The sequence below is a fragment of the Ensifer sp. GW821-FHT05G01 genome, from assembly GCF_059419585.1.
The window spans coordinates 398,271-507,612 of sequence record NZ_JBWKSC010000003.1; the positions used below are offsets into that span (position 1 = coordinate 398,271).

The following is a 109,342-nucleotide window of genomic DNA, read 5'->3' on the forward strand; positions in this document are numbered from 1 at the left end:
CAGCATTCGTCGCCGTTGTCAGGTCGAACTTTTCTGGCAAGGAGACGCGCGGGCGCCTTCCTTATGGCCTCGCGGTCCGTGCGGTTCAGGAGCATTTTCAGGTATCCGGTCGCCGCATAGCAATGGAAGAAAGTGTACCACATTTCTTGCTTGCGAGGGGCGGCGGAATTACCGGGTCAAACGATCAATTGCACGATATGGGAGAACGGCGTCATCGCCCACCGGCCGTTGTCGTCCTTGGCTGTTCTGTAAATGATGAAATCACGGCCGATGGTGAATTTCCCATGCATGGTGATCTCGTTACCTGTTGAGAGCACGGCTCGAAGCTCGGTTGCTTGACGTTTCTCAATTTGGTCACTGATCAAATCGGCGAGGACCTGATCCACGATACCAGGCTTTGAATCAATCAATGGACCACCCCCGATTTTTTTGAGACACCGTGCGGATGCGACGACGTCGGCACGGCAAACGTGACCACCCGGAACTTGCCGCAACTCATGTTTGAGCTTAGAGCATCCTGCTTTCAAGTGGAATCACCGGCCGCGGCCAAGATGCTCCGGAATCAACTTGGCGGAATGTCCCCGGTTCTGAACCACCCTCGCCCTGGCCAGGTGGCCCCCACCGTTCGCTCGGGAGCTTCTGGTGGTTCATCGCCACGTCGATCCGGTCTTCGTCGCATTCCAAGCCACAGAGAACAGCTGATCCCTCGGCGGAGAAAGCTGCAACTCCAGAGGGATATCGATCAAGCCGGACGAATAGCAGAGCGCACTTCGGCCAGCATGCACGACCGCCTCAATTGAAACTCAATCGACGCGCTATGGTAGAACCAAGTTGATTTGGCCGAATGTGGCTTTCGCGGTATCAGAACGTCGAACCGCCCCAATCCCCTAAATTCTCGACAGACAGCAAGCTCGGTTTCAGTGCTTGCGGCAAGCGCTTCGTGACGAGGCAGATCTCTTTCGATCCGTTTGTTCGTCCGCTCCATTGCAACGAGCATCATTCATCCGTCGGCAGCCAGCGCGAAAGTGCGCGACGGCTGTTCCTGCCGGTTGCTCTTACGAACGCTTGAGGAGGATCGAGACTACTATGAATACGCTCTCTTTCACGAAACGCATCATCCGCGGCCCGGCCGACGCACCGCCGATCCACCGTTTTCACGTTGGGCAGCTCGTGCGCTCCAAGGGGGCGTTGACGCGGGAATCGATGACCGGCGAAACCTACCGCATTACCGCGACCCTGCCGATCCGCGACAATGCGCTCCAGTATCGCGTGCAGAGCAGCCGCGAAATCCATGAGCGGGTGACGGATGAGGGCAATCTCGAAATGATCGTCGGCACCGGCAAAGATGGGCCAGCCCTCGCCGAACGGACGTTCAGGCGAACGCATATCCTGTAAGGACCAATGTGCAGGCCATGCGACGGGTTCAGCCACAGGAGGCGATCATGAAGTACCACATACCGGCTCAGATCTACCTCTTCGACTATCGTGGTCTGTTTGCCTGGATCGCCGTTGCGGTCGCCATCGCTGTCGTCATTGCCACGATCCTTTTTGGCCGGATCCTGTGACGGCACATCACGAAGCCGAACGCCTATCCGCACTCACCACCCGGCCGACCGCTTGCCGCGGCGGTCTATAGCCTGAAAGGACCATCCCATGACGCTGAGCTTCCCAAACCAAAGCCGAAGTTTCGACGATACAAGAAAAGCCGTTCGCTTCCTCGGCCACGATGGCATGCTCGAGGTGCCCTTCTACGTCGAGGCGGAAGCACTCGCCCACGGCGCACCGACCCGAACGACCGAGGCGGCCTGCCTGAACGCGTTCGACGCCGCACGCACCAAGATCTACGACGTCGCAAAAGCAGCCTACGCCCACGGGCGCCGGACGATCTATGTCCTGACGGCCGCGGACTTCCGCTAGGATCAACACCACAGCACATCGCCGGCCTGCAGGCCAAAACCTGTATCGCCTCCGATGGGCCCGTCCTTAAGCCGCCGGTAACGGGGCAGCCGCCATACCTGTTGCGAGCAACGCATCAGGGACCGGCATGGCGGACGCACAACACGAAACGAACACAACCGGCAAACAGCCGGGCCGCGTCGTTATCATGACGGCAGGCGGTGAAAATCCGTGGGTCATGATCAATGCGCTCGCCGCGCGTTTTGACGATATCGTCGTTCTCCAGGAACAGCCGGAATCCAAGGGACTATTCCTGCGCCGGCGGGCACGAAAGCTCGGCTGGCCGATGGCCCTCGGACAACTGGCGACCATGGTTGCCTCGCGTTTCGGCAAGCGCTTTACCCGGAAGCGGGCGCACGAAATCCTGCGGCTCTACGGCGCATCGGCAACACCCGACCCGCGTGTGCCAGTGCGGCAGATCCTTTCGATCAATGACAACGAGGCGGTCGCCCATATCCGGCAGCTCGCGCCAGGGGTCGTCTTTCTCATCAGTTGCCGCATGCTGAAGCCGGCGGCCCTGGCGCAGATCCCCTGCCCTGTGATCAATTTCCATGCCGGCATCAATCCGCGCTATCGCGGCCTGATGGGCGGCTATTGGGCCCGCGTCAGTCACGACGTCGGCAATTTCGGCGCGACCGTGCATCTGGTGGACGAAGGCGTCGACACCGGCAGCATCCTCTACCAGTCGCGCCAGACGCCTGATCCCCGCGATACCATGCACACCTATCCGCTGCTGCAGACGGCCGCTTCGACCGACATCGCAATCGCCGCCCTCGACGACGCCCTCAAGGGCCGGTTGCGGCCACTCGATGTCGCAGGCCCGTCGCAACAATGGTATCATCCACCGATCTGGACCTGGCTATGGACCGGAATTCGGCGCGACATCTGGTAGGAAAAACACCCGCAATCGACCGCTGGTCGCTTGCCGCATCTGGCCGCCCGCTGGCCCTTAAGACCCTGAAATTTCTGGTACTCCCCAGGCGATGGATATCCCGAAGCGCGGGCTTGTCCGCATCGCCGCAACGCGTAGAGTGCCAGGGGCTTGCGACGTTCTGCGCCGGCGTCGTTTTTGGACATATCCAACGTCGTGGCGAGATGAGCCACGACGCCCGGACATAAGCATTGTCGCAGGAAGAGGAGAACGACACCCGATGGCAGATCGCATAATCGTCTACTGGCGCGACATCCCGGCCCAGGTCATCATCAAGAAGGGCCGCACGACCGCCAAGCGCGAGCTTTCGCTGCGCTTCACCGAGGCGATCGACATGTGCGCCATGCGCACGGGTGCCGCCGAAACCGACGACTACCTTGCGGAATGGCGTAAGGCCGAGCCCGAGCCTGTCTCCGACGACCTGGAGGCGGAAGCCGATCGCGCCGCCGCCGAACTCGAAGCGGCCTTTGATCGTGAACGCCTGGTCGCGCTCGTCAAATCCGGGGGCCGCGACAATGGCTGAGCCGAAGGTTGCAAACGCGGCGGAGGCGAAGATCGTCAAGGGCAATGCAGCGGCCGCCGCCAAGGCTGCGACCGGCGCCTTTACGCCATCAGGCGTCTCGCCGAGCCGTCGCTCGCGCCACAAATACACGGTTCGCCTCTGGGCCGTGCGCAACTCGCGCTTCCTCGAATGGTTCTACAACCGTTTCGCCGACCTGTTCCTGCTTCTGCATCCGCTCTGGAACGCGATCGGCTACGGACGCGTCGAGCGGCCGGTGACCTTCGTCGAACGCCACGTCAAAGGTTTCCTGTTCGACTGTCGCATGTGCGGCCAGTGCGCATTGTCGTCGACCGGCATGTCCTGCCCGATGAACTGTCCGAAGCAGTTGCGCAACGGCCCCTGCGGCGGTGTGCGCGCCAACGGCAACTGCGAGGTCGAGCCGGACATGCCCTGCGTATGGGTGCAGGCGTGGAAAGGCTCGCAGAACATGACGAAGGGTGATGCGATCCTGAACGTGCAGAAGCCGGTCAACCAGTCGCTGCGCGAAACCTCCTCCTGGCTGCGGGTGACGGCCGAAGCGGCTGCCCGGCGTGAAGCACAGGCGAAAGAGAAGCAGGCATGAGCCCCGATTACAATCCACACGATCCAGGCGCCCCGCTCGACCCGCTGCCCGGCCACTCCTCTCGCGGGCGGCTCGAGCGCGTGCTGCGCCGCGGAGAGTTCGCCGTGACCGCCGAGCTCAACCCGCCCGACAGCGCCAACCCGCAGGATGTCTACGAGCGCGCGGCGATCTTTGACGGTTGGGTCGACGGCATCAACGCCGTCGATGCCTCCGGCGCCAACTGCCACATGTCGTCCGTTGGCATCTGCGCACTGCTGACACGCATGGGCTACGCCCCGATCATGCAGATCGCCTGCCGCGACAAGAACCGCATTGCCATCCAGGGCGACGTGCTCGGTGCGTCCGCCATGGGCGTGCAGAACGTCATGTGCCTGACCGGAGACGGCGTGCAGGCCGGCGACCAGCCGGGCGCCAAGCCGGTCTTCGACCTCGATTGCATGTCGCTGCTCGAAACCGTGCGCATCATGCGCGACAATTCCAAGTTCCTGTCGGGCCGCAAGTTGACGACGCCGCCACAGGTGTTTCTCGGCGCCGCCATCAACCCCTTTGCCCCGCCCTACGACTTCCGCCCCTACCGTCTCGCCAAGAAGATCGAGGCCGGCGCGCAGTTCGTGCAGAGCCAGTACTGCTTCGACGTGCCGATGTTTCGCGAATACATGAAGAAGGTGCGCGACCTCGGCCTCGACGAAAAATGCTTCATCCTCGTCGGTGTCGGACCGATGGCGTCGGCCAAGACCGCTCGCTGGATCCGCTCCAACGTGCCGGGAATCCACATTCCCGACAGCATCATCGCGCGGCTCGAAGGCGCGCAGGACCAGAAGAAGGAAGGCAAGCAGCTCTGCATCGACATCATCAACGAGGTCAAGGAGATCGAAGGCGTCTCCGGCGTCCACGTCATGGCCTATCGCCAGGAAGAATATGTCGCAGAGATCGTGCATGAATCAGGCGTATTGAAGGGTCGCCAGCCCTGGAAACGCGAAACGCTGCCGGCCGATGCGCTGGTGGCCGAACGGCTGGAGCACATTCGCGAAGGCAAGGAAGAAAACCAGCAGGAGATGGCAGGCGCTGCAGCCCACCACCCCCACTGAAACAATTGAAGACACACCGGCGCCGGCAGACCCGGCCGCTTTCATCGATCACGGGTGAGACAACGAAACCCGACGCCACAGGATCAAAGGATCTTACATGACCCGTACCATCGTCGCTTCCGCCACCCGCGAAATCATCATCGGCTTCGACCAGCCCTTCTGCGTCATCGGCGAGCGCATCAACCCGACCGGACGCAAGAAGCTGGCCGCGGAGATGATCGAGGGCAATTTCGACACCGTCATCAAGGACGCGCTGGAACAGGTCGCCGCCGGCGCAACGATGCTCGACGTCAATGCCGGCGTCACCGCGGTCAACCCGAACGAGACCGAACCGCCGCTGCTGGTCAAGACGCTGGAAATCGTCCAGGGCCTCGTCGACGTGCCGCTGTCGATCGACAGCTCGGTGTCGGCCGCGATCGAGGCGGCGTTGAAGGTGGCCAAGGGTCGGCCACTGGTCAATTCCGTCACCGGCGAAGAGGAAAAACTCGAGGCGATCCTGCCGCTCTGCAAGAAATACGATGTGCCTGTCGTCGCGATCTCCAACGACGAGACCGGCATTTCGATGGATCCGGACGTGCGCTTCGCCGTTGCCAAGAAAATCGTCGAGCGCGCCATGGATTACGGCATCAAGCCGCACGACATCGTCGTCGATCCGCTGGTGATGCCGATCGGTGCGCTGGGCGACGCTGGCCGGCAGGTGTTTGCGCTTCTGCGCCGTCTGCGCGAGGAGCTGAAGGTCAACACCACCTGCGGCCTCTCCAACATCTCCTTCGGCCTGCCGCATCGCCACGGCATCAACGCCGGCTTCATCCCCATGGTCATCGGCGCCGGCATGACGTCCGCGATCATGAACCCCTGCCGTCCGCAGGAAATGGAAGCCGTTCGCGCCGCAAACGTTCTGAACGGCACCGACGCCAACTGCACCAACTGGATCAGGACCTATCGCGACCACAAGCCGGCAGAAGGCGGCCATGCCGTGGCGGCGGCAGCGGCTCCGGCAGCCTCCGGCGGCCGTCGCGGCGGGCGCGCCGCGCGCACCGGCGGGGCAGCAGCAAGCGAATAGGTTTTCGCCCTGCGTCGAACTGCGAGCCAAGGAACAATCTGGTCACGAGAAGCGACCTGCGCCTCTTCGCCCTGATTGTTCCCTTGGTCCTCATCGCAAGATATGCGTTAGTTGAGGATGCGGCCGGGTTCGAAAGGTTCTACGCTGACCTCAGGATCCATGTTCTGGCGGTCCTGATTGTAAACCTCGCCGTGCTCGCCGTCATATTGATGGCAGCATTCACGAAGAGGATCGACTTCGGTTCCCAGGGGTGGGTCATAAAGATCTTTTCCTGGGCAAGCTCTATCTCACTGGCAGCCGCGCTTGCCTGGGCAATCGCGGCGGCAAATCTGACCACGGCATCATAGTCAGGCATCCGACCGCCGCTATCGCGGCACAAGAGTAGGGATCAACGATGACAACGCGCCGACTTCACCTGGACACCTTTACGCTCTGGTTCGAAGCCCCCTTCGTGATCGCGCTTCGACTGCACGAAATGCAGATGGCGGCAATGACCGGCAAGAGCCAAGATTCGACCGAGATTACCCGCATGGTGTCGGAGAAGATCGCCGCCACCGCCGAGAGCGCGATTGCCGTGAACATGGCGCTCTGGCGCGCCGCCTTCGACAATACGATGCGGCTGATGACCGGCGGCAATGCATCCTTTGGCCTGGGTGGAACGGCGATTGCCTCTGCCGCGCTCAAGCCCTATGGCAAGCGGGTGCGCGGCAATGCAAGGCGGCTGTCGCGCAAGTCGTCGTGAACGGATACGGCCGCGACAGCGCGCCCCTGACGAAATGATGCTCGCAGATCTTTCCATGTCGGGATCTGACAACTATCAGGCTGCATTCCGGTGCAGTCTGAAGCCGTTTACCCGTGCTTCGCCTCACCAGTCGAAGCGGGCTTCAGGAAAGACAGAACAGAATGCGCATCGAAGGCACTTCCGAGATCGAGACCAACATGACCGAAGCCGCGCATAAGGATCCCCTCGTTCTCTTCATGCCCTCGGGCAAGCGTGGCCGCTTCCCGGTCGGCACGCCGGTGCTCGATGCCGCCCGCTCGCTCGGGGTCTATGTCGAAAGCGTGTGCGGTGGCCGCGCCACCTGCGGGCGCTGTCAGATCGAGGTGCAGGAAGGCAATTTCGCCAAGCACAAGATCGTCTCTTCCAACGATCATATTTCGCCTCTCGGCCCGAAGGAGCAGCGCTACGCCTCGGTGCGCGAACTGCCTGACGGGCGCCGCCTCTCCTGCTCCGCCCAGATCCTCGGCGATCTCGTCATCGACGTGCCGCAGGATACCGTCATCAACGCGCAGGTGGTGCGCAAGGCGGCGAGCGACCGCGTGATCGAGCGCAACGCCGCCGTCCAGCTCTGCTACGTCGAGGTCGACGAACCCGACATGCACAAGCCGCTCGGCGATCTCGACCGCCTCAAGGTGATGCTGGAGAAGGACTGGGGCTGGAAGGACCTGCTGATCGCGCCGCACCTGATCCCGCAGGTGCAGGGCATCCTGCGTAAGGGCAACTGGGCGGTCACCGCCGCCATCCACCGCGACATGGATTCCTCGCGGCCCTTCATCGTCGGCCTGTGGCCGGGACTGAAGAACGAGGCCTATGGCATCGCCTGCGACATCGGCTCGACGACCATCGCCATGCATCTCGTTTCGCTGCTGTCGGGCCGTATCGTCGGCTCGTCGGGGACCTCGAACCCGCAGATCCGCTTCGGCGAGGATCTGATGAGCCGCGTTTCCTACGTGATGATGAACCCGGATGGCCGCGAGGCCATGACCAAGGCGGTGCGCGAGGCGGTCAACAGCCTGATCGGCAAGGTCTGCGCCGAGGGCGAGGTCGACCGCCACGACATTCTCGACATGGTGTTCGTCGGCAACCCGATCATGCACCACCTGTTCCTCGGCATCGACCCGACCGAACTCGGCCAGGCGCCGTTTGCGCTCGCCGTCTCTGGCGCGCTGCAATATTGGGCCCACGAGATCGACATCGACGTCAATCGCGGCGCGCGCCTCTACATGCTGCCCTGCATTGCCGGCCATGTGGGTGCCGATGCTGCCGGCGCCACGCTGTCGGAAGGCCCGTACCGTCAGGACAAGATGATGCTGCTCGTCGATGTCGGCACCAATGCCGAGATCGTGCTCGGCAACAAGGACCGCGTCGTTGCCGCCTCCTCTCCAACAGGCCCCGCCTTCGAGGGCGCCGAAATCTCCTCCGGCCAGCGTGCGGCACCCGGCGCGATCGAGCGCGTGCGCATCGATCCCGAGACGCTTGAGCCGCGCTTCCGCGTTATCGGCGTCGAGAAATGGTCTGACGAGGACGGTTTTGCCGAGGCGGCGGCTGCAGTCGGCGTCACCGGCATCTGCGGATCGGCGATCATCGAGATCGTCGCCGAGATGTATCTCTCCGGCATCATCTCGCAGGACGGCGTCGTTGATGGCGCCATGGCAGCAAAAAGCCCGCGCATCATCCCGAACGGCCGCACCTTCTCCTACCTGCTGCATGAAGGCCAACAGCGCATCACCGTGACGCAGAACGACATCCGCGCCATCCAGCTCGCGAAGGCTGCCCTTTATGCCGGGATCAAGCTGCTCATGGAAAAGCTCGATATCGATCATGTCGACACCATCCGCTTTGCCGGCGCCTTCGGCTCCTTCATCGATCCGAAATACGCCATGGTGCTGGGCCTGATCCCGGACTGCGACCTCGAGGAAGTGAAGGCCGTCGGCAACGCCGCCGGCACCGGCGCGCTGATGGCGCTCCTGAACCGCGGCCACCGCCGCGAGATCGAGCAAACCGTCAGCAAAATCGAGAAGATAGAGACGGCTCTTGAATCAAAATTTCAGGAGCATTTCATCAACGCCATGGCGATGCCGAACAAGGTCGACGCCTTCCCGAAACTGTCTCAGGTCGTCACCTGGCCGGAGCCGAAGGTGGCGGCGGACGATGGCGAAGGTGGCGGCAGAAGGCGCCGACGCAGCCGGGAGTAGGACGCCCCGCGCCGCAGCTCCGTAACGACACTGCCAGAAACCGACGCCCCTTTTAGCCTCCCGACCTCTCCCCGCCTGCGAGGAGAGGTCGCGGCAGCGGGATACTGGCTGCTTCCACAAAGGCCATGGAACCACGGCGCCTCACGCAGCCTGCGCCGCAAACGCTCCCAGCAACCCTGCCCAGCCACCTTCGGAATCGAGCGACGCGCGCGCCTCGTTCGCCTTGGCGCCATAGTTCGCCAGGTCGCGATGTTCGAGCCGCACCACCGTGCCGCCGTCGGTCGCGGGTTCGAAGATCACTTCCACCTCGGTCCGGAAATTCGGATCGAAGACCCATTCGGCATTGAGTTGCCAGGCGAAGACAATGCGCTTCGGCGGCTCGCAGGCCAGCACCCGCCCCCATTCCTTCTCTTCGCCGGAATTGCCGATCTCGTACCAGCGACCTCCTGAAAACGGCTCGACCACGACGGTCGTCTGTCCGCTTGCCGTCAGGCTGTGGCTCTTCAGCCACCACTCGCCCATATGTGAAACGAAGATCTCGAAGGCGCGCTGCGGCGGCACGCCGACGGTCACGGATTTGCGCACCGGCGCAGGTTCGATGTGGTGCATGTCACGGTCTCCCGTTTGTCTCACCGGCTGCGTCTCGCGCCATGCCGACGCTCAGATGGCTCCATCGAGGTCGGCCAGCGCCTTGAACGCCGCGAGCTGATCGCCCCAGAAGCGATCGAGCCATTGGCGCAGCGGACCCAAGCCGTCCCGGTCGATCGAATAGATGCGGCGCGCGCCTGACGGTGTGTCGCGAACGAGGCCTGCCTGCTTCAGCACCTTCAGGTGCTGAGATATCGCCGGCTGGGACACTGGCAAGGACCGGGCGATCTCTGCAACCGAGCAGCCGCCGGTCGCGAGTTTTTCGATGATCGCCCGCCGGGTGGGATCGGCGAGCGCGACAAGCACCCTGCCTTCATAAGCCATGGCTTATTATAAGCTTCTACCTATGGAAAACAACCAAGGGACTGCTATCGGCACCGCGGAAGTTTCGGCGAACTGCGCCATCCGACAAATGACATGATTTCAATAATATAGAACTTAGAAATGACTCAAGATATCAACAATCACATGCCAGCCTAGCCACCCAGCGCGATCGTCACGGCGACAAGCACGCCGCCGATCGCCGTCATCGCAAACGCCATTGGCCAGGGGCTGCGGCCCATGTACTGCCCCAGCCGGGCACCGATGACAAAGAGCATGACGAGCGCGATGGCGTTCGACACCCGCATGGCCACGTCGATCTGATCGATGAACAGGAAGGGAATGCTCGGCGGCAGCGTCGAGATGGCGACAAGCGCAAAGATGGCGAACGCTGCCTTGAGGTCACCACCCGTGACGACCCTCTGGCGGGCTGCGGCCGGCAAGGCACGGACCCGAAGCAACAGCGCATCCATCTCGGCTTGCGACGCGACCGAGCGAACGTCATCGGGCAGGTTGTCGTAAAACACGTCGCGTGCCCGCGGCAAAGGTTCGCGCTGCAGCGTCTCGATGAAGCCCTGACGCTTCACCCGCTCCACCGCCGTCGTCAGCACATGCATGACGCCATCGACGATGCCCCAGGCGAGATTGCAGCCGAAGGCGGCGATCAGCACGGCATTGACCTTCTCGCCGCCGCCCACAGCCGCACTCATGGTGCCGGTGAAGGACAGCACCATCAGCAGCCCGAAGATGATCTCCGAGAGCCGATCGATCGGATCGAGAATAAGTCGCGGCTGGTCATCGCGGGCCATCAAACATCCCCCTTGCGCGTCGATCAACGCATGACGACGTGACGGAAGCCCCCCTCTGGCTCAGGCCACGGCTGACGCAAGCCGCACCTCGCCCGCCTGCATCCTCAGTTCGGCGAAAGCGTCGCGAACGTGATCGGCCACCGCGAGCACCGGCGCTGAGGCGCTATCGATCACCTGCAAACCGATATCGTAGTGGCCGAGGTCCGGCAGACCGTCGCGCTCGCCAAGCTGCACCATCTCGCCGTGGACGAGATAACGCGGCAGCGGCGCGATCGCGAGGCCGGCGAGCACGGCGGCACGCTGGCCAGTCGTGTAGGCGCTCAGGAACGCGATGCGAAACTTGCGGCCTGCACGCGACAGCTTTTCCACCGCATCGGCGCGCCACACACAGCCATCTTCCCACATCGACACTGGCAGCGGGTCCTTCAGGTGGGCATTTCCACACTTGACGCCGGCCCAGACCAGCTTCTCCTGCATCAGGATCTCGGCATTCTTCGGCGCGACATCGGTCAGGCTGTTGAAGATGGCAATGTCGAGGCGATGCTCGTCGACACGCTTGCGCATGGCGGTGCTCATGCCGATCGAGACGTCGACGGTTACGTTCGGATAGGATTCGGCAAAGCGCTTCAGCACCTCGGGCAGGATGCGCTCGCCGACATCCTCAGGCGCCCCGACGCGCACAACGCCGTTCATATCCGGCAACAGGAAGCGCGACACGGTTTCATTGTTGAGTGCCAGCAGGCGGCGGGCGAAGCCCAGGAGCATCTCGCCTTTCGGCGTCAAAGACACCGAGCGCGCGTCGCGCAGGAACAGCGTACAGCCAAGCAGCTCCTCGAGCTTCTTGATCTGCATCGAGACCGCCGACGGCGTGCGGTAGACCGTTTCGGCCGCAGTGGTGAAGTTGCCCGTTTCGGCGATGGCGACGAAAGTCTTCAGCACATCCATTTCAAGGAGCGGAAGCGCGTGGCGCATCATCATGTTCATGGCGGCATCCTCATTCAATAAAACTGAAAGAAAGGTTCACATCATTTCGTTTGATTGAACATCAGCAAAGACCGATAGTCAAGTTGCAAGGACGCCAAAGGAAGGAGAAGCCCATGTCCGCAGCACTTATTATCGCCGCCTCGAAGAGTTCCCGCAGTAACAGCGCCACGTCGCAGGCAGTGGTACAAAAACAGTACAGCAGGAGCAAAGACATGGTCCTCAACGCCCTTACCCAGGTCATAGCCGTCCTCGACGGTGTTGTCAGGCATCGACAGCAAAGGCAGATCGCTCGATATCGGGTGGAAGCCCAGCGCGAACTGGCCAAACTGCCGAGGCGAGTTCGCGACGACGTGATGTTTACGGACTCGCTCATAGATCACCAAGTTTGATGAAAAGCATCAAACATATTCGCTGGAATGATAAGTCAGGTTGCGGCACAAGTACCGTCATGGTCGCGACCTGCTGAGACACTCAGAAGGAGCCATGAAATGTCCAATTCTCAGTTTTCATCGGCCTCGGAACGGGCATCCTCCCACTCGTCCCTTCCGGGTCTCTTCAATCTGCAGGTTCGTGCCTGGGCAGCGTGGAAGCGTCATCGCCAGGAACGCGCACTGGAAAACCTGTCCTATGACACGCTGAAGGACATCGGCTTCCCGTCGATGGACGATGCTGTGCATAAGTCCGAACAATGACGTGACGGCTTGCCCTCTGGGCGATCAAAGCAGTCGAATACAATGAAGGGTGTCGCTCTGATGGCGGCGCCCTTTTTCGTTGCACGGATGGTTCTCCGCCATGCGAGGCTGGAGGCTGCCGCGTCGATTTGTTTTCCCACGTAAAAGGCACACGGCGCGGTGCCGGCACGCCGGCGGCCGCCATTCGGCGATGCCCCTGAAGCGTCTCCGAAGGCTGCCAAGGATGGCGTCGTTGCTTGGTTGCGGGCCTATCGCGCTGCGTGAGGCTCGTTTTTTACGCTGGCGAGGACGATTTGCAGGAAAGCCATCAGCCTCGGACGGCGAGCAGCAACTGACCCGTCTTTTTGAGCTTGCGCCGGGCATCCGCCGGCGGGCGTTGAACAGAGCAGGGAACGCCCGCGCCGCCGGAGGCGTATCACCCTCCGTCAGAGTGCTTGATACGTTTCCCGCGCCTCCTGTCGACAGACAGGTCGACTTGTCTCATACCGACACCCGCCTCATCCGCCGTAAAAGTCGCAATCGGCAAACACAACCGTGACGAGAGCTTTATGATTATTGCGTATCTCTGGCAGTTCTTGTCAGATAGCGTCAATCGCGCTGCGAAATCTGTCGCTTTCCTTACAAAAGCCTGAAAGCCCTGCGCGGCCGCCTTTTCCCGCCCCATGTCGCAATGCGAAATGTCTTTGCGGTCGCTGCTTTCCATGTCAATGTCGCAAACAGACAAGCCGAAGAGTATCTTCCAAGCGACGAATATACGGCATCGCCAAGCATGGGAAGCCTCATGAACAAGCCCTTGACCAAAAAGCGTTCCATCGTCTTCTTCCTGGTTCCGAACTTTTCCATGCTGCCGTTTTCGGCTGCCATCGAAACGCTCCGCATCGCCAATCGCATGCTCGGTTACGAGGCCTATACGTGGCGCCTCACCTCGACCGACGGCGAGAAGGTTCTCTCCTCGAGTGGTATCGCCCTTGAGGTCAACTCGTCTCTCGCCGACGAACGCAAGTTCCTGGGCGGTGAGAACCGTCCGTCGATGGTGCTGGTCTGTTCCGGCATCTACGTCGAGGATTTCAACAACAAGTCGGTCAATGCTTGGCTGCGCGAAGTCTACAACCGCGGCGTCGCCGTCGGCAGCCTCTGTACGGGCGCCCATGTGCTGGCGTCTGCTGGCCTTTTGACGGGCAAGCGCTGCGCCATCCACTGGGAAAACCTGCCGGGATTCTCAGAGAATTTTCCGCAGGTCGATGTCTATGCCGACCTCTACGAGATCGACAGCAACATCTACACCTGCGCCGGCGGCACCGCCTCGCTCGACATGATGCTGAACCTGATCGACCAGGATTTCGGCGAGAACCTCGTCAACCGCGTCTGCGAACAGGCGCTGACCGACCGCGTGCGCGGACCCCACGATCGCCAGCGGCTGCCGCTGCGCGCCCGTCTCGGCGTCCAGAACGCCAAGGTGCTGTCGATCATCGAACTGATGGAAGGCAACCTTGCCGAACCGCTGTCGCTTTTGGAGATCGCCGAAGGCGCCGACCTGTCGCGCCGGCAGATCGAACGGCTGTTCCGCCAGGAAATGGGCCGGTCCCCTGCCCGCTACTATCTGGAGATCCGCCTCGACCGCGCCCGCCACCTGCTTATCCAGTCGTCGATGCCGGTCGTCGAGGTCGCCGTCGCTTGCGGTTTCGTCTCCGCGTCGCACTTCTCCAAGTGTTATCGCGAACTCTACAACCGCTCACCGCAGCAGGAGCGCGCCGACCGCAAGCTGACGCTGCAAATGGCGCGGTAGGAACAAGCGACGGAGAAAAAACAAAGGGCGGGATTAACCGCCCTTTTTGCTGTCAAAAGCTACGGTCAACGGCCGCGACAGACACCTTTCCGCGCCGTGGTTCGGGCCGGAGGATGACGGGAAGAAAGCCCAAGCTTCAGCCTTGGCAACCATCTCCACGCTGAGTTCCGTCGCCTGTTCCGTGTTTGCACCTTGCAGAATAGTTCGCCGCGGTTAGCTTGCCCGCGCGCGATTTAGCCTTGATGTTACAACCCTGGGGAATCATCAGCGCAGCAGCGTCCCGTTGGTCCCAGACACGCCACGACCAGGAGCAAGCCGCCCTATGGCACCCGTGATCATCGACCCTGAAAAAGTCCGCGAATTCGAGGACAAGGAGCGGTTCTACGCCTGGCTTGGCGCCAACCACGCGAGCGAAACCGAGGTCTGGATCAAGATCCACAAGGTCAGCTCCGGGCTGAAATCGATCACGCCGAAGGAAGCGATCGACGTGATCCTGTGCTGGGGCTGGATTGACGGCGTGCGCAGGGGCCTCGACGACAAAAGCTTCCTGCAGCGCTACACCCCACGCGGCAGGAAGAGCATCTGGAGCCAGATCAACGTCGACAACGTCGCCCGGCTGATTGCCGAGGGACGCATGACCCCGCACGGCCTGAAAGAGGTTGAGGCGGCCAAGGCCGATGGCCGCTGGGACCGCGCCTATGGCAGCGGCAAGGACATGAAGATCCCCGACGACCTGCAGGCGGCGATCGATGCGGAGCCGGAGGCGAAGGAAATGCTTGCAAAGCTCAGCGCCCAGAACCGATTCGCGCTCGCCTTCCGCACCCACAACATGAAGACCGAGGCCGGCCGCCGCAAGAAGATCGAAACCTTCGTCGAGATGCTGAAGCGCGGCGAGACGATCTATCCGCAGGCGCGGAAATAGCATCGGCCAGCCCCCCCGCTGCCGCAAGCCGCCGGCACTGGCGCGCGACGGCCCTGCTCAGACCCGGGCGTGGAAGGCGCGCTCCAACCCGGCGATATCCAGCTTGATCATGCCGAGCATCGCCTCGGTCGCCCGTTTGGCGCGGTCGCGATCGGAATGAGCGACCATATCGCCGAGCACCCTCGGTACGATCTGCCAGCACAGCCCCCAGCGATCCCGGATCCAGCCGCATTGCTCGACCTCTCCGCCGTTTTCGAGCAAAGCGCTCCAGAGACGATCGATCTCCTCCTGGGTGTCGCACTGGATCATGATCGAGAACGAATGGTTAAACGGGTCGAGCGGCCCGGCCTCGAGCGCCAGGAATTCCTGCTTGCCCAGTGTGAACTCGATCACCTTGACGCTGCCGGCCGGACCCGCCGGCGACTCCGCCGGCATCACGGTCGTGCGGGTGATCGCCGAGCCGGGAACGAGCGAGATATAGAACTCGACGGCCTTGAGCGCGTCCTTCTCGAACCAGAGATTTGAGACAACATTGGTCATCTGCGGGCTCCTCCTTGTCAGTCTGGATCCTATCCAGATAACCGAAGGACGTTTCGCAGCAGCCACAGCCGACAATGCATCGGGATTTATCGCCGCCGCATCGGCAGGCAACGCTTCGCGGTGCGAAACGGTCCTACCCCGCTGGACCAGCCGAGAATGGCAGGTCTCGGCCCGTTACGACGCCAGCGCGTCGAGCAGGGCCAGTTCGGAGATCACCCGGTTTCGGCCCGCGTGCTTGGCCATGTAGAGAAACTGGTCGGCGGCATGCAGATAGTTCTCGAAGGATTCGGGCGCCTCGATGGTCGCCAGACCGATCGATACGGTGATCGACAGTTCCTCGTCATCAGCAACGATGCGTGATTTTGCCAGTTCGATGCGCAGCTTCTCGCAGAAGGCGAAGGCGCGCTGGACGTCGAAGCCGTTGAACAGGATACCGAATTCCTCGCCGCCGAGGCGGGCGAGCAGATGTTCGTCGCCGACCAGCGTCGTCAGCCGCTTGGCCACATGCTTGAGGACGACATCGCCGATCTCGTGACCGTAAGTGTCGTTCAGCCGCTTGAAATGATCGATGTCGAGGATGGCGATCGCAGTCGTCTCGCCGCGCCGCAGGCACTGCTCGACCAGGCGCGGGCCGGTCAGGAAGAAATGGCGGCGGTTGTAGATATCGGTCAGGTAGTCGCTTGCCGCCTGGCGTTGCAGGGTCTGTAGCCGCTTCTGGATGCCGGCGGCGTAGGCGATCCGGCCGTTGAATTCAGCCTCAAGGAACGGTTTCTGGATGAAGTCCGTACCGCCAGCCTCAAGGAACTTTGCGCCGATACGCCGGTCGCCACTGTCGGAAAGCGCGATCACCGGCAGCGCCTCGTCGCCCTGGCGCTGACGCACTTCGGCAAGCAGCGCCGCGCCGGTCATGTCGCAAAGATCGAGGTCTGTGACGACCACATCGATCGCCTCGCCCGAGTCGAGCACCTGCAGCGCGTCGGCTGCCGAAGCGACCTCACAGACCGAAATCCGTTGCCGGCGCAGAATGCCGGCCAGCTCTTCACGCGAAACCGCGTCGGAATCGGCAAGCAGCACCGTTGTCTTGCCATTGGTCAGGGCACGGTCGACAGCGCCAATCAAGAGATTGATCGATTCCGGCTGGTTCTTGATGACGCAGTCGAGAGCACCGCGTCCGAGGATCTGGTCGCGCGTGCTGTCGTTGAACGCCGCAGTGAAGACCACCGCCGGCACATTGTTTTCGAGGATGAAATCGAGCGCCTCGCAATTGGGCGCATCGGGAAGGTTGAGGTCGAGCACAGCGAGCGAGAAGCTGTCCGGCGCTGCGGCCATTTCCTGGCGTAGCGCCTCCAGCGAGGCGCAGTGCGTCACGCGGATTCCATGCACCGTCTCGAGGCCATATTTCAGCGCAGTGGCGAACATGCGGGAATCTTCGATCAGCAGCATGCGCTTGTCGCTGTGCTTCTGCACAGAATTCATCCGACCTGGCGTGCGGCGCAATCTCACGTCCCTGCAAATCCCGATTTCGAGCCGCAGGCGTGCTTGCCCCAAAAGGGCGACGCTGGCTCCCAATATACTGTTATACCCGATACGGATCGCGCCCAACGTTTCGTCTTGGCACGACCAGGCGGTACCGGGTCCCCACTTTTTTATTGCGGCCGATTGAAGACGGTCCTGATTGCAATTTCGTTAATGGAGCAACCGTAAGGAGTCTTTTCTCGCAACCCGGGCAATTTTAGGGGTCGCAAGCGCAAGAAATCTGCAAAGGCGCCGGCTTGTCTTGCCGACGGAAGAACACCACCGCCGTCAACAGAAGGCGATGGTCAAGCGAGAAACGAAGAAAGGCGGGCCGTCCGGCGGCATCCGCCCTGCGGCTTACGCCGGGACTTTTACCTTTTCGCTCAAGGTCTTGATCTTCGTCAGCGTATCGAGGTTCTGGTTGACGCGGCAGTAGAACTCCTCGTTGACGAACGGGCGCACGACAAAGTCGTTGCCGCCGGCTTTCAGGAAACGCGCCGACAGGAGCCGGTTGGTCGAGGACGAAACACCGATGATGCGCAGCTGGTGCGGGCCGTAGGCGCTGCGAATGCGCCGTGTCAGTTCGAAGCCATCGATATCGGGCATATTGTAGTCGGTGATGACAAGGCCGATGTCGGGATTGTTTTTCAGGATCTCGAGCGCCACCGCGCCGTTTTCCGCCGAGCTGGTGCGGAAGTTGTAGCGCTTCAGCTGCGTCGTCAGCAGCGCGCGTGCCGTCGGACTGTCGTCGACGATCAGCACATGGTGCTTGTGGTTGGTGAGAAACCGGCAGACCGATTCCGCCAGCATGTCGACGGCAAAGACGCTGTCCTTGATGACGTAGTCGACGATTTCCATCGCCAGGATCTTCTCGCGCGTCGACTCCTGGAAGGAGCCGGTGAAGATGACCGTCGGCACGCTCATCTCGATGAGGTAGTTGAGCGCCTCGCCATTCTCGGCACCGGGCAGGTTGATGTTGGAAATGGCGAGCGAGGCCGGGAATGTCGCATTTTCGACAGCAAACTGCAGGTCGTCATAATCGCGGCAGACGATCACGTCGATGTCGAACAGCTCTTTCAGCCGCTTCGAGACCATCGACGAAAACAGGTTGGAGTCCTCGGCAAGCACGATGCGGTGCTCAGCAAGGGATTCGCCGGAATAGTACATTCCGGAAACGCCGAAAAATGACATTGATCGCCTTTAAGTAAAGAGTGTCCCCGAAACCATGCTAGAGGAGAAAGACTTTCCCGGCTGTTAATAAGACAGCCGTGAAATGACGACTGCCGGGAGGGAACGAAGCCCGCGTGAGACGACATCGGCTCTGAAGGTCTGCGGATCGGCAAGGCCGCTTACGGCAAGCCGCCGATGACGGCCGAAAGCGCATCCCGCGACAAGGGCTTCTTCAGGAATGCGGCAGCGCCTGCGTTCAGACAGCGTTCGCGCGCACTCTCGTCTTGCGAACCGGTTATGATCACCGCCGCGAGCGGTGCCCGCCGCGCGCGCAACTCGACCAGCACCTCCAGGCCGTTCATCTCAGGCATATGGAGATCGACCAGCGCGCAGAACGGCGTGTCGCTATCAAGCGCCTTCAGGAATGCCTCTCCCGACGCGAAGGCGATAGCCCTGTAGGACAGGGAGACGACAAGGCGACAAAGTGCGCGACGAACCAGGTCGTCGTCGTCCACGATCGCAATGGCGGACCTTTCCTCACTCATCCAGCATTCTTACAGCATCACCCCGCGTTGTCGTAGTTGGACCTGGGTCCAATGCCCCGAGCGCTGCGTCTGCAAGTGCGACGAGCCGGACGAGATCGGCGACGGTCCGCACGCCCATCTTCGTCATCATCCGGCCCCGGTGGACCTTGATCGTCTTTTCCACCGTACCGAGATCGGCGGCGATCTGCTTGTTGAGCCTGCCGGCGACGACGAGATCGAGAACCTGGGCTTCCCGCGGCGTCAGGCTTTCAAGGCGCCGGCGAACCGACGTGCGCCTATACTCCTGTTCCTGCTCCGCCCGTGTGCGCGACAGCGCGACCTCCACGGCAGCAAGCAAGGCCTGCGCATCGACCGGCTTCGTCAGGAAGTCCACTGCGCCGGCCTTCATCGCCTTCACGCTTGCGGGGATATCGCCTCGCCCGGTGAGAAAGATGATGGAGCGGCGGCCTCCCCCCGAGGTCAGAGCTTGTTGTGCGGCGAGCCCGTCGATGCCGGGCAGGCCAAGATCAAGGATGAAGCAGTCCGCAGCATCGAGGTCGCTCGAGGCCAGCATTGCTTCGGCACTCAGAAACGCTTGGACGCCATAGCCCGACGCGCCCAGCAGCCTTTTCAGCGCCCGCAGCACAAGTTCGTCGTCATCCAGCAGAAAAATGCTTCCGGCGCTCTGGCCCATTGTCCACCTCTAAGCCGCAGGCAAGGCGATCACGGCGCGCGCGCCGCGCTCAACGCTGTCGTCGAAGAACAGTTTCCCACCTTGCGCCTCGATGATCGACCGGCAGATCGCAAGCCCAAGACCGAGCCCGGTCTTCTTGGTGCTGACGAACGGCTTGAACACCTCGTTGCGCATCTCCGGCGGAACGCCCGGTCCCCTGTCGGAGACAGCCAGTTCACGGGTGCCATCTTCGCGCCGGCGCACGCTGATTTCAACCTTTCGCTGCTTGGACGGCATCGTCTCCATGGCGTCGGCTGCGTTCAGGAGCAGGTTGAGGATCACCTGCTGCAGCTGCACCAGATTTGCCTTCACACGTTCTTCGCCAGGGCTTTCGATCACGGTCACCTCGGTGCGTCGGGCCATGAGCTCGGCGCTCGCCAGCGTCACCGTCGTGCGCACGGCCTCGTTGAGGTCGAGAACCTCCAGCGAAGCATCGCCCTTCAGCATCATGCTGCGCAATTGCGCGATGACCGAAGCGGCACGCTTGTCGTCGGCAATGATGTCATCAAAGATTTCCTTGACCTCGGTGCGATCGAAGGCGTCTGCCATGGCGAGCCGCTGGCCGGCCTCGGCATTGGCGAGAATGGAGGTGAGCGGCTGTGCCAGCTCATGGGCGAGAGCGCCGGAGAGTTCGCCGAGCTGCGATCGGCGCGACAGATGCGCGAGTTCGAGCCGCTCGGTGGACAGGGCCTCCTCCAGCCTGCGTCGGCGCCTGTCCTGAACGAGCAATGCACCGATGGTCATGGTCTGCGCGGCGATCACCGTTAGCGCGATCAGGATCTGCAGCCGGTAACGCTCCCAGGCGGTTGGCTCGTAGTTGAGGATCTGCGTTCCCTCAGGGATCATGGCGCGATCGATGCCCCAGCGCTGGATTTCTCGCCAATCCACCAGGTTCGCCTCGCGCGCAAAGGTGGTTTGGGCCGATGCGGCGTCTCCGTCCAGCACCTGGAGTGCCAGGTCCGCCATCTGTCTTCCGATCATATCGAAGGTTCCGACATGGCCTGCCAGAACGTTTGAGCCGAAATAGGAACTGTAGACCGTGTAGACAGGCACGCCAGACACTTTGGCAATCGCAGCAACAGCTTCACGCGGGACGAACTTTTCTCCCTCCGAATCCTCGAAGATGGACAGTATCAGCATCACCGCATCGGCCGGCAGCGCGGCTGCGGTCTGCTTGAAGCCGTCGAGCGACAGGCCGGACACATACGAGACGTCGAAACCCGCATGGTGATCGCCAAGCGCTGCCCGGGCTGTGGCCTCCCAGTTCCGATCGAAGCCGGAGGAACCGGATACGATAACCGCCTTCTTCGCCTGCGGTTGAAGCTGCCTTGCCAGTTGCAGCGTCTTGCCGACATCGAACCGACTGAGGACGCCCTTCACATTGGCCGGCAACGGCTCGATCACCGACGTATCCCTGACGGCACCAAAGACGATGGGCACACCGTTTGCCAACCGGTCGCGCCGATCCATGAGGAAGCGCAGCGCCCCCGGCCCAACCGCGATGACGACATCGAGAGGCACGTCGCGATATTTCGCCTCCAGATCTTCGGAAAGGTGCTTGAGGCGATCGGCCGAAGGAAAGCGAACAATGTCCAGATATTCGCTGTAGATCTCGATATGCCCGGGTTCGCCCGATGCGAGTTGCGCACGCAGTCCGGCCGCAACCTCCACCGCCGCGAACAAGGTGCTGTCATTCTCGTAGACGATCAAGATGCGTTGGGTCGACACCGCTGCCGCCGACGTCGACGCAAAGACGAGAAACACAAGCGTCGCGACCACCAGTCGGCATCGAAATCGAAGTCCCATGCTGTTCAGGCACCTTCTTCAATGCAGAGGAACGGTTTCAGCGTCGGGCGAATTCTCAATGAATGCGGTCATATCTGCAGGCGCGAGAGGCAAACTCTTCGTTGCTGCCTTGTCCATAGAGGACACTATGGAGTTGTATGTCAAATATCTCAATTAGAATAGAGACTTCCTACCACAATTGGGCTTGGTCGTCAGCATCGGCGACACACGCAGCGCTGCCGCACTGGCCTCCTCAAGGCGACCGACCGGCATTTGCCTAGTTGGCCCTTGGTCCAACTATTCTTCCTCAACAAATGCACGAGAATGTCCGGCGATATCAGGTGGCATCACAATGCCGTCCTCGCGCGGCTTTCCGCGTCTGGGGTCCGGCACACATTTTCCGCAACTCGCATGATCAGGCGAGCAGAACGGCCGCAAGTGCCGAGCGCCTCACCGACGTCATTCCAAGAGGAGAAGCCCAGTGAACGATGATATTGCATCCACACCGCAGGAAGACATCGAGAGCAGTCCCGAGCTTCAGAAAAACGGCCTCAGCCGACGCAGCGTGCTTTTGGGCGGCACTGCCCTTGCGGCAGCCGCCACCGCAATGGTTTCGACCACCGGCGTCAAACCGGCACACGCCCAGGCGAGCACCTCGGGGTCCGCAGCCAAGCCCAACATTCTCGTGATCTGGGGCGACGACATCGGCACCTGGAACATCAGCCACAACAACCGCGGCATGATGGGCTATGAAACGCCGAATATCGACCGCATCGCCAAGGAAGGCCTGGCCTTCACCGATTATTACGCGCAGCAGAGCTGCACGGCGGGGCGCGCGGCCTTCATCGGCGGCAACGTACCCGTGCGCACCGGCATGACCAAGGTCGGCCTGCCCGGCGCGCCGCAGGGCTGGCAGAAGACGGACGTCACCATGGCCACGGTTCTCAAGAGCCAGGGCTACGCCACCGGTCAGTTCGGCAAGAACCACCAGGGCGACCGCGACGAGCACCTGCCGACCATGCACGGCTTCGACGAATTCCTCGGCAACCTCTACCACCTCAACGCCGAGGAAGAGCCGGAAAACCGCGACTACCCGAAGGACCGGGTGCTTGCCAACGGCAAGACGTTCGGTGAGCAGTTCGGACCACGCGGCGTCCTGCATACCTGGGCCAATGCTGATGGCACCCAGAAGATCGAGAATACCGGCCCGCTGACCAAGAAACGCATGGAAACGATCGACGACGAGAGCCTTGCCGCCGCCAAGGACTTCATCACCCGGCAGAACCAGGCCGGAAAGCCCTTTTTCGTCTGGTGGAACGGCACGCGCATGCACTTCCGCACCCATGTCAAGGCTGAGCATACCGGCATTTCCGGCCCGAGCGGCGACGAGTATCACGACGGCATGGTCGAGCACGACATGCATGTCGGCGAACTCCTGAAGCTGCTCGATGACCTGGGGATCGCCGACGATACGGTGGTGATGTATTCCACCGACAACGGCCCGCACTACAACACCTGGCCGGATGCCGGCACGACGCCGTTCCGCAGCGAGAAGAACTCCAACTGGGAAGGCGCCTATCGCGTGCCGACCTTCGCTCGCTGGCCCGGGCATTTCCCCGCCGGCAAGACGCTAAACGGCATCGTCTCGCATGAAGACTGGCTGCCCACCTTCGCCGCAATCGCCGGCGAACCGGAGATCAAGGAAAAGCTGAAGAACACCGTCGAACTCAACGGACGCCAGTACAAGAACTACATCGACGGCTACAACCAGCTCGATTATCTCTCGGGCAAAGCAGGCGAGTCGCCGCGCCACGAGTTCTGGTACGTCAACGATGATGGCCAGGTCGTGGCCGCACGCTACGACGACTGGAAGGTCGTATTCCTGGAAAACCGCGGCGAGGCCTTCGGTGTCTGGCGCGAACCGTTCATCGAGCTGCGCACACCACTGTTGTTCAACCTGCGCCGCGACCCGTTCGAACGGGCGCAGCACAACGCCAATGTCTACAACGACTGGTTCCTCGACCGCGCCTTCGTGGTCGTGCCGATCCAGGCGCTGGCGTCGAACTTCCTCCTGACGATGAAGGAATTCCCGCCCAGCCAGACCCCCGGCTCGTTCAACCTCTCCAAGATCGAGGAGAGCCTGAAGGCCGGCATGGGCAACTGATCGGCTGACAAGCTGAACAGCAAGCACAACAAGGCCCGGCGTCTGAGACGTCGGGCCTTGTTGCATCGGGTGGCCGCCGATGGGATCGCGTGGATCGCCGATCGCAGCGCTCAGGCCAACATTCGGGCAGCAGGACAATTCCATGACCCGAGCGCCCGTTTCGGTATATGATGCCGGCATGAGCGAAACCCAGGCCCTTTTCGATGTGCTTCGCCAGTCGGCGATACCCAGCTTCGTCGATGCCCTCGAGTGGCACGTGCGCGAGGCGCCCGACCGCAAGCTCGGACGTATCAATGCGCTCGCCTTTGCCGCCGAGCACCGGCTCGACGAGGAAAAGACCATCGCCGGTTTCCTGCATGCCTCCCGTCTCGGCCTGTTCGAACTGTCCTGGAATGTGCTGTGTCCGGGCTGCGGTGGCGTGCTCGACGCCAACACGTCGCTGAAAACCGTGCAGAGCGAGGCCTATACCTGTGCGCTCTGCGCCGCCGGCTACGAGCCGACGCTGGACGAGATGATCGAGGTGACGTTCACGGTCAGCCCGCGCGTCCGCCACATCGAGGCTCACAATCCGCACGAGTTGTCCGCCGCCGAATATTTCCGCCAGATCTACTGGGGCTCCGGCGTCGACCTGCCCGACGATCACTACGATGAAATGGTCGAGGACTTCGTGCTCGAGACGCTGGAACTGCCGCCTGGCGAAAAGGCCGTTATCGCGCTGCAGCTTCCGGCCGAGTTCGTCATCATCTTCGAGCCGGTAACCCACGCCGCGCAGTTCCTCGACGTCTCCGGAGAGCCGACGAAGGAAAGACGCAATTTGTCGCTGGTGTTCGACCGCACGCACCGGCACAGCGAGACCATCAGCCTGCAGCCGGGGCCACTGCGCATCCAGGTGGAAAACCATTCGGAGGTCCGCACCCTGCCGAGCGTGTGCATCGCCGGCGAAGCGCTGCACGCGCTGCTCGGGCGCCGACGCCCCTTCCTGACCGCCAAGCGGCTGCTCTCCAACCAGACGTTCCGCGACATCTACCGCACCGATACGATCGACGTCGACCAGCGCCTGAAAATCACCAGCCTGACGTTTCTCTTCACCGATCTGCGCGGCTCGACAGAGCTTTACGAGCGCGTCGGCGACCTCGCCGCCTTCGACCTGGTCAAGACCCATTTCAGCGTTCTGAACGAGATCGTGGCCGCGGAAGCCGGCGCCGTCGTCAAGACTATCGGCGACGCCGTGATGGCGACCTTCCCGACACCCGACCGAGCCATCGCGGCGGCCGTGCGGATGCGCGACGCCATGCGCCAGCTCAACAACGAGCGCAGCAGCGAAGACCTGTTGCTGAAGATCGGCATCCACGAGGGCCCCTGCATCGCCGTCAGCCTTAACGAGCGGCAGGACTATTTCGGCCAGACGGTCAACATCGCCTCGCGGGTGCAGCACCTGGCCACCGCCCACGAAATCTTCGCCACCAGCGCGGTGCTCAAGCATCCGGCCGCCGCCGGCCTGCTGAGCGACCGCGGCCTCAACCCGATGACCCACAACGTCACGCTGCGCGGCATCACCAACGAGATCAGCATTTTCGCGATCCCGTGACCTTTTCTTGAGGCGCGGGCCTTGCGCCTCAGTCCGCCAGGATGAACAGAAGGTCGAAAAACACGGACGGCGCCTGTGAGAGCAGCGCGCCGCTGCCATAGCCGACGATGCCCCTGTGGCTGCGCCCATCCAACCGTTAGAGCGTTTCATCTTTAAACGGAAGCGATTCTGTTGGCTCAAAACGGCAGTTCCACACGAAGGATGGCGCAGAGCGATGCGGACCCATCGGTCAAGCCATCCGACACAGTGGACGGCCGTTTTCAGCCAACCCGAAGGGCCGGATGAATTTCGGCCATTACCGGCGGCGTCCGTCTCGACCGCAGCTTCTGCTGCGCTCTTCGCCAGCCGACTTGGTTCTGGCCGAAATTCCTTCCGGCAGAATGCTTCCGTTTAAAGATGAAGCGCTCTAGCCTCCCAGCCCGAAAAGATCCCGATGGCGGTCGCCATCCCGACGAGGCAGACGATCCACAGACTGTACATGACCGATCGCAACGCCCTGTCCATTCCACCTCCGCCCATGCCCCAACCTGGTGTGGCGCGTCAGCCGCTCGCCGTCGCCCTCAAGGGGAAGCTCATCCTCAGATTTCACCCCTGCATTGCAGATGGATAGAACGACAAGCCATTACAAGTGGCGTCTGCAAGGCTGGCAGCGCGGATCGGCGGAGGCGTTTGGCCATCGCACCGCCCGGCTGCCGGCGCTGCAAGGCTCAGGCATTCCGTCGTGGCCGGCGAACCACTCTGACCTTGCCGCTGCCGCCACCGCCGCAGAAGAAGCGGTCGCCGCCATCGGCCTCGAGCCCGGACACGCCCATGCCTACCGGCATGTCGAGCCTCTCCAGCACCTCGCCTGTTTGCGGATCGATGCGCCTGACATCACTTTCGTCACCTTCCCAGGTGCCATGCCACAGGTCGCCGTCGACCCAGGTGACGCCGGTGACGACGCGGTTGGATTCGATCGTGCGCAGGATGGCGCCGGTCTCGGGGTCTATCTGATGGATTTTCCGGCCACGATGCTGCCCCACCCAGAGCGTGCCCTCGGCCCAGGCAAGGCCGGAATCTCCGCCCTTTCCCGGCGCCGGGATCGTCGCAACGATTTGGCCGGTCTTCGGATCGATCTTGCGGATGCGATCCTCGGCGATCTGGTAGAGGTACTCGCCGTCGAAGGCCGTGCCCGCATGGGCGGCAACGTCGATGGAGCGCACCGTCTCGCCGCTTTCCGGGTCGAGGGCATTCAACCTGTCGCCGGTGGCAAACCAGACGTGGCGGCCATCGAAGGTGACGCCATGCACTTGGTCTGCATCGGGAAAGGGTCCGTATTCACGGATAATTTCGGCGGCAGTTCGCTTCATCGCTTCATCCTCATGCATCTTGCTGACGATCGGGACGGCTCAGCGGCATCGACGGGAACGACGGTAGTGATCTTAAGCGCGTCGATGTTGCCCCACCACAAGCCATGCACTTTAATCACTCGGCAGGGGACCTGGGAGTAACAACACTGTCGGGAAACCCGGCATTGGCGGCGTCATCCACCGGCGCGCCCGCCCCTGCCCGACCGGCTGCACCTTGCCGTCTGCTGCAAGCGCGTCCAGCGCCCTGAGCACCGTGCGTGGGCTGACGCCAAGCGCGATCGCCAGTGCCGAGCTCGCCCAGGCTTCGCCATCGGCAAGCAGGGCCAGCACGGCGCCGTGCTGCCCCTCGACCGGCGGCGTCATCACCGCGATCCGGGCAGCGCCGACCGGCACCAGGACAAAGCCACTGTCCGTCGCGTAAACCTCGGCCAGGCCGTTCAGCGCCCCCCGTAGCCGCCCGAGCTCGACCCGCAACCGCGCGCGGTGCGTCTCGTCGGCATGTCGCGCCCCGAAGGCGCGCGCGAGAAGCTGGCCTCTCGACACATCATCCGGCCAGGCCTCGCCGAGCGTCCTCGCCAGAGCAAACAGCACCGGCCGGGTCGCCAGCGAAGCCACCCTTTCACCTGCCCTGACGCTGTGGCGGCACGCATCGATGACCAGGGCGCCTGACGCCAGCAATTCCTCGACGTCCGAAAGTAACAACACGCGTTCCTCGCCTCGGGAAACCAGGCGCGCCGCCGGCGTTTCCAGAAAGGCCGATGCCGCATCGACTTCGGCATCGAGCGCGGGAATTTGGGCATCGCGCGCCGCCTGGCGGGCGCCGGCCAGCGCCTCGCGCGCAAGACCCGTGCGCAGGCGGCGCATGGCGATACCGGCCACGATCAGCGCATGTGCGGCACGGTGCGCGGGCAAAAACGACGCTGGATCGACACCGGCAAGTGCCCGCTCGGCCTCGTCGAGGCGGCCGATCAGCACGAGGCGCCGGGCCTGAAGATGGTGCGCATGCGCCGCATTGATCGGATCTCCATGCGCTTCGAGCGTGGCGCGGGCGGCTTCCAGCGCCTTTTCCGGAAAGCCGAGATCGCGCGACACCAGGGCAATCTCGGCTTCGGCGACGACACAGCGCGCCCGCGCGACCGCCTCGCGTGGGCCGAAGGCGCGCGCGGCCCCCTTCAGCAGGCTTTTCGCGCGAGCGTAATCGCCGAGTTGCGCCATAGCGATTCCGCGCAACGCCAGCGCCGGCGGGTCGTCCCGCAGCGCCACGCGCTTCAGCGCGCCGAGCGTATCGCCCTTTGCCAGCGCCCTTGCCGCTGCCGTGATCAGCGAATCCATCGCAATCCCGCCAAACTTGTAACTCCCGCCCTGCGCGCACCCGGCGCTAACTGTCCGTGCAAACCCGTCAACGAATGGATAACCGAAAATGACGACGCGCAGAACCGGATCGATCGATGGACGCAGAGGCACGATCCTGCCTGCCCTGGCGGATCGGCTTTCATTGTTCGCCAGCCCCACCTTTGCCGCCATGGCGCTCGTCACCGGCTTTCTGTCAGACGGCGAGCCCGGCATGCTCTGCACCACTGCGGCTGCCTCGCCGCTCACGGGCATGGCCGCCATGTACGCCCTCATGAGCGCCTTCCATCTTGCGCCCTGGCTGAGGCTGATCGCCGAATGGCGAGGCCCTCTCCGGCAATAACGACGGGTGACCGTTGCGACCCCGCACACATCTCAACACGAAGGAGACACCCCATGCAGAATGAAATCGTTTCACCCGAAGCGTGGCTGAAGGCGCGCCTCGAGCTGCTAACCGCCGAAAAGGAATTCGGCCGGCAACGGGAGGCGCTGACGCGCCGCCGCATGGAAATGCCATGGGAGCGCGTGGAAAAATCCTACCTGTTCGAGGGGCCGGCCGGCACCCTGTCGCTTGCCGATCTGTTCGACGGGCGCTCGCAGCTGATCGTCTACCACTTCATGCTCGCTCCGGACTGGCAGGAAGGGTGCAAGCACTGCTCGTTCTGGGCCGACAATTTCAACGGCATCCCGGTGCATCTCAATCACCGCGACGTGACGTTCACGGCCGTTTCGCGCGCCCCGCTCGCAAGGATCGAGGCCTATAGGAAGCGGCTGGGCTGGAGTTTCCCCTGGGTGTCGTCCTTTGGCAGCGACTTCAACTTCGACTATCAGGTATCCCGCACGCCCGAGCAGCTCGCCAAGGGCGAGGCCTACTACAACTACAAGCTCCAGCCGAGCACCGTCCCGGAACAGGTGGGCGTCAGCGTATTCTACAGGAGCGACGAGGACGAGGTGTTCCACACCTATTCCTGCTATTCGCGTGGCATCGAGATGCTGAACGCCGCCTACCATTTCCTCGACCTCGTGCCCAAGGGCCGCGACGAGGACGGCTTGAACTACCCGATGGAATGGGTGCGCCGCCGCGATCAGTACTAGAGCATCCAGCCTTCAAGCTCGCGGAAAATCGCTTCGCGCTCTTCCTGGAAATGCTGTGTGACGACGCGACCGGCCGCAGTGCAGCCGGTCCTCGTCCGTCGCAATGCGGAGCTTTTGGCGGCGAGTGGCACGATGACAATGGGACACTCTCTGCTGCGCATCGCCTGTCGAACGGTGGTGCGACCGTTCAGCCCGGCAGTCCGGCGATCCTGGGGGCCTGCTCTAGCTGATCCTCCCAGGCAGCCCGGCTGTCGAAGCAGATATGTGCGTCGGGCCGGACCGCGATCGCGCTGTCCATGCTTCCTGCGGGCACCACGAGCAAGGTTCCTTCCATCTGGATGCTCGGAACGGCCGAGCCGCATGCGCTGCAGAAACTCTTTTGATGGCGGGTGGCCGGAAGCCGGTATGTCTTGATGAGGTCTTCTCCCGACAGCCATCGCAGCTCGGCCGTTGTCGAAAACAGGTTGGCCGCAAAGGCGGACCCTGTATCCTTGCGGCAACGCGAGCAGTGGCAAAGGAAGAAGCTCTCGAGCGCGCCGGAAACCTCGAAAGTGACGCTGCCGCACAGGCAGGAACCGGTGGTATTGTCTGTCATCTTTTCGCTCCCTGACCTCCATGACGCCCGTCACAGAAATTCGTGCCGCTGGTCACATCGTCCGCGACCGCCCGCTATGGTTCAAACCGATCGGTTGCGGCCTACGTTTTCGGTGAGCCGGATCAGCGCCCGGTCCTGTCCAGCACCAGCACCTCGCCATCTCTAGGGATCCGCAGCTTTGTCGCGGAAATGCCGCGCGCCTCGGCGGCCTCGCGCAAGTCCTGCCTGCTGATCGTCGCATGGTCGAGCGCTTCCATGTGGGTGGCAACGACCACCGCATCTGCGGATGCTGCGCAAACGGAAACGGTTTCATCGGCGTCCATGACAATCAGGTCGCCGTCCCAACGTGCGCCGCAGGAATGAGTGATGATGATGTCGGGCCGCGTCCCGGCGATCACATCCGAGACCGGCGGATAGAGCACGGTGTCGCCGGCCCAGTAGATCGATGGCTCGCCCTCGGCCTCGAGCGTGAAGCCCATCACCGAGCCCATCAGCTCCACAACGGGACCAAGGCCGTGGCTGCCTTCGCGCCGCGTCAGCGTCAGTCCTTGCCAGGTTGCTCGATCGGCAAGCGGCGTCACGGCGGCAAAGCCAGCTGCGCGGATCTCCCCTTCGTCATCAGGCTGACAGAAGATCGGCAGGTCTTTCGCCAGGCACGCCTTGGCGACATCGTCGAAATGGTCCGAATGCAGGTGCGAAACGATCACCAGCTCGACACCGTCGAGGATCTCGTCGATCGACACCGGCAGCTCGACCACGGGATTTTCGGACCGGTTGGCAAAGGAAGGCAGGCTGTGTTTCGGCGCGAAATAGGGATCGATCAGCACGGTGCGACCGGCATAGTCGAGCTTCAGCGTTGCATTGCGGATCAGCTGCAGTTTCATGGGGTGCATCCTCTGGCGGCGACCGGCCGTTTGACATCGCGGTGATCGTTGCGATTGCCGCAGTAAAATCAAGCCCCGAAATGCTGCTTCGTCTCCGTCGTCGCAGCCGCTATTTGGCGGCAGAAATCGCGACCTCTCTTGCGGCAGCGATGATCCGCTCGGCCGTCGGAAAGGTCCCGAGGCCATCAGGGCCGTCGCGCGCCTCAACCTCGACCCAGGCGATGCAGCCCGATCGATCGACAAGGAAATGGCCGACGAGCTGGGTGCCGAAGCTCTCGGAGATGGATCGGTCGATGTCATGCAGTTCGAAGCCATCCTTGGCATTGAGGAGCTCATTGGCCTTCATCGGCTGCGCCGGCTCCGCCAACTCGCCGCCCGGATTGATGCGGGCCGCGGCAAACTGCTCGAAACTGGTGTGTAAGGGCCATTGCGGCTCTTGAGTGCTATCGGCCGGGGCAAAGCCGGCGAGCGGCAGGCCGAAGTCGCGGTGTGTGCGGCACTCGGGATCGCACAGCACCGTCACCGGCGTCGGTTGAAACTGGAGATAGAGACGCGCCCGCTCTATTGGCGTGTTGATCACGGCAAGCGTTTCTACGCCCGCTTCGCGCAAAACCGGCTGGAGCGCCGAGAACTGCCTGAGTTGACGCCGGCAGAACGGACAATGCAGGCCGCGAAACAGACCGATCAGGAACGGCCGACCTTGCAGGTCCGCAAGCGAAACAGTGCCATCGCTGTTGGCAGCGGCCAACGAGAAGGCCGGAGCAGCCTCCCCCGGGCGCAGTCCTGGAAAGTCATTCGCCATCGATAACCGTCCTCCGTAAAGAGCAATTCCTGCAAAAATGCGCAGCGGCTTTGTGTCCTGAATTGCGTACAAGCCAAGAGATAGGGCGTTGTGCGATTCCGTCTGTAGCGGAACCGCCCCAAAGCATGTCGCGCAAAAGTGTGCCGCGGTTTTGCGATAACGACATGCGCAAAAACAAGAACTCAAAGCGCGCCAAGCGAATCTCAAAGATCGCGACGCGCTTTAATGTCACCCGCCGATCACGTCGTCTCGTGACCATGACGGCTTGAGCGGTGCGGTCACCGCCAGCTGCAGTCCCAGGGTTGCCCGCGTGCGGCACGGGCGCAAGCAAACGTGCGGCCACAGGCATGTGTGGCGCTCATCGACGTGCGGCCGCGGCCGGAACCTCGGCCGAGCGTCTGGCGGGCTGCAAGCTGGGCGCTGGCGGGACAGCTGGCAAAGCTCTTTTTCTTGGCGTCATCGGGTGCCGTGATGGTGTTCGAAGGCGCCTTCCTTGCAGGCGTTTCGCCGGTGCTCCGCGTCTTCGACGGATCCGGCAGCTTCGCCTCGCGCCTGATGTCAATGCAGCGGCCGCCCTTCAGCTGCTGGTTCTGGGCGCAGACGAGCGGGCATATCCGCGCCTTCTGCGTCCGCAACCGTTCCAGCACGCCATCGGAGGGTTCGAGTGCCGCAAGCTCAACCTTGCTGAGCCTGGCGAACTGCTCCAGCGCCCGGCGGCTGCCGAGCCCCCATAGACCATCCTCGCTACCCGCGCGGCATCCGACCCGATTGAGTTCCTTCTGGATCGAGCGCACCAGCTCGCGGTTCGGCTCGACGGTTTCCAGCACCGAGGTTTCGCTGGCCGACGGCTGCGTCAGCGCGGCCAGCTGCTCCGGTTCGGCGGGAAGCCCGCCCGCGGCCGGCGCTTGCTGTTTTGCCGCCTCCTCGGCTGCCGCACGCTCGATGATCCTGATCTTTGCCTTCGCCAGCGAAACGAAGGCGCCGGCGGGATATTGCTGCAGATAGGCGTCGAACAGATCGCGATCGCTCGAGCCCTTGATCGTATCCCAATAGGCAAGCTCGGCGGCATTGCCCTCCTTGGTGGTGCCGGGCGATACAGCGGTCCCCTGTGCCGTCGACGGGTTCAACACCACCTCTCCTGTCAGCGAAGAATTGTCCCAGGGCACCTGCTTGCCGTCCGTCGCCTCCAGCACGTCGCGGCGAACGTCGATCAGTTCGCGGGTGATGTCGCGCCCCGGCTTGCCCAGGTGGCGAAGCAAGGCGGCCGTGAACGGCGAGTTGCGCCCGGCGCCGTCCAGCGCGACATTGCCGGGCTGGGTGGCAAAGGCGATCAGCGAGCCGATGCCGGTGCCGACCTTTGCCAGCCCCCTGCCGATCGAACTGGAGCGCGTGCCCATCGAGCGGGCGAGATTGACGGCGAGCGGATTGTCGCGGCAGGCATCGAGGAACACCAGGTTGACCCGGGTCTCGCGCTCCATCGCCGAAAGGATCAGGTTCATCGGCACCGCCTCGAATTCGAGGTCGATATAGGAGAGCAACTTGGCGTCGACGGGGGCGATGTAGTTCTCGCCGTTCACCTGCAAGCCGTGGCCGGCATAATAGAACAGCGCGAGGTCGGCGCCATCGAGCTTGCCGACAAAATCGCGAATGGTCCTGCGCACTCCGGCAAGGTCGAGGTCGCGGCCGACGACGACCTCGAAGCCGAGATCCGTCAGCTTGCCCGCCATGTCGCCGGCATCATTGTCGGGGTTCGGCAACTGCGCCACATGCTGATAGGCCGAATTGCCGATGACCAGCGCCACGCGCTTTTCGGCAAGCGCCTGCGAAGAGATCAGCACCAGGAAGATCGTCATGACCATGCGAAGGCATTGCATGTCATCCCCTCCGGACATGCCTGTGCATGTCCCGCCAGCGCCGCGCATCACAGGATGCGCCAAGGGCACCGTACCACCTCAAGCTTGCCGCATAGGCTTCTCCTCAAATCGCTTGCGCCTTGAGGAGTCATGCCGTCGAACGTCGCGTGCCCCCGCCGCACACCGGCCTGTTTTCAGCAGGGTGCGGCCCCTAGGCGGCGCTGTCAATGCGGTCTGCCCGTACCTGCGACACCCGCTCGGCATGAAACCGTGTCTCGGGGCCGTCCCCGAATTAACGGGCCATGGCCGCATTTCATTCAATTGCCAAATGGGATTAGCGCGCCCTAACCCGTTCTGCTTACGGCGCGTCGAAGGGTTGTTCGCGGCCCGGGTCGCCCCATCCGCACATCGGGCAACGACGGGCCAAAACGAAAAAACGGCGCCGGGAGATCCCGACGCCGTTTCGAATTCCGTTTTGAAGAGCTGCGCTTACTTGACGATCGCCGAGCCGTTGACGATCTCGACATTCTCATCGCCCTGCAGGCCGATGCGGTCTCCGCTCGGCGTGGTGACGAAGCAGCCGCTGGGGCAGATCATCTCGGTCGCGCCGGCGCTGATCGCCACTTCCATGCGGCTTTCGCCCTCGACGACAACCAGAACAGCAGTCTCGCCATCCTTGTTCGTGACAGTCGCGGCAGATACCGCCCCTGCCGCCAGCACGCCGGAAAGCAAAGCAATCACAAATGTCTTCATCGCCCATCGACGCCCGCGGCGCCGCCCTTTTGCACAGCCGGCCGCCCCGTCGGATCGCGACGGTGGCTCCGGCCACCTCTTCAGCCCGTGACAGCCTAGACCGTCAAAAGAAGAATTGCATGCTTTTTATCGCGGGCAGGCTGAATAGCGGCTGAACGCTCCGTTTATCAGCGGTTGGGGTTTGAGCGGCGGCTGGAGGCACGGCGCTTGCCGCCTTCCTGCTCGTTTTCTTCGTCCAACGGGGCTGCTGAAGCGGCCTCTTTCTTCGAGGCGGCGGCCCTCTCATCGGCCGAGGTCGCACCCTTGGGCTCGCCGACCGTCTCCGGCTCGTGGCTCTCGATCCCGGTCTGGTTCTCGACAGGCACGTCTTCGATCTTGACCGGGAACGGCGCGCCGATGCCTTCGTCACGGAAGCGCTCGTAGATGGTGACACGCAAGTCGTTGCGCACGCCACCGCCCGTCAGAACGTCAGCCACGTAGATCCGGAGTTCGAACGTCATCCGGTCCTCGCCAAAGGCGGTAAAGCCGACGGTTGGCGACGGGTTCTTCAACACCATCGGGTGGGCACCGGCGATTTCGGCGAGCAGGTCCATGATCCGGCGCGGCTCGCTCGCATAGGTGACGGTGACGGCGATTTCCGAACGCCCGAGCTTATTGCGGTGCGTCCAGTTGCCGACCGACGCGTTGATCAGCAGCGAGTTCGGCATCATGATCGACTGGTGCTGGAAGGTCTCGATCTCGGTGGCGCGCACCGAGATGCGCTTGACGAAGCCTTCGGTCGTGCCGCTGACGATCCAGTCGCCGACCTTGAACGGGCGCTCGACCAGGAGGATCAGGCCCGAGACGAAGTTCGACACGATGTTCTGCAGGCCGAAACCGACACCGAGCGAGAGAGCACCGGCGACAAGCGCAAGATTGGAAAGATCGATGCCGGCCGCCGAAAGACCGATCAGGCACGCAAGCCCGACCCCGACATAGCCGATGCCGGTGCGGATCGAGTTTCTGACGCCCGCATCCACCCGGCTGCGCGCCATGATGTTGCCGTCGATCCAGCGTTGTACCCAGCGGGTGACGACGTAGCCGAGCGCGAAGAACAGGATGCCCGCCATGATGCCCATGAGCGAGATGGTGATGGTGCCGATCTTGATCTCGGTGATGGCGCGATAGGTCCAGGACTCGATGTCGGCGACCTGGAAGCCCCATTGCAAGAGGATCAGCGGGATGAAGAACAGCGCCACCAGCGCGTAAATGCTGAGGCCCGCCGCCAGCCCGACCTGGTCGAGACCGACCTGCTCCAGCTTGTGGCGGCGCTCGAGATAACGTCCGGCTGCCGTTTCGGCGAAGGCCCCCTGGCGCGACACCGCCTTGCCGGTGAGGAACCCGATGTACATCATCACCAGAATGGCGCCAGTGATGATGATCTGCGTGGCGATGAAGCGGGAGAGACCGACATAGCCGGTCGCGGCTGCGATGATCAGCGCCGCACCGGTCAGCATCAGACCGATGGAGACGATGCGCGGCCATGGGCGACCGGGCGCGTCGAACGGCTCGTCACGCTTCAGCGTCGGCTTGATCCAGGCCGATGCGATGATGATCAGCCCGATGACGACCGAGGCAATGAAGCTCTTGACGACCGTCAGGACAACAGGCGAGCCGAGCGCCTCGCTGATGCCGCCGAAGAGGTAGTCGAGACCGTTGACCAGCACCATGGCGAAGATGGTGATCAAGAGGACGTTGGCGCCGCGATCGGACACGCGCACCAGCCGCCAGCGGGAATCCTTCGGCGACAGCACCGCATTGGCAAGCGTCGTGACGAAGAACCCGACCACGGTTACCGCAAGCGCGATGGCAATGATCGGCGTGATATCGGAGCGCAGCACGTTGAAACTGCGCAGGAAGAGAAAGCTCGAAACGGCGAAGGCAGCCGTCGAGAGCGTCGGAATGAGCGTCGACCAGAAGGCGACGGACAGGCGCCGGAAATAGCTCGGCTCCTCATCGGACTTGTCATGATGGATGTAGGGCGAAAACAGCCGGTTGCTGCCAACAAGGAAGATGAGTGCGGCGCAGATCGACAGGAAGAGCGCAGTCAGAAGCGGAATGCGCTTGTAGTTCCAGACGAAGGTCAGCCAGCTCGTCGTGCTGCGCGACAGCACCTTGGTTTCGTTGATCGTCGCCGACAGCGCCTCGTCGAACATTTCGAAGGACACATCGGTGTTCTTCAACAGCGTGTTGGAAAACAGCGCGCGCCGCGTCGCCGTGATGCCGTTCGACAATTTCGTTGCCTGGACCGAAAGGCTTTCAGCCTCCCCCGTCAGTGCATTGATCTCACCGCGCTCGGCCAACAGCCGCTTTCGCTCTGAGGTGACGATGTCGGCCTCGGGCGGCTGCCCCTCGCCCGGCGGATCGCCGAGTTCGGTCAGCCGGGCCTTGATCTCGTCCAGCCGCGGACGGGTGGCGATCGAGGTCGAGATGATCTGCTTGGCGACGGCATCGACCTGAACCTTGAGTTCGGCAAGCGCGATGTCGTCGTCGCTGGCCTTGCCGACGAGGTCCTTCAGCCGCTGGAGTTCCTTGCCGGCCGTCGCCAGTTGCTCGGCGGTCTGGCTCTGCCCGGCATCGGCCGCGATGGTCGCGTCATTCGCCTGTGCTGCGTTCTGCGTAGGTGCCGCCGCGTTTTGGGCGGGTTGCGTCGCGCCCCCTGCGGGTTGCTGCGCATTCGGCGCAGGCTGCGCTTTGCCGTCGGAGGCCGGCTGCGTGTTCTGGGCGGGCTGGGCGCCTCCCTGCGCCGGCTGATCGCCGGTCTGGGCCGGGGCTTGCGCGGGCGTCTGGGCCGGTTGCGTCGTCGTCTGTGCCGGCTTTGCGGTTTGCGCCACGACAGCGCCGGCACCGGCCAGCGACAGCAGGCAGACGGAAACAGCGAGCAACTTTCCCACGAAACGCAATTTCAAAACCCTCAAAAGCCCAACCTCATCCCGATACGGAATCGCCCGGGCAGTCGTCACAATGCGGTTTGAATACGAAAGACGGCGGAAAGATGCAAAGGCATGGTAAAACATGCCTTCACACCCCGTAAAACCGTCAGAAACCCGAGCCCGGCTGCGCCAGATAAGCAAGTTCCGCCGCCGTCGACGTTCGCCCGACGAAGGCGTTTCGGTGCGGGAAACGTCCATAAGTCTCGATCACCTCGCGGTGCCGGATTGCATAGTCGATATACATGGGATCGCCAAGTTCGGTGAAAAGCTTCACCGCCATGGTCTGGTCCGTCAGGTTCTCGGAATGCTCGAAGGGCATATAGAAGAATGCCCGCCATTCCGGCTTCACCGCCATGTCGGCGCCGGCGCCGACGGCGAGCTTGGCTTCCCTGAGCGCCAGCCCGTCGGTCGCAAAGGCGAGCGGCGTCCCCCGGTACATGTTGCGCGGCAGCTGATCGAGAAGCACGATTGCCGCCAGCCGGTTTTCCGGCGTCGCCCGCCAGACGTCGCCGATCTCCCTGGCAAGGGCGAGATGCGAGGACTGGAAGCGCTGGTAGCAATGCTCGTCCAGCTCGCGGGAAGGCTTGAACCAATGGTCGAGCGACAGTTCCTCGAACCAGAATTTAAGGACTTCATCCGGGGTGCAGGCCTCAGCGTGATACGTCATTCGCTCCTCGTGTTGCGCAGTGGTCGATTGCTGGAACCAGGCGGCAATCGGTCCGTGTCCATGCCGCGAGCTTTACACCACCTTGCGCTGTTTCAGAATGGCAATAAAGGCCAAGCCGCCGACAAGTCCGGTGACGACGCCGATCGGCATGTCCTCGGGCGCCATGACGACGCGGGAAAAGAGGTCGGCCCATATCAGCACCAGCGCCCCGACAAAGGCGGAAAGCGGGATAACCCGGACATTGTCGCTGCCCGCAAACAGCCGAACGAAATGCGGCACCATCAGGCCGACGAAGCCGATCGCACCGGAGAACGCGACCATGACACCGGTCAGGAGCGCCGTGACGACAAAGAGGACAAGGCGGAACCGGCGAACGGGAATGCCGAGCGTCGTTGCCGTCTCGTCACCCATGGCAAGCGCGTTGATCTCGCGCGCACGAAGCACGAGATAGCCGAGGCAGGCCGCCAGCACCACGGCGGGATAGACGAGATGCGGCCATTGCGCCAGACCAAGGCCGCCGAGCATCCAGAAGATCACGGTGTGCACCGCCCGGGGGTCGCCGAGGAAAATCATCAGGTTGCCGATCGACGTCAAGGTGAAGGCGACGGCAACGCCTGACAGCACCAGCCTGTCGGCGTTGGTGCCGAGCACCCGCGTCACCAGCGCCACAAGTGCTGTCGCGACCAGAGCGCCGGCAAAGGCAAACAGCGGCACCGTGGCGAGGCCGAGGATGAGGCCTGTGTGGAGAAGCGCGATGATCGCGCCGAGCGCGCCGCCGGAGGACACGCCAAGCAGGTGCGGATCGGCGAGCGGATTGCGGGTGACGGGCTGAAGCACGGCGCCCGTCAGCGCCAGCCCCGCCCCCACCAGCCCGGCAAGCACGACACGCGGCAGGCGCACGTCCCAGACGATGCTCTCGCGGCCGGCCGACCAGGCGACCTCGACGCTGCCAGGCGAAAGCTTCGAGGCGATGATCGACCAGACGGTCGAAACCGGGATCGGTGCAGAGCCCAAGGAGACGGCAGCGGTGATCGTCAGGCACAAGAGCAGCAGTGCCACGAGAAAGGCGGTCGTGATCTTCACTGTCCGTCCCAGGTTCAAGATTGCAGAGGAGAGGACGAAAGCGGGCGACAAGGCACGCTTACGCCAGAGGGCGGCGCATCGGGCATGACGCGCCGGCAATGCAATAACACGCTAAACGTGCTGCATGATTTGCCCTGTATCGACGCCGGTTTCAGGGATCATGCAGACGACGGCGCATTACATCGCCTGCCCGTGAAATGCCTTTGCCAGGCGGGCGATGGCATCGATGTTGCGCGGGCCCGGCGTCGCCTCGACATAATCGAGCACCACGAAGCGGTCGTTCTTGACGGCATCGATGTTCTTGAAGGCCGGGTTGCTCTTCATGAAGGCGATCTTCTGCTCGGCGGTGACCTCGCCATAGTTGACGATCACCACCACCTCCGGGTTCTTGTCGATCACCGGCTCCCAGGAAATCTCCGTCCAGCTCTTCTCGACGTCGTCCATGACGTTGACGCCGCCGGCCGCCTCGATCATCGCCGTCGGTATCCCGAACCGCCCAGACGTGAACGGCTTCTCCTCGCCGGAATCATAGACGAAGACGCGCGTCGGGCGCTCGATCGCCCCCACTCCCGCAGTGATCTTGTCGAGGTCGCGGCGGTAGCCGTCGACGAGCGCCTTGGCCTGGTCCTCGACGCCGAAAATCAGGCCGAGATTGAGCAGATCGACGAACATGTCGTCCATCGTCGGCTTGCCCTTGGCCATGATGTGGATGCAGGATTCGGTCAGCTCGTAGACGTTGACCTTGAAGGGCGCCAGCGTTTCCGGCGTCACCTCGCCGCCCACCTTCATGCCGTAGTTCCAGCCGGCAAAGTAGAAATCAGCGTCGGCATTGAGCAGCACTTCCTTGGTCGGATATTTTTCCGAAAGCTCCGGCAGCGCCTGGACACCTTCGCGCAGCTTTTCATCCAGCGTCTTCCAGCCGGAGACGCCGGTATAGCCGACCATGCGGTCCTGCAGCTTCAAGGCCAGCATCATCTCGGTGAGGTTGACGTCGTTGGAGACGGCACGCTTTGGCGCCGCATCGAAGGTCACGTCGCGATTGCAGCTCTTGACGGTGACGGGATAGGCGAGCGCCGGCGTCGCGGCGAGCGCGAGGAGCAGAAGCGCCGAACCGGCGAACAATGTCTTCATGAAATCAATTCCTGTCGAGCGAGTGAAAAGGAAAATCGGGCGCCGTTGGAGACGGCATTACTGTGGGCGGTGGCGGTAACGCCAAAGGCGTCGGAAAGCGCCTGCGGGTTGAGCACCTCTTCGGGCGGCCCGAAGGCCGTCATGCGGCCTTCCGTCAGGATCGCCACGTCGGTGGCAAATTCGGCGGCCAGGTTGATGTCGTGCAGCGTGGTAACGATGGTCAGCTGCAGCGTCTGCAACAGGTCGAGGATTTCGAGCTGATGGCGGATATCGAGATGGTTGGTCGGCTCATCAAGGATGATGATGCGCGGCTGCTGGGCCAGCGCCCGGGCAATCAGCACCCGCTGTTTCTCGCCACCCGAAAGTGTCGAGAATTGCCGTCCGGCCAGGTGGGCAAGGTCGAGATGCTCGAGCGCATGCGCCACCGTCTCGCGATCCCTGGCCGTCCAGCCGCTCATGCCTTCGCGCCTGGGGATGCGGCCCATCATCACCACGTCGCGCACGCTGAAGGGGAAATCGCTCGGCATTTCCTGCAAGACGACGGCAATGATCCGCGCCGCCTCCCGTGCCGTCATCGACCAGAGGTCGACGCCATCGACTTCGATCGTGCCCGCCGTCGGCTGGGCGGAACGATAGAGGCAGCGCAGCAGCGAAGTCTTGCCGGCACCGTTCGGGCCGAGAATGGCAAGCCGGCTGCCGGGCGCAATGGCAAAGTCGACCTCGCGAACAAGCCGCAGGTCCGGGCGTGGGCCCCAATCGAGCGCGCGGACACGAAGGCCGGCCCCTGTCGCGGTGCAGCTCATCGTCTCGTCCCTCCCCATGTACGCATTCGACAGGCGTTCATTGGAAATGCCCGCCGATATCTTCGGAGATGAGCAGCGCTGCCGGTATGCGCGCCAGCGTCTTGGCGCTCAGCCCGCGCGGCCGTTCGGCCGCCCGCGTCATGCCATCGTTGCGCCCGGCATAGGTGGTGGCGAAGGTAACCAGATCGTCGATATCCTCATCGGGCGAGATATCGCCGAAGAGATAGGTCGCCTTGCCCGTCGCCTGGAAGGCGATGGTGCAAGGCCGGGTGCAGGCGGCCATGCAGACCGTTCCGGCAATCGAAAAATCCCGGTCGAGCGGCGCGCCGAGGGCGGCAATGCTGCGGTTCAGCCGCTGGATCAGATCCGCGCCCGGGCGGCAGGGGCCGCCGGTGAACCGGCAATCGGTGCAGACCGTTATCTTGTGCTGTCGGGATGCCGGCTTGGCCATATTTCTTCTCCGCCGGATCGGGCCGGAGAGAATATGGCAAAGCGATGTGATGACGGGTGACCGCCGCGCAAAAACCAGTTCTTGTCCATCGGAACACCCCGTCCGTTGTGGTTGATCGGTTCGATGGCAGGTCTCCTGGCTCGCGGGTCTTCGCGCATCCACGTCTTCCCGGCTGAACGCCAGTGACAGGGTGTGAATGCGCTTTCCGCTCACAGTTGCGGGGGCAGCCACGGTTTCGGCCCCATTTGGGTCGTCCGCTCCGTGTTCCCTTTTCAGCCGCTTACGCATTGTCGCGCTCGCAGCACCATCACCCCCTTCGTCGCACACTTCGACGGAGGTGACAACCGGCGGGACGGATCGGCCTCGGCCTATCAACATGCGGCATATTCTCATGCGCCTTAGTTATGTAATATCATTACAGTAAGCAAGCCGAAATATCCGTCCTCCGTTATTATGCATCAGGGTCGGCGACGCCACGACTGACCGTGCACCAACGCTCGACCGCGATGATCAGCAACGTCGTTGGCAACGACCCGTGCCCGATATCCCATCAATGCTGAGATGCGCGCCTTTGGCGGACACTCTGCATAAGCGCAATGAGGGAAACGATGCGTCGGCTGTTTCAACCATCCTTGGAGGAACCGCCTTCGGCGCATTCCATGGCTGGCAACGGCACGGAGTGGTGGGCGCGATTGCGCTCGGCTTCGTCGCCGGAGCCGTCCTCGCCAGTTCACCGAGGTTGCTTATCGAACTGCTGACCTGAACGATCGCCGACGGCATCGGCACCCCATCCCCTGCCATGCCTCGTCGCACGAGCCATCGCGCCGCCCCTGGGCGCAGTCGTCACCGACGGAACGGCCAACCGGTAACGTCGTCCGTTACTGTTACGTACTTGCAGACTGGCACAATCGGTGATGTGCTTTCAAAGAACTGATCGCGCCTTCCAGCGGCGTGCAACGACTTGCGCCGGGTTCGCCCGCGTTCCGGGCGGCGGCGCTCCGAACTTCATATCTCGAAGTCTTATGCGACGTAACATCCAGCCTGTCCGCGTAACTCCCGAATACGACGAGTTTTTTGAAGGGGATGATGGTGAATCCAATAGACTTTTTCGTAGACACGCTGCGTACATATCCACCGGTCGCCGTCTTTCTTGCCCTCGGCATCGGCTTCGTGATCGGCCCGATCAAGATCGCAGGCTTCAACCTTGGAAACGTTACCGCCACCCTTCTGGCCGGCGTCGTCATCGGACAGCTGGGCATCCAGGTTTCCGGCGACCTGAAATCGACCTTGTTCCTTATTTTCCTGTTTGCCGTCGGCTACGGCGTCGGCCCGCAGTTCGTTCGCGGCCTGAGCACGGACGGACCCAAACAGATCCTCTTTGCCCTCTCGGTCCTCGTGCTGTGCCTGATCGTGCCCTATCTGTGCGCGCTGATCGCCGGCCTGCCGCTTGGCTATGGCGCGGGCATGTATGCCGGTTCGCAGACAATCTCCGCGGCCATCGGCGTTGCCAGCGACCAGATCAACGCCATGGGCATGAGCCCGGAACAGGCCAAGACCTACACCGACCAGATCCCGATTGCCTATGCGGTCACCTATATCTGGGGCACCATCGGCTCGGCGATCATCCTGGCGCAACTCGGCCCCAAACTTCTCGGCATCGATCTTCCCGCCGCCTGCAGGGAGTATGAGGCCAAGCTTGGTGGCGGCACCGTGAGCAGCGAACCCGGGATCACCCGCGCCTATCACGATTTCGGCCTCAGGGCCTATCGCGTCGACGAGGCGAGCGGCCTGACGGGAACGCCGGTCAGGAATCTGCTTCCCGGCATCCGCGTCTTCGTCGAGCGGCTGCGGCGCGGCGGCCAGATCATCGAGGCCGATGGCAACACCGTGCTGCAGCCTGGCGATGTCGTCGCCTTTTCCGGCAGACGCGCCGCCCTTGTGGAACACCTCGACGCCAAGCTGCTGGAGGTTGAGGACAAGGAACTGCTGAACGCCGAAGCCGAGGTCCTCGACGTCTACGTCACCAACAAGGCGCTTGCCGGCCGGACACTCGCCGACGTCAGCACCGAGGATTGGGCCCGCGGCGTCTATGCACGCAAGATCGTGCGCTCGCTGGTCGAAATCCCGGTCCTGCCCGGCACGACGGTCGAACGCGGCGATATCGTCACCATCGGCGGCGCCAAGAGACATGTCGAGGCAGCGATCAAGGCGCTCGGCTTTGCCGACCGTCCGGTCGAAACGACCGATATTGCCTTTCTCGGCTGGGGGCTGTTCTTCGGAGCCATGGTCGGCGCGCTGACGCTCACGATCGGCGGCATACCGATCGGCTTGTCCACCTCGGGCGGCGCGCTTCTCGCCGGCCTCGTCCTCGGCTGGCTTCGCTCCACCTATCCTGCCTTCGGCACCATCCCGGCTCCGGCACTCTGGCTGATGAACACGCTGGGCCTGAACATCTTCATTGCCGTCGTCGGCATCGGCGCCGGCCCCGGCTTCGTCGCCGGACTGCAGGAAGTCGGCATTTCGCTGCTGCTCTGGGGCATCGTGTCGACATCGGTCCCGATGATCGCCTCGGTGCTGATCGGACACTACGTGTTCCGCTTTCACCCCGCGATCCTGTTTGGCGCCTGCGCCGGCGTGCGCACCACCACGGCGGCGCTCGGCATGATCCAGGAAGCGGCCAAGAGCAAGGTTCCGGCCCTTGGCTACGGCATGCCCTATGCCATCGGCAACACACTGCTGACCATATTCGGCCTCGTCATCGTCATCATGCTGGCGCCATCAGGCGGGCCGTGAGTTTGAGAGCATCGTTCGAAGAAGCAGAAAACATCGTTTAAGGGAGTGTGATTCATGTTGGACAGAAAATTCTACGACAGTCTATCCGATCTCAGCCCGTTCGAAATCAAGGACGAGCTGATCAAGCTTGCCAGGACGAGCTCGCAGAAATCCGCCACGGCATTCCTCAATGCCGGCCGCGGCAATCCGAACTGGACGGCCACAAGGGCGCGTGAAGCGTTTTTCCTGCTTGGCCAATTCGCCATCACAGAGGCCAAGCGCACCTCCTTTGATCCCAAAGCGGGCGTAGCAGGCATGCCGGCGCGCGATGGGGCGCATCAGCGGTTCCAGAAGTGGATCAAGAAACAGCTCCACGCGGCCGCCCAATGGGACGAGGAGGAGGAAGGCGAACTGCCGGCAAAGACGCTTTCCGACGCCGTCGAATACGCCATTCGCTCCTTCAACTTCGAGCCGGACGCCTTCGTGCACGAGCTCACCGATTCCATCATCGGCGACAACTATCCGGTGCCCGACCGGGCGCTCCATCACAACGAGATCATCACCCATGAATATCTGATGTGGGCGATGTGCGCCGGCCACCGGCCCAAGGCGACGTTCGACCTCTACCCGGTCGAAGGCGGCACCGCCGCCATGTGCTACATCTTCAAGGCGCTGAAGAACGCCCGCCTGCTCAACGCCGGCGACACGATCGCACTCGGCACGCCGATCTTCACACCCTATCTGGAAATGCCGGAACTGGAGGACTACGACCTCAAGACCATCAATGTCAGCGCCGAGCAGGAGGATCGCTTCCAGTTTACCGACGAGGATATCAAGGCGCTCGAAAACCCCAAGGTGAAGGCGCTGTTCCTGGTGAACCCCGGAAACCCGTCCGCCGTTGCCATGGATCCGGATTCGATCAAGCGCCTCGTCGACCTCGTCACCAAGAAGCGTCCCGACCTGATCGTGCTCACGGACGACGTCTACGGCACCTTCGTTCCAGGCTTCCAGTCGCTGCTCGGTCATCTGCCGCGCAACACGATCGGCGTCTACTCGTACTCGAAGTATTTCGGCTGCACCGGCTGGCGCCTCGGCGTCATTGCGGTGGCGCAGGACAACATCTTCGACGAGAAGATCAAGGCGCATGGCGAGCCGATCCAGAAGCTCCTGGAAAAGCGCTACAAGGCGATGACGCCGAAGCCGCGCGACGTGAAGTTCATCGATCGCATCGTCGCCGACAGCCGCGACGTGGCGCTGAACCACACCGCCGGCCTGTCGCTTCCGCAACAGGTGATGATGTCGCTCTTCGGCCTCGTCGAGCTGATGGATGTGGAGAAGGCCTACCAGAAGGCCTGCATCGCCATCTGCACGAAGCGGTTCTGGAACCTGATCGAAGGCATGGGCGTCGAGTCGAATCCCGGCATCTATTTCGACCACTATTACGGCATCATCGACTTCGAGTTCTGGCTGCGCAAGTATGTCGGAGAAGATGTCGTCGCCTGGGTGAAGGAGAACATTCACCCGCTCGACATCCCCTTCCGGCTCGCCGAAGACTACGGCATCGTTCTCTTGAACGGTTCTGGTTTCGATGCGCCGAACTGGTCGGCACGCGTCTCCTTCGCCAATCTCAACGACGATGCCTATACCCAGATCGGCACTGCCGTCCGCTCCGTGGCGCGCGGTTACGTCCAGGCCTATCGCGCTTCCAAGGGCATTCCGATCAGCTGATGCACCAAAGGCGCCGGCCGCCTCTGGGCGGCCGGCGATTTCAACCCGCTCGCCTCGCCTGACCGCCTCGTTTCCTGAGCCGCATTCCCGCGCGTCCGAAAATCGACCGAAGGCTTCAGGCGCCGCATATCGTTGAAAACCCATCTGCATTCGGCACGCAGCCCACCGGCGTCCGGCGCTCAATCTCGAAGGATCGTCACGTGGTCGAACAGGCGTTCAGCATTCTGCGGGCTCATCCGGAACTGGCGTTGTTCCTGGCGCTCGGCATCGGTTATGCCGTCGGCAAGATCACCATCGCCGGCGTGACGGTCGGCGCCGTCACCGGCTGCCTGCTGGCCGGCGTGCTGATCGGCCAGACCGGCGCCGTGCTTTCGAACGATGTGAAGCAGGCGTTCTTCCTGCTCTTTCTCTTCGCCATCGGCTACCGCACCGGCCCACAGTTCTTCCAGAGCCTCAACGCCGACGCCCTGCCGCAGATCGCCGTCACCGTGACGCTTTGCGTCGTGGCACTTGGCGTGGCGATCGTTCTTTCCATCTTCTTCGGCTTCGATCTCGGAACGGCGGCGGGCGTGCTTGCCGGCGGGACAACGGAATCGGCAACCGTCGGTGTCGCCATCGACACGTTCCGAAAGACCGCACCGACGCCAGAGGCTGCCAGCCAGTTCGAGTCCGCTGTCGCGACCGGCTTTGCCGTCGCCTATCTCGTCGGTGTCGTCAGCGCCATCCTCGTGCAGTCGCAACTGGCGCCAAGACTGTTCGGCCGCAGCCTGAAGGACGCCTGCGCCGAACTCGAGGCAGAACTCAACATCACTCCGAGCGACACCGGCAACAGCGCACGCCGCGAGATCGAGGCACGCGCGTTCGTCGTCGGCGACAATCTTGTCGGCCTCACCGTCCAGGAGGCGGAGGCACGCGTTCCCGAGCGGCAGAAGGCCTATATCGAACAGATCCGCCGGGGCAGCGAGATCATCACCCCCGCTGCCAAGGAGCGCCTGCAGGTGGGCGACGTCATTGCAGTCGCCGGGCTTCGCGGGTTTCTGGTGGAGTATGCCAGCCGGATCGGCACCGAGATCGACGATCGCGAGTTGCTCGATATCCCGGTCGAGGTTCTCGACGTCGTCGTCACGAACAAGGAGGTTGCAGGACAACGCCTGTGGCAGCTCAACCAGCGACCGGAAGCGCGTTCCGTCTTCCTGCGCGGGATCCTCCGCGCCGGCCAGACGATCCCGATTTTCCCGGGGCTGACCGTGCGTCGCGGCGACGTGATGTCGATTGCCGGCGCGAGGCGCCACGTGGAGGATGCGGCAGCTCTCCTTGGTTATGCCGACCGCGAGACGACGGCGACCGACATGGTCTTTGTCGGCGTGTTCATCTTCCTCGGGGGCCTCATCGGCATTCCCGCCCTCAAGCTCGGCGCGCTGGAGATCGGCCTCGGCGTCGCGGTCGGCGTGCTGGTCGCCGGCCTCGTCGCCGGCTGGCTACGCTCGATCAGGCGCACCTTCGGCTTCGTGCCGGAGGCCACGCTCTGGTTCTTCGACAGTGTCGGGCTCTGCGCCTTTATCGCCTGCGTCGGCATTTCGGCTGGTCCGAGCTTCGTGGCGGGCCTGGTCCAGTCGGGGCCGGCGCTCGTCATCGCGAGCGCGCTGATCTGCGTGATCTCACACCTGGCCGCACTTGCGCTCGGCCGCTGGGTCTTCCGCATGAACGAAGGCCTGCTCGCCGGCACCTGCTGCGGCGCCGGCACCTCGGCACCAGCTCTTGCCGCCGTGCAGGAGGCAGCCGGAAGCAAGGTCCCGACATTGGGTTACGGCCTTGGCTATGCAATCGGCAATGTGCTGCTGGCGCTCTGGGGTGCGGTGCTGGTTACGGTTCTTGGGTAGCAACGCCCTTTGGCCCGGCGGCGTACATTCGCCGGTTGAAGCCCCTCATCTTCCATCTATCGCAGCGGCCACACCAGCATCAGCGTTGGGATGCTGACGACAACAATGACGAGCGAGAGTGGCAGGCCGAGGCGCGGGTAATCGCTGAACCTGTAGCCACCTGGCCCCATCACCAGGGTGTTGCACTGATGGCCGATCGGGGTGAGGAAGTCGCAGCCGGCGCCGATAGCAACGGCCATCAGGAAGGCTTCGGGCCGGTAGCCGAGCGCGGTCGCGAAGCTGGCGGCGATCGGCGCCATGACAAGCACGGTCGCGGCATTGTTCAGGAACGGCGTCACGGCCATCGCCGCAAGCAGGATCAGCGTCAGGGCGCCGGCGGGCGGCAGGCCGGTTGCGACCGTGCCGAGCCAGCTGGCAATGACATCGGTTCCTCCTGTCGTGCGCAGGGAATCGCTGACCGGGATCAGCGCCGCCAGCATCACCAGGATCGGCCCGTCGACCGAGCGATAGACGTCACGCAGCGGAATGATCCGGAAGATGACCATGGCAAGGGCGGCGGCAAAGAAGGCGATCGGGATCGGCACCAGGCCAAGCGCGGTCGAGCCCATGGCAGCGGCCAGAACGAGAAGGGGCAACGTCGCCTTACGGATGGTGCCGAGCAGGATCTCGCGCTGCGCCAGCGGCAGGCAGCCGAAATCCTGCAGGAACGATGGCAGCTCGCGGCGCGCGCCCTGCAGCACGACGATATCGCCTGCCCTGAGGCGGATGCTACCGAGCCGTTGCTTCAGCCGCTCGCCCTGGCGGCTGACGGCAAGCAGGTTGATGTTGTGGTTATTGAACAGCGCCAGGCGCTGCGCCGACATGCCGACAAGCGGCGAGCCGCTGCCGATCACCGCCTCGACCGCCTCGATCTCGGCACCGGTCTTTTCGCTCGATGACGGCGAACGATCGCCGGAAATTTTCAGTTTGGCCTGCGAGACGATGCGGTCGAGCGCATCCGGCCCGCCCTCGAGCAGCAGCACGTCTTCGGCCTCGAGCTTGATGTCGGGCAGCGGCGCCACATGAAGCCCGCGTCGGAACACGGCAATGACGACGGCTCCGCCATCGCCGATCTTGACGAGGTGGCTTAGCGACTTGCCGATGACGGGTGAGCCGGCCGCGACCACCGCTTCCGAGGTGTAATCGGTGATCTCGATTGCCGCCTGCACCGAGACATGCTGGCTCGTGCGCTGCGGCACCAGCCTGTAGGCAAACAGCAGGAAGACGACGCCGACGGCCGCAAGCGTGGCGCCGACGGGCGTGAAGTCGAACATGGTAAAACTCTCGCCCGTCAGTTCCTGCCGCACCCGCGACACGACGATGTTGGGCGAGGTGCCGACCTGGGTCATCAGCCCGCCGATCAAGGAACCGAAGGCCATCGGCATTAGGAACACCGAGGGCGTGACGCCCGAGCGGCGGGCGAACTGGAACGCGACCGGGATCATGATCGCGAGCGCCCCGATGTTCTTGATGAAGGCGGAAAGGATGGTGACGGCGATCACCAGCAGCGCCAACTGCGCCCTGACCGACGAGATGTTGGGCAGAAACCGCTGGATCGCCGCATCGACGATCCCCGAGCGCGCCACCCCGGCGCTGACGATGAGCGCGCTGCCGACGATGATGACGATATCGTCGCTGAAGCCGTCGAAGGCGTGATCGTAGGGCACGATGCCGACCGCGACTGCAAGCATCAGCGCCGAACAGGCGATCACGTCGTACCGAAATCGCCCCCAGATGAAGAATGCCATCATGGCGCCGATGACGAGAAACGCGAGAGACTGTTCGGCGGTCATGCAATACCTGGATTGGGCAGAGGGACTGGGCGGCGAGACGGAGCGCCCGAGAGGCGCAAGTGCCTAACGCGCAAACCGAGTGGAAGTTCGCCAAGGACTACCGCATGTTTCGCCGGATCGGAAATCGCAGCGGCGACAAATCTGGGTATGAGCGGGAAATGCGAGGCGCTTCATCGCCAAGACCTGCCTCATTCCCGTGCCTGTCACGGGAAACTGCAGCAAGACCAAGTCCTTGGGCTGAAGGTACTTTGACCCGACCGACGTCAGGCCGCTGGATTCCGGCACAGGGCCGGAATGAGGGGAACTGGATAGCCTCCCGTCAAACCGGCCCTTTCAAGGTTTGCCAGCAATCTCAGCCCGGGAAATCCCCTCTCCCGGCCCTGCCCTGGGCCGTCACGCCTAGGTAGCGATGCGCCGGCGATCAGTTGGCCGGTTGCGCGGCCTTCTCGATGAGATCGGCAACGGCCTTGGGGTTGGAGACATAGATCGCATGGCTGCCGGGCACCTCGACGACAGTGGCGCCTGCGCGCTTTGCCATCATCTGCTGCGCAGCCGGCGGGATCATGAGATCCTGGGCCGCAACCAGATAGTAGCTCGGCTTCGTCTTCCACGCCGGCTCGGTCACGGCACCGGAGAGCGCCTCGACACCCCACGGAACCTGGGAATCGGCCATGAAGGCAGCCGTCTCGGCATCGACGTCGGCGGCGAAGGACGCGGCGAACTTCGCCTTGTCGAGGAACAGGAAGCCATCGACCGGCGGCAGGATCGGCGGCACCGGCGCGCCGGCCGGCGGATTGGCGATCAGCGTTGAGACGGACTCGCCCTTATCCGGCGCGAAGGCGGCGATGTAGACGAGGGACTGGACCTTCTCATGCGTGCCGGCTTCGCTGATGACGACGCCGCCATAGGAATGGCCGACCAGAACGACCGGTCCCTCGCTCTTGTCGATCGCCTGCTTGGTGGCAGCAACGTCGGCAGCAAGCGACGTCGTCGTATTTTGAACGATGCTCACGTTGTAGCCGTCCTTCTTCAGGATGTCGTAGACCCCCCTCCATCCGGTGCCGTCGGCAAAGGCGCCATGAACCAGAACGACAGACTTTGCCCCCTTCTCGGCGGCGAATGCGGTGGTACCGGCGGCGACCAGTGCGAGCGAGGCGGCAGCGGCAAGCAGAGACTTCTTCAACATTTGCGCAACTCCTTAATTTGTTAGCGCGACAATCATTATCGCGATAAGCATTAATTACGCTTCATCGAACCGACTGTCCAGCATTTTATTATCGCGATAATGATTTCCGTGGTAAGGTCATGAAAAGCCACGGACAAAACTGGAGATGACCGATGACCACCCCGGCGCCACTTCCACTCGACAGCCAGTTGTGCTTCTCGATCTACGCGGCGGCGATCGCCATCAACCGCACCTACAAGCCGATGCTCGACGCGCTCGGCGTGACCTATACGCAATATCTCGCCGTCAGTGCGCTGTGGGAACAGGACGGCCTGAGCATATCGGCCATTGCCGACCGGCTCGGCCTGGAGCCGAGCACCATCACGCCGGCCGTAAAGCGGCTCGAGGCGGCAGGTTTCCTTTCAAGACGCAGAAGCACGGCTGACGAGCGACTGGTCGAGGTCTTCCTGACGGAAAAGGGCAAGGAACTGCACCCCAAGACCGCGTGCCTTACCGACACGTTGCTGCGTCGCTCAGGCTTTAGCGTGCCGGAGATGATCGATCTCAACAAGAAGGTCCAGATGCTGCGCGATGGCCTCACGCGGGAAGAAAAACCGGACGCCCGCAGCTAGGTCTATCTCCGCGCATTGAAATGGCTGCGACTGCCTGCAATCGCATGCCCGCAACTTGGAAATTCCCGTTGGAGCGCTACACTTTAGAGAAAGGTGTTGGAGAATTGCCTGCGAAAGCCGGAATAGATCGCGCCTGCTGGGAGTCGCGTATGGCAGCGGGCAGAAATCCATTCCGCCTCCTGCACGACAGAGGATCGTCGACATGAAACACGCTCTTGCCGCCCTGACCGTTGCCTTGCTTCTCGGTGGCTGCACCGCAAGCGGCCAAACCTATGGCTACTCGCCGAACCTCGAGCCCATCCCCGGCAGCATCACCTATGGCGGCCAGCCGCGCACCAAGCTGCAGAAAGCCCCGGTCGGCAGCATCGTCCCGCACCAGTTCTTCGATCAATTCGGCCGTCAGGTGTTCGAGACCTATGTGATCGAACCGGATCGCTCGCTGCGCCTCGTCAGCCGCCGCTGGAGGAACATCGACGCCTTCGGTGGCTTCGACGACTGAGCTTCACCATTCGCGCGACGACCAGCCGCACGACCCATCCTCCGAGACTGAGCGCTGTCGCAGCCACGCGCTCTCTTTGACCGCGTCCGAGGCGGGCTTCAACGGTTCCCGCCCTCGAACTGCTCCAGCACCCAATCCCTAAGCACCTGCGTTGCCGGCCGCTCGGCCATGCGCGGGCTGTAGACGAGGTCGTAGCGGTCGCCCTCCAGCGTCAGGTCGAAAGGCTGGACGAGAATGCCGGAGGCAAGCTCTTGTGCCACGAGCGTCAGGCTCAGGAGGGCGATGCCCTGCCCCGCGACCGCCGCTTGGACAGCGTGGATCTCGTCGGTAAAGGAAAGTCGTGCGCTAGCATCGACATCGGAGGCGCCCGCACACTCCAGCCATTGCCGCCAGACGGGGGCGCGGTGATCGTTGCGGCGCGCTGGGCCCCAATCGAAGTGAATGAGCGTTGCCCGTTTGAGATCGGCCAAGCTTGCCGGCGCAAGGCTCGGCGTGCAGACCGGCGCGAAGCGATCGGCAAACAACGCCTCAGTAACGAGGCCGGGATAGTGCCCGCCGCCAAGCCGGATAGCGGCATCTGCATCCGCCTCGAGGTCGAGCGTGCGGTTGGAGGCATCGAGCCGCAGTGTCCAGTCGGGATAGGCTTCGCGGAACGAACCGGCAAGCGGCGCAAGCCTCTTGGCGACGAAGGCAACGGTGGAGGTAAGACGCGCGACCTTGCCCGCCTGCTGCCGACGCACATCGGCAATCGCCTGCTCGAAACGATCAAGACCATCGCGCAACACCGGAAACAGCGCCTTGCCTGCGGCGGTGAGATGCACCTGCCGCGTCTCGCGCTCGAAGAGCTTAACCTCAAGCATCTCCTCCAGCTGCCGGATCTGGTGGCTGACGGCGGTCGCTGAAACATTCAGCTCCTCCGCCGCATGCTTGAAGCTCAGCCGACGGGCAGCCGCCTCGAAAACCCTCAGTGCACCGAGCGGCGGCAACTTCCTCATCCCATCCTCATAGGTGAACTAGATTCATCCATCGGCTGAGAAATCACTCTTTGTCAGCCCGTGATCGCCCCAGCATATTGGGATCCACAGCCAAGGCAACAGCGCCGAGCTGAGAAAATCTCACGCGTGAAAGGACACTGCCATGTTTCTCGAACAGGTCATCACCAAGCCGGATCCCTACGCCCCCTTCCTCTTGTCGCAGGCGATCAAGGCCAACGGCTTCGTCTTCGTCTCCGGCCAGGCGGCCATCGGCGACGATGGCGAAATCGTCGGCGAGGATGATTTCGACCGTCAGGCCGAGCAGGCCTTCCGCAACCTCGACCGGGTGCTGACCGCCGCCGGCTCCAGCCTTTCCAGGGTGGTGAAGGTGACGATCTTCCTGCGCTCGATGGAAAATTTCGGCAAGATCGTCGAACTGCGCCGCAAGTGGTTCTCTGCACCCTATCCCGCCGACAGCATCATCGAGGTCTCTTCGCTCTATTCACCGAAGGCGATGATCGAGATCGAGGCGATCGCGCTCACTGAGGAACGCTGAGATGAACGTGCACAGCACCGTCGCCTCGCCGACTCTGGCCGAAACGGCGCTCAAAGGGCTCTCGTTCGCCAACCGGCTTTCCGTCGCGCCAATGACCCGCATCAGCGCTACGGCAACGGGCGTGCCGACCGAACGGATGGTTCGCTACTACGAGCGCTTCGCCAGGGGTGGGTTCAGTCTGCTGACCACGGAAGGCATTTACACCGACAAGGCCTATGCGCAGACCTATAAGGGCCAGCCGGGGCTTACAGACCCGGAGCAGGCGGAAGGCTGGAAGGCGGTCGTGGACGCCGTGCATGCCGCCGGCGGCCGCATCTTCGCCCAGCTCATGCACGGCGGCGCGCTTGCCCAGGGCAACCGCTTTCGCAGCGACACGGTAGGACCGTCTGCCCTGCAACCGAGGGGCCAGCAAATGGTCTCCTACCACGGCGAGGGTCTCTACGCCGTACCGCGGGAGATGGAAGAGACGGATATCGCCGAAGCGATAGCAGGCTTTGCGCAAGCCGCCACGCTCGCCATCGATGTCGCCGGCTTCGACGGTATCGAGATCCATGGCGCCAACGGCTATCTGCTCGACCAGTTCTTCACCGACTACACCAACCGGCGGCAGGACCGCTGGGGCGGCGACATCGGCAAGCGGCTGGGTCTGAGCCTCGCAGTGCTCGACGCCGTTCGCGATGCGGTCGGCAACGCAGTGCCTGTCGGCATCCGGCTCTCCCAGGCCAAGGTCAACGACAACAAGCACAAATGGACCGAGGGCGTAGAAGGTGCTGCCGTGGTCTTCAAGGCGCTCGCCGCCAGCCCCGCCGACTTCGTGCACCTGACCGAGTTCGAAGCGTGGCAACCCGCCTTTTCGGACGGCGGCAAGTCGCTGGTGTCTCTTGCCCGCCAGCATGCGCCGGATCTGTTCGTTATCGCCAATGGCAGCCTGCACGAACTCGCCAGGGCCGAACAGGTTCTGGAGACCGGCGCCGACATGATCGCACTCGGCCGTGGCGCGCTCGCAAACCCCGACTGGCCGCGCATCACCGCCGACGATCGCGAGGCTCGCCCGCTGAAGCTGGAAATGCTGTCGCCCATCAGCGACATCAAGGACAGCGAGCTTCAGCTTTGACGACAAAGGGCGGCGCCACTAAGTGATGCCGCCCTCGCCCTCCTTACGACCCCGAGACAAAACGATACGCCGCACCGTTCCGCTCGGCCCGACCGATGCCGGGATAGCTCCAGTGGTAGCCGAGCAGCGTCAGCTTCTCTGTGGCTGCCCGGTCGATCAGCATCTTGCGGGTCTTCAGCGCCAGATCCGGGTCCGTATCGAAGCCGAAATGCCAGTCCGGGTGTTCGAAGAAGACGATGTTGCTGGTCGCCGCATCGCCCGAGATGACCAGCCCGTCGCCGCCTTCAAGCTCCAGCGAGATGTGGCCGGGCGTGTGGCCGCGCGTGTCGAGCACCTGCATGCCGCTGACGATCTCGTCGCCGGGCTTTACCAGTGTCAACCGCTCCTTGACCGCGAAGAGATCGCGCTGCGCGCCGCGCGCAAAGCCGTGCAGCGCCTTCGGCATGGCCTTTTCGTAATCCGGGTTCGTCCAGAACGCCCATTCGCGCTCAGAGACGAAATATTGCGCGTTCGGAAAGGTGAGTTTGCCATCCGTTCCGACCGTGCCGCCGGAATGATCGGGATGGACGTGGGTGAAGACCACCTTGGTCACGGCGGCTGCATCGATGCCCGCCGTTGCCAGATTGGCCGAAAGCTTGCCGGCGCTCGCCTGGAAATTGCCGCCAGATCCGTTGTCGACGACGATCACGTCGCTGCCGGTGCGGATCACCGGAATGTTGGTGTGGAACGGTGCGCCCTCCGGCGTGCCGCCGAGCCGGCGCATGATGCCGTCGCGCTCCTCGGGCGCTGCGTCCGGCAACACGATGCTGACCGGCAGGGTCAGGAAGCCGTCGCTGACGACAGAAATATCGAAAGCTCCGTGGCTGAAGCGGTGGGTGTCGGCGGCGTAGACACCCTTCGGCAGCAACGGCAAGGCAGCGCCAGCGGCCGAACCGGCGAGAAAGGAGCGGCGGTTGAGGCTAGAGGTCTTCTCGTCAATGCGGGTCATGGATCGGTTCCTTCTGGTTTCGAGGAAGAGCTACCGGCCAGTGGAGCGTTTCGGCGGCACCGGCCGGCGTCAGGGGTCAGGACCGGGCGAAGTCGAGCAGGTCGGCGTTGAGCTGATCCTTGTGGGTGTCTGTGATGCCGTGCGGCGCGCCGGGGTAGACCTTCAGCGTGGCGCTCGGAACCAGTGTCTTCGAAGCGCGGGCGGCCGCATCGATCGGCACGATCTGGTCGTCGTCACCATGGATGATCAGCGTCGGCACGTCGAACTTCTTCAGGTCTTCGGTAAAATCGGTCTGCGAGAAGGCGACGATCGAGTCATAGGTGTTCTTGTGCCCGCCCATCATGCCCTGCAGCCAGAAGCTGTCGATCATGCCCTGCGAGGCAACGGTACCCGGCCGATTGAACCCGAAGAACGGACCGGAGGCAATATCGCGATAGAGCTTGGAGCGATCCTTCAGGCTCGCCGCCTGCAGCCCGTCGAACACTTCTTTCGGCAGGCCGCCGGGGTTCTTGTCGGTCTTGACCATCAGCGGCGGCACTGCCGAGATCAGCCCGGCCTTGGCGACGCGGCTCGTGCCATGCCGGCCGATATAGCGGGTGATCTCGCCGCCGCCGGTGGAAAAGCCGACCAGGAAGATGTCCTTGAGATCAAGCGCATTGATCAGGTCGGCGAGATCGTCGGCATAGTGATCCATGTCGTTGCCGTCCCAGGGTTGGGAGGAGCGGCCATGGCCGCGACGGTCATGGGTGATGACACGGAAGCCGTTGTTGGCGAGGTGGAATGCCTGCGCCTCCCAACTGTCAGACGACAGCGGCCAGCCGTGGCTGAGCACGACCACCGGGCCATCCTTCGAACCCCAGTCCTTGTAGTAGATCTCGACGCCATCGCGGGTGATGATGCGGCTGCCCATGGTGGTTGCTCCCAGTGTCGTGCTTGTGCTGACGGGTGTTGTCTCGGCTTTCGCCGGACGAACGGCGGCCGGGACGGCCGCGGCGGTCGCTGCGGCGCCAAAGGCGGCCGAAAGAACTGTGCGGCGCGAAAGGCCGGTGGAGACTGCGGTGGAAACTGCTTTTGCTTCAATCATTGTCCTGCCCTCTTCCATCTCGGTTGACCTGCTCTCTCCGTTCCGGAGCGCTGGTTGAATTGATAGAACGAGCGGCCTAACCTCTCGACCGGCAAAGCTGACAACGATGGGGGCAGAAGTGACAAAACCACCCGGAAGCGAACCGGCGGAGATCGGCATCGTCGTTTATCCCCGCGCGCTGAAGTCCGCCGTCCATGGGCTCACCGACATGTTCCAGGTGGCCGGCATGCAGGCGACCGAACAGGGTGGTGCAAGCGCGCCGCTGATCCGCGTCACCCACTGGCAGCTTCAGGACGACGGCTCGGTCGAAAAAACCCTCGACACCCACCCCGGGCCCTCCTCCGGTCTCGTCGCGCTGATCCTGCCCCCGACGCTGGCGGAGCTGCCCGTAGGCGGACGCATGGGTCAGCTGCCCGCCTTCGTGCGTGAAAAGCATGCCACCGGCACCACCATCTGCTCGGTCTGCGGCGGCGCCTATCTGCTGGCAGAATCGGGCCTTGCCGCCGGTCGCACGATCACCACTCATTGGTCGCACCAGGACCTGATCGCCGACCGCTACCTCGACGTGCGCATCGACACCGACAAGCTGCTGATCGACGAAGGCGATATCATCACCGCCGGCGGCATGATGGCGTGGATCGACCTGGGGCTGAAACTCGTGGACCGGTTCCTCGGAACCAACGTGATGCTGGCAACGGCCCGCTTCATGATCATCGATCCCGGCGCCCGCGAGCAGAGTTACTACAGCGTCTTTGCCCCGAAGCTCGACCACGGCGACAGCATCATCCTGAAAATCCAGCACTGGCTGCACGGCGCCAACACCAAGGGCGTGACCCTGCAGTTGATGGCCGAGCGCGCAGGCCTCGGCGACCGCACCTTCCTCCGGCGTTTCCAGAAGGCGACCGGTTTCAACCCGACGGAATACTGCCAGCGGCTGAGGATCGCCAAATCGCGCGACCTCCTGGAGCGCTCGCACCTGTCGATCGAGCAGGTCGCCTGGCAGAGCGGTTACGACGACACCAACGCCTACCGCAAGATCTTCCGCAAGATCCTCGGCCTGTCGCCCAGGGAATATCGGTTGCGCTTCTCTGTATCGGACGGCGGACGTCGTCCGGCCACGGCAGATCTTGCCGGCGCCCTACCCGCCTGAACGGCACCGCGGCGATATCACTGGGCTCGCGGGCGCCTTTAGTCGGCGCTCGGCTTTCGCCCCAGGATCTGTCGCGCTCCGCTCTTGGAAAAGGGCTGCACCAGCTGGCCGACGAAGCTACGCGACACCTTGCCGGTAATGCCGATATCGGTGGAGGACGGCCGATCAGGATTGAAGTAGGTGCCGAACAGCTGGTCCCAAAGCACGATGTTTTCGCCGTAGTTGCTGTTGCCCTCAGCCAGATCCTTGGAATGGTGCCAGCGATGAAGCCTCGGCGTCGAGAAGATCCAGTCGAGCGGGCCGGTGCGCATCTCGACATTGCAGTGGGTCAGAAGGCCGGTGAAGGCGGTGACGGCACCGATCCACAGAAACACCGGCAGCGGCGCCCCGAGCAGGTAGAGCGGCAACTGGCCAAGGCTCACTTTGATCAGGGAATCGATGACGTGGAAGCGCCCGGTGTTGAGCACCCAAAGCCGCGTCACGCTGTGATGCAACGCGTGGAAACGCCAGAGGCCAAGCCGCTCATGCGCCAGTCGGTGGGCGGCATAGAGCCCGAACTCGGCAATCACCAGCCCGAGCACCACCTGGGAGATCGTCGACCAGTGCGCCGGCCAGATATGCGGCTGCGAACCGAAGAATGGCTGCGCGAAGATGGCGACCAATAATGGGAACGAAGCGCCGAAGGCCGCGGCAATCTGCACGATCCCCTTCGTCAGCAATGTATGACCGAGATTGTTCAGCGTCTCGCCGTCGGGCGCGAGCCAGGCCGGCTCGTAAGGCATGAGACGTTCAAAAAGCGCAATGATCGCCACCACCGAGAGGTAGACGACATTGAACCAGAGCACCGGCGACGATGTGGCAAAAGCCAACCCGGTCGCGGCCAGGCCACCGACGTAGAGCGCAGGCCACAGCAGGATGGAGGCTGTGTATCGCAGCGGCGATGAAAAGCTGTCGTGATGAAAAATCATATCGTTTGACCACTTGTGCTGGAAATCGAAGGGCGCGGCATCGCGCGCTGTTCACGCCACGCCTAATCCTCGTCTCGGCGAGAGTACGGTTTCGCCAGTTCATCGCAGCTATGGTCATGACGATCGCCGTTGCGCCCGTCACGGCAGGGCAGCGAGCGGTACTGGACGAGCTGCCGCTCGAGCGCAAAGCGATCACTGGCGCTCTCTTCCAAGCGGCTGTGATCGCTTTGCGATGACACCCCGAGCAGGTGACACGCCAGTAGACCGATCTTGAGAAGACACATGGGATAACGCCAATCCTCATCGTTGGAGCATTGACGGCAAACTCGACTGTTTTCATTACACCAGCATTGCAGTTGCGCGCAGCCGCGGAGCATCGCCGGCGCATGCCTCTCCGCCCCCCGACCGGCTCCTCGAAACTCCGGGGTTTCCGTAAGGTCCGCGCGATCACCTGTCGCGCCACAGCGAAACGATCAGGTGTGCGATGCGCCGCATCTAAAGCGCGTCGCGATCTTTCAGATTCGCTTGGCGCGCTTTAAGTTCTTGTTTTTGCGCATGTCGTTATCGCAAAACCGCTGCACACTTTTGCGCGACATGCTTCAGATCCAGCGATCGTTCTCGGCAGTGCGGTCGCCACCGGCATGACCGGTATTGAGCACGCCCCGCGGCTCGATCAGCAGCAGCCGCACCTCGTTTTCGGCAAACGGCTTGTGCTCGACCCCTTTGGGAACCACGAACATCTCGCCTGGGCCGATCCGCACGGCGCCATCGCGAAAATCGATCCGCAGGACGCCCTCAAGCACGATGAACGTTTCGTCCGTCTCCGGGTGGTCGTGCCAGACGAAGTCGCCCTCGATACGAACAAGCTTGAACTGATAATCGTTCATCTCGGCAATCACCCGTGGCTGCCACAGATCGGTTATCCTTTCGAGCTTTTCGGTAAAATTGATCGCCTTCCGGTCGGTCGTGTCGATCCCATCCATCGTCATGTTCCTCGTTCGATTGATGCGCCAACATGCACCGGACCCCTGCACCGATCTTGAACGATCGTGCGCGCATCCGGTCGGCACCGCGGCAAACGCTGCCGGTCACCTCACTTCAGCCCCTCAGTGCGGCAGCCGCAGGCGAATATTCCCATATTGCCTGCAATTCCAGCTGATGTATCTTGTCTCCCTTCGGAATTGGCTATGGACGTCCATGAAGGAGGTTCGAATGCATGATCTCCCGCAAGCTTCGGGCAGACAGTTAAGTCCGGATGATATCGAAATGCTGCAGCGGGTTTTTGACGCCACCTGCTTTGCGGCGCGCGTGCCACGCCGCGGCGAGCGGGCCGAGCGGCTGGCCAAGTTCATCATGGATGAGTTTCGCATCGGCAACATCGACGAACGGACGCTGCTGGAATGCGCGTTGTGGCGCGAACGGCGCCGGATAGCGGTAAATACGGAAGAATTGGAAACGGTCGAGATCTGGGTCGCCAGACCGGGCCGACGGAATCCGAGTTACCACTGAAGCACGTCGCGCCAAGCGATTATCGGTTTTTGTGCAATGACCTGAGTGGAAACAAGGGCTCAATGCGGGTCACTTGAAACCACTCGTGCGTGCCCACCTGAAGACCCACAAAAAAATGCGGCCTCTCCGTGGATAAACGAGACCGCATTCAAGATGTGTAATGAGCCATTCTATGCCACTCTTGCCGAGAGGACCACAACTGCAACGGGCCGAGTGTGGTTATTTCTGGCCTACCATCGAAATTTCTCCGAATGCGCCAGCCGAGAAGCTATCCGGGACAATGGGACACTCAACCACCGGACGGGAACGAACGCCGCGAGCAGCCCTCCTGGCGCGCAAAAACGGCCGGGGCTGCAAAGCAACCCCGGCCGATCCAACGTGCTGTTAAGCCGTGACCGCCTTCCAGCAGATCACGGGACCATCCTGTGCATCCACACGTTCCCCGATACGCTGGAACCCGTTGCGTTCGAGTACCCGTTGGGAGGCGATGTTGTCGATCGAGGTCTCGGCTGAGACCGCCGAAATACGGGTATCCCGCTGCGCTTCCGCCACCAGCAAGCCCACAGCACGCGTGGCCGCCCCCATCCCCTGCCTGGTCGGCGCGACGCCGTAGCCGATGTGCAGTTCGCCCCCTTCCGGGATCCGAACGACCGAGCAAAGGCCGACGATCTCGCCGCCCTCTATGATCATCCAGGCGGAAGGGGAGAAATGCGCACGGACGCCGTTGGCAAGATCAGCCAGCATCTGCAGCACGTCGGCAGGCGCAATCGGGCTATCCGGCACCAGTCGCAGGCGTCGCGGCGCAATGCCGCTCAGCAGTGCGTCAAAGTCACTTTCAGTCGCTTCGATTATCATGTTCAATCCCACACTACAGCGCAGCCCGCCGCACATGATGCGAAGGCTTGCCGTAACGTTCTAATTTTTCTGCATGTTTCCCTTGTGGATCGATCCCGATCCATGGGGTTGTGCAGCAGGCACGCCACGAAGGTGGCGCTCCAAAGCCGAGCGGAGAAGTGCGCCTAGACCGTCATTCAGTCACAAAGGCTGTCCTCTCCACCGCCACAGCCGGTGAGATTTCGAGGATGGCAACGGAAATCAAAGGCATTCTCCCGGAATTCAACCGATCGATGAGCGCCATCGATCCGGCGGCACAAGCCGCGCGGCTATTAAACACAACTGGCGAGCGATTTGAAGCCGCAGCTGAAGGCGGAATTTTCGACGTATTGGAACCACCGTTCGCGTCGCGAATTCTAACCTGCAGTACAGGAGGTTCATCATGTTTGCATCGGACACGAAAGGACAGTTCAGCCGGGTCGTCAAAAACTGGAACACGCGATACGATCTGGAGGAGTTTATCACCGCATCCGGCCTACCGCCGTTGGAAGCCCGCGAGATTTTCGCGAAATACGGACCCTATAAGGCGGACCTCGACCGATTGATACGTGCGCGCGCGCCGACAGGTGCCGAGAAGGCAAAGTAGGTGCTGCCGCCGCCGCATATGGGAGGTTCAAATGCATCATCATCATTCCGGGCATCTTGCCAAGAACCTGGATTGTGCGTTCAGCCCAGCGGAAATTGCCATGCTCCAACGGGTCCTGGACACAGCCTGTCTTGCCGCGGCCATGCCGCGCAGCGACGACCGCGCCGATCGCCTGGCAAAGTTCATTATCGGCGAGTTTCGCTCCGGCACCCGTAGCGAGGCAGCCTTGTGCGAGCGCGCAATGTGGTTCGAGCGCAGAAGCGCACCATGGTCACCGACGCCCACGCAGTGATGCCGCAGAGGCGAAAGAGTTGTCGGCGCCGGGCGTCCGAGGCGATCAGCCGTCCGCCTCGCTGTTGCCACCTGACGACGCACAAAAACGGCCGGGGTTGCTAAGCAACCCCGGCCGCACCTATCCTATTGTATGGTAACCGCCTTTCGGCCTATCAAGATGTCAAACGATCCCGCCCGCCCGGCTGCGCAGATGCAGCCTCAGCAGAGAGGCAAGGCCCGGGAGCCGTCACAAGATTGGTTCGCGCACTCAGGACATGTTATAAACGCTCATGACCCAAACAGAAGAAGACCTCGAGCTTTCGGAATTGTCCGGCGAGTTTGCCGACGACGATGTCGTCGTCCATATCCGCATCTCGCGCCCGACGGGCTCCAATCTCGACTGGACCCTCGAGGTGATCGACGAGGAAGGTTACTCCACCGTCTGGGAAGATTCGTTCCCCACCGACCGCGAAGCCTATGAAGAGTTCATCGCCACGATCGAGCGTGATGGGATCCAGACGTTTACAGAACATCCCGTGCAGACGCTCCACTAAGGCGCATCGGGCGGGCCGAAGCCACGAGTGAAATGCCAGTTCCACAACGTTAACGCTGAAGCAAGCGGATGCGCTCATAGGCTACGGTGTCTTCTTGCGCCGTGCCCTCGTCATATATTCTGGCAACGGTCGCGGCGAGGTCTGGGGAATAGAGCGCGGTCCAAACGTCCAATTTCTCCGCGCCCCTCATCGTAGTCTGTTTCACCCTGAGCACCTTGTACTTGCAGTCGCCCAACTCGAAGGTTTCCTGGCCAACGACCTCAAGCCGGTAGGTGTATTCAGTCCCGGCGTTCTCATCCTTGTTCAGGGACACAAACGAGAGGTCATGCCGTGAACCCTTTTTTAGCGGAAATACGCCACTCAAGTCGGAGAGCGGATGATTGGCCCGCTGCACATCCCCATCAATCAGTGAAAGGTCGATCAATCCTCGATACGAAAATACCGTCTGAGGTTGCGAAGTACCAAATCTGTTCACGATTTTGACTATCGGTCCGTGATAGGGGCGAAATTCGCTTTGAACTTCCTCCTGTAGTAGTGAAAAGCCGTTTTTTGCCGACGCGGCCGTTGGGCACTGCGCGGCGCTAGAAGCGCTTGGGAGAGTAAGTGTCGCAAAGGCGAAGATGAAAAAAGCTTTACTCATGGGTATCTCTGCTGTTCGGAAGCATCTTTGACTGGAAGGATCGCGCGGAGGGCCTAGTTGACGACCTTCGGCTCAAACTCGGAAGGGGGCGCGGCACTTGCTGGATCGAAGTTGAAAACCTCCAGGACATTTGGAAACGCAAACCGCCAGCGTCCATTCCGATAACGGCGGACGACCTTGGCAAGCCTCTTGTCGCCTCCAGAAATCCAGATCTCTGCATCGGCCTCGTATGGATACCCGTGCCACCTGGCGGTGTAGTGTCCACCCGATTCAGAGTTGCCATCGACACCACCCACAATCTTGCACTCAGAGAATCTCGGCCCCTTCGAATCCCAGATGGCCCAGCCTGGCGGGCTGTGTTGGATCCATTTGCCTGTGCTGGATGAAACGTCCCTCTCAAAGTAGGCTCGTTCGGTAAACCTGCCTTCCAGATGAGGCTTAATGTCACCGCTAGGACTAACCTGATAGAGCACCACGCTGTACCGATCGGTGCTGCGAGTAGCCGCATAGGCACGGTTTACTGGCTCGCAGTTTGGATCCCATACAACTTTTTCTTCAGCTGTCGCCGTTGTTGCTAATGCCAACAGCGTCAACAACGACGTGATCTTGATCCTCATCGCTATGATGCTCCGCCCCGTTCCCGTTTCACGAGATTTTCTTGCAGGAGGAGTACTCCACAAGAGCGTCAAACCACAACAGCGCAAGCAATGATTGTGAAACAATTCACAGCGTGCTTCGATCTCTCACTCTCTGCCGATGAGGGCAAACATGCCCCGCCGGATCGCCTCGGCAAAGCCGACGCCGAGCGATTGCCCTTAGCTCTAGCAGACGCTTTGTCCCTAGCGACCAAAGCGGACCCGTGACATGACCGAAAACCAGCGCCGCTAGATGAGGGCGGCGAGATCCACTGAAATTGGAGATTGCCGCCCACGTCCGGTCGATCAGCCGATACGTCGAAGTTTCCTCCAAAGGAACACGGCACCAGCGGCCGTCGCCGAAGCTGTCCGCCCTCGACCTGCTGCGGGATCTCGCGCATCACCTTCGGGCGTCCGGAGTACCAACTTACCAGTCAATGCGGAAATGCGGTTTTAGACTGGTCGACTTGGTCGTCGGTCGGCGCGCCTGGCTGCACAGCATCGTAGTTGAAGGTCTCCATTGCGACTTGGAACTTAAACTGCCCCTCACCGCGAAACCGTCTCTGAAGCTTCTGAAACCTCAGGCCGTCTCCTGTCAGCCAGATTTCCGCATCAGCCTTGAACCATCCGCCGATCCACACGGCCGTGTAGTAGCTGCCCCAAGTTACATCCTTCGTAGGTCGAGTTACAAGTTTGCACGCGCTGAACTTCGGACCGTTGGAATCTGCTAGGCGCCAATCCACAGTAGTTGGTTTAGACCATTTTTCGCCCTTCCCGGCGTAGCGCTCATATAAAACAGAGCCGGAAAAACGAGCCTCCAGAAAAGCAAGTTGTTGGCCGTCGGGCCTTACTTCGTACAGGACCTGACTATATTGCGGGGTAGATCTGGTGTTCCTGTAGGCTTCGTTGATCACCGAACAAGTAGGATCAAGCGAAGGCTCTGCAAAAGCAGAACTCGCTGACGTGAATGAGAACCACGCAACAGAGATGGCGATTAGTAACGGCGTCCTTATTGCATCTATCACGCAGGCTCTCCGCGACTACGGTTTCGGAAACTCGGTATTGTCGGGGTCGTAACTGAACAGCTCTAGCTGGCTGACATAAGGCGCCGGGCGAAAATGTTCGTCATATGTGACCAAAACCCTTTCGAGCTTCAACTCATCGGGCATCAGCCAGACTTCAACTTTTCCAGTGTACGGCGCGCCGTACCATTTGGCCGCGTAGCGGCCCGGCTTGCTTTGCGGAGTTGGGCTGTCGATTTGACGGCAGTCGCTAAACCGCGGCCCTGAACTATATGACAGCGGTGGATTCACTCGACGTTCCTCCCTCCACTCACCGGGCACCCATCGACGGAACACCGCATTTTTCCTGAACCGATACTCTCTTATCGGCACATAAGACCCGTCCGCTTTGGCCTCAAACATTAGCCCGCCGTAGAGCTCCGTCGCACGCGTGTTGGCGTATGCCCGGTTGACGATTGCGCAGGATGGGTCGAGGGGGGCATCTCTCTCGGCTGAGTTCGCCGATGGGATCGCAAGAAAGACAAGGGAACCGACTGTCAGAACGGCCTTCTTCATTGGTGCATTCAACTGCGAGTCTCCCCTAAGGCTTTAAAGACACTTCAACCTCAGGCTGCACATTGTCAATATGAGATCGCCGACTATCCTCTCCCGACAATGACAAACACGAGCCGCCGGATCCCTTCGGCAAAACTCACCCCCAACGCCATCGCCGCAATGCCGGTGACCCCGAGCGCGCCAATACCCATCAGCTTCCAGCGCTTGACGTCGTCGGTCACCGGTTTCATCTCCGCGACGTCACCACCGAGCGTCGAGACCGAAGCCTCGAGATCGCCGACACGGTCGACGAGTTGGTCCATCCGCTGATGAACACCAGCCCGGCTGCTCGTCGCCTTGTCCTCGGCGCGTTGCGCGCCCTCTTCGATCCGGCGGATCGATTCCTGCAGACCGCGCATGCCTGCGACCAGTTCGCCAAGCTGGCGATGAACGCTCACATCGGTTTCAGCCGGATACATTGTGCTGTCCCCCATGCCTTACGCAATCGGCCTTTGACCAGACTGCCGCGGCGCACAGGCCGACGACGGTGCGGTCGATCTTGCGCTGATCTGCCGACGTGGCGCCACGTGCACCGACCAGGTCGGTACCGACGACGCTCCTAAGGCCCGCGACATTTTTCGGCCCCGAAGTCCCACAGCCCGCCAGCATCAATGCAGGTATCGTAATCAAGGCGCTTTTCCTGAGCGCGGTTCTCAGCGTCATCGTTCTGCCTTTCGATCGCTTGAATGACGGACCGGGCGCCATCCGCCCGTATTTCGTGCACGGCCCAGACGACGGCAGCGAGCACGAGCCCCCCGCACAGCATCCTCAACCAGGCGATCATGCCGGATCGAGCCGCTTGCGCAGGAAGAGGAAGGCGCCAATCGCGAAGGCAACTGCGATAATGCCGGCAAATGCCCATTGCAGCGGTCCATTGCCGGTGAACGCAAAACCCAACGAGGAAAGGATGCCCGCGAGCCAGGAGATGTTCTCCTTGCTTATCACTTCGGGCGGCTTCGGGGCGGCGACGACGGTGTTGGAGGCGACGAACTCGCCCTTGGCCCAAAGCCCCACCTCTGCAGATCGGCGGTTGACCAATCCCTTCACGCGGCGGCCACCCGCATTGACCCACTTCATCAGTTCCAGCGGCACGGCATCGTGGTCGCCGGCGTTCAGCTTTTTCAGTAATGTCGACTTGCTAAGCCTGCCGGTGTTGAAATCGAAAGAGACAAGCACGGCGAACTGGTTGTCGGTGACCGGCACCGTGACAAGGCGCGAGACACGCTCCTCGAACTTTGCGAGGTCCGCCATCAGGATCTGTTCCGCCTCGGCCTCGGTGATCACCATGTTCGGCTTCACGACGGGTTCGCCGGCGGCGCTGGTATGGCCATAGCCGATAGTCCAGACACCGGCGACGTCGCGATACGCCTTCGTCTTCAGACCTTCCCACTGTTTGACGAGCGCAAGGCCCGCCGCATTGATGCGTCGGTTCATATTCATGTCGTTTGTCCTCGTGTAAATTGGGAACCAGAAGCAACGATGAGGCGTTGCTACGGCATTCCGCCCTGATCGCAGCCGACTTGGGGCGACATGCAGCAAATCAAAGTCCTGCAGCGAGCACGGTGCTGCAGGCACTCAAAGGGGGATTTCGCCATGATGGACGCCGCATTCGTGAAGCTGACCACGCTGGCCATCGTGCTTGTCAGCTGTGTCGTTATGGTGCAGCCCTACTGACGAATTTGGACGCGGACACATCTTTTGCCAGGTCTCCATGAGAGAAACCTGCGGGATGGTCCATGGCTGGTCTCGGGATAGGCGCGATGCCGACGCATCGAGCGAACATCGCAACTGCGCCAAAGATCGCTTCTCGGGCTTTCTGGCGGCCTCGAGATCCTTGGCCGATGGGTGAGCATCGCTCCGCGGATCTCTCCTTGCCAGAAGACCCGATCGAGCCTGTGCTATGGGTTCCGATCATCGAGACCTGCTATTGGGAATAGGCCGCACCCCGCAAGCGGCATGAGGCCAAGCTGCTGATGTCGACCTGTCGTGTGCATCCATCCGGCAACAGGCATGCCGCAAGGCGATAGTTCGTCACCACTCGATGTTGCGCCGCTGCCGGTGGCTGACACGCGGAACACCCGCGCCGGAGCGCGGTACGACCCGCTGATGCCGTCGACAATCCTCGCCCAACCGCCGAAATGCTGTAGCGCTCTCCGTGCCGGAAACCACGATCGACACAGTCCACGTCGGCTTGAAGCGTGCCAAGCAAAAGTGTGTCGCGGCTGTTTTTGATTGCCGCACGCACGATAAGCCAAGCCTCGAGATCGCGACACGCTCTAGGAGACAGATGGCGGCTTTGGCGGCGACAGGGATTGCAACAAGCTCTTGAGGCTCTCGCTGTCGGCGAGGTGTGCCTTCTCGCCACGATCGTCACTGCATCGCTCGCGCAGGCTGCGCAGAAAGACAGCGACATCAGAGAGTTCACCAACCTCGACCCGCACCTGCGCCTGGACCGTCCTGTAGATCTCCTCCAGTTCCAAGGCTTCATCGGCGCTGGCGGAGCCGGAAAGCGCAGAAACCCTTGCCTTGAGATCATCCAGCAGACCATCGAACTCACGCGCGTCGCGTGCCGCCTTGGCCTCCAGGCTTGCAATCAGCATGTCAAGAATATCGAGATGTCGACGCTCCACAGATTGCAGATCGAAGGCCGCCCGCAGCTCTTTGCGGGTGCGTTCGCCTTTGCGCAAGTGCGCCTTGAGACGCACGCCGTTCTCGGCACAGCGCCTCATGATGCCATCGATCGAGAATTGCCCCTCCACCAACTGGTCAAGCAACGGCCGAATAAGCGCCGGCGGCGCCGTGATATTCAGCGCGGCCGAATACAGCGCCAGGTCGATCGAAGCATCCGGCATAAGCTACCTCCGCCTCATATGGCCTCGTGACGCGAGACTAGCAGTATCCAGCATGCGGGAGGTTAGTTTTGGTGACAATGCTTTCCTGTTCGTTAAGCGGAGTCATCGATTCCTCACGTGGCGACATGCCCGCTGGCTGAACAACACCTAGGGTCGATCGACATTCAGGATTCCCAAATCGCTTGAATGCTGATTCATAGGACACCGTGTTGGAACACGGAGGTCTTTGGATGGCGGCCAGTCGCTATGAGTTGAGCGATGTTCAGTGGCGAAGATTGCGCCTCTGTTGCCCGGCAAAGCTGGTGATCCAGGGCGCACCGACTCCGACAACCGTCTGTTCATCAATGGCTGCCTATGGGTTTTGCGCTCTGGCGCACATTGGCGCGACCTGCCGGAACGCTATGGAAAATGGAAGACAGTGCATAAGCGCTTCAGCCGCTGGTGCCATGCCGGCATCTGGGAGCAGGTGTTCGAGACGCTGACGGCCGATCGGGACAATCAATATCTGATGATCGACAGCACAATCGTGCGTGCTCATCAGCAGGCAGCATCAGGAAAAGAGGGGCCAAAGATCAGGCGCTGGGGCGTTCCCGAGGCGGGCTGACCACCAAAATCCACATGCTGGCCGATGCCTTGGGCAGGCCGCTGCGTATTATCGTTACCGCTGGCCAGGTCGGCGACATCACCCAAGCACCGGCACTTCTGGAGGGACAGAGCGGTGATGCCGTGCTGGCCGACAAAGCCTATGATAGCAACGCTTTGCGGCAAATCATTGCCAGCATCGGAGCCGAAGCGGTCATCCCGTCAAACCGCTCGCGCAAGATCATCATCCCCCACGACGAAGCCGCCTATACACATCGCAACCGCATCGAGCGGTGCTTCAACCGAATGAAGCACTTCCGCCGCTTTGCCACCCGATACGACCGCAGAACAATCCACTTCGAAGGTTTCCTCTATCTCCTCGCCGCTATGCTTTGGCTGAGGTGAATGTCGATTCGTCCTAGAGTTACGACACCAGCGAACGCCACCGCCGCTTGACCATTTGATAGGGCCGCTACGCGCACCAATCCTCGTATCGAGCGGGCAGGCGTTTCCGTCGACGATGCCGAGGCTGTCAAACTGCTGGCAACGGAACTCTGGAAGAGGCCGGAAGGGCTGGCGAGAGACCCCGTTGGCACAGCCACCAACAAGAGACATAGCGCGATACGCAATTGCGCGTGCCTTGTTTCTCGCATTGACCGGCAACGACGAGTGCATCGAGCAAGATCGGCAACAATCCGGACCTCGGCATCATAGGAACCGAGTTGCTGGAGGACCACGAAGGCCTGCGATCAAGCAGGCAACTGTGTGAGCTTCTGTTCGTTAAATCCCTTGCCGAATGATCGGTGCCTCTGCCTGGAAGGCGGTACCAGCGACCCAAATTCGGCGAAAGATCACTCCGTTGCGCCGAGCGAGCACCACCACGGCGGCGCGCTTCCGACCCGCAGCGGCGTGCGATCTGTGGTGCCCATGTCCTGAGCCATGTTGAGCGCCCTCGATTCATCATGACGGTCGCGGCCTGACAATGCGCGCGGCGCAGCTTGATGCCTCCGGCCTTTGTGATGCCACCCGATACATCACGTTCGCCAGACTGATTGCGTGAGGGTGTCAGGCCGACCCGAGGGCCAACCTATTTTCGACGATGTGAATCGGCCAAGATCTTCTACGGCAGAGCAGAAGCTCTACGACTGCGCCGATCCCGAGCATAGGCATTAACCGATGGCACACCGAGTCGTGCTGGGCGAACTGGCGGACGCGTCGTTCCAGTTCCGCCATTTCGCGGATGCGATTCTCGAACTGGTCGCGCGAGATGGCGCCGACCTTCAACCCGAAGTGCCGCAGGAGCCCACGCAGTGAAATCTCCAGTGCGATGATACCCTGCTGAGCCGCTTTCCGAGCTCCGCGAGGCACGGACCTCCTACGCCGAAACGGATTTACAGTGAACCGGACGGAACCCGAGATGCAGCAGGCATGCAATTCCCTTTGCGTCGCGCCGGTCAGTCTTGATCGGCATGGCCTTCAAGGCGCCCTTGATATGCCGAGTTTCCATCACAACGACGTCCAGACCTGCCTCGGCCAATCCGCGATGAAGCCATTGCGACAAGGGACCGACCTCAAGGCCGATGACGACGATGCTGCCATTCTGTTCTCCCATCCAACGCGCGAGCGCCTCGGGCTCACTGGCGACCTGTGCCTCCTTCACGATCTTCCCGTGCTCGCTGACAACACAGATCGCGGTCTTCGCCAACGACACATCCAACCCGACAAACAGTCTCATCCCACAATCCTCCTTCTGGATCCGATATGGGAACAGCGACAGCTTACTCTGATCTTGCAAACGGTAACGAGCAGTGCACGACGTAGGCCCCGTTACGGCATCTCGTTGATCACAGCCAGAAGATGACGGAGGCTGCTATCCAGATTGCTGAGAAGAAGGCGTGGGCACCCCGATAGCAGCGTGTTGCGATGCGCCTCCAATCCCTGAGTTTAGCGAATAGGTTCTCGAAACGATATCGTTTCTCATAAAGGACTTTGTTGTGCCACGGTGGGTTCCGGAGTTTCTTGCGTGGTGGAATGCAGGGAGAAATACCTTTGTCTTTCAATCCGTTACGGAAAAATTCGGCGTCGTAACCACTGTTCCAGCAATTCCTAGGCTTTGGGCAGGCGATCGAGCAGGTGCCGGGCCCCTGATAGTCGCCGGCCTGGCCCGCCGTGAAGAAAAACAGCAGGGGTCGGCCAAATCCATCGGTGACGGCGCGCGGTTTGGAATTCAAGCCGCCTTTCGTTCGTCCGATAAAGTGGGAAAGAACTCCTTCTTTTTGCAGACTGGCTGCAGTGCTACGGGCTTTCAGATGGGTGGCATCGATCATCAGCCTGTCGGGCTGGGCACCTTACCCACAAGGGCCCAGGCACCCTGGCGGCTCCGGCGGATGAACCGGTTATAGAGTGTCTTGTGTGGACCATAATCCTTCGGCGAATCTTTTCACTGAAGTCCATGCTTAAAAACGCAAATCATGTCGCTGCCGACCCTGAGATCAACGACACAATCGATGCCGTGGGCCATCAGGAATACGGCCTGAGCATAGTTGTTTAAGTGGGACTAAAGATTAATCGCAGCGAGCCACATGGCGTCGATTTGGCTATCATTCAGACCTAGCACGGCGGCAACGGTCGCGATCAGCGGGTGCATGCGGTCAAAGGTGGCAGCGTATTCCCATTCGATCTTGGCAGCTTCCTTTTGCGCGCCGTTCGGCAAGGTCTCTATTGTTTGCGTTACCTCGCCGGGTGTAAAACCGCCAGCGAGCAAAGCTAGACGAAATTGCCGCGCTGTCAACGGCGCCAATCGCGCCCGTTTCTCGTCATCTGTCGGCGGCAGCGACGGCACGTAAGGAACAATCGGAAAAAGAGGGTTCTCCTCGAGCCATTGGCGAATCGCGGGGCTGATGCCATAGGGATCATCCGGGCGTAAGGTATGCACAATATCAAGCGCTTCGCCGTTGATGGTCACGTTGCACGATACCATCAACACGCGTTCTTCGGCGGTGGACGCGATTTTAGAAACATGATCTAGCTGCATCATGCGACCCTCTGAAATAGATATATGTGAACGTTGTTCTCACCCCAGGCCAATCCAAGGCACCGCCACGTTCCAGCGAGATTCACGGCCGTAATCCCGAAACCTTGAAGCGCCCATTGCATGCTATCGCCTGGGTAGGTTCCAAGATTTACGGTTGCGTTTCTTGCAATTGGGGCGGACGCCGGTCCGCGGGCAATAAGAAGATTGCCGATTGGGTAGTTGGAAGCGTTACCGTCTCCTTGGTGGTTGATTTTTGCGAGTTGGTTTTCATGATACCCATCAACGGTATCAGCATTGCCCGCCCCGTTGGCGTAATTCACGTTAAAGTTCGACGGGTTATAAACATACATGTTCGAGCCGTCGTTGCCGCCCCAAAGCCACGATGGCTGACCGCCTTGACCGGACCAATTGAAGTTGAGATCCCCACCGCCAATACGGCGTGGATAAGACCGTCCTTCTGCCGTGATCTTGCTATCAAGAATGGCGGACAGATAGGTTCCATATCGCGTCATGTAGATGTTGCCGTCAGCGTAGAGCGTCGATCCACCCACTGCGACATGACCGTTCGTTGATATGAACCCTTGGACGTTGAGAGCCCCATCGGAGCGCCGGTATTCCATCGATCGCGTATGGGCGCCAGCTGTGTCGTACAGGTTCCAGACCAGCTTGTCGCCGGCCTGCTCGTGATACATGAGAGCGCGATTGACGCCGGAGTTCGTCGCGAACCAGACATGCCGGTTTCCGGCACCGCGAATATAGAGGCTACTGCCGTCGATATTCATGTTGCCACTTGACGTGAAAGATGAAGCACTGACGCTCCCGGAGAACGCTGCACCGGCGAGATCCGCTTTTGCCGCGGGGTTGAAGTTGGCCGTCGTCCAAAAATCGCTGCCGAACAGCTGACCGGTGTTGCTTGATGAGTTCAAGGCCAGCGGATGCGGCGTTTCCCACGTTCCGTCGTCGTTTCGATCTCCAAGAACGTAGAAGTTGTTACCATCGGCATAAAGCCAATAGTCGTGCTGGCCGGCCGATGTATCTGAAAGCCTGATGCGCGGCGCCACTCCCTGGATCTCGATCTGGTTGCCGGTAAACGTCGCGGTTGAAGCCATGAGAGCGCCTGTGAAGGACGCCGACGTCCCAGTCAGTGCTGCATTCATGTTGACGGTGCCGGCATTGAGATTCAGCGAGCCCTCGACGCCTGTGCCCCATAGGCCGATTGTCCAAGCAGCAGGCGATACCTCCTTTCGAACGTAGAGGAATGGTTTGCCCGCGGCTCCGCCATCCAACGTGCCGATGCGAAGCATTTCCGCGGTTGCGTTGCTCGCTCCGTAGGTAATGTTGACAGGGCCGCTGAACGTTTTCGAAGCCATCGTCCCCGGCAAGCGCGCGTCGTCGATTGTTCCTTGCGTCAGATTGCTGGCATTGTCGGCACCGATATTGATCCTTGCGCCGGTGGCGCTGGTCGCTCCTGTGCCTCCGGCGGTCACCGGTCTTGGCGCATTGGCGTCGGCCGCCAAGTCGTCGATCAGCGTGTTATAAGGCACGCTCTGTATGGTTGTGTTCGGCACGCCTTTGGTGCCGGCGGGGGGCGAATAGACGCCGCCTGTTCTGGGCATGGCTTTTCTCCGTAGAAATACCCCATGTTCGGGGCTTCCAAGTCGTCGAGTATTGATGAGATGATTGTGCTGCGGCGGGGGCGCATCTGCCTGGCGCCCGAAGACTGCCGGCATGCCAGTGCATGTCGCGCAAAAAATGTGCTGCGGTTTTGCGATAACGACATGCGTAAAAACAAGAGCTTGGGCACGGAAAACGAACCCACTGCAGCACGGCGCGTTCTGAGGCCTACTGTTGCTTCACCGACAAATCGCGATGGCTGCGATCCTGCGACGGAGCTGATCGGCGGCCGGTGGTCGCGGCTGTTCGTCCAAGTCAGCTTGAGCCACTGCATAGGCGAGCTACAAACAACACGCCCTGCTCCAGCGGATTTGACATCGATATTGTCGCTTGCGGCCCGAGCCCGCCGCCACGCGGGCCGCCTCAGCAAGCTCGCGCAAGGATACCTTGGGCGGCAGCGACCAAACCGTCACGAAACCGGCGTGGGATCACCGGCCTCCTATCGCTTCTTCCGTCCCGCTGAAAACAACCGGCCGTAGTCGACGCGGCGCATGCCGTCCGGGTCTCGGCTGACCACGTCGGGGCGGGTCTTTTCAACCTCCTGCGCCATCACGCCAATGTGTTTAGCGCCGCGCTGGGGCTCGCCCTTGTAGCGATACTCGTAGAGCGAATGACCGTCGAGTTTGCCGACCTTCTTGATGTCCTTCTTGAGCCGACGGTCGGAAGGCTTCGGCAAGAAGTCCAAGAAATTTTTCAGTATTCCGTTGCCGGCATCCGTTCGCGCCTTGTACGCCTCGAGCTGCCCCCTGTAGTTGTCCTGCACCAACCCGGTATAGTTTGCCGGTTCGATCCGCTGCCCTTGCGTCGGCACGAAGTTCGGGTTGCTCACCTGGGCGCCCGAAAGCAGGCTGGAGATTTCGTTGATCGGCTGGTTGCGTTGGGCATACATCTCGTTGAGATACTGCGCCCTCGCCGCGTTCTGGGCTGCGAGCTGCGCTTGCTGGGCGTTGTAGGTCTGGTCCTTCAGCGCGTTGTTGGCAGCCGTTGCCGATTGGCCGTTCTGGTGCATTTGCTGCTGCGCGTCGTTGCTGAAGCCGGCAGCCGCTAGCGCCTGGTTGAAGGTCTGCTGCTGGGCGGCGTTCATTGCTTGCTGCTGCGCCTGGTTCTGGGCAAAGAGCTGCTGTTGCGCGGCATTCGCCTGCTGCATGTTGTTGGCGTTCTGTGTGTATTGCTGGTTCTGCGCCTGGTTGGCGAACTGCCCGCTCGCCAATGCCTGGTTATAGGCCTGCTGCTGGGCGTTGTTCTGGAAGCCCGCCGCATCCCGCGCCAAGCCCACGAGCCGCGATTGCTCCTGGCCCGCATTGAGAATGGCGCCGAAGCGCGCATCGTTCGCCTGTCGGCCGGCCTGATCGATCGCCCGGTTATAGGCTTCCGATCCCGGCTGCAGCCCCTGGTTGGCAAGTTGCGTTTCCAGTGCCGCACGATCCCGTTCGAGCTGTGGGTTCATGCGCGACATCAGCGCGTCCTCGTAGCGCTTGGTGTCGAAGTTCGTCTCATAGGAACGGGTGATGTCGCCGGCATTGCCGAGTGACGTTTGAATGCTGCCGGCACTGCCGACGCCCTTCTGGATGTCGCCTGCTCCGGCAATGGTGTTCTGGACAGTGCCGGTGTTGCCGAGGGTCGTCTGCAGGTTTGGGCCGCCGCCAAATTGGCCATAATTCGGCAGGTTGATGGAGGCCGGATTGCCGGCCGCCGGCGCCCCGGAAAGATCGATCGGCTTGCCGAGCAGGTCGTTCAGCCTGCCCGACTGGTTGTTGGCAAGCGTCGCCAGGTTCTTTTCGGCGGCATCCGTCTGGTCCTTGATCGCTTGCTGTGCCGGCGAGAGCGTCTGCGTCGCTGTCCAGATCGGCAGGTCGTAGTTCGCGCCATTCATCGGATCGGTCCATTTGCGGGTGCCGGTCTGCGAATAGGTCAGGCTGCCATCAGGAGTTACCTGGTTGATGTTGCTCAACGTGCCGTTGGCCACGGCCGTGCCGATGTTCGTCGAGGTCTGCGCCGCCGCGGTTTCGCGCGGATCCGGCGGCTTGGGTGCTTTGGACTTGCCCATGTTACCTACCTTTGCCCATGTTGATTACCTTTGATTGACGGCATGTGCCCGCCAGTCGTTGTCGGTCAATGTGAAGATGATTTCCGCCTCGTCGCGCCCGCGCAGCCGCGGGACGCGGTGGCTGTCAAAGCCGAAGCGCCTGGCGATCGCGATCATGCCGGAATTGTGCTCGGACACGCGCAGCACCACCATCTGGCAGCCGATCTCATCCAGCGGATAGCCGAACATCGCTTTCAACACCGGCCGCGTCAGCCAGCGCTTGCTGGTTGCGGCAGCAGAAAGCTCGATGACACCCGCTTCCGGCGCATAATTGTGAAAGACCACGCCGGCAATCAGCATGTCGTCTTCCATCACGCCCAAGCTGGTGAAGTCGGAAAAACCGCGCTCGCAGCCGTCGATGTGGCCGGCGACGAAATCAGCGATCGCCTGGTTTGCCGCCGGGTTGCCGGCGCCACCCCAAATGATGGTCATGTGCTCGCCTCGCCCGCTGCCACCTGCAGTGTCGCAAGGTCAACCTCAAGATCAAGCTTTGCCGGCCCGCCCGAGGTGATCACGCAACCGACCGCAAGCATGTCGCCGGCTGCCCGCACGTTCTGGCGAAAGCTGTAGCGTTGCTGCTGAGATACCCCGTCCCAGACGCCGACGTCCCAAAGCCCCACGTCCCATTCGGATGACCTGGCATCGCCGGCAGTGACGGCGGTAAAACTCGGGATCGCCTTGTCGAAATCGGCCCGCGCAAAGAGACGAACCTTCGGCTCGGATTTCGCCCGGAAATACATGTGCGCCATGGTTGCTGTCGTGCGCTGGCCGAATTGGCCTGCGGACGCAAATTGCGACAGGTACGCGGCCGTAAAGGTCAGCCCGTCATCCGTGCCCGACGTATCGCCCTGCCAGCAAAGACCATTGAGCGAGCCGAAGAACAGGCCGCCCTGCAGGGTCTCGTAGCAGGTCGCCTGCCAATTGCTGATGGTTGACCAGCGACCGTTCAGCACGTTGAGCACGAAAGTCGTGTCACTGACCATGGCGTTGGCCGGAAAGGCGATGAAGACCAGGTTCTGCTCCGGCCATTGCTTCACCACCCAGCCGGCACCCGTTGCATTTGCAGCCCTTCGCCAGTCGTCTTCGATCGGTCGCGACACCGACACCTGGCTCAGCGCCTGCCGGTCGCGCTGAAACACCTGCGAGATCGGCGTCAGGCCGTCGCTGGTGGCGATCAGGATGTCGCCGCCGGCGCGGATCCAGGCATTTTTGCCGAGCGGCCGGCCGATCTGGTAGACGCCCTTCAATGCAAAGCTGTTGGCGTCGCTGGGGTCGGAGCCCGCATAGACTGCCACCTCCCCTTCGGTCGAGACGAACACGCAGAGATCAGAAAGGCCATCGCCGCTCTCGAGCGACCAGGAAAATCCGGTCAGGAGCGAACCGCCCTTTTTCATCACGCCGCCCAGCGGAAACACCGCGGCCGCCCCGCCGATGGAATTGACCGGCAGATAGTAGGCATCGAGCGTGGCGTTCTTCAGGAAGAACTGCCGGTTCTTGAAAAGCCAGCCGTAGTTCAGCTGCGCCGCCGTCGTCGCGTCGGTAAAGGTAATCGCCGGCGTCGTCGCCCAGGTGCTGCCGTTATAGACGCGACGCTGATCGGCGCCATTGAGGCAGATGAGGAAGGAGTTGCCGGAATTGGTGTGCTGGAAGGTGCACCAGTCGCCACTTGTCAGGCCGCCCGTAGCTGCCGCCTTGGTCGCCGGCGGCGCTGCCGGCGAGGTCATGTCGTAGATTGCCGTATCGGTTGCCATGAACAGCTTTTCGAGCGCGCCGTATTTGTATCTGAACGCGCTGCGGATCGTGCCGCCGTCGAGCGCCTTGCCGCGTTTCTGCGAGCCCCCGCGGATGCGGCAACCCACCAGCGTCGGCAGGAAGTTGCGCAAGACGGTCGCCGAACTCGGTTGCTGCGAGGCCATGTCTGCCGTCGTCACCAGCCCGTTCTTGGGCGCGGGAAACGTGATCGGCTGCGATGTCTGCTGGCGCCCGATGGCGACCGCCCCGCGGTTGCTCTGCCCGGTCCGGCCGGGCCTCACCTCCATTCTCATGTTGCCCCCCGGTCGGCGTTGATCTCCTGGATCAGGTCGGCCTCGAATTCGGCAAGGCTGTCGTCATAGGGCAGCCCCTTCTGGCGCTTCCATCGCCAGACAATGCCCTTGGCCAGCAGTCGCTCGGCAAACAGCGGCCGGTCGTCGTCGGCCTTCAGCGTGTCGCGCTCCTCGAAGGGATCGCCAAGCACCCAGTTTCTGGAGACGTAGTCGACGATGGCGCCAGGGCCGGCAGAAGCCGGAGACAGCAGGAGCTGGTTGTCTCTGATGAAGAAATAGGGTTGCGCGGGAGCGGCCGCGGCAATCACAGCCCATTGCGAGCTGTTGGTGATCGGCCGAAAGAAGCTGCCGGTGGCGGTGCGGACAGCGCCGCCGGGTGTCAGGCGCTGGTAGTCCATCGGCAGGCCCTGCGGCAGGGTCAACACGAAATGCTGCTTCAGCATGCGCTGCCAGTCGCTTCGGCGCGAGATCTCGTCTCCGGCCTCCTGCGCCAGCGCCACCATTGCCCGCGATATTGCGCCGCCAGCTGCTCGCCCGAGCCCTTGTCGTGCTGCAGGCCGTCATGCGGCCAAGACCACGGCAGCCAGACGCCCCAGGGCTTCAATGCCGCCGCATGAATGATCGGCGTCGCCTCGCGCTCGCGGTAAACCTTGGTCACGTAGAAGACGTCGGCGTCGCGGTCCCAGGCGCAGGCCGCGGCGGCAAAGGGGTGATCCCAGCCGAAGTCGAGCCCGCCGATCTGCACCCAATGCTTCGGGATTTCGAACGGGTCGATGCGGACCTGCTCCTCGGTCACCGGGAAGATCCGGCCCGAACCCAGCGTCGGCACGCCCTTGGTGCGCGCTTCCTTCTCATGCGCCGGGTAGCTGGCGATGATCTTCGCCCGCTCCTCAGGCGTGTAATGTTCGGCATCGTCGATCGTCATCGTCACCACCGTCCTGTCGTCGGAAGGCTCCAGCAGATAGCGGCTGACCACCGAGCTCATGCCCTTCAGCGGCGTAAAGGTCACGGCGACCGAGCCGCCGGTCGCATTGGTGCGGGTGATGCCTTCGAAATAGACGTCCTCCGGCGGCTCCTCGTCGAACCAGACATAGTCCACCGTGTTCGCCTGCCATTTGGCGCGGCCCTGTTCGTAGGCCTTCAGGAGCAACGTCGAGGTGCCGCCCGAAGCATGGTGCACCGTCACGCTGTCGAGCGCGCCCGATGCGCTCGACCTGCGCGTCCAGCCGGCAATTGCCGCCTTCGGGATATAGCCGGTGCCCCACTCCTCCTCGCTCATTGGCGGGCCGACGAGCAGCCGCTGCACGCCATCGCGTGTCAGCTCGTGCGACTCCGAGCCGCCGATCATCGTGATCGGTCGGTCGAACCGTCCGCCCGCCCACCAATGAGGATAGTCTCCGGTCAGGTGCATCGCCGCTTCCGCGGCCCCTGCCAGGGTCTTGCCGAGCTGGTTTCCGGCCATGAACAGCCGCTCGCGAAAGGTCGCACCCGCCTCATGAAAGACAGTCTGCCTGGCATAGGGCCGATAATAGCGCAGCCTATTCGTGTTCTGCCGCCGCCCGATCTCCATCGCCAGCTCCATCCGCTCCCTGAGCAGCGAGGAAAGGCTTGATCTTGGCGTCGAGCTTGCGGATGCGCTCGAGGAGTTGTTCATCCGTCATCTCCCCGATCTGGTTGACATTGACTGTCACGTCCTTCGGCATCAGCGAGGCCACGGCTTTCAGGAAATCGTGCGGGCTCTTTTCGATCAGCGCGTGGATCGCCGCTGCCCCCCGGCTCTCCCAGGCGCAAAGCATATCGTCGAGAAAGAGCTCGCCGAGCTTGGAGCGCACCGCCTTGCGGGCGCGCGTTCGCGCAGGTGCTCCCGCCCCGATGGGGGTTCCAACCCGCGGCTCGCGCGGCAGGAAGCGCCCCGTCTTCGGGTCCTTGGCTGGTTTTCCGATACTCATGAGGAGGACTCCCATGCAGCACCGATGGCACCGCAAAGCTCTTTAAAGTCGCTCAGGCATCCGCGCGCGCAGCAAGCGGCAAACGGGCAACAGCCTTCCGATATCCACGGGAAATTGCGCAGACCCACTTGACCTTAGGTTGTATTATGTCACCAATACTAATTTACAGGCCGCGCATTCGCGGCACCCGGTGCGGCCAAAGGCGCCTCACACCGGATGAGACAGGTGAGTTGGAGAGATAAAGCGTTCAAGTTACAGCATAATTTATCCATTTTATCGTCCCGATTTTGAGGAATTATGCCGATGAATAAGACGGGTGTCTGATGATCCAAAACGCAGTCAGAAGGTTGAAGACCATTTTCACGCCGCGGCTGTCCGCCGCAAATGTCTCGCCAAGGTTGCTCGAACTCGCCACCTCAGGAAATCTCGACGCCCAGGCGGTGCTGGGGGAAATCTATTTCAACGATGGCCGCGAGGAGAACTACGCCGCATCCTACCACTGGAACGGACAGGCTGCCCGCCAAGGCCACGCCGCCTCACAAGCCCGCCTCGCAACGATCTATCACCAGGGCCTCGGCATCGAGCCTGACCCGCAGGAGGCGCTTCGCTGGTGGCGCAGCGCGGCGCACAAGGGTCATGATGTTGCCCGCCAAGCAATCGACAGGCACAACCAGTATGACGGTGGTGTCGACCTGAACACGGCGCCGGCCGGCTTCCGGGCGGCACTCGATCCTCGCGGGAGGCCCCGGGGGGCGGCCAAAGGAACACCCGCAGACAGCCTGTCGCCGCAGGCGCTGGAGATATCGGAAGAAGAACAGATTGATGGACGCCGCAGCTGAGCAGACGAGCGACACCGCGTCGGCAGAGTTATCGACATTAACCCGCGGTCTCAGCCCCCTGAAGCTGAGCAACATGGCTTTGACCTACCTTCATCAATCAACTGCCCCCGATAGGAGCAGCGACGACGAATGATCCAGCACTTATGGACGTGGCTGCGTGCAATTTTCGCCGGGAAGGCCCGTCGACGGCCTGTGTTGGCCGATCCGCCGCCGCCAGGCGCCACGATCATAGCACCGAGACTGATGAAACTCGCCAAGGGCGGAAACGTCGACGCACAAGCGGCGCTCGGAGAGCATTTTTTCGGCGATATCGAAGAAAACCTGGCTGCCGCCTACTACTGGAATGGGCTGGCTGCGCGCGGCGGCCACATCGGCGCTCAAGGGCGGCTGGCCACGATTTACCACGAGGGGCTAGGCGTCGAGCGCAACCCCAAGGAGGCGTTCCGCTGGTGGTATAGCGCGGCCCTTCGGGACCATCACGGTGCGCAGTTAATGATTGCCGTCTCCTACGAACTTGGCGGCGTCGTGGAGGCTGATCTGGAAGAAGCTGCCTACTGGATATCCCGTTCGTACTTCCGCGCAGGCGGTCGTCCCGAGGGCCTCGACTTTGTCGGTGCCTATTACGAATCGGTCTTACGGAAGTTATCCGAGGAGCAACGTCTTCGCGTTGCTGAACGCTTGCGTCACCTCGCAGAAACGACGTCACGATAAGCGTCGCCTGGCGACATTATCCACGTCGCGCAAACGCGTACGGCGGTCCTTCCAGCAACGACAAGACGCGAACAGGGCACGCCCTCCCAAGAAGCCGAGAAGCACGTCAGGCGCGTCAGGCGCGTCGGCTAATTCGAGAGAGAGAGAGAGAGAGAGAGAGAGACGCACACACACACAGATCTGGATGGACAGCCGCGGGCTGCAACCGGCCGGAGCGCGATCGACCGGCTCGTGCCTTCCAAAAATGAAAAAGGCCGCTTCGATTACGAAACGACCATCCTGTAATATCCTTAGCCCGGCTCCGGTAGAATGGCAACCCCTTCGAGCAAGATTTGTTCTAGTTTCGTTCTTTTTTTTCGTGGCGCCCGCCTGCCCGGCCACTGGGTCATCAAAGGCGCGTGAGGTCGCCGCTTTCTCGCGATTTTGGCTTGCCGACATCAGGCGTTGAATGCCGGGGCGCATCGAGCGAATCCTTGAGATTGCGCCGTCCACGAGAACTGGCACCGCCACCTCACTGACCGGCGACGCTCGCAGACGCTGCCGTTCGCCCCATGCTGGGATTTCGCGACCACGCATCCGCAGCGAGCCATCCTCAAATCTCGCCGGACATTTCCAACCTGCTCGGAACAACTCAAGCGCCACCTTCGTTGCCCCTTTCGGATGAGCCTTCGCCGGCACTGCTTATCGGTTAGGGATAACGTGCAGGTATTTGGTTGCACGCGTCCGATTGTGTTATCATCGTTTCCGGGAGGAGAATGTCATGGAGAATTTCTTCGCACTACTCGCCGTTGTCATCGGTTCCGCCGTGCTGGGGCTTGCGCTTGCCTACGGCATGCGCCGCCAGAGAGACAGCCACCCGCCACCCAAGCACGACGACGCCACGCTGAAATTCTAGGCGCTCACGCCGTGCCTGTACCCTCCAGCTTGCGCACCCGCCGCTGCTTGGGCGAAGCCATGTCTTCGCCACCAAGTCACTTCTGAGCCTGCCACCAACCCTCTGATCTGCGCCCAGAACGAACCTTTCACGGCCATGATACGGAACCATTCGGCCGTTTGCCGCTTACTCCTTGGCTACGATCAAGGAGATGTGACCATGCCCCGAACAACGCTGAAGCCACGCCTCATTCCGGATAACGAAGCCAACGACTTGCCGGACGTCCCTGCGGATCAGATCCCCGATGGTGACGACCTGCCGCCGGCAGACCAGGGTCGCGTGCCCCCGGTGCCGAGCCGCGACGAGGCAAATCTCGAGAACGACGAGGCCCTTCCGGATGACGCGGAAGAAGAAGCCCTTGACCGCGATCCGTCGCGGCAGGCCACCCGCTTCGATGAAACCCTGCCCGACCAGGACTGAGGCAACGCCGCCTTCTGCGTGACACCCCGATCTGACACGCCCGAACCACAGTGTGGCAAAGCCGGCCCCCCGGCTCCGCCATCGCACGCCCGCCCCTCACATTGCCGGCAAGTTCAGCTCTCGGCCGTCGAAACGGTGGCCGATGTCAGCGTTCCCTGGTGGAACAGCATCTGCCACCGGCCCGCCGTCCGCTTCCAGATGGAGGATCGCAGCGCCTGCCGTTGCGACCCGTCACCCGCCCGGCGAATGGTCCTGTAGGTGAGCAACACGGCGTCCGAACAGATCGGCGTCAGCGCAAAATCCGTCGCCTCAAGTTCACCTTCATCAGGCTCATCATCCTCTTCACAGAGAAGCTCGATCGTCTCTGCGCGATGGTACGTCGTTCCCGATGCGCCGAATTCCATGAAACCTTCGGCAAGCAGCGCCTCGACGGCCGCTCTCGAGCGGCGCACCTCGGGCCGATGCAGCGCCTCCTCGAGCGCCCGGATGTCATCAAGTTGGACAGGAAGATCAGCCATATTCCTCACGCCTTCTTTTGAGACCGCGCGCGCTCATGCGCGTGCCCATGTCTGCGATGCGGCCAGGCATCGACACAAGAGCCAGGCCGGGCAGTCCGCGCCAAGTTCTCTGCGATAGCGCACGCCGGCGCGCAAACGCCAGGCAAATGTCCGAACCCGAACACGGGACGCGGCGAGACCAGAGCGGTAAACCTTCGCTAACCAACATGCACCGCGTCCTGCCGTCCTCACGTCGAAATACGGCATCTGCCGTATTCCCGGCAGCCCATCCGCGCCGTACGTCCAACGAGCCGCGTCGCGTCAACGCTCCGGCGGGTCGCCGCGGCCGAAATCCCGCCTGGGCCGAAACCATGTGTAGAAACCAAGGAAACAGCGATGAAGACAATCATCCTAGCCGCTGCCGCATCGTTCGCCCTGACGGCGAGCGCCATGGCAGCAACGCCCCCAAACTCAACCCTGAACGCCAAGCCTGCGAAGGCCGAACGGGCTGGTACCGTCGCAATCGAACTGGCGAAGGGGCCCAACCGGACGAGCAGACCGTCGCCGCCAAGCCACGGCAAGGGCTACTCGTTGTGAGCCGTCGCGCGGGGAACGTTCGCGTTAATGCCGCCTGGCAGAGCCTCAATCCGCGGCGCGTCGTCGCGCTCATGACCGCTGCTTTGTCGGCTTGGCAATTTCGCCGACGGACACCGGAACTCCTCCGGCCGCAGGCGCCGCTCGAAGGTCAACTTTGACGGCGAGGACGGGAAGCACCCCGCGCATGCCCCGACAAAGACCCCGCCGATCGCAGCCGACCGGCGGGTTTCGTCTCGCTCAATAATAGGGCGAGTAGCACTGTTGCCGCGGGCCGCCATAAGGCTGGAACGAGTTGTCCCAGGCACGGTAGGAGCGGTAGCGGTCATAGCACCAGTTTGTATGCCGCGGGTTCACGCCGGTCTCGACGCGCCGCGGCGGAGCGGCAATCGCGCCGCCGATGATGGCGCCTGCGCCGAAGGCTGCCAGCGGATACCACCAGCCGTCATTGTGGCGGCGATATCCATCGCGGTAGCCGCGATAACCCCGGTGACCATTGTACCAGCCATAGCGATAGCCGCCGCTGCCCTGCCAGCCCGGCCGCGTGCGATAGCCGCCATCCCAGTGTGGCCGTGGACGGTGGCCCCCGTCCCAACCCGGGCGCGGCCGGTACCCGCCGTCCCAGCCGGGACGCGGTCGATATCCACCATGGTTCCAGCCCGGCCGAGGGCGATGTCGGTCGCCGCCCCATTCGCGATACTGCACGTTCGTAACGTCGCTCTGCTGCCGCAGCTGGACGGCCGCAACCGGCATGGCATTCGCAGGCGTGTAGCTCGTCAGAGCCGTCACCGCCGCAAGGATCACAATGCCTATCTTCTTCATCTCGACACCTATCCGTTTCGAATAGGCGCAAGCTATGCCCCCCGGACGTGAACCCGTGGTGAATGCGCTCATCATCATATTAGCATGTAAAAACATTCGGATATCGACGACAGCTCGTCTCATTGACGAACCACGACGGCATGCCTGTGGATCTTGCGATGCGAATATCTTGCTCGCCGCGGCGGTCGCTATATCTTGCCGTGAGGGCCTTCCCGGACCACATCGGCGACACCACCTCAGCGCGGCAAGGCATGGCGCAAAGTGTACGCCACCGCCTTGCGCGGGCTAGCCGTCCATACCGCTACGGCCCTGCAGAAAAAAGTTTGGGCGGATTGTCGGCCCCTGCGTGGCCCGTTCGTCATTTAGGCATGAGGGGCCGCTTTGGCCTTGTCGATCAGAGGAGAAAAGACCATGCGCGTGATAGTAATGGTGAAGGCGACCGAGGACAGCGAAGCGGGCAAGATGCCCTCGACAGAGCTGCTCGAAGCGATGGGCAAGTTCAACGAAGAGCTGGTCAATGCCGGCATCATGCAGGCCGGCGAAGGCCTGCACCCGTCGTCCAGGGGCAAGCGCGTCGCCTTCGACGGCGCAAGCCGCATCGTCATCGACGGCCCCTTCACCGAGACCAAGGAACTGGTCGCCGGCTTCTGGATCTGGCAGGTCAAGGACATGGACGAGGCGATCGCCTGGGTGAAACGCTGCCCCAATCCGATGCCCGGCCCGAGCGAAATCGAAATCCGCCCGGTCTTCGAGGCCGCCGACTTCGGCGACGCGCTCACCCCTGAAATCATCGAGCGCGACGACCGCCTGCGCGAACGCATCGGCGGCAACTGAGGCGGCGTTTCGGCCCAATGCATTTCGGGCAGTCGGGATTCCATCAATCCCGGCTGTCGACACCGGCAGCAGAGCCCCGTCGTTTCGGCTGCGTCCTTGCCGCCACCATCTGGCGATCATCCGGCGAAAGCCCCGGCCGCTCCCCGGCCTGGAGCGCGTTCATCGCACCCACGCGCCAAAAGACAATCGGGTTTAGCCATTCCTCACTTCACGGGGGCATCCGCATGAAGTGGACTTATTGATGCGGATAAGCGGATAAGATGCCCTGGAATAGAAGTGCGACCGCACAATTCCTTAAATCGGAAACGATTGAAGGAGAAAATTATGCAGCAAGTTTAAAGCGTTACAGCGTCCCTTGCGCGCCACATTTGACGCGCGGCGTTGTAGAGCGCCGTGCGTTCACCCGAACGCACTAAGGACGCTCCAGCGTGTTCTTGTAGATGATCCCGTCCTTCATGATGATCTTGAAGTTGCTGGCGGCATCGGCCACCAGGTCGAGATTCTCCAGCGGGTTGCCATCGACAAGCAGGATATCCGCAAGCGCGCCTTCCTCGATCACGCCGAGCTTTCCCGGATAGGGATTGCGTGGGCCGGATAGCGCCAGCAACTCCGCATTCGTTCCGGTCGCCATGGTGAGCGCTTCGGCAGGCGTGTACCAACGCTTGAGCGAGGCCAGGATTGCCCCCTGCTGCTGCGCCAAGGCGCGGGAGAACAGGACATCGGTGCCCCACGCGGTCTTGATCTTGTACTTCTTCGCCAGTTCGTAGGTCCTGCCGATGCCCGGCCACACCTCATCCGCCTTGGCCCGCTCGACCGAACCTTTCGCAAAGCCTTGCCGCAGCAGCTCGGGAAGCGGCTGAAGGCTGAGCCAGATGCCCTTGTCGGCAATGAGCTTGGCGGTTTCCTCATCCATCAGAAAACCATGTTCGATGCACTTCACGCCGGCTGCAATCGCTATTCTGATCGCATGCGACGTGAAGGCGTGCGCGGCGACATAGGTGCCCCAATTGTCGGCGATTTCCACCGCGGCCCGCAGCTCGGGCTCGGTAAAGGTGGTCACATCGAGCGGGCTGTGGGGTGACGACACCCCGCCTCCCGCCGTCACCTTGATCAGCGCTGCCCCTTGCATGAGCTGCTCACGGACCCGCAAGCGCACCTCGTCGGGGCTGTCGACCACGATGGCCCCGCCGACCTGCTCCATCCGGGCGAACGGGCCACCGATCACCCGCGGCAGCTCGGACATCTGGCGGAAATCTCCATGTCCGCTGGTCACGGTGAGCATGGCGCCGGAAGGATAGATGCGCGGTCCCTCGACGATGCCGGTGTCGATCGCGCGCTTGAGGCCGAACACCGGCCCCCCCACGTCGCGCACGGTGGTAAAGCCGCGCATCAGCGTGTCCGTCGCCTCGTCGCCCGCAGCCAGATTGTTGAAGCCGACGTCACCAAACGACTCTGCCGGAGTGGACCGCGCCAGCATGGCGTGCCAGTGCGCATCGATAAGGCCCGGCATCAGCGTTCGGCCGTTGCCGGCAACGCGAAGGGCGCCCCCTGCCTCCACGGGGTCTGTCGAGATCCGAGCGATCACATTGCCTTTGACCAGCACATTCGACGGAGCAGACAGCGAGGTCGCTCCTTTCCCATCGAAGATGCGGACGTTTTCGAAGAGCACATCATCCGCCCATGCCGCCGGGCAGACCCCAAGCACGAGAATTGCCGCAAGCCACCGTCTGCTGGATAGCAGCACCATGAAAGCTGCGCGGGCATAAGAGGACACGGCGACGGCGCGGGACAATGCGTGCGCCACAAACGTGGCCTTCATCAACGCCTGCGATTCCAGAGATCTGATACACACGGCAATTCTCCAACCTTGAGGGAGGGATGGGTCGTGGCAAGCGAGAAACTGCAGCATTCATTGCGATAGGGCTGAGGCGCGAGCCACCGCTCGTCCACGCAATTGCAAGGCCATTTTTGCAGTCAGGCCATTGCAATGCGGCACCCGACGATATCAACGTCTGCTTTTGGGTACAAGCAGACGTTGATGACGCAAACCGAAGCATCGCTTGGATCATGGTTGCACCAAGGCCGCCACGGCGCGATCCCGCCTCAGACGACAGCGCGTGCCTTGTCGGACGCGCAAAGATCGGTGGATCTCCGCCACAAGGGTTGGGTTAGGGGGAGCGAATCCACTCCCGGGCATTCTCAGGATTTGGCGGAAGCCTGAAGCGGCCCTGCCAGAGGCCGCTCCCCGGCAAAGGGCTCGCGCCGGTCACACCGCCTCCTTCTGCCTCGAAAGCCCAAGATGCCAATGCAACTCGGTCAGGCCGCGCTTCAGCCAGGCCAGCTGCGGCTCCGGCATGGTGCGCAGCACCTCGTAGTCCATGACGCAGACGTTGAAGACCGTCGTTTTCACCCGTGGCCCTTCCGGCAGCTTCAGGAGCACGCCCTCGAGTTCCATCATCCGGTTGGTCGCAGCCCTTGCTGCCCGCATCCGCTCAGTGGTCGCCTCGCCTTCAAACCCTTTGACGCTGAACAGCGACTGCGCCCTGACGCTTGCGAAGGGAATGCCGGTCAGGCTGTAGTAACGCGCCATCTGCCGGGCATATTCGTCGCCGGCCTCGCGCTCATGGGCGGTCAGCTTGCCGTCTAGGAACATCCGCCCGAGCGTGTAGCCGGCGAAGGGACTGCCGGCATCCACGCCCTTCATTCCCGAAAAGTGCTGACGCTGCCGCGCCGCGATGGCGACCGAGCGCACCTCTCGTTCCGTTTCGCCGTGCTTGATCTGCCCGCCGGGATAGCGCGCGACGTCCGCCTTGCGCGGCCGCCCCGCCTTGCTTGCCCGCTTGATGCGAATGCGTTCTGCCTTGGATGTCATCGTCTTCTTTCCTTCTGCTCGTCTGCGTTCCATTGCCCATGCGCATCCGCCCGAAAGCCGGCGCCCGGCTGCGGCGATGCGATTGCTCGTTGCGTCAATGCCTGCCTGTCATCCGGTGCCGCGCCAGGCGGCCTCCCGCGCGTCCGACCACTGCGGCTGACGGCCACTGCGGCCCGCCGAAGCGGGATCTGCCATCCCGGGTGGACAGCAACTGCCACCCCGAGGTGGACGGGAACTGCCACCCCCGAGGTGGACAGGCACTTGGCCCCCGGGGATGGACGACTAACCGCCACCCCCGAGATGGCCGGTGAACCGCCGCACTCGGGCAGGCGATCCCCTCCCGGCCGTCAACGCCCACCCGTCCATTGAACCCCACGCTCGCGACCGGGTCGGCCTCATCGCTTCGCCCGCCCCTTGTTGACCGCGTGCAGCACCGAGCTGTGGTCGCGCCTGAAGATCCGGCCGAGCGCCGGCAGTGACAGGTCCTCGCGCTCGTCATAGACGGCCGCCATGCAGCGGTGGCGCGGCTCAACAAGGCGGCGCTCCCGGCGAACCCCGATCACATCGGCCCAGCCGATGCCGGGATAGGCGAGCAGCACCTCATTGACGATCTCGCGCACCGGCCGGCGGCTGAAGAGACCGCCCTCGCCGTCTGCGCCCGCGCCACAAAGCAGATGCGCCTGCGACAGGATCCGCGCTTCGGCGTCGGCGAGCGCCAGTTCCAGCTGCAGCACCCGCAGGCGCTGCGCCTTCACGTGCGCGCTCAGGGCAGTTAGCAAGTCCTCCGGCGCAAGCGGCGCGTCGCTTTCCGGCACGTCGGCTTCCAAGCCGCGCGCCATCGGCACCGCGCCGAGCCGGGCGTTTGCCTCGCCGTCGCTCTTTCGCGCGTCACTCACCCCGTTTCCTGCGCCGAGGCCTTTCGGCCAGATTGTCGTCTCAAGCCCAGTCGCCGGCCCCATCGTCGAATGTCTCGTTTCAGGCTGCATGGCTTGCCACCTCCCCGGCAATATCGATCGTCGAGCCCAAGCCCCTGGCCTCAGCCACATCGTTTTCGAGCCGCGCCCGAAAGGCGCGCTGCTCCGCGGTCGGCTCGGCCGTATCGGGAAGGTCGAGCATTCGGGCAAGCGTTTGGGCCTGCTCGATCGATCGCACCTCACCGGGCGTTGACCCCGTCGCCTTGATCGCCGCATGCTCGGCACGGAACTGGCGAAGCCGCACCCGCACCCGCTCGCGGATTTCAGGTGAGCGCCGAGTGGACGGCAATGCCGGACTCAAAGCCTCGGTAATCTCACGCTTGCGGGCCAGCTCGGCCCGTGTCGCCGCCGCCTCGCTTTTGGCGAGCGCCGCCAGCACCGGCGGCTTGGGAATGGCGCCCAGAAGCACGTTGGCGTTTGCCGCATAGTCGCCGCGGATCAGCTTCTGCGTCGCCACTGAGAGGCCGCAGGCCGGCACGCCGGAGAGGGCGTATTGGTAGACGGGCAGAAGCTTTTTCGGGTCGATGCCCTGCGGCATGGTCATGCCGGCCGTCTGCATCGCGTTGAGGCTGCGCAGGATCGCATCGTCGCCTGCCGGCGCCAGCCGTTCAGTGAGCGCGGTAATCTCCCGGCTCAAGGTCGAATGTCGGTTGTGTCTTGGTAAGGTCGTCATTGTCCTGGTTTCCATTCAGTTCGCGTTCTATCGCTTGTCGGCATTCCCGCTGGTGGCGGGCAAAGTCGCTTTCGCGCGGGCTCGCCTGCGGCCGGTGGCTCTTGCGTGGCCTTGCGGCGTTGCGCATCCAGTTGCGCCAGGTGGCGGGCCAGTCGAGCTTGGCCGCGTCCCGTCCGGATTTCGCCGTCCAGTAGTCGCGGAATTTTTCAAGCTCCAGCGCCACCGCCGCCTCGCCGAAGCCCAGCCTGGCGGCAAAATCCCGGTCCGGCTCGAATTGCTCGGGAAGGCGCATGGCGCGCCTGCGACCGGGCAAACAGCGTGCTTGCGCGAGGGTTTGGGTGTTGTCGGGAGAGTTAATTTCTTTAGGGGGTGTGGGGGACCTTTCTTTATCAGAGAGGGGAGCGCCGCCCGTCGCCGTGACCGCCCGTGACGTCACGTGAGCGCGGTGGCGCTGCTGCCGTTCGCGATCGCTCGCCCGGCGCCTTTCGATGTCTGATTGCTGGCCCGCTTCCGCCGCGCGCACCGCGCACAGGATCATCTCCGGTGTTGCACCGCACTGAACCAGCGCCTCGACAATCGATGTGATGCGCATCGCCTAAACCTCGACCGTCACGGCAAGCGCTGCGCGGACCAGGCAATCGGCCCGCCGCTGCGGCAAACCCCGCCGCACAAACCTGTCGAACCGCGCCACGACGGCGTCCGGTCGAGCAGGTGATGCCAGCCTAGCCAGGATCTCGGCCAAGAGTGCAGGCACGCCACGAGACAATCGGACAACGGCAGACACGCTGCCCCACCGGAAACACAGATCCGCCTTTGCGCACCGACCGCGCCGGCCCAGGCTCGAACGAATGGCCGCGCCATCCGCTCCTTGCGCCGCACGCTCCGTTGCCGGCGATGTCGGGTAACGAAGAAATCTCTCTAAATTCGCGTCACGCATGACGTCGTCTCCTCATGAATGTCCGCACGGGTTCCTCTCGCCAAAAGCGGCGATCGGCCTTGGCGTGCCATGCACCTGGTCTGGTTTTCCTCCGCCTCCCCGCCGGCAAGCCGCCTGAAACCCTGCGCGCAACGTGCGAGGCGGGACTGGGTTCAGCCACGGCGTCGTGGCGCTGGAGCACTGCGCGTCCTGAATCCCCTGGCATCAAGGATGCCCGGGCATCGCGGATGCCACGCAAGAAATCGCTCCAGCCTTTCCCCGCGCATGATCCCGCACCGAGACCGCATCCGATCATCGGGGGCATGCGTCAGATGCGGCTTGCCGGCGCCGAAAGGGATGCGAGGGGCCACCGGGGAGGAGGTGGGCAGCAGCCCCTCGCCATGATCGTCGCCGCACCTGCGCCCGCGTAACCGGTTAGGCACGCAAAGGGCGCGGCAGCCGTGCAGCATGTCATCCACACCAAACCGATCCCGGCTCGGGAGCCATGCAGAACAGCGACGATCAATTTCTTCTATGGCTTCGCCCGCCGGTGCCGACGTCGCGAATGGCCAACAAATTCTGGAGCCTTGTTGCCATCATCAGTGCGATCAGGCAGGTCGCATTCACCCGCTTCGCCGTCCTCCGACGGCGGCAAACCGCCGATGAATGCTCTGACGACAGTCGGGCCGGACATCAGGTTTTTCCCCCTGTCTCGCCCCACCGGCGCGAACGCCTCGTCGAGTTCGCGTTGCAGCGCCTCGAAGTCGATGCCCGGCACAATCTCCTTGTCCCGCGGGGCCTCAATTCCCGACAAGGCTGCCTTGCCACGGACCTCGCCCTTGCCGGACAATCTTGTCCGGCCGGAAACGACGGCCCTGCCCCACCGGCTGAGCCTGCCGGCAAAGGTGATCTCGCCGGACGCAGCCCTCCAGCCCGCGCGTTGCCTGCTGCAGCCGAAGACCGGGCTGGCAAGCCAGCTGACGGCGGCAAGCGTCACCGAGGTGGCGGAGAAGGCTACAAGTCCGGCAAAGACCGGATTGCCGAAAAATGTATCCGTCATCGGCTCAAGCATGGACTGACTCCACCACGACGATTGCGCGCGCCCTGTTTTTCAGCCGGCGAATGGCGCCGCGCTCCTCCATTGCCGCCACCATCCGCGAAATTCCGGATTTCGATGAAAGCCCCAGATGGTCCTTCATCTCGTCAAAGGTCGGCGAGACGCCGTTCCTGTCGGCGCTGTAGCTGCGAATGAAGCCGAGCAATTCGCGCTGCCTCGGCGTCAGCCCGTTCGGTCGGCGCCTGGGTTGCCCGGGAGGATTGGGGCGCCCGGGGCGCCTGGGTTTTCCTGATCGGATTGTGGCTTCAGTCATCGGCTCACTCCAGCAAGCATGCAGTCATCGCCCATGCGGCCCTCCGGGACACCTCCGCGGCCGTGACCGGGCTGCTCCTGCCTGGAGCGGCAGCCGGGAAAATCGACCCCAGAAGATGCGATTGACTGTTTGTTTCCGTTCATATCCTATCAATAATAGGATGCAATCAGTTTATCAAGAGGAAAAATCCTATTGGACGTAGGAAGCGGAATCTGGGATGCCATTTGCATGGATCAATTGCGGCGCCTTATCCGGGAAGCAGTCGATGCGAAGAGGACGACCTACAAGGATCTGTCCATCGCGATCGGGAAGAACCACGCCTATATCCAGCAGTTCGTCGAGCGCGAGAGCCCGCGCGAGCTGCGCGAGCGTGATGTGCGCGCCATCACCGACCTGATCGGCACGACGCCGAGCGCTGGAGAAGCCAGTCAGCCCCGCAACACCACCGGCTTCAATCCGCAGATCGTGCCCGGCGAGCAGCTCGTCGGCCATCGCGACCTGCCGATCTTCGTTGCCGCCCAGGGCGGCGACGGCCACGTGATCGTCACGTTCGATGCGGTCGAATACGTCAAGCGCCCCTCGGTGCTCGAGGGCGTCAAGGGCGCCTACGGCATCTACCTTACCGGCACCTCGATGATCCCGGCCTATGAGCCCGGCGACATGGCCCTGGTCCACCCGCATCTGCCGCCGGCCCGCGACAAGGACGTCGTGCTCTATCACGTACCGCCCGCCAACGATGCCGAGGCGATCATCAAGCGCCTGGTGTCGTTCAACGACCGGGAATGGACGCTGAAGCAGTACAATCCCTATCTGGAATTTACCGAGAGCCGGGTGGAGTGGTCCTTCTGCCACCGGGTCGTGGGAAAATACAGCGCCCGCTGACGCCGCCGGCCCTGGATGGACGACGTAGCCGACGAGATTGGCGGCCGGCCGTCAGACCTTAGCTTCACGCCGCAACCGATTGAAAATAAATGCGCCTTGAAAGCGACGCCACGCCTGACGATACGTGAAGGGCCGGAAGGCGGCAGCGCAGGTGGCGCCACCGGCGGCCGACGACGCCCCCCCTATCGACCCCGCAGCCCTATCGACCCCGCAGCCCAATTCGATCCCGCAGGAGGTCCGCGCCCGACAAAAAGCCCGAGAATCGATCCTCGGGCTGTCGCTTCAACATGGTGGCCGGCGATCAGGGCGGCGGCACGCATGACGTCCGGGCACGTTCAATGGCATCCGGGCATGCGCATGATATCCGGACACGTTCAACGGCACCGGCCGCCCACAGCACCCGGCCCGCCGCGCTCCACGCGGCACGCCCCATAACCCTGTCGCCTGATACCGGCGACACGAACAGGCAAACGGCCCAGGCCGGCAAAGCCGCCTCACGCGGCTGCCGATCCGCCTACGCGGCCATGACCTCCTGCATATCCGAGGGCAGGTCACCGCCGATGAAAAGGATGGTCGCATCCTCGAATTCACCGGTCGACAGATCCCCTGCCCGGCTGAATGCGACAACGCCCACCTTGGTCGACGCCAGCCTTTCCGCCAGCCTGAGCGCGTGGTCGGCCCCGGTCGCCTGCACCGGAGTGTCGGCGAGCAAGGCGCCCCGATTTCCCCGCGTAAAGCTCTGAACGACGAAGTAAGTGACCATGTCATGCTCCTCTCTGCCACCTGCAATGGCAGCTCCAAGCTGACTCAATCCTTAGAACAAAACAAGAACAAACTGGAGGATATCGACAGCCCTGTCAGAAAAATCCTGCCGCGCGTAGATTTCCTATTGACCGGATGATAGGATTTTTCCTATCTTTGCACTACCAGTCGAAACAGGGAAGCAGGATCCGCAGCGTGCCCCCGCACCCGCGCCGCCTGCTTTGCCAGGGAGAAGGTATGACAGTGACATCGACACGGGAAAACCGGCCTGCGGCACCTCTCACCCAGAGCCGCGAAATCATTCTTGCGGTCACCACGCTCGGGCGCGGCCATTTCATCGAGGAAAGCGATTGCTTCGGCACCACCTTTTCAACCGCCGCCGAATGGCTGAAGGTCCATGACGGCGAACACGCCACCAGGCTCATCCGCTTCGATCTCGACGCGTTGCACGGCGAAGACATCTCCGAGACCATCGCCGACGCCTGGCTCGACGATTTCGATCGCACGCCGGATGACCAGCACCTGTTGCCCGCCTTCGTGCGCACGTCGCAGGCCTGGGAGCGCTGGTGCGCGGATTTCGAGGCGACGCCCGGCGGCCATCGCCAGACCCTCCCCTTCTGCCAAACGGGCCACGGCACGCTTAACCAGCGCCAGCAGTTCGGAGCTTAGGCCCTGATGGATATCCCGCTCGACAAATCCGCCCTCTTCGCCGCCATGGAAGCCTTCTGGCAAACGGAAGCCGGCAACGACAAGGGCGTGGAAGCGGCGATCACAGCCTATATCGAGCGCATGGGCCTTGCCCCTTTCAACGAGATGGCCACCGCCAGGCGCGCAGCCCTTGCCGCCGCCACCGCCCGCGTGCCGGCCCGCCCGCCGCAAAGGGTGCAGCACGGCCGCAATCGCCCGCCCGCGCCGGCAACCTGAGAACAGCGGCAGACAATCTGCCATGGCAAAACGGCGGTTCGCCGCTTAAAGGTGAAAATCCTTTGTTCGCGACACCGGCGCATTGTCATGCGCCTCGGTGCAATTGCATCTGGAATCGTTGATGAAAATCAGAAGCGCCACCCTTGCCGACGTCGACACGTTGATCGCCCTCGATACCATTGCTGCCCACGACCCTGAGCGGCGGCATCAGATCAGGTCGTGGATCGAAACAGGCAGCTGCCACATTGTCGAGACCAACGGTTCCGTCGGCGCCTATGGCGTCCTGGCCTATCATTTCTTCGGAAACGGATTTATCGAAATGATCATGGTCGCGGAGCACTCTCGTCGCCAAGGCCTCGGAATGGCGCTCGTCCGACATTTCACGGCCGTCTGCGCAACGCCCAAGCTCTTCGCATCGACGAACCTCTCCAACCGGCACATGCAGACGCTCCTGGGTGCCGCCGGCTTTCGCACCAGCGGCTACATCGACAACCTTGATGAAAACGACCCCGAAATCATCTTCTGTTTTCATGCGGCGCAGGTGCGCGGCTGAGACCCGTTCCGTGGGTTGATATGGCCGAAGGCGGACAAGATGCGCTGGCATCACAGTGCCGGACAGCATCGGCATTCTGCGGATACCTTTTGCGCCGCGTCGCAAAACCCCCGCCCCAAGGCGGTCGCGACATCCTTCGAAGAGCGCCCTTTGCACCAGGAATGCACACTATGACCGCCGAAACGCACACGCCGCTCTTGAACGAAGACGATCTGCGCGAGATCGCGCGCTGGGCTGCCGCTTGCGCCGGGCGCGCCCTGCCCCTTTTCGAGGCGAAGGCCCAGGACGACAGCCGCCCTCGCGCAGCACTTTTTGCCATCGGCAGCTTTGCGCAGGGCGGCAAGCGGACCTCGGCGCTGCGCAAGCTTGCCTGGGCCGCCGGTCAGTCGGCGCGCGAGGTCGGCGATCCCGCGGCCTCAGCCGCTGCCCGCGCGGCGATGGCGGCAGCCGGATCCGCCTACACCCATCCGATCGCGACCCCCCACCAGGTCAATCATATCCTCGGGCCGGCCGCCTACGCCGCGCAAGCCGCAACGCTCGCCGCCGACGACCCGGCCGACGTCCTTGACGCGGAGATCCGCTGGGCGATTTCGCAGGCATCGCCGAAAGTCCGCCAGATCATACAACGCATGCCGGCGCGCGCGCCGAGCAAAGGGCAGTTCCACGCGCTGCTCTACCGGCTTGATACCGGCCTTCGCACATGACAACAGTTCCATCGGCACCTGACAGAGAAAGCGGCATGGAAATTGTAGATTGCACGGTCCCCTATTTCAGCCAGTGGGAAAGCCCTGAGATGACACTGGCGGTTCTGTCGGAGGGCGCCTCAGCGCTTCACCGCGATCCGCTCTGGCGCAATTCGGGCGCCGAGACCATTGAGGAATATGCGCGCTGGGCGGTGAATGTCTGCGGCATGGCCTGCCTGAAGATGATCCTGGCCGCGCGCGGCGAGTTGCATCCGATCCTGTCGCTGGCGCGCGGTTGCACCGACCATGGCGGCTATGTCGTCAACGAGGCCGATGCCTCGATCAAGGGGCTGATCTATGCACCCTTCGTGACCTATGTCGGCGAACGCTTCGGGCTTGGCGCCCAGACGCTGACGAACATGCCGACGACGGACATTCCCGACGTGCTGTCCGAACGCCGCTTTTTCATCGCCTCGGTCAGCAGCGCGATACGGTGGCCCGAGCGCGAACCGCCTTCGAAAGGCGGCCATCTCGTCCTGGTGACGGCCGCCTCGCGGCAAAGTGTGCGTTTTCACAATCCCTCCGGCCATGACCGCGCCAATCAGGCCGATGTCGTCATGCCGCTTTCCACCTTCGACCGGTTCTTCGCCAATCGCGGGATCGCCGTCAATTTCTGATGTCGCGATGCGCGCCCAGAGCATGTCGCGCATAAGTGTGCCGCGGTTTTGCGACAACGACATGCGCAAAAACAAGAACATAAAGCGCGCCAAGCGAATCTGAAAGATCGCGACGCGCTTTAAGTACCCAATAAAGGCAGGCAGCAATCATCTGCAAAAATGCTAATAATCAAGCGGGGCAGGAATAGAGGGGAGTTATTCGATGCCACGCCTAGCACAATTGTATTTTAAGACCGCGATCATCTTTCTGATCATCGGCATAGCCATGGGCCTTCACATGGCCATCGGCCAGGATCACAGCGCGATCGGCGCCCACGCGCACGCAAACCTTTTGGGATGGGTGACGATGGCGATCTTCGGTGGCTATCACGCGCTGAACCCGGCGAAGGCGCAAAAGCGCCTGGCGATGATCCAGTACGGCGTCTACACCGGCGGCGTCGCCCTTCTGGTGCCGTCGCTTTACCTGATGCTCACCGGCAGTCCACAGCTGGAACCGCTGGTCGCCATCGCGTCGATCATCGTCTTCATCGGCGTCTTGCTGTTTGCCGCCATCATTTTCGGCAGCAGCGAAACGGTTTCCCGCCCGACGGCCGTGCCGTCGCGCTAACCGCGCACGCGAGCAATCGCTCCATCGGCCTGGTAAGGCCGGGCGTTCTCTATCGAGCGCCCGCCTTCAGGACGCGGTGCGTCGCATTGTCGACCGCAAGGCCAGTCTCGGTGCTGTCCTTCTGGAACCCGCGCATGGTGTTTCCGCAGGCTGAAAGCGAAAGCAGCGCCAGACACACAAACGCGATCGTGGCCTTCGACATCCTCATCTCCATACTGGCTTCGTCGTCCTGTTGAGATGACGCGCCCGCGGGCAAATTCAACGCATCGGGCAACAAAAGCAGGGACAAAGCCTGTCGCGCAGATGTGCTCATCCGTTTTCGGGTCTTGCGGCTTCCTCGCGATCGCCACGTGCTTCTGGCCGCGTGATGCCGAGAACGTCCACTCGACACCTTCCGAAACTTGGCGCAATCTGAAGGTCGGTTTTCGAGAGGATTTCATGATCAGGTTTACGCGAAAGAGTGGAACCCCTTTGGATCTCGAGGCGAGCCAGGTGCTGCGCATCCGCAAGACGGATCCGCGCCTCGATGACGATCTCGGCAACACGCTGATCAATGCCGGCCAGACCTTTTTTGTTCAGGAAGAGTCGACGGCCGTCGCCGCCGCGGTCAAGGCCGAGCTGCCGTCGCTCTATCGTTTCACCCACCGCCTCGGCGCACCGGTCTGGATCAATGTGCATGCGGCCAAGGGGCCGATGCCGCTGGCACCCAACCACCACGTCCCCGGCCTCAGCTCGGCACTCGATATCGGCGGCAAGCGCCAATATGTCCGCGAAAGCCCGGAAGAAGTCAGAAGCGCGATCGCGGCCGCCGGCGGCGACGTCCAGCCGATCCCCGAAGAGGGTCTCTGGGTGCAGGGACGCGAGACGCTGCGGGAAATTCTCGGAAGCCTGGAGGCCTGGGACGAAGAACTGTCGACGCTGGAATAGCAGCACCCGGCACCTTCCGCAGCGCGCCCTGCCGCGCCGTCTTATTTATTTCATCAAGCGTACCGGAATCGCCGAATCGGACCTTCCCCAGCCCAAGGGCGGCATAGTATTTACCGTACCGCGCAGTACGTTCCTTTATGGACTGCGCTTCCCCGCACCTGAGCCATTTTGGGTGCTTGCTTGCCCCGCCATCGCGCGGGGCTTTTTCTTCTCTGGTTCAATCGACCTTGAAGACGTCATCGCCAACGAAGACGATCACATATTGCCCCGCCACATCAGGCTCGCGCGCCCACTGAGAAAGCTGCTGCGAATAGGGCTCCCGTTTCCAGATATCGGGAAAGTCCGGATCGACGAGCACCGTGATCTGCGGCCCCTGTCGATAGATCATCATGTGCGAGCGCGCCGGATCCCATTCGGGTCCGAGCCGCTCGTCCGTCATCCAAAGACAGAGAAAATCGCGGCATAGCTGCGGCCTGAAATCATAGATCCGACAGCCCTGACCCTCGATGCAATTCTCGCACCATGCGTTGGCCGGCTTTGCCAGCTCATCGATATCCGGCAGCCGGCAACAGAGCGTGCAGGCGCCGCAGGCGCGATCGGCAAGTGAGATCTCGTTCATGCGCGCGTCCGTACCATCTCGCTTGCGGACGCGACAGGAAATTCGATCTGTCCGCCCGCGCGCCATCAGCCCGCCGGTGGACGCGGCGGAAAGGCGCACGTCGCTGGCCGCACCGCCATCCTTGCCGTGCCGCAGGCGTCAGACGATGGCGCTTCCGGCCATGAACGCCAGCACAAGGAAGATCAGGAAGACGATCAGGGCGATGTAAAAGAGGATCTTGGCGATACCGGCCGTTGCCGCCGAGACGCCGGAAAAGCCGAGAAAGCCGGCGATCAATGAAACCACGAAGAAGATGAGAGCCCATTTCAGCATCGCGATACCCCTGTTTGAGTTGTCGCTACGGAAAGTCGGATCCCGACAAAAAGTTCCCGCCCGCATGGCAGCGCCGGCAATGCGCCCACCCTCGCACGGCGGTCGGGACACCGCTCCTGTCATTGCGTCACACCGCAGGCTTAGTCAGCAATCCGGCCCGATACTCCGATAAGGCTAGTGTCCCGGCACGGCCCTGCATTGTAGGATGCGCCCGTTGGTTGCGACCCTGGGGGCGGCAATGTTTCTGCAACGAACCGAAATTCGCGAGCAGACGATCGAGATCAGGGAGTTTGTTGGCGAAGGCAGGGTCGAAATCGACGAGCGTATCCTTTTCGACGACGAGGATTCGCATATCGTTGTCCTCCTGGAGATCCTGACCGGCGACGTCACCTTCACGCTGCGCGGGCCGGATGTCGAAAACCTCGCCAAGGGCTCCGGTGATCGCGTGCGGCTCTACGTCATGCCTCCCGCCCGGCGGGCCTATGACGCCTTTCTGGAGGTTCGCGCCAGAGCCGGCAGCCGGTTTCGCGCTGTTATCGCCCGCATTGGCAGCGCCTTTGCCGCCGCTGCCAGCGATCTGCCCTGCTGCGCCTGCAAGCGCGTCTGCAAGCTCTTGGTTTCCACAGTACTCGCCGCCGTCGGTGTTCCCGACCCGCAAGACCTCGCCCCCGGTGGCCTCCTGCAGATCACCGCCGAGCAGTCATATGAACTCGACGAGGGGCTCGGTCATGCCGGCATCCACGGCCCGCTGGCCGAGGGGCCGATCGGAACGTTCCTCGCCCTGTTTGCCGACAACATCAGGAGCGTTGTCTGGTCCTCATTGCAGGCCGCGCAGCAAGTCTTCCAGCCCCCGGACAGGATCTACACATTCGCCTGCAGACGCCTCGGTTGCTGCCCCTGACATCGCGTTCCCCTGACATCGCGCTCCAAGGCCACACTTGAGCCGCCCGCCGCCAGCGTCGTTCCTCCCATGCAACCAGATTGCCCGTCCGGCAACGCGAAGGCCGCTTCCAATTCCCTGCAAAGCTGATCACCATCCGGCACCGGAGGCCGGATATATGATTCGACATGCACGCCTGCTCCTCATTGCGCCCCTCGCCTTCGTCGCCTCGTGCGTTACCGGCATCTCCGAGGACATGCTCGATGCCGGCTGGTGCCGCAGGATGGAGGCGGCAAAGGCCGATACCGACGACAAGGGCCGACGCAACCTGAGCCTTGCAATGATCAAGCACGATTGCGAGCGCAAGCTGCGCGACGCGGAGAAGAAGGCTGCGCATCGCGCACCATGAATTCAGGTTGGGGCCCGCAGCACGATGACAGGAAAAAACCTCGCCTACCGTTCCCGGTCGACGAGGCGTTGCATTTCCATCCGCGGAAGGACCCGATCCGGATGGTCGATCAGGAAGCATGCGGGCCTTCGTACTTGCAAGTGAAACGCCGGCCCGGCGCTTTGGTTCCAGCCACACTGCCCGCACGATGGCCCGGCGCCGTATCGCCCTCTATGTCTGCTCGCCGAGGCGCGCCGCCCGCTGCCGCAGGAAGGCGGCATCGGCTGGCGACCCGGCAAGAGCGATCGCCGTGGCATAGGCCTTGGCTGCCTCTTCGGCCTGCCCCATCCGCACCAGCAGTTCCGCCCGCGCCGCATGGTATGGCTGGTAGTCACGAAGCTCGGCCGCAAGCGCGTCGAGCGAGCGTAGCGCCGGCTCCAGCCATCCCGCTTCGCAAAGCGCCACCGCCCGATTTAGGCGGATGACGGCCGTCGGCTCCAGCCGCAGCAGGCTGTCATAGAGGAGCACGATCTGCGCCCAGTCGGAGCGCCCACCCTGAACGTGGCAGGCCGCAATGGCCGCCTTGATCTGGTATGGTCCCGGCGCCCTGCGCCGCATCGCGGTTTCGATCAGTTCGAGGCCTTCGTCGATCTGCGCCCGGTTCCATTTCGCCCGGTCCTGCTCAGCGAGCGCCACGGTCGTCCCGTCCGCGTCCACGCGCGCCAGGCAACGCGCATGGGTGATCAGCACGAGGGCGAGGCACCCCTCGATCTCGGGATCACCAGGGCGCAGCCGGTTCAGCAACCGGCACAGGAACAGCGCCTCCTCGGCCAGGTCCCGGCCCTGCCCGGGCCCTGCGGCATAGCCGGCGGTAAAGATCAGATAGATGACGGCCAGCACCGATTGCAGTCTTTCGGCCCAATCCTCCTGGCCCGGCACGGCGTAGGGTATGCGCGCGCCCGCGATCTTCGCCTTGGCGCGCGAAAGCCGCTGTCCCATCGTCGGCTCCGCGTCGAGGAAGACGCGTGCGATCTCCGTGGTCGACAGGCCGCCGATGGTTCGAAGCGTCAGCGCCACCTGCGACTTTGCCTCCAGCGCCGGGTGGCAACAGGTGAAGATCAGCCGCAGTCGTTCGTCGGGGATATCGTCGGGCTCGTCGGCAGCCTCGCCCCGTGCCAGCGGCTGCATATCCATCATCTTGCGCGCTTCCGACTTGTTTTGTCGGATGCGGTCGATCGCCTTGCGATAGGCAGCCTGCAGCAGCCACCCATGCGGCGCGTGCGGCACGCCGTTGCGGCCCCAGTGGGAAACGGCCGACACCATGGCGTCCTGCAGCGCATCCTCGGCGAGCTGGAAGCTGCCGAGGCGCGCGATCAGAGCTGAAAGCAGCCGCCCCCGATCGTTGCGAACCAGGCTATCAAGAGCCCTGGTCGCGGCAACGGCACCGGAGGCGGCGGAGTGCTTGTCACTCACACCCCGTAAGTGCTTTTCACTCCCCACTGGGATTGTAGGTCATCAGCGGCCGAACCTCGACTGTGCCCCAGGCGACCGACGGCACCATGGCGGCATAGCGCAGCGCGCTGTCGAGATCGGCAACCTCGATCACGTAGTAGCCGCCCAGATGTTCCCGCGTCTCGGCAAAGGGGCCGTCCATCGTTTCCACCTTGCCGCCGCGCGTGCGCACCGACGTCGCCGTCTCGACGCCCTGCAGCCCCTCGCCCGAGACCAGCACCTGATCCGCCTTCATCCGCTCGTTGAGCGCGAAGAAACCGCTCATCATGGTGTCGAATTCCGGCGTGCCGTAGGGCGGTTCCATCTTGGGGTCGTTGTAGATCAAGAGCATGTATTGCATCTTCGTGTCTCCTCCCGTTGCGGTTATGGCGGTTTGTGCCTGCAGCGGCAACGTCGCTGCGATGGTGAAGATGAGCGTGGTCAACAAAAGAGCGCTACGCCGGTGAAGGCGAACGGACGCGTCCCGAAAAGTCAGGGTCATGAGAGGCTCCATACTGTTGGCGAGAGCATTTCCAGAAGAAAGGCGAAGCGGCTTGCCGTCAGGAAATGCGAGGGGTCTAGAGCATGTCGCGCAAAAATGTGCCGCGGTTTTGCGATAACAACAGGCGCAAAAACAAGAACTTAAAGCGCACCAAGCGGATCTGAAAGATTGCGACGCGCTTTAGAATCCGGTGAGAACCCGGATCAGCGCGATCGCAAGAACCGCAACGGCGAGCATGTTGGTGCCGTTGCCGAGGTAGCGCAGCGGATGCCCGGCATTGTCGATCGGCAGGCCGAAAGGATGGGCAAGCCGCCCCACCAGCAGAAGGATGCCGGCGGCATGCAGCCACGGCGCACCAGTACCCTGGGCCTCCGCCAGCAACATCAGGACAAGCGTGAGCGGCACCCATTCGATAAAGTTGCCGTGCTGGCGGATCCTCTGCAGCAGCTTGGGATCGCCGCCATCGCCGATCGAGCAGCTGAGAGCCGTCCGGGCGGAACTCACCCTGATCCAGAGAACGAACCAGATTGCGATGAGCAGAAGTGCATAGAGAGAAGTCGTCGTCAGCGTCATGGGGTTATCACCGGTTTGAGTTGCTTAACGGCCCAAGAACGGAAGCCGCCCCCGGATTTCGACATGGCGCCGAAATATTTTCTGAAAAAACTTGAAAGAAAGTCTCGCAAGACGCTGCCGGTCAGGAACGACACCCTTATCGAACGCTTGCCAATTGCCCAGCTGGCACGCTCCGGACGTGTTCATGCCGGGACGTTTTCATGCCCAAACATTTTCATGCCCAAACATTGTCATGCCCTGCATCGCTTCTATCGATCGGGAAGCGCACCGCCACATGATTAGGTTGCAAATGTCACTTGGAAGTAGCGACTTACAGTATAAATATCTATATCAATCAAACAATTAATGGATTTATACACACGGAATACGGGTTATCGGGATGATTTTCCGGCCACACCGATAACGTGCAAGGCCTGAGGCGGGAGCGATCATGCGCGATGTCGTGCCAAACAGGTCTAAAGCATTTCCAGGAAAAGTGCGGAGCCGTTTTCCGTCAGGAAATGCGTAAAAACAGAGACATAGAGCGTTTCTGTGTTTCCGTCTAAATCGGAAACGCTCTAGGTCGGCAGCCCCATCCTGCTGCGGGTTCAGCCCTGCCCTGCGCGCTGCAGATAAGCCGTCAGCTCCATGCACGTTCCTGCACCGGGCGAATTGCCAGTCCGGGATGAAACGCGTGCCCGATCGCTTCGCTCTTCAAGCCGGCCCCTCCCATAAGCCGTGCTCCGCATAAAAAAGGCCCCACCAACCGGAAGCGGTTGATGGGGCCAGACAGACCGCTTGATGGTGCACGGTCAAGAAGCGTCAGTAGTAGGGCGACATGCACTTCGCCCGGACGCCCGCCCTTGGAACATAGCTGTTGTCGTAAGGCCGGTAGCTACGGTAGCGCGACAGGCACCAGTCGACGTGGGCTGAGCTGTATTCGCTCGACTGCGGACGATACTGCGGTTCACGATACTGGGGTTCACGGTACTGAGGCTGCTGGCTGCCGATCGCCCCGCCGATGATGGCGCCGGCGCCGAAGGCTGCCAGCGGATACCACCAGCCGTCATCGCCGCGACGATAGCCCGGACGACGATCCTCGTAGCCGCGATAACCATTGTGCCAGCCGCGCCGCCTGTCGTTCTGGTCCCAGCGGCGGTCGTCGCGGCGGTACTGCACTGTCTGGATGTCCGCCTGGCTTAAGACCTGGTCCTTGCTGATGACGAGCGACGCAGCCTGTGCAGGTACAAGGCCGGCGACCGCCGTTGCGGCGGCGATGAATGTGACCATGATCTTCTTCATTGATATTCCTCCTGAAACCATCGTTTCGCATTACAGCGCCGCGCGCCAAATAGGGCGCGCTAAGGACGCTGTAACACTATAAATTTGCTGCATAATTTCTCCTTGAATCGATTCTGATTTAAGGAATTGTGCAGTAAGCATGAAGACGAAACGCCACCGGCTGCCATTGGTTCCTGAAGGATCGTCTTTGCAGCAAGCCGCAGCCGCAGCGGCGGCTCCGCGGATCTCCGCCGTTACGACAGCATGCCATGCGCTGCCATCGGCGCGCCGGCCTCCGGCCGCTCTTTCGCCAGACGGCGACGAGGGTTCGGTCTCAAAGAATGATGCGCAAGGCCGCGGAAGATTTTCGCTGAAGGTTTTTGGGGCGCCCGCGCCGGCATGAGAGACGCGCGGAGGAGCCCGTCAGGCCATGCCGGCTTGACGCGCGACGTTCGCCCATCAGCAAGATGTTCCTGGCTTGTGGCGGAGAATTCCGCAGCTTCGGTGCCGTCGGCTTACTTGATGGTCACGCCCAATGTGGGAGAGCCTTCGCTCGACCAGCACGAACAGGGCTCGCCGGCCGGACCCGCGCCATAGCTGCATTGCTTTTTCGGGGTCTTGCACTGCCTTGGGCTACGCGCATCAGCCAGCGCCTTTTCCTCGACCGCGGCCGCAGCCTTGCCCTTCCTGCCCGTGGCTGGCTTCGACTTTGCCTTCTCGGTCAGCTGCGCTTTTTCTATTCCAGCCCGGCCATCCCCGGTCGGGCCGGTTTCGCTGCAAGACGAAACAAGCAAAAGGGCAGCAACGGCAAAGGCGATTCCGGTGACGATCTTCATGGAGTATCCGGTAATCCCACGGCCGCGAACTTTCAAGATGGGTGACGCTTAGATTTGCACCCCGAATAGCACGCACCCACACGCTTTGATTGAAACTGTAGCGTGTTTGTCACGGCAACCGCGATTGCGGCGCCACTATGGGCCACCCGTTCCCTATCGACACCGGGCAACAAGGACCGCCTGAAGCTCCGTCTACTGGCAGCATGCACAGCAATCCGATCGCTGTGCATGATTGCCCCCTCTACCTGATTGCGCCGCGCGCACCCCATCCTATGCCGAGTTCAATCGATCCGCCGCAACCATAGCCCACCGGAGCCGGTCACGACGACTGAGTGGCATAGACATCGCCACCCGCCGCATCTCACACGAGAAACGGCGAGCGAACGCGTTGGGCCAGGCACAGTTCAATTGAGCCGCCGGGACACCCCGGGGTTGGCGCCGCCATTGGCAAACACGTTCAGCCTCTGCGCCGCAAGCACAACCTCGACACGATTCCGCGCGCCAAGCTTCTGCATCAGGGCGGTCATGTAATGTTTCACGGTCTTGACGCTGATGTCGAGACAGGCGGCGATCTCACGGTTCGTGCTACCGCGCAGCAGATAGGTAAGGATCTGCTCCTCACGCGAACTCAGGTGCTCTTGCTCAGGGGGATGACGACAGAGGTCTGGGTTCTTCATCGCCATCATGACTTTGGTGGCCAAGCCGGCAGTGATGAATGTGCCGCCATCATGCACGACACGGATCGCCTCGTGCAGTTCGTCGGCGCTGCTTTTCTTGAGCACGTAGCCAGCAACGCCATGGTTCAGCACCTGGATCGCCGTTTCAACGTTCGAATTTTCGGTAAAGACGATAATCCGTGTAGCTTGAAAGTTCCGCCCGATCCGTTCGATGGCGGCCATGGCGTCGCCACGTATGCTCAGATCGAGCACCAGGACATGCGGCAAGATCTCTTCAACAATTTTCAAAGCATCGACCGCGTTTTCGCCCTTGGCGACGATTTCGAGGTCATTTTTTCCAGAATATAAGCTCACCAATGCCTCAAGGAGGATCGGATCGTCGTCAACAAACGCTACTGACACAGACATGATTGCTGCGCTCCTTCCGCGTCAACCACGATAATTGATAAGCAATACATTTAAAAGCAAATGCTTATTCACAGGTCAATTCGTATGGCAACAAGACGTGTTCTGCGCCTGTTGGCTGCTTGTTCCCTGCGAAGAATTCAATTCCATATGACGTGCCATCATGGAGCTAAGACGATGTAAGTGGCTGTGAATTCAGCCACTTGCCTCATCCGCCCAACCAATATCCCCGAACAGACCTCTACAAGCAATTCCGGGTGACCATTCAGAATGCAGAACAGCTTGACGAGAGATAGCGGCGGCTTTGCCTCGCCGACTTCATACCGCGAGAATGAATTGGTTCCGCCGCCGAACAGCCCTACCGCCTCCTTCTGACCGAGGTGTCGTTTCATTCGACCAGTCGTGATGAACCGCGGATCAACTTTCTCGCTGTCCACTTTTTTCCTGAATTCGAGCATCGTCTTGATGATTCGCCCCGCGTCCGCGCCATCTGGAACAACTTCACTGCATGCATCACAAAAGCCGCCTGTCACCGCTTCGATAAGCACGCTCTCTTCTCTGTAGACGTAGGGAACATCGCGGGTATCTCTGACGAGTGTGCCTCTTGCGCAGTATGGGCATGTCATCTTAATGCCTCCCAAGCGATCTAGAGCATTTCCAAGAAGAGTGCGAAGCGGCTTTCTGTCCGAAAATGCGTAAAAACAAAGAGATAGAGCGTTTCTGCGATGCCGGATAATTTGGAAACGCTCTATGTCTGCGGCGAGGATCGCCGACATTGGTCATCTCGTCAATTTGGCCACCTGCGTTAACGAACGCCCGGCTCGTGGACCGGACCGGATACGCGCCATGGCCCAAAAGCGATAGCGTGGCCAAACCACGCAGCCGCCGAAGCGATTTTGGGCATATCTGCTCGCGTACGTATACCCCGGTCGACATCGCCCCCTCACTCCTCGCGGAAGGCTCTGAGCATCTGGTCGGTGAAGGGTTTTGTGAGGTATGAGATCGCGGTTCTCTCGTCGGTCTGGACGAACACTTCGACGGGCATTCCGGGCATGAGCTTGCGGCCACCGAGCTTGGCGAGCGGCTCGGTGATCTCGACGGTTGCGAGATAGAAGGGTTGTCCGGTGTTGCGGTCGAGCGTGGTGGCGGCGGCAATGACGTCGACGCGGCCGTCAAGCTCGGGTGTCGTTCGCTGGTTGAAGGCGGTAAAGCGCATGCGGCTCTTCTGGCCGGGCGCGATGCGGTCGATGTCGACGGGCGGGATGCGGATCTCGACCGTCAGGTCTTCGCCCTCGGGCACGATCGACATGGCGGTGGCGCCGGGCGCGATGATGCCGCCGATGGTGTGGATCTGCAGGTCGTAGACGAGACCGTCGACGGGGGCACGCACTTCCATGCGCGACAGCCGGTCCTTGGCCGCCACCGCCCGTTCGGTCAGTTCGGCGATCTTGGCCTCGAGCCCGACGATCTGGCCTTGCGTTTCCTTGCGGTTGTTCTGGTCGATCGACATCAGCTTGATGCGCAGCTCGCTGATCTGGCCGAGCGCCTCGGCGATGCGGGCGAGCAGTTCGCCCTTGGAGCCGTCGATGCGGGCCATCTGGCGCAGGAGGTCGCGATGCTCGGAGACCGGCACCAGGCCGCTCTTGAGAAGCGTGTCGAGCTTGGTGATCTCCTTCTCGACGATCTCTTTCTCCTTGTCGCTGGAGCCGGTCTGGGCCTTCAGCCCGCGGATCTGTTCCTCGAACTGGCCGATCTGCAGCCGCATCTGCTCTTCCTGGCTGGTGATCATCCGGCGATTGGCCTCGAACAGCTTCACTTCGCTGGTTTTCAGCACGTCCGGAATATCGAGTTCGCCGAAGGAGACGGTGGCGTCGCCGTCGCGTTCGGCCGTCAGCCGGGCGCGCATGGCGTAGAACTGCTGCAGCTGGCCGCGCACGATCGACAGCTCGACCCGGGTCTGGGTCTCGTCGAGCTGCAGCAGCACGTCGCCCTTCCTGACATGGGTGCCGTTCTTGACGGGGATGGCCGAGACGATGCCGCCGTCGCGGTGCTGGATCAGCTTGACCTGCTGGGAAACGGCGACCTGGCCCTGGGTGATGACGGCGCCCGACAGCTTCGCCTGGGCGGCCCAGCCGCCGATGCCGAACACCAGCGTGGTGGCAAAGATCGCCGACACAGCGATGCGCGAGGTGATGCCGAACTGCGGTTTCTCGGCCGGCAGGGCTATCGTGTCGGCGGCCTCTGTCGTGCTCTTGTGCGTGGTGTTCATGGTGTTCTTCTCCCGATAACGCGTGACGACTGGGTTTTATCGTTGTTCAGACGGTGTCTCTCGGCTGGTCGGCCGGGCTTTCGGTTGCCGCCAGGATAAAATCCTGTTCGGTGAGCTCGTGGCGGCCGGCGATCAGGAATTGCAAATCCTCGTCGCGTTCGAGGTCGACGACGGCGTGCACGACGGTGCGCTCGCCGTCGCCAAAGGCCTCGTGATAGAAGGTGATCTGGTGCACCGGCGGTGCCTGGCCATCCTCCAGCAGTCCGCCGAAGACGAGCCCGCCGATGGCTTCGGCGATCTTCGACAGGTCGACGCGGTCGCCGACCTGGAAGTCGCGGATCTCGTCGCGACCGCTGCCGTCATTGGCGAGCGCCGCGGTCGTGCGGAAGACGAAGATGTCGGCGCCATCGCCACCGGCCAGGAAGTTGACGGCATTGCCGGCGACGAGCACATCGTCGCCCTTGCCGCCGACAGCGCCTTCGACCGAAGTCAACAGGTCCGAGCCGATCTCCACACCTTCAGCCGTGCCGCGGTCGAGGTCGATCACGACGGCCTGCATCGCTGCCGAAGCGTCGTAGGTGTCGATCGCCTCGTTGCCGTCAATCAGGTCGTTGCCGTCGTCGCCGTTCGCATCCGGCGCGATCACCACCAGGAACGTGTCGTTGCCGGTGTTGCCCTCCAGCGTATCTCTGCCGCCGCCCCCGACGAGAACATCGTCGCCGCCGCGGCCACGCAGTATGTCGTTGCCGTCACCGCCCGACAGGATATTGTTGCCGGCGCCACCCGACAGGCGGTCGCCACCGTCGCCACCGACGATGATGTCGAAGCCTTCGATCAGGTCCGAACCGATCTCCTCGCCTTCGGCAATGCCGGCCTCGATATCGGCAAGCACGGCCTGCACCAGCGCCGACATGTCGAGCGTATCGATGCCGTCGCCACCGACGTAGACGTCGTTGCCGTCAGTGCCGGCACCTTCTGCCACGACGATAACCGTGTCGTTGCCCAGGCCGCCCAAAACGATATCGTTCCCCAGACCACCGGCGAGAATGTCGTTGCCGGCGCGGCCATCGATGACATCGTTGCCGTCATTGCCGATCAGCGTGTTGTTCTCGGCATCGCCCGAGAGCTGATCGTCGCCGGCGCCCCCGATAGCGGCTTCGATCCGTTGAAGTGTGTCCGAACCGATCTCTTCGCCCGTCGCGGTTCCCTGTTCAAGATCGACGACGATGCTCTCGGTAGTGGCGCTGGCATTGAGCGTGTCGTAGCCGGAGCCGCCATTAT

At 62.3% G+C, this 109,342-nt stretch carries 121 protein-coding genes, 3 pseudogenes and 1 riboswitch (1 of these 125 running past the window's edge); of the genes and pseudogenes, 51 read left to right on the forward strand and 73 right to left on the reverse strand.

The features are described 5' to 3' along the window. Positions 1-176: 176 nt before the first annotated feature. Complete coding sequence (locus tag AC07UR_RS10660; RefSeq protein ID WP_171986890.1) at positions 177-407, reverse strand: hypothetical protein; 231 nt, start codon at positions 405-407, stop codon at positions 177-179. Positions 408-1,086: 679 nt separating this feature from the next. Between AC07UR_RS10660 and AC07UR_RS10665 the strand changes: the two genes are divergently transcribed. From AC07UR_RS10665 to AC07UR_RS10715, 11 genes are all read left to right on the forward strand, one after another. After that, entirely contained in the window at positions 1,087-1,395 is a 309-nt protein-coding gene (locus AC07UR_RS10665; protein WP_173420308.1) for a hypothetical protein, read from the forward strand. Between the two features lie 47 nt (positions 1,396-1,442). After that, positions 1,443-1,565, forward strand: a complete 123-nt coding sequence (locus AC07UR_RS10670) for a hypothetical protein (protein WP_268833748.1) — start codon at positions 1,443-1,445, stop codon at positions 1,563-1,565. A gap of 88 nt (positions 1,566-1,653) precedes the next feature. Continuing rightward, the gene (locus AC07UR_RS10675; RefSeq protein WP_173420309.1) at positions 1,654-1,917 is read left to right on the forward strand and encodes a DUF1488 family protein; all 264 of its coding nucleotides are present in this window, start codon (positions 1,654-1,656) and stop codon (positions 1,915-1,917) included. A 127-nt stretch (positions 1,918-2,044) separates the two neighbouring features. Continuing rightward, positions 2,045-2,848, forward strand: a complete 804-nt coding sequence (locus AC07UR_RS10680; protein WP_209791408.1) for a formyl transferase — start codon at positions 2,045-2,047, stop codon at positions 2,846-2,848. Positions 2,849-3,107: 259 nt separating this feature from the next. Continuing rightward, a complete protein-coding gene (locus AC07UR_RS10685) occupies positions 3,108-3,410 on the forward strand; it encodes a virulence factor (protein ID WP_077503872.1) in 303 nt (100 codons plus the stop codon). After that, positions 3,403-4,011, forward strand: coding sequence for a methylenetetrahydrofolate reductase C-terminal domain-containing protein (locus tag AC07UR_RS10690; protein ID WP_209791409.1), 609 nt, complete (start codon positions 3,403-3,405; stop codon positions 4,009-4,011). The genes AC07UR_RS10685 and AC07UR_RS10690 overlap by 8 nt, the downstream gene beginning before the upstream one ends. Next, a complete protein-coding gene (locus AC07UR_RS10695; RefSeq protein ID WP_173420312.1) occupies positions 4,008-5,099 on the forward strand; it encodes a methylenetetrahydrofolate reductase in 1,092 nt (363 codons plus the stop codon). Before AC07UR_RS10690 ends, AC07UR_RS10695 begins: the two co-directional genes overlap by 4 nt. Before the next feature lie 97 nt (positions 5,100-5,196). Beyond that, positions 5,197-6,162: a methyltetrahydrofolate cobalamin methyltransferase gene (locus tag AC07UR_RS10700; protein WP_077503875.1), complete on the forward strand. Its 966-nt coding sequence runs from the start codon at positions 5,197-5,199 to the stop codon at positions 6,160-6,162. An 83-nt stretch (positions 6,163-6,245) separates the two neighbouring features. Further along, positions 6,246-6,509, forward strand: coding sequence for a hypothetical protein (locus tag AC07UR_RS10705; protein ID WP_209791410.1), 264 nt, complete (start codon positions 6,246-6,248; stop codon positions 6,507-6,509). A gap of 47 nt (positions 6,510-6,556) precedes the next feature. Beyond that, a complete protein-coding gene (locus tag AC07UR_RS10710; RefSeq protein WP_209791411.1) occupies positions 6,557-6,904 on the forward strand; it encodes a hypothetical protein in 348 nt (115 codons plus the stop codon). 161 nt (positions 6,905-7,065) lie between these two features. Beyond that, positions 7,066-9,138, forward strand: coding sequence for an ASKHA domain-containing protein (locus AC07UR_RS10715; protein ID WP_209791412.1), 2,073 nt, complete (start codon positions 7,066-7,068; stop codon positions 9,136-9,138). Positions 9,139-9,279: 141 nt separating this feature from the next. Here the strand turns inward: AC07UR_RS10715 and AC07UR_RS10720 are convergent, their stop codons facing one another. The 4 genes from AC07UR_RS10720 to AC07UR_RS10735 form a co-directional block, all read right to left on the reverse strand. Then, positions 9,280-9,747, reverse strand: a complete 468-nt coding sequence (locus AC07UR_RS10720; RefSeq protein ID WP_209791413.1) for an SRPBCC family protein — start codon at positions 9,745-9,747, stop codon at positions 9,280-9,282. Positions 9,748-9,798: 51 nt separating this feature from the next. Beyond that, entirely contained in the window at positions 9,799-10,110 is a 312-nt protein-coding gene (locus tag AC07UR_RS10725; RefSeq protein ID WP_173420317.1) for an ArsR/SmtB family transcription factor, read from the reverse strand. A gap of 152 nt (positions 10,111-10,262) precedes the next feature. Further along, positions 10,263-10,916 (reverse strand): VIT1/CCC1 transporter family protein, encoded by a 654-nt coding sequence (locus AC07UR_RS10730; RefSeq protein ID WP_209791414.1) that lies wholly within the window; start codon positions 10,914-10,916, stop codon positions 10,263-10,265. 60 nt (positions 10,917-10,976) lie between these two features. Beyond that, a complete protein-coding gene (locus tag AC07UR_RS10735) occupies positions 10,977-11,900 on the reverse strand; it encodes a LysR substrate-binding domain-containing protein (RefSeq protein WP_173420319.1) in 924 nt (307 codons plus the stop codon). 113 nt (positions 11,901-12,013) lie between these two features. Here AC07UR_RS10735 and AC07UR_RS10740 point away from each other — a divergent pair, with 113 nt between their 5' ends. The 4 genes from AC07UR_RS10740 (at position 12,014) to AC07UR_RS10755 (ending at position 15,300) form a co-directional block, all read left to right on the forward strand. Further along, the gene (locus AC07UR_RS10740) at positions 12,014-12,289 is read left to right on the forward strand and encodes a hypothetical protein (protein WP_173420320.1); all 276 of its coding nucleotides are present in this window, start codon (positions 12,014-12,016) and stop codon (positions 12,287-12,289) included. Between the two features lie 99 nt (positions 12,290-12,388). Next, positions 12,389-12,592, forward strand: a complete 204-nt coding sequence (locus AC07UR_RS10745; protein WP_173420321.1) for a hypothetical protein — start codon at positions 12,389-12,391, stop codon at positions 12,590-12,592. A 781-nt stretch (positions 12,593-13,373) separates the two neighbouring features. Then, on the forward strand, positions 13,374-14,378 hold the full coding sequence (locus tag AC07UR_RS10750; protein WP_173420322.1) for a GlxA family transcriptional regulator: 1,005 nt from the start codon (positions 13,374-13,376) through the stop codon (positions 14,376-14,378). A gap of 322 nt (positions 14,379-14,700) precedes the next feature. Next, positions 14,701-15,300, forward strand: a complete 600-nt coding sequence (locus AC07UR_RS10755; RefSeq protein ID WP_209791415.1) for a YdeI/OmpD-associated family protein — start codon at positions 14,701-14,703, stop codon at positions 15,298-15,300. Between the two features lie 57 nt (positions 15,301-15,357). On the opposite strand, the gene AC07UR_RS10760 is transcribed toward AC07UR_RS10755, so the two are convergent. From AC07UR_RS10760 to AC07UR_RS10785, 6 genes are all read right to left on the reverse strand, one after another. Further along, a complete protein-coding gene (locus tag AC07UR_RS10760; RefSeq protein WP_209791416.1) occupies positions 15,358-15,840 on the reverse strand; it encodes a VOC family protein in 483 nt (160 codons plus the stop codon). Between the two features lie 174 nt (positions 15,841-16,014). Continuing rightward, positions 16,015-17,316 carry a GGDEF domain-containing protein gene (locus AC07UR_RS10765; protein WP_210264387.1) on the reverse strand — a complete coding sequence of 434 codons (1,302 nt, stop codon included), beginning with the start codon at positions 17,314-17,316 and terminating at the stop codon, positions 16,015-16,017. 396 nt (positions 17,317-17,712) lie between these two features. Next, positions 17,713-18,546 carry a response regulator gene (locus AC07UR_RS10770; protein ID WP_173420325.1) on the reverse strand — a complete coding sequence of 278 codons (834 nt, stop codon included), beginning with the start codon at positions 18,544-18,546 and terminating at the stop codon, positions 17,713-17,715. 158 nt (positions 18,547-18,704) lie between these two features. After that, positions 18,705-19,070, reverse strand: a complete 366-nt coding sequence (locus AC07UR_RS10775) for a response regulator transcription factor (protein ID WP_173420326.1) — start codon at positions 19,068-19,070, stop codon at positions 18,705-18,707. Continuing rightward, positions 19,063-19,743 (reverse strand): response regulator transcription factor, encoded by a 681-nt coding sequence (locus tag AC07UR_RS10780; RefSeq protein ID WP_234941948.1) that lies wholly within the window; start codon positions 19,741-19,743, stop codon positions 19,063-19,065. Before AC07UR_RS10780 ends, AC07UR_RS10775 begins: the two co-directional genes overlap by 8 nt. A 9-nt stretch (positions 19,744-19,752) precedes the next feature. After that, positions 19,753-21,588, reverse strand: coding sequence for a sensor histidine kinase (locus tag AC07UR_RS10785; protein ID WP_209791417.1), 1,836 nt, complete (start codon positions 21,586-21,588; stop codon positions 19,753-19,755). A 586-nt stretch (positions 21,589-22,174) separates the two neighbouring features. Between AC07UR_RS10785 and AC07UR_RS10790 the strand changes: the two genes are divergently transcribed. Then, a complete protein-coding gene (locus tag AC07UR_RS10790) occupies positions 22,175-23,731 on the forward strand; it encodes an arylsulfatase (RefSeq protein ID WP_209791486.1) in 1,557 nt (518 codons plus the stop codon). Between the two features lie 178 nt (positions 23,732-23,909). Further along, positions 23,910-25,319 (forward strand): adenylate/guanylate cyclase domain-containing protein, encoded by a 1,410-nt coding sequence (locus AC07UR_RS10795; protein ID WP_209791418.1) that lies wholly within the window; start codon positions 23,910-23,912, stop codon positions 25,317-25,319. Between the two features lie 707 nt (positions 25,320-26,026). Here the strand turns inward: AC07UR_RS10795 and AC07UR_RS10800 are convergent. Further along, positions 26,027-26,668, reverse strand: a complete 642-nt coding sequence (locus tag AC07UR_RS10800; protein ID WP_209791419.1) for a Vgb family protein — start codon at positions 26,666-26,668, stop codon at positions 26,027-26,029. Between the two features lie 111 nt (positions 26,669-26,779). Next, entirely contained in the window at positions 26,780-28,000 is a 1,221-nt protein-coding gene (locus AC07UR_RS10805) for a helix-turn-helix domain-containing protein (RefSeq protein WP_209791420.1), read from the reverse strand. Between the two features lie 88 nt (positions 28,001-28,088). Here AC07UR_RS10805 and AC07UR_RS10810 point away from each other — a divergent pair, with 88 nt between their 5' ends. After that, a complete protein-coding gene (locus AC07UR_RS10810; RefSeq protein WP_209791421.1) occupies positions 28,089-28,361 on the forward strand; it encodes a hypothetical protein in 273 nt (90 codons plus the stop codon). A gap of 53 nt (positions 28,362-28,414) precedes the next feature. Beyond that, positions 28,415-29,113 (forward strand): DUF899 domain-containing protein, encoded by a 699-nt coding sequence (locus tag AC07UR_RS10815; protein WP_209791422.1) that lies wholly within the window; start codon positions 28,415-28,417, stop codon positions 29,111-29,113. A 187-nt stretch (positions 29,114-29,300) separates the two neighbouring features. Here AC07UR_RS10815 and AC07UR_RS10820 read toward each other — a convergent pair whose 3' ends face one another. The 11 genes from AC07UR_RS10820 to AC07UR_RS10870 form a co-directional block, all read right to left on the reverse strand. Further along, positions 29,301-29,708 carry a GFA family protein gene (locus tag AC07UR_RS10820; RefSeq protein ID WP_173420334.1) on the reverse strand — a complete coding sequence of 136 codons (408 nt, stop codon included), beginning with the start codon at positions 29,706-29,708 and terminating at the stop codon, positions 29,301-29,303. Positions 29,709-29,830: 122 nt separating this feature from the next. Continuing rightward, positions 29,831-30,592 carry an MBL fold metallo-hydrolase gene (locus tag AC07UR_RS10825; protein WP_209791423.1) on the reverse strand — a complete coding sequence of 254 codons (762 nt, stop codon included), beginning with the start codon at positions 30,590-30,592 and terminating at the stop codon, positions 29,831-29,833. A 109-nt stretch (positions 30,593-30,701) separates the two neighbouring features. Continuing rightward, entirely contained in the window at positions 30,702-31,394 is a 693-nt protein-coding gene (locus AC07UR_RS10830; RefSeq protein ID WP_209791424.1) for a redoxin domain-containing protein, read from the reverse strand. Between the two features lie 278 nt (positions 31,395-31,672). Next, entirely contained in the window at positions 31,673-33,268 is a 1,596-nt protein-coding gene (locus tag AC07UR_RS10835; RefSeq protein WP_234941949.1) for a caspase family protein, read from the reverse strand. A 468-nt stretch (positions 33,269-33,736) separates the two neighbouring features. Further along, positions 33,737-34,000, reverse strand: a complete 264-nt coding sequence (locus tag AC07UR_RS10840; protein WP_025427439.1) for a hypothetical protein — start codon at positions 33,998-34,000, stop codon at positions 33,737-33,739. Positions 34,001-34,167: 167 nt separating this feature from the next. Then, a complete protein-coding gene (locus tag AC07UR_RS10845) occupies positions 34,168-36,984 on the reverse strand; it encodes a mechanosensitive ion channel domain-containing protein (protein WP_412728398.1) in 2,817 nt (938 codons plus the stop codon). A gap of 94 nt (positions 36,985-37,078) precedes the next feature. Further along, the gene (locus tag AC07UR_RS10850; protein ID WP_173420337.1) at positions 37,079-37,639 is read right to left on the reverse strand and encodes a DUF924 family protein; all 561 of its coding nucleotides are present in this window, start codon (positions 37,637-37,639) and stop codon (positions 37,079-37,081) included. Positions 37,640-37,711: 72 nt separating this feature from the next. Beyond that, positions 37,712-38,722, reverse strand: coding sequence for a FecCD family ABC transporter permease (locus tag AC07UR_RS10855; RefSeq protein WP_327795871.1), 1,011 nt, complete (start codon positions 38,720-38,722; stop codon positions 37,712-37,714). 177 nt (positions 38,723-38,899) lie between these two features. Further along, positions 38,900-39,853, reverse strand: a complete 954-nt coding sequence (locus AC07UR_RS10860; protein WP_209791426.1) for an ABC transporter substrate-binding protein — start codon at positions 39,851-39,853, stop codon at positions 38,900-38,902. After that, a complete protein-coding gene (locus AC07UR_RS10865) occupies positions 39,850-40,656 on the reverse strand; it encodes an ABC transporter ATP-binding protein (RefSeq protein WP_209791427.1) in 807 nt (268 codons plus the stop codon). Before AC07UR_RS10865 ends, AC07UR_RS10860 begins: the two co-directional genes overlap by 4 nt. A gap of 37 nt (positions 40,657-40,693) precedes the next feature. Further along, the gene (locus AC07UR_RS10870) at positions 40,694-41,107 is read right to left on the reverse strand and encodes a DUF1636 family protein (protein WP_209791428.1); all 414 of its coding nucleotides are present in this window, start codon (positions 41,105-41,107) and stop codon (positions 40,694-40,696) included. A gap of 108 nt (positions 41,108-41,215) precedes the next feature. Further along, a riboswitch (cobalamin riboswitch) is annotated at positions 41,216-41,431 on the reverse strand. A 247-nt stretch (positions 41,432-41,678) separates the two neighbouring features. Here AC07UR_RS10870 and AC07UR_RS10875 point away from each other — a divergent pair. The 4 genes from AC07UR_RS10875 to AC07UR_RS10890 all read left to right on the forward strand — a co-directional run bounded on the left by AC07UR_RS10875 (position 41,679) and on the right by AC07UR_RS10890 (position 47,487). Continuing rightward, positions 41,679-41,870 (forward strand): hypothetical protein, encoded by a 192-nt coding sequence (locus tag AC07UR_RS10875; protein ID WP_209791429.1) that lies wholly within the window; start codon positions 41,679-41,681, stop codon positions 41,868-41,870. Between the two features lie 323 nt (positions 41,871-42,193). After that, complete coding sequence (gene aspT, locus AC07UR_RS10880) at positions 42,194-43,900, forward strand: aspartate-alanine antiporter (protein ID WP_209791430.1); 1,707 nt, start codon at positions 42,194-42,196, stop codon at positions 43,898-43,900. Positions 43,901-43,954: 54 nt separating this feature from the next. Further along, positions 43,955-45,607, forward strand: coding sequence for a bifunctional aspartate transaminase/aspartate 4-decarboxylase (locus tag AC07UR_RS10885; protein WP_209791431.1), 1,653 nt, complete (start codon positions 43,955-43,957; stop codon positions 45,605-45,607). A 200-nt stretch (positions 45,608-45,807) separates the two neighbouring features. Then, a complete protein-coding gene (locus AC07UR_RS10890) occupies positions 45,808-47,487 on the forward strand; it encodes an aspartate:alanine exchanger family transporter (RefSeq protein ID WP_209791432.1) in 1,680 nt (559 codons plus the stop codon). A gap of 56 nt (positions 47,488-47,543) precedes the next feature. Here the strand turns inward: AC07UR_RS10890 and AC07UR_RS10895 are convergent, their stop codons facing one another. Together AC07UR_RS10895 and AC07UR_RS10900 are read right to left on the reverse strand one after the other, a co-directional pair. Further along, a complete protein-coding gene (locus AC07UR_RS10895) occupies positions 47,544-49,319 on the reverse strand; it encodes an SLC13 family permease (protein WP_209791433.1) in 1,776 nt (591 codons plus the stop codon). A gap of 421 nt (positions 49,320-49,740) precedes the next feature. Next, a complete protein-coding gene (locus AC07UR_RS10900) occupies positions 49,741-50,505 on the reverse strand; it encodes an alpha/beta fold hydrolase (RefSeq protein WP_209791434.1) in 765 nt (254 codons plus the stop codon). A gap of 152 nt (positions 50,506-50,657) precedes the next feature. On the opposite strand from AC07UR_RS10900, the gene AC07UR_RS10905 reads away from it, so the two are divergent. Further along, positions 50,658-51,116 carry a MarR family winged helix-turn-helix transcriptional regulator gene (locus AC07UR_RS10905; protein WP_209791435.1) on the forward strand — a complete coding sequence of 153 codons (459 nt, stop codon included), beginning with the start codon at positions 50,658-50,660 and terminating at the stop codon, positions 51,114-51,116. Between the two features lie 202 nt (positions 51,117-51,318). Beyond that, complete coding sequence (locus AC07UR_RS10910; RefSeq protein ID WP_173420348.1) at positions 51,319-51,615, forward strand: hypothetical protein; 297 nt, start codon at positions 51,319-51,321, stop codon at positions 51,613-51,615. 98 nt (positions 51,616-51,713) lie between these two features. Here the strand turns inward: AC07UR_RS10910 and AC07UR_RS10915 are convergent, their stop codons facing one another. Then, positions 51,714-52,610, reverse strand: coding sequence for a LysR substrate-binding domain-containing protein (locus AC07UR_RS10915; RefSeq protein ID WP_209791436.1), 897 nt, complete (start codon positions 52,608-52,610; stop codon positions 51,714-51,716). Positions 52,611-52,752: 142 nt separating this feature from the next. Here AC07UR_RS10915 and AC07UR_RS10920 point away from each other — a divergent pair, with 142 nt between their 5' ends. After that, positions 52,753-53,145, forward strand: a complete 393-nt coding sequence (locus AC07UR_RS10920) for a RidA family protein (RefSeq protein ID WP_209791437.1) — start codon at positions 52,753-52,755, stop codon at positions 53,143-53,145. Between the two features lies 1 nt (position 53,146). Beyond that, a complete protein-coding gene (locus AC07UR_RS10925; RefSeq protein WP_209791438.1) occupies positions 53,147-54,259 on the forward strand; it encodes an NADH:flavin oxidoreductase in 1,113 nt (370 codons plus the stop codon). 43 nt (positions 54,260-54,302) lie between these two features. Here AC07UR_RS10925 and AC07UR_RS10930 read toward each other — a convergent pair whose 3' ends face one another. Further along, positions 54,303-55,247, reverse strand: a complete 945-nt coding sequence (locus AC07UR_RS10930; RefSeq protein ID WP_209791439.1) for an MBL fold metallo-hydrolase — start codon at positions 55,245-55,247, stop codon at positions 54,303-54,305. Positions 55,248-55,323: 76 nt separating this feature from the next. Further along, complete coding sequence (locus AC07UR_RS10935) at positions 55,324-56,331, reverse strand: alpha/beta fold hydrolase (protein WP_209791440.1); 1,008 nt, start codon at positions 56,329-56,331, stop codon at positions 55,324-55,326. A gap of 118 nt (positions 56,332-56,449) precedes the next feature. Here AC07UR_RS10935 and AC07UR_RS10940 point away from each other — a divergent pair, with 118 nt between their 5' ends. After that, a complete protein-coding gene (locus AC07UR_RS10940; protein ID WP_327795872.1) occupies positions 56,450-57,481 on the forward strand; it encodes a GlxA family transcriptional regulator in 1,032 nt (343 codons plus the stop codon). Positions 57,482-57,519: 38 nt separating this feature from the next. On the opposite strand, the gene olsE is transcribed toward AC07UR_RS10940, so the two are convergent. Together olsE and AC07UR_RS10950 are read right to left on the reverse strand one after the other, a co-directional pair. Continuing rightward, entirely contained in the window at positions 57,520-58,449 is a 930-nt protein-coding gene (gene olsE / locus AC07UR_RS10945) for an ornithine lipid hydroxylase OlsE (RefSeq protein ID WP_173420355.1), read from the reverse strand. 599 nt (positions 58,450-59,048) lie between these two features. Then, a complete protein-coding gene (locus tag AC07UR_RS10950) occupies positions 59,049-59,432 on the reverse strand; it encodes a cupin domain-containing protein (RefSeq protein WP_173420356.1) in 384 nt (127 codons plus the stop codon). A gap of 229 nt (positions 59,433-59,661) precedes the next feature. Between AC07UR_RS10950 and AC07UR_RS10955 the strand changes: the two genes are divergently transcribed. Next, positions 59,662-59,958: a hypothetical protein gene (locus tag AC07UR_RS10955; RefSeq protein ID WP_173420357.1), complete on the forward strand. Its 297-nt coding sequence runs from the start codon at positions 59,662-59,664 to the stop codon at positions 59,956-59,958. 384 nt (positions 59,959-60,342) lie between these two features. Here the strand turns inward: AC07UR_RS10955 and AC07UR_RS10960 are convergent, their stop codons facing one another. Further along, positions 60,343-60,813: a GNAT family N-acetyltransferase gene (locus tag AC07UR_RS10960; RefSeq protein WP_209791441.1), complete on the reverse strand. Its 471-nt coding sequence runs from the start codon at positions 60,811-60,813 to the stop codon at positions 60,343-60,345. 421 nt (positions 60,814-61,234) lie between these two features. Here AC07UR_RS10960 and AC07UR_RS10965 point away from each other — a divergent pair, with 421 nt between their 5' ends. The 3 genes from AC07UR_RS10965 (at position 61,235) to AC07UR_RS10975 (ending at position 62,265) form a co-directional block, all read left to right on the forward strand. Continuing rightward, entirely contained in the window at positions 61,235-61,438 is a 204-nt protein-coding gene (locus tag AC07UR_RS10965) for a hypothetical protein (RefSeq protein WP_209791442.1), read from the forward strand. A gap of 100 nt (positions 61,439-61,538) precedes the next feature. Further along, positions 61,539-61,730, forward strand: coding sequence for a hypothetical protein (locus AC07UR_RS10970; RefSeq protein ID WP_494700034.1), 192 nt, complete (start codon positions 61,539-61,541; stop codon positions 61,728-61,730). Positions 61,731-62,001: 271 nt separating this feature from the next. Next, positions 62,002-62,265, forward strand: coding sequence for a hypothetical protein (locus AC07UR_RS10975; RefSeq protein ID WP_173420361.1), 264 nt, complete (start codon positions 62,002-62,004; stop codon positions 62,263-62,265). Between the two features lie 49 nt (positions 62,266-62,314). Here AC07UR_RS10975 and AC07UR_RS10980 read toward each other — a convergent pair whose 3' ends face one another. From AC07UR_RS10980 to AC07UR_RS11015, 8 genes are all read right to left on the reverse strand, one after another. Continuing rightward, entirely contained in the window at positions 62,315-62,905 is a 591-nt protein-coding gene (locus AC07UR_RS10980) for a hypothetical protein (protein ID WP_209791444.1), read from the reverse strand. Between the two features lie 53 nt (positions 62,906-62,958). After that, complete coding sequence (locus AC07UR_RS10985) at positions 62,959-63,522, reverse strand: hypothetical protein (protein WP_209791445.1); 564 nt, start codon at positions 63,520-63,522, stop codon at positions 62,959-62,961. 452 nt (positions 63,523-63,974) lie between these two features. Continuing rightward, positions 63,975-64,565, reverse strand: a complete 591-nt coding sequence (locus tag AC07UR_RS10990; protein ID WP_209791446.1) for a hypothetical protein — start codon at positions 64,563-64,565, stop codon at positions 63,975-63,977. Between the two features lie 15 nt (positions 64,566-64,580). Continuing rightward, positions 64,581-65,129 carry a hypothetical protein gene (locus AC07UR_RS10995; RefSeq protein WP_494724402.1) on the reverse strand — a complete coding sequence of 183 codons (549 nt, stop codon included), beginning with the start codon at positions 65,127-65,129 and terminating at the stop codon, positions 64,581-64,583. Positions 65,130-65,200: 71 nt separating this feature from the next. Next, positions 65,201-65,575: a DUF1515 family protein gene (locus AC07UR_RS11000; protein WP_209791448.1), complete on the reverse strand. Its 375-nt coding sequence runs from the start codon at positions 65,573-65,575 to the stop codon at positions 65,201-65,203. After that, on the reverse strand, positions 65,562-65,819 hold the full coding sequence (locus AC07UR_RS11005) for a hypothetical protein (protein WP_209791449.1): 258 nt from the start codon (positions 65,817-65,819) through the stop codon (positions 65,562-65,564). Before AC07UR_RS11005 ends, AC07UR_RS11000 begins: the two co-directional genes overlap by 14 nt. A 117-nt stretch (positions 65,820-65,936) precedes the next feature. Further along, a complete protein-coding gene (locus tag AC07UR_RS11010) occupies positions 65,937-66,590 on the reverse strand; it encodes a lysozyme (RefSeq protein WP_209791489.1) in 654 nt (217 codons plus the stop codon). An 842-nt stretch (positions 66,591-67,432) separates the two neighbouring features. Continuing rightward, entirely contained in the window at positions 67,433-68,008 is a 576-nt protein-coding gene (locus AC07UR_RS11015) for a hypothetical protein (protein ID WP_209791450.1), read from the reverse strand. Positions 68,009-68,273: 265 nt separating this feature from the next. Between AC07UR_RS11015 and AC07UR_RS11020 the strand changes: the two are divergent. Continuing rightward, positions 68,274-68,995, forward strand: a pseudogene (locus AC07UR_RS11020) (IS5 family transposase). A gap of 127 nt (positions 68,996-69,122) precedes the next feature. Here the strand turns inward: AC07UR_RS11020 and AC07UR_RS11025 are convergent. After that, positions 69,123-69,659 (reverse strand): transposase, encoded by a 537-nt coding sequence (locus tag AC07UR_RS11025; RefSeq protein WP_234941972.1) that lies wholly within the window; start codon positions 69,657-69,659, stop codon positions 69,123-69,125. 107 nt (positions 69,660-69,766) lie between these two features. Here AC07UR_RS11025 and AC07UR_RS11030 point away from each other — a divergent pair, with 107 nt between their 5' ends. After that, positions 69,767-69,904 carry a hypothetical protein gene (locus AC07UR_RS11030; protein WP_234941950.1) on the forward strand — a complete coding sequence of 46 codons (138 nt, stop codon included), beginning with the start codon at positions 69,767-69,769 and terminating at the stop codon, positions 69,902-69,904. 61 nt (positions 69,905-69,965) lie between these two features. Here the strand turns inward: AC07UR_RS11030 and AC07UR_RS11035 are convergent, their stop codons facing one another. From AC07UR_RS11035 to AC07UR_RS11080, 10 genes and pseudogenes are all read right to left on the reverse strand, one after another. Continuing rightward, entirely contained in the window at positions 69,966-70,295 is a 330-nt protein-coding gene (locus AC07UR_RS11035; protein ID WP_494700033.1) for an IS110 family transposase, read from the reverse strand. Positions 70,296-70,434: 139 nt separating this feature from the next. Next, a pseudogene (locus AC07UR_RS11040) lies at positions 70,435-71,111 on the reverse strand (IS5 family transposase). 36 nt (positions 71,112-71,147) lie between these two features. Continuing rightward, the gene (locus AC07UR_RS11045) at positions 71,148-71,627 is read right to left on the reverse strand and encodes a hypothetical protein (protein WP_209791452.1); all 480 of its coding nucleotides are present in this window, start codon (positions 71,625-71,627) and stop codon (positions 71,148-71,150) included. After that, positions 71,624-73,240 carry a hypothetical protein gene (locus AC07UR_RS11050; RefSeq protein WP_234941952.1) on the reverse strand — a complete coding sequence of 539 codons (1,617 nt, stop codon included), beginning with the start codon at positions 73,238-73,240 and terminating at the stop codon, positions 71,624-71,626. Before AC07UR_RS11050 ends, AC07UR_RS11045 begins: the two co-directional genes overlap by 4 nt. 497 nt (positions 73,241-73,737) lie before the next feature. Next, complete coding sequence (locus tag AC07UR_RS11055; RefSeq protein WP_209791453.1) at positions 73,738-75,345, reverse strand: tail fiber domain-containing protein; 1,608 nt, start codon at positions 75,343-75,345, stop codon at positions 73,738-73,740. Between the two features lie 24 nt (positions 75,346-75,369). Beyond that, positions 75,370-75,816 carry a GNAT family N-acetyltransferase gene (locus tag AC07UR_RS11060; RefSeq protein ID WP_209791454.1) on the reverse strand — a complete coding sequence of 149 codons (447 nt, stop codon included), beginning with the start codon at positions 75,814-75,816 and terminating at the stop codon, positions 75,370-75,372. Further along, positions 75,813-77,423 (reverse strand): hypothetical protein, encoded by a 1,611-nt coding sequence (locus AC07UR_RS11065; RefSeq protein ID WP_494700041.1) that lies wholly within the window; start codon positions 77,421-77,423, stop codon positions 75,813-75,815. The genes AC07UR_RS11060 and AC07UR_RS11065 overlap by 4 nt, the downstream gene beginning before the upstream one ends. A gap of 2 nt (positions 77,424-77,425) precedes the next feature. Continuing rightward, on the reverse strand, positions 77,426-77,872 hold the full coding sequence (locus tag AC07UR_RS11070) for a hypothetical protein (protein WP_209791456.1): 447 nt from the start codon (positions 77,870-77,872) through the stop codon (positions 77,426-77,428). Positions 77,873-77,931: 59 nt separating this feature from the next. Continuing rightward, positions 77,932-79,083, reverse strand: a pseudogene (locus AC07UR_RS11075) (terminase large subunit domain-containing protein); the annotation flags it as partial. Further along, entirely contained in the window at positions 78,968-79,378 is a 411-nt protein-coding gene (locus AC07UR_RS11080; RefSeq protein ID WP_209791457.1) for a hypothetical protein, read from the reverse strand. The gene AC07UR_RS11080 and the pseudogene AC07UR_RS11075, both read right to left, overlap by 116 nt. Positions 79,379-79,701: 323 nt before the next feature. Here AC07UR_RS11080 and AC07UR_RS11085 point away from each other — a divergent pair, with 323 nt between their 5' ends. From AC07UR_RS11085 to AC07UR_RS11100, 4 genes are all read left to right on the forward strand, one after another. After that, positions 79,702-80,217 (forward strand): tetratricopeptide repeat protein, encoded by a 516-nt coding sequence (locus AC07UR_RS11085; protein ID WP_209791458.1) that lies wholly within the window; start codon positions 79,702-79,704, stop codon positions 80,215-80,217. Positions 80,218-80,460: 243 nt separating this feature from the next. Beyond that, complete coding sequence (locus tag AC07UR_RS11090; protein WP_494700032.1) at positions 80,461-80,928, forward strand: tetratricopeptide repeat protein; 468 nt, start codon at positions 80,461-80,463, stop codon at positions 80,926-80,928. A gap of 760 nt (positions 80,929-81,688) precedes the next feature. After that, the gene (locus AC07UR_RS11095; protein ID WP_255569852.1) at positions 81,689-81,823 is read left to right on the forward strand and encodes a hypothetical protein; all 135 of its coding nucleotides are present in this window, start codon (positions 81,689-81,691) and stop codon (positions 81,821-81,823) included. Between the two features lie 198 nt (positions 81,824-82,021). Next, positions 82,022-82,282 carry a hypothetical protein gene (locus AC07UR_RS11100; RefSeq protein WP_209791459.1) on the forward strand — a complete coding sequence of 87 codons (261 nt, stop codon included), beginning with the start codon at positions 82,022-82,024 and terminating at the stop codon, positions 82,280-82,282. 113 nt (positions 82,283-82,395) lie between these two features. Here the strand turns inward: AC07UR_RS11100 and AC07UR_RS11105 are convergent, their stop codons facing one another. Then, positions 82,396-82,800 (reverse strand): nuclear transport factor 2 family protein, encoded by a 405-nt coding sequence (locus tag AC07UR_RS11105; RefSeq protein WP_209791460.1) that lies wholly within the window; start codon positions 82,798-82,800, stop codon positions 82,396-82,398. Positions 82,801-83,175: 375 nt separating this feature from the next. Here AC07UR_RS11105 and AC07UR_RS11110 point away from each other — a divergent pair, with 375 nt between their 5' ends. Next, positions 83,176-83,376, forward strand: coding sequence for a hypothetical protein (locus AC07UR_RS11110; RefSeq protein ID WP_209791461.1), 201 nt, complete (start codon positions 83,176-83,178; stop codon positions 83,374-83,376). 237 nt (positions 83,377-83,613) lie between these two features. Here AC07UR_RS11110 and AC07UR_RS11115 read toward each other — a convergent pair whose 3' ends face one another. Continuing rightward, positions 83,614-84,195, reverse strand: a complete 582-nt coding sequence (locus tag AC07UR_RS11115) for a BA14K family protein (RefSeq protein WP_209791462.1) — start codon at positions 84,193-84,195, stop codon at positions 83,614-83,616. 411 nt (positions 84,196-84,606) lie between these two features. On the opposite strand from AC07UR_RS11115, the gene AC07UR_RS11120 reads away from it, so the two are divergent. Next, complete coding sequence (locus AC07UR_RS11120; RefSeq protein WP_115421266.1) at positions 84,607-85,029, forward strand: YciI family protein; 423 nt, start codon at positions 84,607-84,609, stop codon at positions 85,027-85,029. 412 nt (positions 85,030-85,441) lie between these two features. Here AC07UR_RS11120 and AC07UR_RS11125 read toward each other — a convergent pair whose 3' ends face one another. The 7 genes from AC07UR_RS11125 to AC07UR_RS11155 form a co-directional block, all read right to left on the reverse strand. Beyond that, on the reverse strand, positions 85,442-86,776 hold the full coding sequence (locus AC07UR_RS11125; protein WP_234941973.1) for a metal-dependent hydrolase family protein: 1,335 nt from the start codon (positions 86,774-86,776) through the stop codon (positions 85,442-85,444). Between the two features lie 519 nt (positions 86,777-87,295). Next, a complete protein-coding gene (locus AC07UR_RS11130; protein ID WP_209791463.1) occupies positions 87,296-87,901 on the reverse strand; it encodes a hypothetical protein in 606 nt (201 codons plus the stop codon). Positions 87,902-88,296: 395 nt separating this feature from the next. Next, positions 88,297-88,887, reverse strand: coding sequence for a helix-turn-helix domain-containing protein (locus AC07UR_RS11135; protein WP_209791464.1), 591 nt, complete (start codon positions 88,885-88,887; stop codon positions 88,297-88,299). Next, positions 88,877-89,548, reverse strand: a complete 672-nt coding sequence (locus AC07UR_RS11140) for a hypothetical protein (RefSeq protein WP_234941953.1) — start codon at positions 89,546-89,548, stop codon at positions 88,877-88,879. Before AC07UR_RS11140 ends, AC07UR_RS11135 begins: the two co-directional genes overlap by 11 nt. Next, a complete protein-coding gene (locus tag AC07UR_RS11145) occupies positions 89,484-90,140 on the reverse strand; it encodes a hypothetical protein (RefSeq protein WP_209791465.1) in 657 nt (218 codons plus the stop codon). Before AC07UR_RS11145 ends, AC07UR_RS11140 begins: the two co-directional genes overlap by 65 nt. An 856-nt stretch (positions 90,141-90,996) precedes the next feature. Next, positions 90,997-91,536: a hypothetical protein gene (locus tag AC07UR_RS11150; RefSeq protein WP_209791466.1), complete on the reverse strand. Its 540-nt coding sequence runs from the start codon at positions 91,534-91,536 to the stop codon at positions 90,997-90,999. Beyond that, positions 91,529-91,834: a LexA family protein gene (locus tag AC07UR_RS11155; protein WP_209791467.1), complete on the reverse strand. Its 306-nt coding sequence runs from the start codon at positions 91,832-91,834 to the stop codon at positions 91,529-91,531. Before AC07UR_RS11155 ends, AC07UR_RS11150 begins: the two co-directional genes overlap by 8 nt. A 228-nt stretch (positions 91,835-92,062) precedes the next feature. Between AC07UR_RS11155 and AC07UR_RS11160 the strand changes: the two genes are divergently transcribed. Beyond that, entirely contained in the window at positions 92,063-92,716 is a 654-nt protein-coding gene (locus tag AC07UR_RS11160; RefSeq protein ID WP_173420380.1) for a S24 family peptidase, read from the forward strand. Between the two features lie 514 nt (positions 92,717-93,230). On the opposite strand, the gene AC07UR_RS11165 is transcribed toward AC07UR_RS11160, so the two are convergent. Continuing rightward, positions 93,231-93,479: a hypothetical protein gene (locus tag AC07UR_RS11165; RefSeq protein WP_173420381.1), complete on the reverse strand. Its 249-nt coding sequence runs from the start codon at positions 93,477-93,479 to the stop codon at positions 93,231-93,233. Between the two features lie 236 nt (positions 93,480-93,715). Between AC07UR_RS11165 and AC07UR_RS11170 the strand changes: the two genes are divergently transcribed. The 6 genes from AC07UR_RS11170 (at position 93,716) to AC07UR_RS11195 (ending at position 96,922) form a co-directional block, all read left to right on the forward strand. Then, positions 93,716-94,147, forward strand: a complete 432-nt coding sequence (locus AC07UR_RS11170) for a hypothetical protein (RefSeq protein ID WP_209791468.1) — start codon at positions 93,716-93,718, stop codon at positions 94,145-94,147. 6 nt (positions 94,148-94,153) lie between these two features. Then, the gene (locus AC07UR_RS11175; RefSeq protein ID WP_173420383.1) at positions 94,154-94,402 is read left to right on the forward strand and encodes a hypothetical protein; all 249 of its coding nucleotides are present in this window, start codon (positions 94,154-94,156) and stop codon (positions 94,400-94,402) included. Positions 94,403-94,523: 121 nt separating this feature from the next. Next, the gene (locus AC07UR_RS11180) at positions 94,524-94,955 is read left to right on the forward strand and encodes a GNAT family N-acetyltransferase (protein WP_209791469.1); all 432 of its coding nucleotides are present in this window, start codon (positions 94,524-94,526) and stop codon (positions 94,953-94,955) included. A 170-nt stretch (positions 94,956-95,125) separates the two neighbouring features. Next, complete coding sequence (locus tag AC07UR_RS11185) at positions 95,126-95,659, forward strand: putative immunity protein (protein ID WP_209791470.1); 534 nt, start codon at positions 95,126-95,128, stop codon at positions 95,657-95,659. 35 nt (positions 95,660-95,694) lie between these two features. Beyond that, on the forward strand, positions 95,695-96,315 hold the full coding sequence (locus AC07UR_RS11190; RefSeq protein ID WP_209791471.1) for a cysteine peptidase family C39 domain-containing protein: 621 nt from the start codon (positions 95,695-95,697) through the stop codon (positions 96,313-96,315). A gap of 202 nt (positions 96,316-96,517) precedes the next feature. Next, positions 96,518-96,922 carry a heme-copper oxidase family protein gene (locus AC07UR_RS11195; RefSeq protein WP_209791472.1) on the forward strand — a complete coding sequence of 135 codons (405 nt, stop codon included), beginning with the start codon at positions 96,518-96,520 and terminating at the stop codon, positions 96,920-96,922. Positions 96,923-96,971: 49 nt separating this feature from the next. Here the strand turns inward: AC07UR_RS11195 and AC07UR_RS11200 are convergent, their stop codons facing one another. Continuing rightward, entirely contained in the window at positions 96,972-97,124 is a 153-nt protein-coding gene (locus tag AC07UR_RS11200; RefSeq protein WP_173420388.1) for an entericidin, read from the reverse strand. 236 nt (positions 97,125-97,360) lie between these two features. Here AC07UR_RS11200 and AC07UR_RS11205 point away from each other — a divergent pair, with 236 nt between their 5' ends. Then, complete coding sequence (locus tag AC07UR_RS11205; RefSeq protein WP_209791473.1) at positions 97,361-97,849, forward strand: hypothetical protein; 489 nt, start codon at positions 97,361-97,363, stop codon at positions 97,847-97,849. Positions 97,850-98,066: 217 nt separating this feature from the next. Here the strand turns inward: AC07UR_RS11205 and AC07UR_RS11210 are convergent, their stop codons facing one another. Both AC07UR_RS11210 and AC07UR_RS11215 read right to left on the reverse strand, forming a co-directional pair. Then, entirely contained in the window at positions 98,067-98,468 is a 402-nt protein-coding gene (locus AC07UR_RS11210; RefSeq protein ID WP_173420390.1) for a hypothetical protein, read from the reverse strand. A gap of 138 nt (positions 98,469-98,606) precedes the next feature. Beyond that, positions 98,607-98,780 (reverse strand): DUF1328 domain-containing protein, encoded by a 174-nt coding sequence (locus AC07UR_RS11215; RefSeq protein ID WP_173420391.1) that lies wholly within the window; start codon positions 98,778-98,780, stop codon positions 98,607-98,609. Positions 98,781-99,018: 238 nt separating this feature from the next. Between AC07UR_RS11215 and AC07UR_RS11220 the strand changes: the two genes are divergently transcribed. Continuing rightward, positions 99,019-99,681 (forward strand): hypothetical protein, encoded by a 663-nt coding sequence (locus tag AC07UR_RS11220; protein ID WP_173420392.1) that lies wholly within the window; start codon positions 99,019-99,021, stop codon positions 99,679-99,681. Positions 99,682-99,838: 157 nt separating this feature from the next. Beyond that, the gene (locus tag AC07UR_RS11225) at positions 99,839-100,069 is read left to right on the forward strand and encodes a hypothetical protein (RefSeq protein ID WP_173420393.1); all 231 of its coding nucleotides are present in this window, start codon (positions 99,839-99,841) and stop codon (positions 100,067-100,069) included. Between the two features lie 210 nt (positions 100,070-100,279). On the opposite strand, the gene AC07UR_RS11230 is transcribed toward AC07UR_RS11225, so the two are convergent. The 3 genes from AC07UR_RS11230 to AC07UR_RS11240 form a co-directional block, all read right to left on the reverse strand. Then, the gene (locus tag AC07UR_RS11230; RefSeq protein WP_209791474.1) at positions 100,280-101,521 is read right to left on the reverse strand and encodes an RNA polymerase sigma factor; all 1,242 of its coding nucleotides are present in this window, start codon (positions 101,519-101,521) and stop codon (positions 100,280-100,282) included. A 16-nt stretch (positions 101,522-101,537) separates the two neighbouring features. Continuing rightward, entirely contained in the window at positions 101,538-102,041 is a 504-nt protein-coding gene (locus AC07UR_RS11235) for a YciI family protein (RefSeq protein ID WP_234941954.1), read from the reverse strand. Between the two features lie 180 nt (positions 102,042-102,221). After that, positions 102,222-102,614, reverse strand: a complete 393-nt coding sequence (locus tag AC07UR_RS11240; RefSeq protein WP_209791475.1) for an MAPEG family protein — start codon at positions 102,612-102,614, stop codon at positions 102,222-102,224. A gap of 63 nt (positions 102,615-102,677) precedes the next feature. On the opposite strand from AC07UR_RS11240, the gene AC07UR_RS11245 reads away from it, so the two are divergent. After that, on the forward strand, positions 102,678-102,896 hold the full coding sequence (locus tag AC07UR_RS11245; protein WP_209791476.1) for a hypothetical protein: 219 nt from the start codon (positions 102,678-102,680) through the stop codon (positions 102,894-102,896). A 519-nt stretch (positions 102,897-103,415) separates the two neighbouring features. Here the strand turns inward: AC07UR_RS11245 and AC07UR_RS11250 are convergent. The 6 genes from AC07UR_RS11250 to AC07UR_RS11275 form a co-directional block, all read right to left on the reverse strand. Continuing rightward, a complete protein-coding gene (locus tag AC07UR_RS11250) occupies positions 103,416-103,895 on the reverse strand; it encodes a BA14K family protein (protein WP_412728396.1) in 480 nt (159 codons plus the stop codon). A 494-nt stretch (positions 103,896-104,389) separates the two neighbouring features. Beyond that, positions 104,390-104,710: a hypothetical protein gene (locus AC07UR_RS11255; protein WP_209791478.1), complete on the reverse strand. Its 321-nt coding sequence runs from the start codon at positions 104,708-104,710 to the stop codon at positions 104,390-104,392. 404 nt (positions 104,711-105,114) lie between these two features. Beyond that, on the reverse strand, positions 105,115-105,795 hold the full coding sequence (locus AC07UR_RS11260) for a LuxR C-terminal-related transcriptional regulator (RefSeq protein WP_209791479.1): 681 nt from the start codon (positions 105,793-105,795) through the stop codon (positions 105,115-105,117). A gap of 158 nt (positions 105,796-105,953) precedes the next feature. Then, positions 105,954-106,568 (reverse strand): type II TA system antitoxin MqsA family protein, encoded by a 615-nt coding sequence (locus tag AC07UR_RS11265; RefSeq protein ID WP_209791480.1) that lies wholly within the window; start codon positions 106,566-106,568, stop codon positions 105,954-105,956. 167 nt (positions 106,569-106,735) lie between these two features. After that, positions 106,736-108,061: an HlyD family type I secretion periplasmic adaptor subunit gene (locus AC07UR_RS11270; RefSeq protein ID WP_209791481.1), complete on the reverse strand. Its 1,326-nt coding sequence runs from the start codon at positions 108,059-108,061 to the stop codon at positions 106,736-106,738. A 46-nt stretch (positions 108,062-108,107) separates the two neighbouring features. Next, positions 108,108-109,342, reverse strand: the 3' end of a protein-coding gene (locus tag AC07UR_RS11275; RefSeq protein ID WP_494724403.1) for a cadherin-like domain-containing protein. It continues 2,650 nt past the right edge of the window; 1,235 of the gene's 3,885 nt are visible here — the last part of the coding sequence; its start codon lies beyond the right edge, outside the window — the gene reads right to left on this strand; it ends in the stop codon at positions 108,108-108,110.

Excerpts from the sequence above, each read along its gene's own strand:
- AC07UR_RS10665 (WP_173420308.1), top strand. The coding sequence starts at position 1,087 with ATGAATACGCTCTCTTTCACGAAACGCATCATCCGCGGCCCGGCCGAC.
- AC07UR_RS10670 (WP_268833748.1), top strand. The coding sequence starts at position 1,443 with ATGAAGTACCACATACCGGCTCAGATCTACCTCTTCGACTATCGTGGT.
- AC07UR_RS10675 (WP_173420309.1), top strand. The coding sequence starts at position 1,654 with ATGACGCTGAGCTTCCCAAACCAAAGCCGAAGTTTCGACGATACAAGA.
- AC07UR_RS10680 (WP_209791408.1), top strand. The coding sequence starts at position 2,045 with ATGGCGGACGCACAACACGAAACGAACACAACCGGCAAACAGCCGGGC.
- AC07UR_RS10685 (WP_077503872.1), top strand. The coding sequence starts at position 3,108 with ATGGCAGATCGCATAATCGTCTACTGGCGCGACATCCCGGCCCAGGTC.
- AC07UR_RS10690 (WP_209791409.1), top strand. The coding sequence starts at position 3,403 with ATGGCTGAGCCGAAGGTTGCAAACGCGGCGGAGGCGAAGATCGTCAAG.
- AC07UR_RS10695 (WP_173420312.1), top strand. The coding sequence starts at position 4,008 with ATGAGCCCCGATTACAATCCACACGATCCAGGCGCCCCGCTCGACCCG.
- AC07UR_RS10700 (WP_077503875.1), top strand. The coding sequence starts at position 5,197 with ATGACCCGTACCATCGTCGCTTCCGCCACCCGCGAAATCATCATCGGC.
- AC07UR_RS10710 (WP_209791411.1), top strand. The coding sequence starts at position 6,557 with ATGACAACGCGCCGACTTCACCTGGACACCTTTACGCTCTGGTTCGAA.
- AC07UR_RS10715 (WP_209791412.1), top strand. The coding sequence starts at position 7,066 with ATGCGCATCGAAGGCACTTCCGAGATCGAGACCAACATGACCGAAGCC.
- AC07UR_RS10720 (WP_209791413.1), bottom strand. The coding sequence starts at position 9,747 with ATGCACCACATCGAACCTGCGCCGGTGCGCAAATCCGTGACCGTCGGC.
- AC07UR_RS10725 (WP_173420317.1), bottom strand. The coding sequence starts at position 10,110 with ATGGCTTATGAAGGCAGGGTGCTTGTCGCGCTCGCCGATCCCACCCGG.
- AC07UR_RS10730 (WP_209791414.1), bottom strand. The coding sequence starts at position 10,916 with ATGGCCCGCGATGACCAGCCGCGACTTATTCTCGATCCGATCGATCGG.
- AC07UR_RS10735 (WP_173420319.1), bottom strand. The coding sequence starts at position 11,900 with ATGAACATGATGATGCGCCACGCGCTTCCGCTCCTTGAAATGGATGTG.
- AC07UR_RS10740 (WP_173420320.1), top strand. The coding sequence starts at position 12,014 with ATGTCCGCAGCACTTATTATCGCCGCCTCGAAGAGTTCCCGCAGTAAC.
- AC07UR_RS10745 (WP_173420321.1), top strand. The coding sequence starts at position 12,389 with ATGTCCAATTCTCAGTTTTCATCGGCCTCGGAACGGGCATCCTCCCAC.
- AC07UR_RS10750 (WP_173420322.1), top strand. The coding sequence starts at position 13,374 with ATGAACAAGCCCTTGACCAAAAAGCGTTCCATCGTCTTCTTCCTGGTT.
- AC07UR_RS10755 (WP_209791415.1), top strand. The coding sequence starts at position 14,701 with ATGGCACCCGTGATCATCGACCCTGAAAAAGTCCGCGAATTCGAGGAC.
- AC07UR_RS10760 (WP_209791416.1), bottom strand. The coding sequence starts at position 15,840 with ATGACCAATGTTGTCTCAAATCTCTGGTTCGAGAAGGACGCGCTCAAG.
- AC07UR_RS10765 (WP_210264387.1), bottom strand. The coding sequence starts at position 17,316 with ATGAATTCTGTGCAGAAGCACAGCGACAAGCGCATGCTGCTGATCGAA.
- AC07UR_RS10770 (WP_173420325.1), bottom strand. The coding sequence starts at position 18,546 with ATGTCATTTTTCGGCGTTTCCGGAATGTACTATTCCGGCGAATCCCTT.
- AC07UR_RS10775 (WP_173420326.1), bottom strand. The coding sequence starts at position 19,070 with ATGAGTGAGGAAAGGTCCGCCATTGCGATCGTGGACGACGACGACCTG.
- AC07UR_RS10780 (WP_234941948.1), bottom strand. The coding sequence starts at position 19,743 with ATGGGCCAGAGCGCCGGAAGCATTTTTCTGCTGGATGACGACGAACTT.
- AC07UR_RS10785 (WP_209791417.1), bottom strand. The coding sequence starts at position 21,588 with ATGGGACTTCGATTTCGATGCCGACTGGTGGTCGCGACGCTTGTGTTT.
- AC07UR_RS10790 (WP_209791486.1), top strand. The coding sequence starts at position 22,175 with ATGGTTTCGACCACCGGCGTCAAACCGGCACACGCCCAGGCGAGCACC.
- AC07UR_RS10795 (WP_209791418.1), top strand. The coding sequence starts at position 23,910 with ATGAGCGAAACCCAGGCCCTTTTCGATGTGCTTCGCCAGTCGGCGATA.
- AC07UR_RS10800 (WP_209791419.1), bottom strand. The coding sequence starts at position 26,668 with ATGAAGCGAACTGCCGCCGAAATTATCCGTGAATACGGACCCTTTCCC.
- AC07UR_RS10805 (WP_209791420.1), bottom strand. The coding sequence starts at position 28,000 with ATGGATTCGCTGATCACGGCAGCGGCAAGGGCGCTGGCAAAGGGCGAT.
- AC07UR_RS10810 (WP_209791421.1), top strand. The coding sequence starts at position 28,089 with ATGACGACGCGCAGAACCGGATCGATCGATGGACGCAGAGGCACGATC.
- AC07UR_RS10815 (WP_209791422.1), top strand. The coding sequence starts at position 28,415 with ATGCAGAATGAAATCGTTTCACCCGAAGCGTGGCTGAAGGCGCGCCTC.
- AC07UR_RS10820 (WP_173420334.1), bottom strand. The coding sequence starts at position 29,708 with ATGACAGACAATACCACCGGTTCCTGCCTGTGCGGCAGCGTCACTTTC.
- AC07UR_RS10825 (WP_209791423.1), bottom strand. The coding sequence starts at position 30,592 with ATGAAACTGCAGCTGATCCGCAATGCAACGCTGAAGCTCGACTATGCC.
- AC07UR_RS10830 (WP_209791424.1), bottom strand. The coding sequence starts at position 31,394 with ATGGCGAATGACTTTCCAGGACTGCGCCCGGGGGAGGCTGCTCCGGCC.
- AC07UR_RS10835 (WP_234941949.1), bottom strand. The coding sequence starts at position 33,268 with ATGCAATGCCTTCGCATGGTCATGACGATCTTCCTGGTGCTGATCTCT.
- AC07UR_RS10840 (WP_025427439.1), bottom strand. The coding sequence starts at position 34,000 with ATGAAGACATTTGTGATTGCTTTGCTTTCCGGCGTGCTGGCGGCAGGG.
- AC07UR_RS10850 (WP_173420337.1), bottom strand. The coding sequence starts at position 37,639 with ATGACGTATCACGCTGAGGCCTGCACCCCGGATGAAGTCCTTAAATTC.
- AC07UR_RS10860 (WP_209791426.1), bottom strand. The coding sequence starts at position 39,853 with ATGAAGACATTGTTCGCCGGTTCGGCGCTTCTGCTCCTCGCGCTCGCC.
- AC07UR_RS10865 (WP_209791427.1), bottom strand. The coding sequence starts at position 40,656 with ATGAGCTGCACCGCGACAGGGGCCGGCCTTCGTGTCCGCGCGCTCGAT.
- AC07UR_RS10870 (WP_209791428.1), bottom strand. The coding sequence starts at position 41,107 with ATGGCCAAGCCGGCATCCCGACAGCACAAGATAACGGTCTGCACCGAT.
- aspT (WP_209791430.1), top strand. The coding sequence starts at position 42,194 with ATGGTGAATCCAATAGACTTTTTCGTAGACACGCTGCGTACATATCCA.
- AC07UR_RS10885 (WP_209791431.1), top strand. The coding sequence starts at position 43,955 with ATGTTGGACAGAAAATTCTACGACAGTCTATCCGATCTCAGCCCGTTC.
- AC07UR_RS10895 (WP_209791433.1), bottom strand. The coding sequence starts at position 49,319 with ATGACCGCCGAACAGTCTCTCGCGTTTCTCGTCATCGGCGCCATGATG.
- AC07UR_RS10900 (WP_209791434.1), bottom strand. The coding sequence starts at position 50,505 with ATGTTGAAGAAGTCTCTGCTTGCCGCTGCCGCCTCGCTCGCACTGGTC.
- AC07UR_RS10905 (WP_209791435.1), top strand. The coding sequence starts at position 50,658 with ATGACCACCCCGGCGCCACTTCCACTCGACAGCCAGTTGTGCTTCTCG.
- AC07UR_RS10910 (WP_173420348.1), top strand. The coding sequence starts at position 51,319 with ATGAAACACGCTCTTGCCGCCCTGACCGTTGCCTTGCTTCTCGGTGGC.
- AC07UR_RS10915 (WP_209791436.1), bottom strand. The coding sequence starts at position 52,610 with ATGAGGAAGTTGCCGCCGCTCGGTGCACTGAGGGTTTTCGAGGCGGCT.
- AC07UR_RS10920 (WP_209791437.1), top strand. The coding sequence starts at position 52,753 with ATGTTTCTCGAACAGGTCATCACCAAGCCGGATCCCTACGCCCCCTTC.
- AC07UR_RS10925 (WP_209791438.1), top strand. The coding sequence starts at position 53,147 with ATGAACGTGCACAGCACCGTCGCCTCGCCGACTCTGGCCGAAACGGCG.
- AC07UR_RS10930 (WP_209791439.1), bottom strand. The coding sequence starts at position 55,247 with ATGACCCGCATTGACGAGAAGACCTCTAGCCTCAACCGCCGCTCCTTT.
- AC07UR_RS10935 (WP_209791440.1), bottom strand. The coding sequence starts at position 56,331 with ATGATTGAAGCAAAAGCAGTTTCCACCGCAGTCTCCACCGGCCTTTCG.
- olsE (WP_173420355.1), bottom strand. The coding sequence starts at position 58,449 with ATGATTTTTCATCACGACAGCTTTTCATCGCCGCTGCGATACACAGCC.
- AC07UR_RS10950 (WP_173420356.1), bottom strand. The coding sequence starts at position 59,432 with ATGGATGGGATCGACACGACCGACCGGAAGGCGATCAATTTTACCGAA.
- AC07UR_RS10955 (WP_173420357.1), top strand. The coding sequence starts at position 59,662 with ATGCATGATCTCCCGCAAGCTTCGGGCAGACAGTTAAGTCCGGATGAT.
- AC07UR_RS10960 (WP_209791441.1), bottom strand. The coding sequence starts at position 60,813 with ATGATAATCGAAGCGACTGAAAGTGACTTTGACGCACTGCTGAGCGGC.
- AC07UR_RS10965 (WP_209791442.1), top strand. The coding sequence starts at position 61,235 with ATGTTTGCATCGGACACGAAAGGACAGTTCAGCCGGGTCGTCAAAAAC.
- AC07UR_RS10970 (WP_494700034.1), top strand. The coding sequence starts at position 61,539 with ATGCTCCAACGGGTCCTGGACACAGCCTGTCTTGCCGCGGCCATGCCG.
- AC07UR_RS10975 (WP_173420361.1), top strand. The coding sequence starts at position 62,002 with ATGACCCAAACAGAAGAAGACCTCGAGCTTTCGGAATTGTCCGGCGAG.
- AC07UR_RS10980 (WP_209791444.1), bottom strand. The coding sequence starts at position 62,905 with ATGAGTAAAGCTTTTTTCATCTTCGCCTTTGCGACACTTACTCTCCCA.
- AC07UR_RS10985 (WP_209791445.1), bottom strand. The coding sequence starts at position 63,522 with ATGAGGATCAAGATCACGTCGTTGTTGACGCTGTTGGCATTAGCAACA.
- AC07UR_RS11000 (WP_209791448.1), bottom strand. The coding sequence starts at position 65,575 with ATGTATCCGGCTGAAACCGATGTGAGCGTTCATCGCCAGCTTGGCGAA.
- AC07UR_RS11005 (WP_209791449.1), bottom strand. The coding sequence starts at position 65,819 with ATGACGCTGAGAACCGCGCTCAGGAAAAGCGCCTTGATTACGATACCT.
- AC07UR_RS11010 (WP_209791489.1), bottom strand. The coding sequence starts at position 66,590 with ATGAACCGACGCATCAATGCGGCGGGCCTTGCGCTCGTCAAACAGTGG.
- AC07UR_RS11015 (WP_209791450.1), bottom strand. The coding sequence starts at position 68,008 with ATGCCGGATGCTTCGATCGACCTGGCGCTGTATTCGGCCGCGCTGAAT.
- AC07UR_RS11030 (WP_234941950.1), top strand. The coding sequence starts at position 69,767 with ATGGCACACCGAGTCGTGCTGGGCGAACTGGCGGACGCGTCGTTCCAG.
- AC07UR_RS11045 (WP_209791452.1), bottom strand. The coding sequence starts at position 71,627 with ATGATGCAGCTAGATCATGTTTCTAAAATCGCGTCCACCGCCGAAGAA.
- AC07UR_RS11050 (WP_234941952.1), bottom strand. The coding sequence starts at position 73,240 with ATGCCCAGAACAGGCGGCGTCTATTCGCCCCCCGCCGGCACCAAAGGC.
- AC07UR_RS11055 (WP_209791453.1), bottom strand. The coding sequence starts at position 75,345 with ATGGGCAAGTCCAAAGCACCCAAGCCGCCGGATCCGCGCGAAACCGCG.
- AC07UR_RS11060 (WP_209791454.1), bottom strand. The coding sequence starts at position 75,816 with ATGACCATCATTTGGGGTGGCGCCGGCAACCCGGCGGCAAACCAGGCG.
- AC07UR_RS11065 (WP_494700041.1), bottom strand. The coding sequence starts at position 77,423 with ATGGAGGTGAGGCCCGGCCGGACCGGGCAGAGCAACCGCGGGGCGGTC.
- AC07UR_RS11070 (WP_209791456.1), bottom strand. The coding sequence starts at position 77,872 with ATGCTGAAGCAGCATTTCGTGTTGACCCTGCCGCAGGGCCTGCCGATG.
- AC07UR_RS11080 (WP_209791457.1), bottom strand. The coding sequence starts at position 79,378 with ATGAGTATCGGAAAACCAGCCAAGGACCCGAAGACGGGGCGCTTCCTG.
- AC07UR_RS11085 (WP_209791458.1), top strand. The coding sequence starts at position 79,702 with ATGATCCAAAACGCAGTCAGAAGGTTGAAGACCATTTTCACGCCGCGG.
- AC07UR_RS11090 (WP_494700032.1), top strand. The coding sequence starts at position 80,461 with ATGAAACTCGCCAAGGGCGGAAACGTCGACGCACAAGCGGCGCTCGGA.
- AC07UR_RS11095 (WP_255569852.1), top strand. The coding sequence starts at position 81,689 with ATGGAGAATTTCTTCGCACTACTCGCCGTTGTCATCGGTTCCGCCGTG.
- AC07UR_RS11100 (WP_209791459.1), top strand. The coding sequence starts at position 82,022 with ATGCCCCGAACAACGCTGAAGCCACGCCTCATTCCGGATAACGAAGCC.
- AC07UR_RS11105 (WP_209791460.1), bottom strand. The coding sequence starts at position 82,800 with ATGGCTGATCTTCCTGTCCAACTTGATGACATCCGGGCGCTCGAGGAG.
- AC07UR_RS11110 (WP_209791461.1), top strand. The coding sequence starts at position 83,176 with ATGAAGACAATCATCCTAGCCGCTGCCGCATCGTTCGCCCTGACGGCG.
- AC07UR_RS11115 (WP_209791462.1), bottom strand. The coding sequence starts at position 84,195 with ATGAAGAAGATAGGCATTGTGATCCTTGCGGCGGTGACGGCTCTGACG.
- AC07UR_RS11120 (WP_115421266.1), top strand. The coding sequence starts at position 84,607 with ATGCGCGTGATAGTAATGGTGAAGGCGACCGAGGACAGCGAAGCGGGC.
- AC07UR_RS11125 (WP_234941973.1), bottom strand. The coding sequence starts at position 86,776 with ATGGTGCTGCTATCCAGCAGACGGTGGCTTGCGGCAATTCTCGTGCTT.
- AC07UR_RS11130 (WP_209791463.1), bottom strand. The coding sequence starts at position 87,901 with ATGACATCCAAGGCAGAACGCATTCGCATCAAGCGGGCAAGCAAGGCG.
- AC07UR_RS11135 (WP_209791464.1), bottom strand. The coding sequence starts at position 88,887 with ATGCAGCCTGAAACGAGACATTCGACGATGGGGCCGGCGACTGGGCTT.
- AC07UR_RS11140 (WP_234941953.1), bottom strand. The coding sequence starts at position 89,548 with ATGACGACCTTACCAAGACACAACCGACATTCGACCTTGAGCCGGGAG.
- AC07UR_RS11145 (WP_209791465.1), bottom strand. The coding sequence starts at position 90,140 with ATGCGCATCACATCGATTGTCGAGGCGCTGGTTCAGTGCGGTGCAACA.
- AC07UR_RS11150 (WP_209791466.1), bottom strand. The coding sequence starts at position 91,536 with ATGCTTGAGCCGATGACGGATACATTTTTCGGCAATCCGGTCTTTGCC.
- AC07UR_RS11155 (WP_209791467.1), bottom strand. The coding sequence starts at position 91,834 with ATGACTGAAGCCACAATCCGATCAGGAAAACCCAGGCGCCCCGGGCGC.
- AC07UR_RS11160 (WP_173420380.1), top strand. The coding sequence starts at position 92,063 with ATGGATCAATTGCGGCGCCTTATCCGGGAAGCAGTCGATGCGAAGAGG.
- AC07UR_RS11165 (WP_173420381.1), bottom strand. The coding sequence starts at position 93,479 with ATGGTCACTTACTTCGTCGTTCAGAGCTTTACGCGGGGAAATCGGGGC.
- AC07UR_RS11170 (WP_209791468.1), top strand. The coding sequence starts at position 93,716 with ATGACAGTGACATCGACACGGGAAAACCGGCCTGCGGCACCTCTCACC.
- AC07UR_RS11175 (WP_173420383.1), top strand. The coding sequence starts at position 94,154 with ATGGATATCCCGCTCGACAAATCCGCCCTCTTCGCCGCCATGGAAGCC.
- AC07UR_RS11180 (WP_209791469.1), top strand. The coding sequence starts at position 94,524 with ATGAAAATCAGAAGCGCCACCCTTGCCGACGTCGACACGTTGATCGCC.
- AC07UR_RS11185 (WP_209791470.1), top strand. The coding sequence starts at position 95,126 with ATGACCGCCGAAACGCACACGCCGCTCTTGAACGAAGACGATCTGCGC.
- AC07UR_RS11190 (WP_209791471.1), top strand. The coding sequence starts at position 95,695 with ATGGAAATTGTAGATTGCACGGTCCCCTATTTCAGCCAGTGGGAAAGC.
- AC07UR_RS11195 (WP_209791472.1), top strand. The coding sequence starts at position 96,518 with ATGCCACGCCTAGCACAATTGTATTTTAAGACCGCGATCATCTTTCTG.
- AC07UR_RS11200 (WP_173420388.1), bottom strand. The coding sequence starts at position 97,124 with ATGTCGAAGGCCACGATCGCGTTTGTGTGTCTGGCGCTGCTTTCGCTT.
- AC07UR_RS11205 (WP_209791473.1), top strand. The coding sequence starts at position 97,361 with ATGATCAGGTTTACGCGAAAGAGTGGAACCCCTTTGGATCTCGAGGCG.
- AC07UR_RS11210 (WP_173420390.1), bottom strand. The coding sequence starts at position 98,468 with ATGAACGAGATCTCACTTGCCGATCGCGCCTGCGGCGCCTGCACGCTC.
- AC07UR_RS11215 (WP_173420391.1), bottom strand. The coding sequence starts at position 98,780 with ATGCTGAAATGGGCTCTCATCTTCTTCGTGGTTTCATTGATCGCCGGC.
- AC07UR_RS11220 (WP_173420392.1), top strand. The coding sequence starts at position 99,019 with ATGTTTCTGCAACGAACCGAAATTCGCGAGCAGACGATCGAGATCAGG.
- AC07UR_RS11225 (WP_173420393.1), top strand. The coding sequence starts at position 99,839 with ATGATTCGACATGCACGCCTGCTCCTCATTGCGCCCCTCGCCTTCGTC.
- AC07UR_RS11235 (WP_234941954.1), bottom strand. The coding sequence starts at position 102,041 with ATGACCCTGACTTTTCGGGACGCGTCCGTTCGCCTTCACCGGCGTAGC.
- AC07UR_RS11240 (WP_209791475.1), bottom strand. The coding sequence starts at position 102,614 with ATGACGCTGACGACGACTTCTCTCTATGCACTTCTGCTCATCGCAATC.
- AC07UR_RS11245 (WP_209791476.1), top strand. The coding sequence starts at position 102,678 with ATGGCGCCGAAATATTTTCTGAAAAAACTTGAAAGAAAGTCTCGCAAG.
- AC07UR_RS11250 (WP_412728396.1), bottom strand. The coding sequence starts at position 103,895 with ATGAAGAAGATCATGGTCACATTCATCGCCGCCGCAACGGCGGTCGCC.
- AC07UR_RS11255 (WP_209791478.1), bottom strand. The coding sequence starts at position 104,710 with ATGAAGATCGTCACCGGAATCGCCTTTGCCGTTGCTGCCCTTTTGCTT.
- AC07UR_RS11260 (WP_209791479.1), bottom strand. The coding sequence starts at position 105,795 with ATGTCTGTGTCAGTAGCGTTTGTTGACGACGATCCGATCCTCCTTGAG.
- AC07UR_RS11265 (WP_209791480.1), bottom strand. The coding sequence starts at position 106,568 with ATGTCGGCGATCCTCGCCGCAGACATAGAGCGTTTCCAAATTATCCGG.
- AC07UR_RS11270 (WP_209791481.1), bottom strand. The coding sequence starts at position 108,061 with ATGAACACCACGCACAAGAGCACGACAGAGGCCGCCGACACGATAGCC.